This is a genomic window from Lentzea alba (assembly GCF_011067745.1).
Classification (GTDB): Bacteria; Actinomycetota; Actinomycetes; order Mycobacteriales; family Pseudonocardiaceae; genus Lentzea; species Lentzea alba.
In genome coordinates this window covers 453,737-566,973 of record NZ_JAAMPJ010000002.1, presented here as the reverse complement: position 1 = coordinate 566,973, position 113,237 = coordinate 453,737, and the positions used below count along the sequence as shown (strand labels likewise).

Below are 113,237 nucleotides of genomic sequence, written 5' to 3'. Positions count from 1 at the left end.
AACAGCAGGCGGCTCCGCAGACCACGACGTCCGCCCCCAAGGCGACCGGGTCCACGCCGACCCCTCAGCAGCAACAGCAGCAGACTCAGCAACAGCAGACTCCGCAGCAGGCCCAGACCCGCAGCGTGTCCGGACCGGCGGTGAACACGTCCGAAGGCACCGTGCAGGTCCAGGTCACCTTCCAGGGCACCAAGATCACCGACGTGAAGGCGTTGCGGGCGCCCAACAGCAACCCGACCCGGATGGCGCTGCCGCTGCTGCGCGAGTCGGCGCTCAAGGCGCAGAGCGCGGACATCGACACGGTGTCCGGTGCGACCGCGACCTCCGACGGCTACAAGCAGTCGCTGCAGGCCGCGATCGACGGGGCGCAGTAGCGGTGGAGACCTTGCGGCGCGTCGAGCACATCATGGGCCTGCCGATCTCGGTGGACCTGCGTGACGGGGACGCCGCACTGGCCGAGCGCGCGTTCGCCTGGTTGAGGGAGGCGGACGCCCAGTTCTCGCCCTTCAAGCCGGACAGCGAGGTGTCCCGGCTGGACCGGGGTGAGCTCTCCAGGGAAGAGCTCACCCCGGATCTGGTCGAGGTGCTCTCGCTGTGCGACTGGTACGAGCAGTCGACGGGTGGCGCGTTCACGGCACGGGTGCCGGGACGCGGGCTCGACCCGTGCGCGGTGGTGAAGGGCTGGGCCGTGCAACGGGCCGCGGACATCCTGCGCCAAGGCGGGGCGACGACGTTCTGCGTCAACGCGGGCGGCGACGTCGTGACGGCCGGCGAGCCCGAAGCCGGAAAGCCTTGGCGCGTGGGCGTTCGGCATCCCGATCTCGCCGACCAGGTCAGCGTGGTGCTCGGCGTGCGGGACGGAGCCGTTGCCACGTCAGCGTTGTACGAACGCGGCCAGCACATCCTGGACGGCCGTACCGGTCTGCCCGTCACGGGACTTCTGTCCGTCACGGTTTTCTCCGACGACCTCGCGATCGCCGATACCACTGCCACAGCAGCGTTTACGCTGGGTAAGGACGGAATCGAGTGGGCGGCGAGCCAAGAGGACTGCGAGGTCTTCATCGTCGACGAAGATCGTCGCGTGTACTCGAGCCCTGGACTTCCGGTACACATCTGTTAACATGCCCGCCCAACGGAGCGTTGACTCCGGGGCACGGATTTCGTTGATCAAGAGCTGATCGGAGCTCGCGCTCGGGGCAAGACCCGGCCTGCTGTCGACCAACACCTCGTGCGAGAGAGCCTGCTGGCGAGCGAATTCGGGAGCGCGCGCCAGCGGGCTCTTTCTGTCCATGGGGGCACATTCATGGACGTCAGGTCCAAGAATGTGCCCCCCATGGCACGCCTGGTCAGGCGTAGCGGTCCTCGTTGAAGTCGAGGTTGACCGCCGAGCAGCCCAGGTCGCGGCCCATCGCGTCCAGGACGTCGACTAGTTCCAGGCCGCTCAGCCAGTCGCGGGGCAGCGCGTCGGTGCCGTGCAGCGCGCCGAGGATGTTGCCGGTCAACGCCGCCGTGGCATCGCTACCGCCGGAGTGGTTCGCGGCGGCGCGCATGGCGTCCACGAACTGCACGGGCTTCGGATGCGTCAGCACGGTGTAGACCGCGATCGCCAGCGCCTCCGGACCGGTCCAGCCGCTGCCCAGCCGGTCGACGCGCACGGTCGACGAGCCGTCGTGTTCCTCCGCCAGCACCACGGCCCGCGTCAGCACCGTCGCCGTGTACGTGTCGTCACGCAGCACGCGGCCGATGACCTGGTCGATCGCCTCGCGCAGCGGCCTGCCCTTCACCGCCAGCAGGTGGATCAGCAACGCCAGCGCGCCGCCGGAGACCCAGCCGCCCGTGCCGCCGTGCGTGAGTGCCGCGAACCGGCAGCCCAGGTCGTACGCGATCGCTGCGGACGGCGCGAAGCCGGCGGGTGCGGTGCGAGTGACACCGTTGCAGCCGGACGACTCGTTGTGCGGGTTCTCCGGAGTGGACGGTGTCTCCGCGGCCAGCGCGCGCAGGCACGTCAGACCCGGCGAGCGGCTCTCGTACAGCCGTTCGTCGGCGAGCAGCCCGACCGCGCCGTGTTCCGGTGCCGGTTGCTGCTGAGTGATCAGCCAGCGCCGGTAGCTGTGCCACACCATCTCCGACGGTTCCCACTCGCCCGTCCGCTTCCCGCGCACCCACGCGCGCAGGTAGCCGTCGGCGGTGAAGAGGGTCAGCTGGGTGTCGTCCGTGAACAGCGCGGGCTTCGGCGGTGCGAGCACGCCCTCGGGGCCGTGTTCGCGCTGGATGTCGGCGAGGCCGAGGTACTGCACAGGTGCGCCCAGCGCATCACCGAGAGCGCCGCCGAGGAGGCACCCGGCGCCGCGGTCAACCACGGAATTCCTGTCTCGCGGCACGCGTGAACAGTAGCGTCCCGCGAACTTGAACCGTACTTGTATCTGCGACCGCTCCGGTCGCACCTGTTGAAGTGACGAGGTCAGCGCATCTGAAGGAGGGGCATGCGGAGCAAAACCGGACTCGAGTTCGGCGTGCTCGGTCCACTCCAGGTGCTCGCGGACGGACGGTTGATCCAGCTGGGCCGTCGTGGCATGCGCGGGTTGCTGGCCATGCTGGTCGTCGAGGCGAACCGACCCGTCTCGATCGACCAGATCGTCGACGCGTTGTGGACGGAATCGCCGCCGGCCACGGCGCGGACGATCGTGCACGGTTACGTGTCCCGGTTGCGCAAGGTGCTGGAGGAGGCCGACCCGTCGGGCTCCGCGACAATCCGCACCACGCCGACCGGGTACCAGCTGACCGTCGATCCGTGGCGTCTCGACCTGCACCGCGCCCGGCAGCTCGTGGCGTCTTCCCGTGGCAAGCCCGCCGCCATCAGGGCGGGCTTGTTGCGCGAGGCGTTGGGTCTGTGGCGCGGGCCGGTGCTCGCTGACGTACCGGGTGACCCGATGACCTCTGATCTCGAAGAGCTTCGGCTGTCGGCGTTGGAGGAACGCATCGACGCCGAACTGGAGCTGGGCCGCCATCTGGAGCTCGTGGGCGAGCTTCGCGGTCTGTGCACCGAGTACCCGTTCCGGGAACGGCTGGTCGCGCACAGCATGCGCGCCCTGTACCGGTCCGGGCAGCGCGCGGACGCTCTTGAGGCCTACCAACGGTTCCAGCGCCGCGCGGTGGACGAGCTCGGCATCGATCCCGGCCCGCAGCTGCGGCTGCTGCAGGAGCAGGTGCTGCGCGACGACCCGGCGCTCAGCCTGATCGGCCCGGTCGAGTCGCGTCCCGTCGCACCGCGGGCGGGGATCGTGTCCCCGGCGCTGCTGCCCGCCTCGGCCTCGCGGTTGTTCGGCCGCGACGACGACAAGGCGTGGCTGGACAACGTGTGCGCGACGCGGAACCTGCTCGGCACGGCCGTGGCGGTGCTGACCGGTGCGCCCGGAGTCGGCAAGAGCGCGCTCGCGATCACGTGGGGCCACGAGAACTCCGAGATGTTCCCGCACGGCGTGCTGTTCGCGTCGCTCGGCGACACCGAACCGGGCGAGGTCCTGACCAGGTTCCTGGTGGCGCTGGGCGTGCCGGCGGACGGTGTGCCGGTCGCGGTGGAGGACCGCGTCGGGCTGTACCGGTCGCTGCTGAACCGCCGCCGGGTGCTGGTGGTGCTGGACGACGCGACGGGCTTCGACCAGGTGCAGCCGCTGTTGCCGCCGGGGTCGGGCTCGGTGGTGCTGGTGACCTCGCGCTCGCACATGGAACGGCTCGTCGTCACCAACAGCGCCCGCGTGCGCAAGCTCGGGCCGTTGGACGACGAGGCCGCGCGGTCGCTGGTGGACGACGTGCTCGGCAGACCGCTGTCGCAGGAAGACCCGACGGCCGCCCGCAAGCTGGCCGAGCTGTGCGGCGGGTTGCCGCTCGCGCTGCGGGTGGCCGCGGCGAAGCTGGTGATCAGTCCGGAGTGGACGGTCGAGGAACTGGTCGGGGAACTGGCCGACGACGGGCAGCGGATGCGTGGGTTGGACCTACCTGAGGCAGGCGTGGGGGTGTCGCGGGCGCTCGACCTGTCGACCCGCGACCTGCCGTCCGAGCTCGGTGAGGTCTTCCAGTCCGTCGGCATGGCGCCCGGCCGGTGGATGTCGTCGCACGCCGTCGCCGCGTTGACCCGCACGCAGGTCGACTCCGCTCGTTCCAGGCTGGCGCAGCTGGTCGAGGTGAACCTGCTGGTCGAGCCGTGGCCGGACGGGTTCACGATGCACGAGCTGGTGCGGCTGTACGTGCGCGGAGCGGGTCGCCCGGACCGGGACTCGTTGCGGCGCTTGGTGAACTACTACCTCGTGGCGTGCGACCACGTCCGCCGTGCCATCCGACCGGCGCGGGACGGGCTGGACTTCGCCTTGAGGGACAACGGTTCCACGTCGCTGCCGGAGTTCGGCGACCCGGTCGACTGGTTCGACCAGGAGTGGCCCAACATCGTCGCGGTCGTGCACGCGGCCGCCGAATCGGGGCTGCACGACCAGGTGTGGCAGCTCGTACGGCTGTTGCACCCGTACGCGACCGTGCGCGCGCTCACCGGGGAGTGGGTCGCGCTGGTCGGGTTCGGCCTGGCCGCGGCCGAGGTGACGGGGAGCCGCCTCGGCCAGGTCCTGATGCTGGACACGACCTACACGACGAACGCCCGGCTGGGACGGCCCGTCCTGCTGCCGGACGCTCGCCGCGCGCACCGGCTCGCGACCGAGCTGGGGGAGCGCCAGTACCTCGTGCTGACGCTCGCCCAACTCGCCGACGTCCTGTTCCGGCTCGAACACCACGACGAGGCGTTGCTGCACTTCTGGGAGTCGGTGCAACTCGCGCAGCAGTCCGGTGACGTCGTCGGCGAGGCGCACGGACTGAACAACGTGGCACAGGTGGAACAGGCCCGTGGACACGTGGAGGTGGCTCTGCAGCACCAAGCTCACGCCGTCGAGGTGTATCGACGCTCCGGTGACCAGGTCGCGTTGATCCGCGGTCTGGCCAACCTGGCCGAGCTGTCCCTGGAGGCCGGAGCGCTGGACCAGGCGGAGGCGCTGGCACGTCAGGTCGTCGACCAGGCCGCCGTCGCCGAGGTGACCCACCTGGAGGGTTTTGGTCGCCAGGTGCTCGGCGGGGTGTTGCTCCGGCGGGCGGAATGGGTTGCTGCGACAGCGGAATTGACGGAGGCGCTGCGGCTGTACGCGCAGGTCAACTCGGCCCGCGCGGTCGAGGTGCGGGCCGCGCTGGACTCGTTGTCGTCAGAGGTTTAGCGGACGTTTAGTCGTCTGGTCCCAAAACATGGGATGTTGGATGTGCAGGCCGCCGAGTGGGGGATTACCGAGGGGGTAAGGCGCCTGCGTTTGGAGGGCCCGACCGGCATTCGGGGGAGAGTGCCGGTCGGGCCCTCGCCTTCACTGGTAGTTCTCCTCCGTACAGCGCGCCAACGGCAGCAGCTCCGGCCGCTTCGGCGCCATGCCGTCGCCCATCGACTCACCCCTGAGCGTGCGGCCGATCCACGGCACCACGTGCTCGCGCGCCCACTTGAGGTCGGCCTTGCGCTGGGTCACCCAGTCCGCCTGCTCCAACGCCGGCCACGGCTCGTTCCACGAGCGGTCGTCGCTGAGCCCGAGCACCTCGTAGACCTTGAGCGCGACCCGCTGGTGCCCCTCCGGCGACAGGTGCAGCCGGTCCTCGCTCCACGCGCGCTTGTCGTGCAGCACGTGCATGGACCACAGGTCGACCATCCGGCAGTGGTAGCGCTCGGCGATCGACCACAGGTGGCTGTTGTAGATGGCGATCTTGCCGCGCAGGCTTCGCAGCAACGGCGTGGACCGCGTGTCGAAGCCGGTGAAGATGACGACGTCGGATCCGGCGGCCCGGAGGTCCGCGACCGCGACCTCGTAGACCTCGGCCAGCGCGTCCGGGTCGCTGTTCGGCAGCATGATGTCGTTCCCGCCCCCGCAGAACGTCACCAGGTCCGGTTTGAGCGAGATCGCGAGCGGCACCTGGTCGTCGACGATCTCCTGCAGCATCTTGCCTCTGATCGCGAAGTTGGCGTACCTGAACTCAGGTGCGTTCTGCGCGATCATCCCCGCGAGGCGGTCCGCCCACCCCACGTAGGTGTCTCCGGGGCCCGGATCGTCCATGCCCTCGGTGAAGCTGTCCCCCACCGACACCAGACTGTTCCATCGCAGCAGCATCAACATCCCCCTCGCGTTTCTGCCTGCCTGACCTGTCGCCCGCGGCTCCCGTTCGCAGGCGACTGATTAGCATGCACAACGAACCGTTGGTTACGCCACCGTCGGTTACAGCATCGTAGTTTTTGTTGCTGTGGGTGACGATTCTTTTACCACTCGATCGAGCGAAGCTTGAGGGTTGTCCGGGGGATTCGTCTCATCAGGTCGCTACCTTCTGCCGGGTGCGTTCTGGTTTGCCGCTTCCGTCCATTTCGCTTGGTGTTGCGCTCATCACAATCGGAGTTCTCGCCGGTGTGGCGATGAGCACCGGTGTGGTGCCTGTTCCAGGCCCGTCCGATGCCGCGCCCACTGAGCCTGAGGTGGCGAACATCGGGGGTGATCAGCCGCCCATGGAGTACACGCCGGTGCCATCCGCCGTGAAGGTGGCGCCGCCGCGGCCGTCGTCCGGCCGGCCCGTCGTGACCTCGCCGCCGCACTCGAACCCGGTGGTGACACCGGAGATCGCACAACCACGCGCGAGCGTCGTCGGCACCACGGTGATGCCTTCCGTGCCGTTGCCGACGCTGTCGTCCGAGCCGCTGCCGAGCGCGCCTTCGTCATCCGCCCCAACGGAAAACCCCCGCAGCGACCTCGGCGCGTGAGGTCACTGCGGGGGCCGTGGGACCTTTCCGAAGGGGAGCGCCGCCGCCGATCAGCTCCCCCTCGGAAAGGGGCAGGACCACTGCTCGGGACGCCGCCGCCGATCTGCCCCGAGCAGTGGGGCTGGGACCGTCTCAGGGGGCGCCGCCGCCGATCTACCCCCTGAGACGGGGTTCAAGGGATCACCCGCTGGCCATGACGTCCACTGTGGACTCGGTGGCCGGCAGGTGATCGTGGTAGGCCGAGCGCAGCCTCAGCTCCGCGCCCGGTGAAGCTCCGATGGTGTCCAGCCCCGCCAGCGCGGCCCCCACGACCGGGGGCACGTCGACGACGCGGACCTGGGCCAGTGGCGCCGCTTCCAGCACTCGTTCGCGGACCGGACCGACCACCACGTCGCCCGTGTTCGTGATGACGCCGCCGCCGAGCACGATGTCCACCGGCTCGTCCATCAGGTCGAGCTTGCGCAACGAGACGGTGGACAGCAGGACGATCTCCTCCACGAGGCGCTCGACCTGGGCCAGGGCCACGGCGTCACCTCGGGCGGCCACCTCGAAGACGAGGGGGCACAGGGCGTGCGGGTCCAGTGCGATCTCCTCGAAGTGGATCTTTTCGACCACCTTGAGGATCGAGCTCTCGTCGTAGTGGGCGAGCAGGGCCGGCAGGAGCTCGGTGGGCTCGCCCCGGCCGTCCTCCGCGCGGACCGCGTGCCACAGGGCGTCGTTGCCGAGCTGGCCGCCGCCACCCCAGTCGCCGGAGATGGCGCCCAGGGCGGGGAAGCGGTGGGTCCGGCCGTCGTGGGCCACGCCCACCGCGTTGATGCCCGCACCGCAGACCACGGCCACGCCCACACCGGAGTTGGTGCCGGCGCGGAGCAGGGCGAAGGTGTCGTTGCCCACGAAGGTGGTGGTGGACCAGCCCCGTTTGGTGATCTCCCGGGTCAGGTCCTCCTCTTCGCGCGGGAGGTCGGCTCCGGCCAGGTACGCGGCTGTGTGCGAGGCGATCGGCTCGTCGGGCGACAGTCCCGCCAGCGCCGCGGCCTCGCGTGCCAGTTCCTCGAACACGTCGAGTCCGCGCTTCATGCCCACGGTCTGCGGGGGTGCGCCGGGCCCGCGCACCTGCGCGAGCACCTTGCCGTCCGCGTCGACCAGCAGCACAGCGGTCTTGCTGTTGCCGCCGTCGATCGCGAGCACACGGTCGGTCATCTTCGTCAGTTTCCCTTCACCCACGGCAGCAGATCGCGGTTCTGCGCGATCAGCTCGTCGGCCAGCTGGTCCGCGATGGCGTGCTGGCCGATCAGCGGGTGTGCGAGCAGTGCGTTCGCCACTCGGTCGCGGCCGCCGTGCACGGCCGCTTCCAGCGCCAGGTACTCGTACGCGGTGACGTGCGAGATCAGGCCTGAGATGGACGGTTCCACCGGGCGGACCGGGAGTGGCACGCCTCCAGAGGAGTCCACAGTGGACGAGACTTCGACCACGGCGTCGTCGGGCAGGAACGGGAGCGTGCCGTTGTTCCGCACGTTCACCACGTGCTTCTCGGCGCCCGCACCACCCGTCAGCGCGTGCACCAGCTGCACCGCCGCCTCGGAGTAGTACGCGCCGCCGCGCTGCCCCAGCTGTTCCGGCTTCGTCACGACCGACGGGTCGCCGTAGATGTCGAGCAGCTCCTTCTCCACCGCGGCCACGACCTCGGCGCGCGGCGGTTCGGTCTGCTGCTTCTTCACGACGGCGTCGTGGTTGTAGAAGTAGTTCAGGTAGTACGACGGCACCATGTTCAGGCGCCGCATCAGTGCACCGTCGATGCCGATGTGCTCGGCGAGTCCCTCGACGTGGTCGGACAGCAGTTCCGGCAGGCGGTCCACGCCGTCGACGTAGACGCCGCGCTCCCACGTGAGGTGGTTCAGGCCGACGTGGTCCAACTCCACTGTGGACGGATCCACGCCCAGCAGGCCGGAGGTCCAGCGCTGGAACGTGATCGCCACGTTGCACAGGCCGATCGCCTTGTGGCCGTGCTGCAGCAGAGCACGCGTCACGATGCCGACCGGGTTCGTGAAGTTCACGATCCAGGTGTCCGGACCGGCCAGCTCGCGCACCTTCTCGGCGATGTCCAGGACCACCGGCACGGTCCGCAGGGCCTTGGCGAGGCCTCCCGCGCCGGTGGTCTCCTGGCCGACGCACCCGCACGTGAGCGGGAACGTCTCGTCTGACGCACGCGCCTTCTGGCCGCCGACGCGCAGCTGCAACAGCACAGCGGACGCGCCTTCGACACCTTCTTCGAGCGACGTGGTGGTGCGCACCTTCGCCGGGTGGCCCGCGTGCTCCAGCAGACGCTGGCTGAACGGACCGACGAGAGAGAGGCGGTGCTCGTCCGGGTCGACCAGGACGATCTCGTCCACCGCCAGGCTGGTGCGACGGCCGGCGATGCCGTCGATCAGCTCTGGTGTGTAGGTGGACCCGCCACCGACGACGGTGAGTTTCATCCCTTGACCCCCGTGAACGTGATTCCCTTGACGAACGACTTCTGGGCGAAGACGAAGAGGACGACGGCCGGGATCATCGTCAGGAACGTCACCGCCATCGACGAGTTCCACTGGACGATGTGCATCCCCTTGAACGTCGCCAGCGCCAGCGACAACGTCCACTGGTCCTTCACTTCACCGGTGTAGAGCAACGGGCCGAAGTAGTCGTTCCAGGTGAAGAGGAAGCAGAACAGCGCGGTCGCCGCGATGCCCGGCTTGGCCATCGGCACGATGATCCGGACCAGTGCCTGGAACTCCGAGCAGCCGTCCACCCGTGCCGCGTCCACATAGGACTGCGGGATGGTGAGCATGAACTGGCGCAGCAGGAAGATGCTGAACGCGTCGAACAGGAAGTACGGCGCGATCAACGGGATCAGCGTGCCCGTCAGGCCCAGCGACGACCACGTGTCGTACAGCGGCACCGCCACGACCTGCGGCGGCAGCATCATCGCGCCGATGACGAGGATGAACGCCACGTTCCGGCCGCGCCACTTGAGCTTCGCGAGCGCGTAGGCCGCCGGGATCGACGAGAGCAGCATGCCCAGCGTCGCGAGCAGCGAGTACGTGAGGCTGTTGACCAGGTACTGGAACAGCGGCGCCTTGTCGAAGACCTCGACGAAGTTCTCCCAGTGCCACTCGGTCGGCCACAGGTTCGAGGTGAACGCCTGGTCGTCCGACATCACCGCGGTGAGGAAGACGAACACGACCGGGGTGGCGAACATCAGGCCGAGGGCGAGCCCGAGCGCGTGGGTGGCGACCCAGTTCAGGAAGCCGCCGACATCGCGCTTGCGGCGCGGCTGCTCCGGTTCCGCGGAGACGTCGACCGGTGGTTTGGCCAGCGTGGCGGTCATGCTCCCGGACCCCCTTCCTCAGCCGTGGAGTTCTTGCGCATCCGCTGGACCAGCACGATGGTCACGGCGAACGAGATGATGAACAGGACCGTGGCCATGGCGGCCGCGTAGCCCATGTCGAAGTAGCGGAAGCCTTGCGTGTACAGGTAAACCGGGAACGTCAGCGTGGAGTTGTCCGGGAAACCGAGATATTTGGTCGATCCCGTCGCGTCCGCAGCTCCCGAGCCGGCCGACCCCGCGACGACCGCCTGCGTGAAGAGCTGCAACGCGAGGATCACCGAGTTCACGATGCCGAAGAGCAGCACCGGTGAGATCGTCGGCAGCGTGACGTGCCACCACCGCCGGATCGGGCCGGCGCCGTCGAGTTCGGCGGCTTCGTACTGCTCCTGCGGCACGTCGAGGATCGCGGCCAGGATGATGATCATCAGGTCGCCGGAGATCCACAGCATGATCGCGGTGATGCCGGGCTTGGCCCACGCCGGGTCGGAGAACCACAGCGGTGAGTCGACGCCGAACCAGCCGAGGATGCTGTCCACCGGGCCGCCGTTGGGGCGCAACACCATGAAGAACACGAGGGTCGCGGCCACCGGCGGAGCCAGCGACGGCAGGTAGCAGAGCGTGCGGATCAACCCGACGCCCGACTTCAGACGAGCGATGACCGACGCCACGCCCAGCGCGAACACCGTCCGCGCGATCGTGAGCACCACGACGAACCACAGCGTGTTCGTGATCGCCTTGATCAGCAAGGGATCCTTGAACATGAACGTGTAGTTGTCGAGGCCGTTGAACTCCGGCGCGTTGATCAGGTCGTACTTCGTGAAGCTGAAGATGACCGTGGCGACCAGCGGATAGCCGAAGAACAGGACGAAGCCGATGATGGCCGGGGCCATGAACCCGAGCACGGCGAGACGGTGGCGGGCGCGTGCCCGCCCCCTGCCGGGGGCGGGCCGAGCCTCGAGCGTGGCGGTCATCTATCCGATTCCCTTACTTGCCGCTCTTGGCGATCTGGTCGTCGATGTTCTTGTCGACTTCCTTCAGACCGGCGGCCAGGTCCGGGACCTTGCCGGAGGTGTAGGACACCGCGAAGTCCGTGACCGCCTTGATGTGCGCGTCACCGATCGGGGTGACCGGGTTGCCCTTGAGCTTGTCGCTCTTGGCCAGGTCGATGAACGTCTTGAACTGCTCGTCGACCTCCAGCTTCGGGCTCTCCATCGCGGCCTTGGTGCTCGGCACGTTCTTGATGGCGTTGGAGAGGTCGACGATCGTGTCGGTGTCGAACGACAGGTGCTTGATCAGCTCCCACGCGGCGCCGGGGTTCTTGGCGCCCTTGGGAATGCCCATGATCGTGCCGGTGGTGAAGGCGGTGCCGTAGTCGGCGGGCTTCCAGGTCGGGAACGGAGCCGTGCCGAACTTGATCTGCGGTGCCTGGGCCTTGAGGAAGGCGGTGCGGTACTCGCCGTCCATCATGATCGCGATCTTGCCCTGGTGGAACGCGTGGTCAGCGGAGTACTCCTGACCCAGGCCGGCGCGGAAGCGCTCGAGCGCGTCGTAGCCGTAGAAGTCCACGAGCTTCTTCTGGAACGTCATCATCTCGCTGAAGCCCGGTGAGCTCGCGAGCGACGACTTGCCGTCCTTCTCCCACTCGGCACCGAACGACGGCGCCAGGATGGTCGGGCGGTTGGCGTAGAAACCCATGGTGGGCAGGTAACCCGCGACCAGGATGTCGCCGTTCGGCGCCTTCTTGGTCAGCTTCTTCGCGGCCTCGAACAGCTCGTCCAGCGTCTTCGGCGGGGCCGCGACACCGGCCTCCGCCATCATGCCGGTGTTGTAGTACATGGCGTAGACGTCGGTGAGCATGGGCATGGCGCAGCGGTTGCCCTTGTACTCGGTGTACTCGCGGACCGCGGGTGAGATCTGGTTCAGGTCGACCTTGTCGCGGTCGATGTAGGGCTGCAGCTTCTGGAACGCCCCGGAGGAGCAGAACTGGCCGATGTTGTCGGTGGTGAACGACAGCGCGACGTCCGGCGTGTTGCCGGAACGGATACCCGCGGTGATCTTGTCGTCGTCCTGCGAGCCCTCGTGCTTGATCTCGATGTTCGGGAACTTCTTGTTGAACGTCTTGAGGGCCTTGGTGACCTCTTCGAGCTCGCGGTCGGAGTAGTTGCTCCAGACCGTGAGGGTGAGCTTGTCGTCCTTGCCAGGAGCAGCTGCGACGTCGGAATTCGCGCCGCCACCCTTGCCCGCCGCACATGCGGTGAGGGTCAGCGCTGCGGCGACACAGAGCAAGGCAGCACGGGTGTGCTTGCGCATGTGCACTCCTTCTCGATCAACGTGGGGACCCGGCGACCACAGGGCCGCGGAATGGAGCCGTGGTGGCGGCCGGCAGGCCGAACACCGTCTCGCGTGCCACCGCCAGTGCCGAGTGCAGTGCGCCGCTGCGCACCGGCTTCCCGGTCACCAGAGCGAGTTGGAGAGGTGTCCTCGGAACCACCAGTTGCCGCAGTTCCGCGGCAACGAGATCGTTCAGCGTGGTTCCCCCTGCCTGGGCGATGTCGCCGGACAGGAGGATGAGCTCCGGGTCGAGCACCGCGACGACGCTGGCCACGCCCGTGGCGATGCGCTTGGCGAGATCGACCATGAACTCACCGCCCGCCGGCCCCGCGGCCAACGCCTTGCGCACGGCACCGTGACCGTTGCGCGCGGCGAGCCCGTGAGCCCTGGCGAGCTTGCAGATCGATGCGTTGCTGAGCAGCTCACCGTACGTACCACCGGAGCGGTCCGTGTCGGTGTCGGCGGCTGCGCGGTCGGGGATCATGAGCCCGTCGATCTCGCCGGCGCCACCGGAAGCGCCGCGCAGCAGCACTCCGTTGATCACGACGGCGGCACCGACGAGGTCAGCGGGCCAGATGACGACGAAGTCGCTCACCTCGGTGGCCCGTCCGGCGACCATCTCCTCCAGTGCGACCAGGTTGACGTCGTTCTCGACGCTCACCGAGGTCGCGAGCTGCTCCCGCAACCGGCCGGGCATGTCGAAACCGCTCCAGCCGGGCAGATGTGGTGCGTAGGCGAGCTCGCCGTTCGCGGGGTTCACCGCTCCCGGACAGCCCACCACGACGTGCAGCAGCTGGTCGGAATGCAGGCCTGCCTGCCCGCACGCCTTGCCGACCGCGCTCACGAACGCCTCCAGCACGCCGTGCTTGGCGGGCATCGGTGCCTTGTGCTCGGTGAGCACGGCACCGGAGATGTCCGCGATCGCGATGTCGACCGTCTCGGGGGTGAGATCGACAGCGGCGATGTGCGCAAGCGCCCCGTTGACCGACCACAGCTGGGCGCGAGGCCCGCGTCCACCACCGCGCAGTCCGTTGCGGACCACGGTGTCGGCGGTTTCCAGCCGCGTGAGCAGCTGTGCGGTCGCCGGCTTGGAGAGACCGATCAGGCCCTCCAACTCCGACCTGGTCAGCGGCCCGTTGCGCAGCAAAGCCTCGATGGCTGCGCGGTCGTTGATCTCCCGCAGCAGTCGTGGGCTTCCGGCACGCATTAGGTCCGCTCCTGTCTGTTAACTTTCCAGACGATTTCCGCAGACGGTAGTGACCTGGTTCACCGCGGTCAATCCCCGATATGGGTCCGTTACCTGACTTAGGTTCACCTAAGGCAGTCTGGAAGCATGACCGACGTGCGCCAGGAGTCGCTCGCATCACTGCTCGGAGGCCGAGGCGGCGCCCTCGACGCCTCCCTGCCGCCGCTGGCGTTCGTCGCGGGCTGGCTGATCTGGGAGCACTCGATCGGTGCGGGCGCCGTCGTGGCCGTCCTGTGCGGCGTGGTGATCGGCGTCTTCCGCTTCGTGCGCGGCGAGAAGCCCCGCGCGGTCGTGCTCTCGGTGCTGCTCGTGGTGGCGGCTGCTCTGGTGGCGCTCTACACCGGGCGCGTCGAGGACTTCTTCCTCATCCAGCTGCTGTCCAACGTGGCCTCGGCCCTGGCGTGGGCGGGCTCGATCGCGGTGCGCTGGCCGTTGCTCGGCGTGGTGGTGGGGACGATTCTGGGTCAGAAGACGCGGTGGCGTCGCGATCCTGCCCTTTTGCGCGCTTACTCAGTCGCGTCGTGGGCCTGGGTCGGGCAGTACGTGCTGCGGGTCGCGGTCTTCACACCGTTGTGGCTCGACGCCCAGGTGTTCTGGCTCGCGACTTTGCGGGCGGCCTTGTCGTGGCCGTTGCAGATCGTCTGCATCCTGGTGTCGGGGTGGTTGCTGCGGCGGGCACTGCCGGCCACGCACCCCGGGTTCCGGCACCCGCAGGTGCCGGAGCAGGCTTAGGCCTTCAGCTTCTCGACGACCCGTCCGGCGAGCTTCTCGCTGAGGTCGCAGGCGATCGGGTATTCGGGTTCTGCCCGGAAGTTGGTGGTGATGCGCACTTCCACGGCATCCCCGCCCGACGCGCTGATGGTGGTGTCGCAGGTTCCCTGGCCATCGCCGATGTTGCTGACGAAAGCCGGGTGTCCGGCGACCATCGTCTCCCGGAACGTCTCGCCCTTCCTGGCCTTCTTCTTCAGTTCCTCGAACGTCTCCTTCGTTGAGAAGGTGATGAGGTAAGCCGGCCGCGTCATGGCTTTCGGATCCCAGAAGCAGGCCGGCCCCTGCGATGTGTCCTTCAGCTTGGGGGTGTTGAACTCGTCCTGGGAGTTGAGTTCTTCGCCGGTGAACAGCCGGCACGGATCGTCCGCGAACTTGCTCAGGTCGAGGCCGGACTCCGCGGGCGCGTTCGCCTGACCCGCAACTTCGGCGGAGCAGCCGGAAACGACTGTCGCGAAAGCCACGGCCGTCAGCAGGCTCAGAGCTTTGTGGTTCACAGAACCCGTAGACGATGACGGCGGGGAGCCGGTTCCACGGTCAGGCCAAGTGGATCAGCGGCTGGCCGCGAGCCGCAGGAACGCAGACCACGCGTCCACGGACACGGGGAGGTGGGTGGCACCGCCTAGGACTGCGGCGGGATCTGCTCTTGTTGTTGCTGCGGCGGCTGCGGGTAGGGCTGCTGCGGCTGCCCGTACCGCTGTTGCTCTCGTTGCTTGGCCCAGTACTGCTCTTGCTGCCGTGCGCGGCCGCGGCTCCTGCTGGTGCTGACCGCGATGATCGCGACGATCACCCCGCCGATGATCGCCAGGACGAAGAGAGTGCCCAACACCCGGCCGATGAGGTAGCCGGCGCTCGGTTCTTGTGCGAGTACGTGGATCACTACAGGCCCCCCAGGCTTGTGCGTGAGGGACACACTACCGACAGTTACCGGGCCGTGGTAGCGAAATGGTCCAGGCAACGGAGAAACGCGGACCAGGCGTTCGCGGACACGGGGAGGTGGGTGGCCGGGGCCTTGCTGTCGCGGATGCCGACGCTGCGGCCGATCTCGACGCAGTTGTTGCCACCGCCGCTGTAGCTGCTCTTGCGCCAGGTGGTCATTGGAGGTCCTCCAAGATTTTGTCGATCACCTCCCTTGAGTCTGCCTCACTCAACGCGAGGGCCGCGAGAGCCGTCAGGATGTCCTCGTGGACCTTGATGGTGTTCGGGTCGTCGAAGAACAGGCAGTAGTTGACGCTCTCGGCATAGACGACGGGCGGGTACTTCGGGAACTTCATCACGCGGAAGTCGCCTGCCGTGCCCGCGTGCATTCCCACTGAGCGAGGAACGATCCGCAGGCTGATGTACTTCCGCACGGACATCCTGAGCAGATGGGCCAGCTGCTCCCGCCACACCTCCAAGCCGCCGACTGGAAGCCACAACGCCTGCTCGTGCACGAAGAACGTGAACTTCCGGCCTGGTTCCAGGATCTTCGCTCGTGCTGCTCTCGCAGCGGCGACCTTGGGGACGTCCTCTGCCTTCACTGACGGCGCGTATTCGGTGACGACGTAGCCGTACTCGGGTGTCTGGAGCAGGCCGGGCACGACGATCATGGACCAGTCGATGATCTCGTCGGCTTCCCGTTCCTGGTCGATCAGCGTGCGCACCTGGTCTGGCAGGCCGTCCTCGGGCACCTGGAGCCAGCCGACCTCGCGTGTTTCGCGGAACAGCGCCAGCAGGTGTTCGCGTTCCTCGACCGTGGCCTGGCAGTAGGCGAGCAACAGCAGGACGTCCTGCTCAGTGACGCCGCCCTTGCCGAGCGTCAGGTCCGAGATCTTGGCTTCCTGCCATCCGAGCAGTTCGGCGAGGCGGCGGTGGGTGAAACCGGTCCGGGCGATGATGGCGCGCACGCCGTTGCCGAACTCCCGTCCGACCACACTGGACGATCTTTTGGGCATGTCGGGAAACTAGGCCTGGTAGGGCCTTCCGCTCCATCGTTTCCGGCCAAATCTGCCTGAAGGTGGGAGGCATGGAGCGGCTCCATGTTTCACGATCTTGCTTTGAAGGCCGCTTTCCGCGCCGCTTTCGCGATCTTCTTGTCGGGGTGCTCCTCGCCGATCATGGTGAGCACGTCCTGCACGTCCGGATGGGGAAGGCGCCACATCGCGTCGAAGATCTCCTGCTCGCGCCCGGCAGGCACCGCTGAGGAGAACGACTCCTCGACTTCGCCCGTCGCGGCCAGCACGTCGGTGAGGAGCCACGCCATCTCGGCGACGTCCGGTTCCTCGTCGGGCAACTCGACCTTGGCGTACGGGCGCATCTCCGGCATGTCCAGCGCCGACCGCCACAGCCGTTCGGTGCCGAGGTCGTTCGACTTGATCAGGTGGACCGCGAACATCCTCTCGACGGCATCGCCCGTCGCCGTTGCGCCGAGGAGCTCCTCGCCCGCCTGCTCCGGACTGCGCAACGCGAACCAGGCCCTGGACTCGGTGTCGAGTTCCTCTTCGGTGAGCGACGGTCCCGCGGCGAGAAGATCCTCCGCCGTCATCTGCTCGGCCGGCCGCAACACGGCGATGTCGATGCCCAGCGCTACATAGCGTTCGCGCATCGCCCACAACGCGAGTGACGTCAGCCTGACGGTGTCGTCGTCGATCTCCACCGCACCCAGGTCGCGCAGCCGATCCAGCAGCGCCGGCACGGGGTCGTGGACCGCGAGAGCATCCTCGTCCGTCAACCCGGACCGGACGAGCTCAGGCAGCTCCTTGCGCGGAATGCCGCTGCCAGCCGCGAGGAACAGGCCGAACATCATGGCGGGCCCGGCCGCGCTGAGATCGGGATCAACTCCGGCTTCGAGTTCGCCGTCCCACCAGACCGACTCGACCAGGACGAACTCGAGCGCGCGATCCCATGTCTCGACCGCCTCCTCCTCGGGCTCGTCGGCGACAACTTCGACCGGCTTCAGATCGGTCTCCGTCGTCTCGACGAACCCGAGTTCCTCCGCGAGTTCGACCAGGAACAGGAACTCGCGGCCGGCCCAACCCAGTTCGGTGCTCGCGGCAGCGACGTCGGCGTCGCTGAGCTGGTACTCGTCGACCTGCACTTCGCGACCGTCGAACCACGCCGCTGCCTGCTGCGCCTTGGCGACCAACGCGCTGGCGCGCGCGTGCTGTGCCAGCGTGGCGAGGTCGGGGATCCGGATCGGCGGCAGTTCGTCCGGCAGGCCGAGTTCTGCCGGATCCGGTACGAGGAGGAGCTCATCGTCCATCCGGCGAACCTACTCCGCCGCGCGGACAGGACTGTCGGTCCCCGTTGGTACGTTCGCCCGCATGGCGCTCAAGGTGCGCAAGACAGAGCTGTTCACCTGATCGAGCGGGTGGTCCACGCGAAGTGTCGAGCTGTTGTAGTACGAAATGCAGGACGATGGTGTTGTGGAGCAGATCACCAATCGGGGTAAGCCGATCGCGCGCATCGTGCCGGTGATCGAAAGTGAACTCGACGACCTGATCGCTACGGGTGTGGTCACGTCGCCGACGATCGCGGGTCCGACCCCGATGCCGTGTGCCGAGGCGGAGCCGGGAGCGGATGCGGGTGAGCTGGTCTCGGGCATGCGCGACGACGAACGCTGGTGATCTACCTCGACACGGCGGCGGTCGTGAAACTGGTCGGTGAGGAGTGAGAGACCGCGACGCTCGTCGAGTGGCTGAACAACGCCGCGGATCAGTCGCTTGTGTCGTCCGCGTTGATCGAGGCGGAGTTGCCTCGTGCTCTGCGGCGCAGCTCACCAGGTGTGCTGAGGGCTGTCGCCGGCGTACTCGCCCGGCTTTGTCGGGTGGACATCAATGCCGCCGTTCGCGTCACTGCGGCCGTTGTCTCTCTCGGACTGCCCGCAACCGCGCCTGGGGAGTGACAAGGCCGCGCCTCATCGCCGATCAGGTCAGTGCTGCGGCGGGTACGGGTACTGCTGCTGCGGCGGGTAAGGCTGCTGGAACTGCTGCGGCTGTCCGTACGGCTGTTGTCCGTACTGCTGCTGCTGCGCGTAGTACTGCTGCTGAGCCCAGTACTGCTGTTGCTGCCGCTCGCGGTTCTTCCGGCTGTTGCGAGACGACACGACCACCGCGATGACGATGATCGGGATGATGGCGAACCCGACCAGGCTGCCGAGGAGCTCGAACGGGTCGGGGCCGGCCGCGACGATGTGGATCACCGCTGCACTCTGACACATCGGCGGTGGCACAACGTGACGAACCCTGTGCTCTCCGCTGTGATCTCCAGCGCAACAACCTTGCCCGGCAGGGTGTCTTTCAGCGCTTCTTCCGCCGCCGTTTCCGCTTCCTGGACGACACCGGCGCGTCGTCGACCTCCGGTTCGGTGTCCGGCTCGGCCGGTGGAGGCTCGGGGAACGCCTCGACGAAGGCGCGGTGACCCATCATGTCCAGGGCGTCTCTGAGCACCGACCGTTCCAGCAGCTGCACGAACACGATCGCGAAGATGCTGATCACGACGAGGCGCACCGCGTCGTCGTTCGTCAACGGCGAGGTCACGCCGAGCGCGCGCTGCAGATCCAGGTCGCGGGTCAGCTGCGACACCACCCTCATCACCAGCACGAACAGCGGGATGAGGAGGATCACCGCGCCGCCGAACAGGCGCTCCGGGGACAGGCTGGGGGCCGGGCTGGGTTCCTGGAGCGCCCACCGCACCTCGGTGAGCGGCACCTCGTCTACTTCGACGCCGGCGGACCGTGCCGCGACGGCGGCCAGCACCAGTTCGCCGACCTCACGCGTCACCGGGATCAGCAGTTCCCGTGCGGTTCCGGTGATGCGCAGGGCAGGGCCTCGCAACACGTCGAACTCGCGCGCGTCCGCCCGGTGCCCGCCGGAGTACAGCAGCACCTCGCACACCGTGTCCTGCTCGACCTCGATCAGCTCGATCGAGCGCAGCGCCGACCACGGCACGGCGACGACGCCCCAAGAACGGGTGAGCCGGGACGCCAGGCTGTCCAGCACGAGCCGGTCCGCGCGGACGCACAGCCGCAACGTCAACCCGCGCAACGGAAACGGGATCTCCCAGGACGAGGCGATCAAGGCGGCCGTGACGGGCCTGGTCGTGACCAGGCGGACCGCCTCGCTCACCGCCCAGCCCGCCGCCACCAGTGCCACGACGGCCAGTGGCGAGGTGAAGAGCATCCAGCACAACCCCGGCACAGCTGCCCAGCGCGACCAGATCGGCCACATCGTCAGGCGGTTCCAGTGCCACCACAGGCCACCGGCCACAATGGACCAGACAGCCGCACTGGTGAGCGTGATCGCGGGGTGGGACGGCAGCCACAGGTGCACAACGGCTTGCAGCGCTATCAGGGTCAGCGCCGCTGTCCGGCGTGCGAACAACTCCACGTGCGGACGTTATAGGAAGCGACGTTGCCGGGAAACGGGTTACGCGGGGCGCGGCGCTCCAGGACCGTTGCAGATCGTCCGCATCCACAGATGCCGGAACAACCAAACGCAGCACACCCGTGATCGCCTGCCGAGGCGGCGAACACGGGTGTGAGCTGACCTTCTCTCGTTCGGCTAGCGCTGCAGCGTCAGCACGCCCGGCCGATACGGCAGGAGGCCGTAGTCCATGCCGTCGGAGCCGGGGTCGCGACCCTGGTAGAGCAACTGCAGGTTGCACGGGTCGATGGTCTTGGTCTGGTCGGGGTTGGTGCGGACCAGGTCACCGTGGCTGATGTCGTTGGTCCAGGTGGCACCGCTGTTGGCCTTGCCGGCGAACGGGTTGCTCTCGGTGGCGGCCTGCGGGGTCCACGAGCCGCCCAGGCTGGTCGCGGTGAACGAGCGGAAGTAGCGCCCGTTCGCGCCCATCGCCTCGACGATCATCAGGTACTGGTTCTGGTCCTTGACCTTGTAGACCTCGACCGCCTCGAACAGGTTCTCCTTCGTGTCGCTCATGATCTTCGTGTACGACGAGCCGAAGCTGCCGGGGAAGTTCCCGAGGGGCATGCTGGCGCGGTAGATGTTGCCGAGGTCGTCGGCGAAGAACATGTACATGTTCGTGCCGTCGGCGATGAGGGTCTGGTCGATGGGCGCCCCGGTGGGGAGGGTGCCGGTGAACAGCGTCTGCTGCGCGGACCAGCCGTTGGGGTTGGTGGGGTCGCTCGAGGTGCGGTAGGAGAAGGTGTCCGGCCAGCCCCACTGGTAGGCGAGCACCCAGATGTTCTTCGGGGCGAAGTAGAGCAGCGTCGGCGCGACGGCGTTGAAGGGCAACTTGGTCTGGGTGGCCGCCGCCATGTCGGACCAGTTCGTGAACGGGCTGAAGCTCGTCGACTCCCAGTTCTTTCCGGTGTCGTGCGTCGTGGCGTAGACGAGGTTCTTGCCGTTGTGGACGACGGCGGAGAAGTCCTTGAGCGACACCCACCCCGACTTCGGGTTGGCCAGCGGGCCCGTCGACGTCCAGCGGTACGTCGACGGCAGCGTGCAGGTGCCGCTGCCGCCACCGACCCGGACGAGTTGCCACTGCTGGTTGCTGCCGTTCCAGTCGCTCCACTGCACCACGGCGGCGCCGTCGGCGGCTGAGGCGCCCTGCACCTCGACCACCTTGCCGCTGTTGCGGTTGACCAGCCGGACGTACCCGCTGTCGGAGTCGGCGAGGCGGAACTGCTGGTTCGTGCCGCCGCTGTCGGCCCACTGCACCACGGCGGCGCCGTCCGCCGTCGAGGCGCCTCGCACGTCGGCGACCTTGCCCGAATGCCGCGCGCGCAGCCGGTAGTAGCCGCCGCCGGCGTCCACGAACTGGAACTGCTGGTTGTTGGCGTTCGTCCGGGTCCACTGGATGAGGGCGGCGCCGTCGGCGGTTGACGCGCCGTTGACGTCGAGAGCCTTGCCGCTGCTGCGGTTCACCAGCACGTACCAGGCGGTGGTGTCCACCGTGGCAGCCGACGCGGAGGTGGGAACCACCGCGAGCAGCCCGCCGGTGAATGCCACGGCTGCCGCGGCGGCCAATCCCGACCGCAATCGGCGACGCCACGTCGCGGTGCGCGCAAACCCAACCGACATAGCACCTTTCCTTTCATTGTCTGGGGACGTCGAAATGAGACGCAAGGGCATTGTTAGCGCTAACATTTACTGACGAGTATTTGGGCAGGAATATGTTGCTTGGGTGGTGGATAGCCGACTGTGCGGCCGTTCTCAATGTGCCATGAGGACTGTGATCGATAACATTGGGCGCGTCAAGATGTAACGGGAAGGTTTCCGGCAAAAGGTCGGCCGGAGCTGCGAACGCACACTCGTCGCGAATGCGGATCTGCGGTGATCAGTAATTCGATTGGACGGGCGGGACGGCGAACCCGCTAAGCGGGCCGTGGCGCGGTGGGACCGAGCACGTCGACGGCCGCGAGCCAGGCCGCGCCTGCCGCACCCTCGGTCGCCATGACCACCTGGGCGTTGCAGCGGGTGAGCAGCTCCTGCTTGAGGTGGGTGCCGACCGGGGTCTTGATCAGCGAGCCGACCAGCACGATCGGTGAGGTGTCCGACGGCTCGCGGACGGTCGAGGCCGTGTTGGCCAGCAGGCGGGCGGCCGACGCCACGATCGTCAACGCCTCGGGATCGCCGTGGTGGTAGGCCGAGCTGACCAGCGGGGCGAACTGCGCCAGGGCGATCGGGGGCCGGTCGTTGACGGCGTTGATCAGCTGGCCGCGGTTGCGGGCACCGGCGGCGGTCAGGACGGCGGTGGCCAGGCCTTCCAGCGGGGCGTCGAGGTCCAGCAGTCGAAGCGTCGCCCGGACGGCCTCGCGGCCGAGCCAGAAGGCCGAGCCGTCGTCGCCGATCAGCCAGCCGTAGCCGCCGGACTGGGCGACCATGCGGTGGCCCACCACACGCCCGGCGATGGAACCGGTGCCTGCCACCAGGACCGTGCCGTCGGGGGACGAGGTGCCGGTGGCGAAGGCGGCCTCGCAGTCGGTGACCACGCGCATCGGGCAGTCCAGGCCCGCCCGTTTCCAGGCTTCCTGGAAGAGCGCGGACACGGCGGGGTCGGCCATCTTCGAGGCGCCCGCCATGCCCAGGACGCCGCTGCGGACCTTGCGGGAATCCAGACCGTCCAACGCTTCCGCGAGCGCTTCGCCGATGTGGGCGGCGGCCACCGACGGCGGGTGCGAGTTCGGGTTCGCGCCGCCCGCCAGGCCCTGGCCCAGGCGGGCGCCGTCGAGATCGAGGACCACAGCCCTCGTGGACGTGCCACCCGCGTCGAGTCCGACCACCAGATCCATGGGAACCGAGTATGCCGAGAGCAGGTCAGCGAGGGCACGGCCAACCGGGTGTCACCGAACGAGCGCCCGGTTACCCGTTGCGTTGTGGTGGAACAGCACCAACGACCCAGCCGGAACTTGATCACCCGGATGGACCACAGTGGACAGTGACGGGACGGTCACCTCGTAGTTGAAGACGGCCTGCGGGGCCAGGTCGACGAACCCGTCGGAGTCCCCTGGAGGGGTGTAGCCGCTGCGCATGCCGACGGTGTAGGTCACTGGGCCGGACGGCAACAGAGACCGCGACACCGGCAGCACCACGACATCGCTGTCGAACACGTTGGTGTCGACCGAGCCGTCGAACCCGTTCAGCGGTTGCTCGTCCACGACCTCGTCCGTGCCGGCGACGACGGTCCGCGCGAACCAGATGTCGGCGGTCACGTTGTCGTCGGCGTCGGTCTGCTTGACCGCCTTCGTCACGAAGTCCTTGCCACCCACCGAGAACCGCACCTCGGGCTGAGTGGTGGTGCCCAGGTTCGCCCAGGTGTTCCATGTCGCGACGCCGAACGCCAGCAGGTCGGTGGTCGCCGTCGCGCCCACGTAGCGCAGGTCGCCGCCGCGGGCCGTGCGGTTCACCGCGCAGTCGTCCTGCCGGTCGGGGCCGCAGTCCGGCAGGCGGCCGGAGTGCGCGCCGAGCTGCAGCACGGTCATGCGGGCCTGGTAGTCCTGCTGGTCGAGGCCGTGGCCGGTGACTCGGCCGGCGGTCGCGGTCAGCCGCGACACCGGCTTCGGCGCCGCGTAGACGGGCACCCGCAGCGAGCGGTCGCCGGTGAACAGGAGCAGGCCGGACGCCTCCGCCAGGAACTGCCGTCCGTCCTCCAGCGAGATGGTCGGGTCGGGGGACTTGCGCAACGCGGCCGGGTTCGCGATCCGCAGCCTCACGGTCACCGACGCCGACCCGCCCGCGGGCAGCACCACGTACGGCGCGGTCACCTGGAATGACGCGCCTGGCACCGCGGTGATCGGTTCGTAGTGCGCCTTCAGCCGGACGGTCTCCGTGCCCTTGTTCATCAAGCGGACCGTTCGACTGGCCAGCAGCGGGGCACTCACCTCGACCGTGCCGAACGACGCGTCGCCCAACGCCACCACGTCGGTGGACAACGCGGCGAGCGCGTCCACCCGGCCGGCGCCGACTCGCATCGGGGCTTCCCGCAGGCCCGAATCGGACCGCACGACGCCGGACGCCGTGTTCATCAGCGCGGCCTTGATCTCCGCCACCGTCCACTTCGGATGCTTCTCGCGCAGCAGGGCGGCGATTCCTGCCACGTGCGGTGACGCCATCGACGTCCCGGACAGCGCCACGCCTCGCGAAGCCGTGCCGGCCTCGGCGGAGCTGATCATGTCGCCCGGCGCCGACACCGAGATCGACGAACGGGAACGCGACGAGAAGGTGCTGAGCGTGTCCCCGATCGACGGCGTGAACGTCGGCTGCGAGCCCTTCCACGCCGAGTTCAGGTGCACCGTCAGCGTTCCGGCCTCCAACGCCGGCCGCAATGCCCGGGAGGCGTCCGCGGTCAGCTGAAACGCCGGAATGTGGGCATTCCCGGCGATCTTGGCCGCGAACACGGGCAACGTGGTCGGCAACAGCACCCCGGCCGCTCCCGCTTTCCACGCGTTGTCCGTGCGGGCCGCGGAACCGCAGGCGCGGGTGGCGTCGTTGTCGTCCCACTCCAGCCAGACGATCTTCCCGGTCAGCGACTCGGAGATCGGTTGACAACCGTCCACGTTGGACGAAAGTCGCGTGACGGGCGCGGTGAGGTCGACCGGCTGCTCGTAGTTGATGCTGTACTGCCCGGGCCACTGACGACCCGCGGCCTCCAGTCCGTCCAGCACCTGGTACTCGTCCCGGCTGCTCGCCACCGAGATCGCCTCGGGGGCGTTGGCCGGGTTCCCGGCCACGTCGTAGAGGTCGCCACCGTTGCCGGCCGCCGCGACCACGACCACGCCGTGCTCCACGAGCTTGCGCACGAACAGCGAGTCGGGATCGTCCGCCGCGGCGAAGTCGGTGCCCAGCGACAGGTTCACCACGTCGAGCCGGTCGGAGAAGTCGCCGTCGCCGTTGGGGTCGAGCGCCCAGTCCAGTGCTTTCGCGATCAGGTTCGTGCTGCCCTTGCAGCCGAAGACCTTCAACGCGTACAGCAGGGCACGAGGAGCGGCTCCTGGCCCGATCGTCATCGCGTCGAGGTCGACGGAGTCGTAGGACCCGCGATAGGTGGAACCGTCGGAGTTCACCCCGAACCCGGCCGCGATCCCGGCGACGTGCGTGCCGTGGCCCTCGCAGTCCAGCGGATCACCATCGGGTTCCGGCAGCGAACCGGGCTTCCCGGTGTAGGCGTCGCCCGCGAAGTCGTGGCCGCCGATGACCTTGGCGTTCGGGAAGGAACCACCGCCGAAGTCCGCGTGCCGGTAGTCGACGCCGGTGTCGATCACCCCGATCCGCACGCCGTCCCCGAAGCGCCCGAGGGACTTCCACACGTCGGCCGTCCGGGTCAGCCGGACGCTGGAAGCGTGGGTGGGTTTCGCCGGCGTCATCCGATGTACCGCGCGTACCTCAGGCATGCGGGACAAAGCAGACACACGTGACTTTGGGGTCGACAGAACCACGCCCGGCACGGCGTTGGCCGTTCGCGCAACTTCCCGGCCTCCCGACCGGGAGACGATGCGCGAAGCCTGTTCCGAAGTCCTGTCGCGCGCTGAACGGGCCTGTGTAACAGAGTTCGTGTCGACGGCAGCTGTCGAGGTCAGCTCCACGAAAACGGTTACGGGCTCGGTCGGCGTCGATGGTGTCAGCAGCGCCCCGACCAGGAGTGATGCGGCCGTCAGGTTCATGATCAACCCCTCTTTATTCATCGGACGACTTCGCGGCAAGCCCTAGACGTAAGTGCCCTCGCAGGGCTATACATCCGATGTCTTCGTGAGGTGTGACCAGAGGAGGAACGGCCGTGCAGCTTCTGCGCCTCGGGCCGGTCGGCGATGAACGTCCTGCAGTGAGGACCGACGACGGGACCACATACGACCTCCTGCCGATCACCCCGGACATCGACGGGGCGTTCCTCGCGAACGACGGCGTCAACCGCGTGCGGGCGGCCCTCGAAGCCGGTGAGCTGGAAGTCCTGGACACCGAGGGAGTGCGCGTCGGGCCTCCGCTCGCGCGTCCCGGCAAGGTCATCTGCATCGGCCTCAACTACCGCGACCACGCGGAGGAGACCGGCGCGGACATCCCGGGCGAGCCGGTGATGTTCCTCAAGACGCCCGACACGGTCGTGGGCCCGTACGACGAGGTGCTCGTCCCGCGCCGGTCCGTGAAGACCGACTGGGAGGTCGAGCTCGGCGTCGTGATCGGGCGCACCGCTCGTTACCTCGAGTCCGAAGAGGACGCTCTGAGCTGCGTCGGCGCGTACGTGCTCTCGCACGACGTCTCCGAGCGCGAGTTCCAGATCGAGCGCGGCGGGACGTGGGACAAGGGCAAGAACTGCGAGACGTTCAACCCGCTCGGCCCCTTCCTCGTGCCCGCTGACGAGATTTCCGACCCGCAGAGCCTCGAGATGCGGCTCTGGGTGAACGGCGAGATCAAGCAGAACTCGTCCACCAAGAACATGATCTTCCCGGTGGCCGAGATCGTGCGCTACCTCAGCCAGTTCCTTGTCCTTCGACCGGGTGACGTCATCAACACCGGTACACCCGCCGGGGTGGCGCTCGGCCAGCCGGAGCCCAAGCCGTACCTGCGCGCCGGCGACGTGGTCGAGCTGGAGATCGAAGGCCTCGGCAAGCAACGTCAGACCCTCGGGCAGGCCTGAACCATGCCCAAGATCACCTCACTGGACGTGCTGGACATCCGGTTCCCGACCTCGCGCGAGCTCGACGGCTCCGACGCGATGAACCCGGACCCCGACTACAGCGCCGCGTACGTGGTGCTGCGGACCGACGACGGACCCGAGGGCCACGGGCTCGCGTTCACCATCGGCCGCGGCAACGACGTGCAGGCCGCCGCGATCAAGGCGCTGGCCCCGCACGTCGTCGGCAAGGACGTGCCGGAGAACGCGAAGGCGCTGGCGGAGCTGTACTTCGAGCTGATCGGCGACTCGCAGCTGCGCTGGCTCGGCCCGGAGAAGGGCGTCGCGCACATGGCGATCGGCGCGGTGGTCAACGCCGCGTGGGACCTCGCCGCCCGCCGCGCCGGGCTGCCCGTCTGGCGGTTCCTCGCCCAGATGACGCCCGAGGAGATCGTCAGCCTCGTCGACTTCCGGTACCTCAGCGATGCGCTGACGCCCGACGACGCGCTGCAGATCCTGCGCAAGATCGAACACGGCAAGGCCGAACGCGTGGAAACCATTGCCCGCGACGGATACCCGGCCTACACGACGTCACCGGGCTGGCTCGGCTACTCCGACGAGAAGCTCGCCGGGCTCGCGCGCCAGGCCCTGGCCGACGGCTTCGACATGATCAAGCTCAAGGTCGGTGGCAGCCTCGACGACGACGTCCGCCGGATGAAGCTCGCCCGCGAGGTCGTCGGTGACGAGGTACGCGTGGCGGTGGACGCGAACCAGCGTTGGGACGTCGACACGGCGGTCCGCTGGATGCGCGAGCTGGCGCCGTACGACCCGTACTGGATCGAGGAGCCCACCTCTCCGGACGACGTGCTGGCGCACCGCGCGATCGCGGACGCGGTGGCCCCCATCAGGGTCGCCACCGGTGAGCACGTGCAGAACCGCGTGGTGTTCAAGCAACTCCTGCAGGCCGGCGCGATCGACGTGTTGCAGCTCGACGCGTGCCGGGTCGCGGGCGTCAACGAGAACATCGCGATCCTGTTGCTGGCCAAGAAGTTCGACATCCCGGTGTGCCCGCACGCCGGTGGTGTGGGCCTGTGTGAACTGGTCCGGCACCTGTCGTTCTTCGACTACGCCGCCGTCTCCGGCGAGATCGGCAGCCGGGTGATCGAGTGGGTCGACCACCTGCACGAGCACTTCCTGGACCCGGCCGTCGTCGAACGCGGCCGTTACCTGGCACCCGCCGAGCCGGGATTCTCCGCTCAGCTCAAGGACGAGACGCTGTCCGACTACCGCTACCCGGACGGTCCGGTGTGGACAGCACTGGAGGACGAGGATGACTGACTTCGAAGGCCTGGTCGCCGTCGTCACGGGCGGCGCGTCCGGCATCGGGCTCGCGACGGCGAACCTGTTGTCGTCGCGCGGTGCGACGGTCGTGGCGCTGGACCTCAACCCGGACGTGAAGGACCCGCTCGTCGGGATCCGCACGGACGTGTCCGACGACGAGAGCGTGCGGGCCGCGATCGACGAGGTCGTGCAGCGGTTCGGTCGTCTGGACGTCGTCGTGAACAACGCGGGCATCGGCGCGCAGGGCGACGTCACGGCCAACGACGACGCCCAGTGGCTGAAAGTGCTGGACGTCAACGTGTTGGGCATGATGCGCGTCTCGCGGGCCGCGCTGCCGCACCTGCGGAACTCGCCGTCCGCGGCGATCGTCAACACCTGCTCCATCGCTGCCTGGGCCGGGCTCCCGCAGCGCGCTCTCTACTCGGCCAGCAAGGGCGCGGTGTACTCGCTGACGCTCGCGATGGCCGCCGACCACGTGCGCGAAGGCATTCGCGTCAACGCGGTCGCTCCCGGTACGGCGGACACCCCGTGGGTGGGCCGCCTGCTCGACTCGGCACCGGATCCGGCCGCCGAACGAGCCGCGTTGGAGGCACGCCAGCCGCACGGCCGGCTCGTCTCCGCTGATGAGGTCGCGGGAGCCATCGCCTACCTGGCGAGCCCGCTGTCGGGGTCCACCGCAGGCACGATCCTCGCTGTCGACGGTGGCATGTATGGCCTGCGCTTGCGTCCCAAGCAGTCATGAAAGGCAATTCAACGATGAAGCGTCGCAACCTCACCGCCGCGGTGTGCCTCGCGCTCGCCGGTGCACTCACATTGACCGCGTGTGGCGGTGGAGCGAGTGGTACCGGCGCCAGTGGCGTCGGCCCGATCGGCGCCGACCACCCGCGTGCCGACACCGACTTCTGGAACTCCTACATCAAGTACTTCCCGGACAAGGCGAAGGAACTCGGTGTCAACCTGCTGAACCCCACCAACTCGCAGAACAAGGTGGAGAACCTGGTCGCCAACGCCCAGTCGCTGCAGTCGCAGGGCGCCAAGGCGATCATCATGGCGCCGCAGGACACCGGTGCGATCGCATCCACTTTGGACCGTTTGGACAAGGCCAAGATCCCGGTGATCACCGTCGACACCCGTCCGGACAAGGGCAAGACCTACATGGTCGTGCGCGCGGACAACAAGGCGTACGGCGAGAAGGCGTGCAAGTTCCTCGGCGACAAGCTGCAGGGCAAGGGCAAGGTCGTCGAGTTCCAGGGCGCGCTCGCGTCGGTCAACGGCCGTGACCGCTCCGAGGCGTTCGCCGCCTGCATGAAGCAGAACTACCCCGGCATCACGGTGTTCGAGGAGCCGACCGACTGGGAGGGCCCGAAGGCGTCCGCGGCCCTGCAGACGCGGCTCAACCAGCACCCGGACATCAACGGCATCTACATGCAGGCCGGTGGCGCGTTCCTCACGCCGACGCTGCAGGTGTTGCGGCAGAAGAACCTGATCGTGCCGCCGACCGACCCGAAGCACATCTTCATCGTCTCCAACGACGGCATCCCGCAGGAGCTGGAGGCGATCCGCAAGGGCGAGATCGACGCGACCGTGTCCCAGCCGGCCGACCTCTACGCGCAGTGGGCGCTCTTCTACGCGAAGGCCGCCGTCGAGGGCAAGACGTTCTCGCCCGGCAAGACCGACCACGACTCGACCATCGTGGACACCGGTGACGGCCGCCTGGAGGACCAGCTCCCGGCACCGCTGATCACCAAGGAGAATGTGGACGACAAGGCCTTCTGGGGCAACCAGATCGCCAAATGAGTGAGTTCGCAGCCATCGCGCGTGGCGTGACGAAGCGGTTCGGGCGGACGCTCGCGTTGGACGACGTGGGCATCGAGATCCGGGCCGGGGAGTCGCACGCGCTCGTCGGACGCAACGGCGCGGGCAAGTCGACGTTGGTCTCGGTCCTCACCGGCATGCAGGTGCCGGACGCGGGCGAGATCAGCTTCTTCGGCGAACCCGCGCCGCCCGTCGCCGACCGCGCGGCGTGGCGCCGGCACGTCGCCTGCGTCTACCAGAAGTCGACGGTCGTGCCGGAGCTGTCGGTCGCCGAGAACCTGTTCATCAACCGGCAGGACCTCGGCGGCGGGCTGATCAGCTGGAAGAAGCTGAAGGCCGAGGCTTCCACGCTGCTGGAGACCTACGACGTGGCGGTCCGGCCGGACTCGCTCGTGTCCACGCTGACCGTGGAGCAGCGGCAGCTCGTCGAGATCGCGCGGGCGCTGTCGATCGGCTCGCGGTTCGTGATCCTCGACGAACCGACCGCGCAGCTCGACGGCCCGGCGATCGAGCGGCTGTTCGACCGGATGAGGTCGTTGCAGGACAAGGGAGTGACGTTCCTGTTCATCTCCCACCACCTGCAGGAGGTCTACGAGGTCTGCCAGACGGTGACGGTCTACCGCGACGCGCGGCACATCGTCACCGCTCCGGTCGCCGAGATGTCCAAGCCCGACCTGATCGAGGCGATGACCGGTGAGGCCGGTGGGCTGAACGTGCCCAGCGGCGACGACCGGCCTTCCTCTGAAGATCAGATTCTGACGGTCTCGTCGTTGAGCGGCGACCACTTCTCGGACATCTCGCTGTCCGCGTCGCGCGGTGAGGTCATCGGGCTCGCGGGCAGTGCGTCGTCCGGCAAGCACGAGTTCGCCGAAACCGTCTACGGGCTGCGCAAGCCGTCCGTCGGCACGATCTCGGTGAACGGGTCCGCGGTGCGCGGCGGCGATGTTCCGGCGGCTTTGAAGGCCGGGATCGGCTGTGTGCCGCGGGACCGCCACCACCAGGGGCTCGTGCTGGACCTGTCGATCGCCGAGAACGCGACGATGAGCACGGCGGGCGCCTTCGTGTGGCCGTCGGCGCAACGGTCCGCCGGTGCCACCGCGATCGCTTCTTACGACGTCAAGGCCTCCGGACCGGACCAGCCGGTGTCCGACCTGTCCGGCGGCAACCAGCAGAAGGTCGTGATGGCGCGGGCACTCGCCGGCGACCCGTCCGTGCTGGTGCTGATCAACCCGACCGCGGGCGTGGACGTGAAGTCCAAGGAGTCGCTGCTCGGGGTGGTCGACGCGCAGGCACGCCGGGGCAAGGCGGCGATCGTCGTCTCCGACGAGCTCGACGACCTGCGGGTCTGCGACCGTGTTCTGGTGCTGTTCCACGGCCAGGTCGTGCGCGAGTTCGCACGGGGCTGGCGCGATCAGGAACTCATTGCGGCTATTGAAGGAATGAGCTCGGAATGACCAAGGCCATGACTCCGCCAGTCTCGGCTCCTACGCCGCCTGGGAAGCAGAAGTTCCAGTTCGCGCGCTATCAGGACCTGGCGCTCGTCCCGGTGATCATCCTTCTGCTGATCATCGGCGCTGTTCTGTCGCCGATCTTCCTCACGCCCGGCAACCTGATCGCGGTGCTGACCCAGCAGAGCGAGCTCTCGTTGCTGGTGCTGGGCCAGGCGATGATCCTGATCGTCGGCAAGATGGACCTGTCGCTGGAATCGACGGTCGGTCTCGCTCCCGCGCTGGCGGTCGCGTTGATCATCCCCGCGTCGGCCGGTGGGCTCGACGTCGGTCTCGCGGCGTGGATGGCGCTGCCGTTGTGCCTGTTGATCGGTGTTGCGATCGGTGGGCTGAACGGGTTCCTGATCCTGAAGGTCGGGCTGTCCGGGTTCATGGTGACCCTGGGCATGCTGACCATGCTGCGCGGTCTGCAGCTCGCGATCACCGAGGGCAAGTCGCTGATCGACGTGCCGGAGTCGTTCCTGTACCTGGGTTCCACGACCTGGTTCGGGCTGCCGGCGGCGGTGTGGATCTGCATCGTCTGTTACGCGGCGGGCATCTTCGTGCTGAAGTACCTGCGCGCCGGCCGTTCGCTGTACGCGGTCGGAGGCAACTCGGAGGCCGCGCGGGCCGCCGGCATCCGGGTGGACCGCGTGGTGTGGACCGTGCTGATCATCGGCTCGGTGCTGGCCGTGGTCGCGGGCATCCTGATGACCGGGCGGCTGGGATCTGTCGCCGCCACGCAGGGTGAAGGCATGATCTTCCAGGTCTTCGCGGCCGCGGTGATCGGCGGAATCTCGTTGCAGGGCGGCAAGGGCACGCTGTTCGGTGCGTTGTCGGGCGTGCTGATGCTCGGCCTGGTCGAGCAGATCCTGCGGCTGCAGGGCGTGTCCGGCTTCTACATCAAGGCCTCGTACGGTGCGGTGATCATCCTCGCGCTGATCGTGACCCGGTTCGCGACCGGCCAGAAACAGGAGTAGGCGTTGGAGACCGTTGCGTTGCACACCCGGCTTCGTGAGGGGCGGGAGGCCGACTACGACCGGATCCACGCGCGGATTCCGGCCGAGCTGGACGTCGCGTTGCGCGAGGCCGGGGTGCACTCGTGGCGGATCTGGCGGTCCGGCCGCGAGCTGTTCCACCTGGTCGAGGTGGACGACTACCAGGCGATGCGTGCTCATCTGGCCACTCACCCGGCGAACATTCCGTGGCAGGCTCAGATGGCAGAACTGCTGGAGGTCGAGGACGACTACTCCGGTGCCGAACCCGATGTGCGACTCGTGTGGGAGCTGCCGTGAAGGTTGCTGTTTCTCGTCTGGGCTTTGGTGCCGCGCCGATCGGCAACCTGTTCCGGGAGGTCTCCGACCCCGAGGCCTTCGGGGCGGTCGAGGCGGCGTGGCAGACGGGCGTCCGGTACTTCGACACCGCGCCCCACTACGGGCTCGGGTTGTCGGAACGGCGGTTGGGCGTCGCGCTGGCCGGGCGGCCGCGCGACGAGTACGTGATCTCCACGAAGGTCGGGCGGTTGCTGGAGCCGTTCGACGGCGAAGGCCTGGACGACGAGGGTTTCGCGGTACCCAGGCATTTCCGTCGCATCCGGGACTACTCGGCGGACGGGGTGAAGCGGTCGATCGAGTCCTCTTTGGAGCGTCTGGACACCGACCGGGTGGAGATCGTCTACATCCACGATCCGGACGACCACTGGGCAACCGCTGTCGGTGAGGCCTATCCCGCCTTGGAGGACCTGCGGTCGCAGGGCGTCGTGGGCGCCATCGGCGTCGGGATGAACCAGTGGGAGATGCCGGAGCGGTTCGTCCGTGAGACGAACATCGACGTGGTGATGCTGGCCGGGCGGTACACGTTGCTGGAGCAGCCTGCGCTGGTCTCGTTCCTGCCCGCGTGTGTGGACCGCGGCGTTTCCGTGGTGGCGTGCGGTGTCTTCAACTCCGGGCTGTTGTCGAAGCCCGTCGTCGCTGCTGATGCCAAGTACAACTACGAGGACGCGCCTGCTTCTCTGGTCGCTCGTGCCCGATCGATCGCTGAGGTGTGCGAGCGGCACGGGGTGACGTTGCCGGAGGTGGCGATCCAGTTCGCTCTCGGGCATCCGGCAGTGGTGTCGGTGGTGATCGGCTCGCGAACGGCGGAGCAGATGAACGCCAATGCCGCGTACTTCTCCGCTCCGATTCCCGAGGACCTGTGGAACGAGCTGAAGGCGCTGAACCTGATCGACCCGGAGGTTCCGACGCCGTGATCGTCGATGCCCATCACCACCTGTGGGACCTGTCGGTACGGGACCAGGACTGGATCACCGATCCGCCGATGGGCGTGATCCGGCGATCGTTCCTGGAGCCGGACTTCGTCGCCGCGGCGCCTTCGGTCTCCGCTTCCGTGCTGGTGCAGACGGTGTGCGTGCCGGAGGAGACGCCGGAGTTCCTCGCGGTGGCGGCTTCTTCGGACGTCGTCGGCGCGGTGGTGGGCTGGACCGACCTGACGTCCGCGGGCGTGGGCGATGCGTTGGACGCGTTGGTCGACGGCCCTGATGGCTCTTGGCTGCGCGGGATCCGGCATCAGGTTCAGGGCGAGCCGGACCCGGAGTGGTTGTGTCGCAAGGACGTCTGGAACGGGCTCGCGGCCGTTGGCGCGCGCGGGCTGATCTACGAGCTGCTGACGTTGCCGCACCAGCTGCCGGCGGCGCGCCGGACCGTGGCGGCGTTGCCTCAGGTTCAGTTCGTGGTGGACCACTGCTCGAAGCCCGCGATCGGGTCCGACGCGGGGGAGTGGGCCGAGCTGATTCGCTCGATGGCGGCGCACGAGAACGTGACGTGCAAGCTGTCCGGCCTGGTCACCGAGGCTGACTGGAAGTCCTGGGACGTGGCTGCTTTGCGGCCGTACTTCGAGGTGGTGCTGGACGCGTTCGGTCCTTCGCGCCTGATGTTCGGCTCGGACTGGCCGGTGTGCCTGTTGGCGGCCACCTATGACGAGTGGCTCGGAGCAGCTCGGGAACTGGTTTCCGAGCTGTCACCCGACGAGCAGGCCGCGATCTTCGCGGGCACTGCTCGCCGGGTCTACGCGCTCTAGGCGAAGAGGGCCTGCAGTTCGGCGATGAGGGTGGGCGTGGCCCCGGCGAGCGGTTCGCGGACCGGGCCCGCCGGGAGTCCGAGCAGGTTGAGCGCGGCCTTGACCGCGACGGCGCCGGGTTCGCGGGTCATGATCGCGGTGATCACCGGCAGCATGGCCTGGTGGCGGCGCAGGGCTTCCTTGTTGTCGCCCTCGTCGTAGGCGTCGAGCATCGCCTTGATCTCGTTGCCGACGACGTGCCCGACGGTGCTGACCGTGCCGACGCCGCCGATCGAGTACAGCGGCAGGATCAGCTCGTCGTTGCCGGAGTAGAAGTCGAGCCCGGTCTCGGCGATGACCTTCGCCGTCGCGAGCAGGTCGACCTTGCAGTCCTTCACGCCGACGATCCGCGGGTGCTCGGACAGCCGCAGCAGCGTCTCGGTCTCGATCGCGGTGCCGGTGCGGCCGGGGATGTCGTAGAGCAGCGCCGGGAGGCCACTTGCGTCGGCGACCTGCCGGAAGTGGTTCTCGACGCCTTCCTGGGTGGGCTTGCTGTAGTACGGCGTGACGACGAGCAGCCCGTCCGCGCCGTTCTGCTCCGCTTGGTGGGCGAGCTCGATGGTGTGGCGGGTGGAGTTGGTGCCGACGCCCGCGAGGATCTTGGTGTTGTCGCCGACCGCTTCCTTCACGGCCTTGATGAGCTGCGCCTTCTCGGCGTCGGTCGTGGTCGGCGCCTCGCCGGTCGTGCCGTTGACGACCAGCCCGTCCACGCCTTGTTTGCCAACGAGGTGCGCCGCCAGCTCCTGCGCACCCTTGAGGTCCAGGTCACCGTCGGGGGTGAACGGGGTGACCATCGCTACCAGCACTCGTCCGAACATGACTCCAGCGTGACTCGAACGTTTGGAAAGTTCCAGTTAGAAGTTCTGCTCGGAACGTTAAGCTGAGCTTTGTGTTGGACGTACGACGGCTCCGTTTGCTCCATGCTCTGTCGGTCCACGGCACGGTCACCGCTGCGGCGGAGGCCCTGCACGTGACCTCTCCCGCCGTGTCCCAGCAGCTGGCTGCTCTGGAACGTGAGGCCGGGGTGGCGTTGGTCGAACGGGACGGGCGAAAGCTGGTTCTCACGCGTGCCGGACACGTGCTGGCCGCGCACACGCAGCTCGTGCTGGACCAACTGGCCGCGGCCGAGGCGGACTTGGCTTCGTTGCGGACTTCCGTGTCCGGCGTGGTGCGCGTCGGGGCGTTCGCGTCGGTCGCTTTGTTGCTGCCGCGGGTGATTCAGGTGCTGCGGTCGGCGCACGGGTCCGATGTGGAGCTTTTCGTGCACGAGATGGAACCCGAGGCTTCGCTGCCGGCGTTGCGCCGCGGGGACATCGACATCGCGGTCATCCACTCCTACAACATCATGCCGCGCTCGTTGCCCACTTCTTGCGAGGCCTTCGAATTGTTCGTGGAGCCGGTGAACGTTGCCTTGCCGTTGAGCGATCCGTTGGTGCAGCAGGATTCCGTGGATCTGTCGGTGTTGGCCGAACGGCCGTGGATCATGCCTCGCACCGACGCCTCGTGCCACGAGCTGACGCAGCGTGCGTGTGGTGCGGCCGGGTTCGTGCCGCGGGCGCAGGCTTATTGCGACGACTTCGGGGTGATGTGCGGGCTCGTCGAGGCCGGTCTCGGGGTGGCGTTGGTGCCGTCCGTGGCTCGGCGGCCCGGGGTGGCTTTGCGGCCGTTGAAGCAGCAGGTTTTTCGGACTGTTTCAGCTGTCGTGCGGCATCGGGCGGATGGGCAGCCTGCGGTGCGCGCGGTGCTGGAGCAGCTACGCCAGGTCTGAAGCGTTCACTCGTTTGGGTCCAATGTGGAATCGGGCTATCGTCGACGGATGCGTGTGGGCGTTTATGTGGATGGCTACAACCTTTACTACGGAGGAAGAAAGCACTGTGGCCGTGGCACCGCAGGTTGGCGCTGGCTCGATGTGAGAGCTCTGGTCGACACTCTGTTGACCGAGCAGGCTGCGAACTGGCCAGGTGCTCAGATCGATCGGATCGTCTACTGCACCGCCAGGATCAGTTCCGCCCACAACGCGTCCGGCTCGCAGGACCAGGACGTTTACCTGAAGGCGCTGCTCGCAGCCGGGAGTGTTGACCACATCGAGTACGGCAACTACATCAGCAAGGTGATCAAGCGACCGCTGGCGACCGAAGGCAACCGCGGCCGTCCTGTGCTGGTTCATCCTGACTGGCCGATCAAGGTGCAGGCTCAGGGGCAGCCGGTCGCCGGTGCGCTGTTCATGGCATCCGTGGCGACGTTCGAAGAGAAGGGTTCTGACGTCAACGTTGCTGCGCATTTGCTGGTGGACGTACTCGGTGGGGCGGTTGACGCCGTCGTTCTCATCAGCAATGACAGCGATCTTCGCTTGCCGGTCGATCACGCCTGGCGGAGAGTGCCTGTCGGCGTGGTCAACCCCGGCAGCGGCTACACGGCTGGCGCTTTGTCGATGAACGCGGGAACGGGCGTCGGTACCGGCCATCACTGGTGGAGGACGTTGACGGTGGTGGACTATCAACGCCATCAGCTGCCTGATCCAGCGGGGCGCTACACCCGGCCCGCTGGCTGGTAAGTCATACATGCATGCAACGTGCTAACGTGTATGCATATCCGCCCGGTCCCTCGTGGGCCGGGTTTTTCATTGTCCGCGACCGATCAGGCCAGGTCGGACAGCCACTGCTCGACGCCGGCCACGTGCACCGTCGACCAGCTGCGGGCGAGTTCCGGCTGGTGGGCGGCGAGCGCGTCCACGATGGCGCGGTGCTCGGCGACCGTGCGGTCGACGGCGTTGGACTGGGTGATGCCGCGCCAGATGCGGACGCGGACGGTGGGACCGGCCAGCGTGTCGAGCAGTTGGGCCAGGTAGGCGTTGCCGGAGCACTGGGCGATGGCGCGGTGGAAGTCGAGGTCGTGCTCGACGAGTTCCTCGACGGACTTGGCGGACTCGGCGGCGTCGCACAACGCTCGCAGCTTGATGATCTCGTCAGGGTCGACGCGCTGGGCGGCCATCGCGGCGGCGGCGGGTTCCAGGATGCGGCGGACCTGCAGGACTTCGAGCACCGAGTCTTCGCCGCGGTGCAGGTCGAGCACGAACGACAGGGCGCCGAGCAGGTCGTCGGCTCGTAGCGAAGAGACGTAGGTGCCGTCGCCCTGGCGGACGTCGAGCACTCGGACGAGTGACAGCGCCTTCACGGCCTCGCGCAGTGAGTTGCGCGACAGACCGAGACGTTCGGCCAGGTCAGCCTCACGCGGGAGGCGGTCGCCGGGCTTGAGCTCGCCCGAAACGATCATCTCCTTGACCCGCAGGATCGCGTCGTCAGTGACTGCCACGGCACCCTCAACTCGTCGGTAGACCTCGGATGTCTGGGGTCCAGTATGCGCCACGGATGGTCATCTTCGGCGGAGGCCGTGCGATATGGCCGTGATTCACGGGATGCTATGTGGGATGGTTATCTCTTAACGAGACGTGACGGGAACCCGCACAAGCCGCCATAATGGTCTGGACCATTCAAGGAGGGATCTTGGACGCCGTTGTCGCAGCACCGCGCGCTTTGCTCGGTCGCACGATCGTCGGTCCTGCCTCGGTGCGGATCAGGGACGGCCGCATCGTCGAGGTGACCACCGGTGAAGCACCACCCGGCGCGGAGGTCCTCTCCGATGGACTGCTCACCCCCGGGCTCGTCGACGTCCAGGTGAACGGCGCCGTCGGCGTCGACTTCGCCGAGGTCGACGCCGACGGGATGCGGTCCGTGGCCGAGGCTTTGCCCTCGACCGGGGTGACCCGGTTCTTGCCCACGCTGATCACCGCGCCGGTCGACGTCGTCATACGTCAGGCCCGTGCTGTTCTGGCGGCGTCTGCCGCGCTGCCGGACGGAGTGGGAGCGCGCCCCCTCGGCGTGCACCTCGAGGGCCCCTTTCTGTCACCGAAGCGGGCCGGCGTGCACGATCCGTCGTTCATGGTCGAGCCTGGGCCGGACCAGATCTCTGCCCTGTTGAACGACGACACCCTGCGACGCGCGTTGCGGATGGTGACGTTGGCGCCGGAGCAGCCGGGCGGCCTGGAGGCCGTGCGCAGGCTGGTCGAAGCGGGTGTTCTGGTGGCTGTCGGGCACTCCGACGCCACCGGTGAGCAGACGCGGGCCGCCGCCGACGCCGGTGCCCGCATGGTGACGCACCTGTTCAACGCCCAGCGGCCGCTCGGCCATCGTGAACCGGGTGTGCCCGGTGTGGCGCTCGTCGACGAACGCTTCACGCTCGGCCTGATCGCCGACCTGGCACATGTCGGTCCGGACGTGTGCCGGTTGGTGTTCAACGCCGCCGGTGCGCGGGTCGCGTTGGTGACCGATGCCGTTGCGGCGGCGGGGATGCCGCCCGGCCGGTACCACCTGGGTGGCGCCGATGTGCTGCTCACCGAGGACGGTGTGCCGCGGTCGCCGGAGGGCACGATCGCCGGGTCCGCGCTGACGCTGGACCGGGCCGTGCGGAACATCGTGTCCGTGGGCGTGCCGATGGCGGACGCGCTGGCGTCCGCGACGATCGTGCCGGCCGAGGTGATCGGCGAGTCCGGGCTCGGGCGCCTCGCGCCTGGTGCCGTCGCGGACCTCGTGTGGTGGGACGACGACCTGCGCCCCAAGAAGGTGTGGGTGGACGGCCGGATCGTGTTCGACGCCGCGGTGCCCGCCCAGCCTGTGTCGGCCGGATACGCCACCGCCGGGCAGTAGCGTTCAGGATGAGTTCATTGCAACGGCTCTGTTGCATTGAAAACAGAGCCGTTGCAACAATTCTAAGCCACTGAACTGCATGAATATCGATCACAAGACCCGTGTTTGTTGTTGCTGCATGCGAACGCAACGTAGCGTTTTCTGCATCGGAAACAACGAGCACTGGGGATGATCACGATGCAGAAGACCATCCAGGAGATCGTCGAGACGGGCTTCACCGGCCTCCAGATGCGGGTGCACGACGAGCGCGGTGAGTGGGTCGGTTCCGCCGGCCTGAGCGAGCTCGGGAAGAGCGCAGCGCCGCCGCTCGACGGCCGGGTCCGGATCGGCAGCAACACCAAGACCTTCGTCGCGACGGTGGTGCTGCAGCTCGTGGACGAGGGCGTGATCGAGCTGGACGGCCCGGTGGACGACCACCTGCCGGAGTTCGGGATCGACCGGCGGATCACGGTGCGCATGCTGCTGCAGCACACCAGCGGGATCTTCAACTTCACCGGTGAGGTCTTCGAAGACGGCTCGGTCGTGCCCGGAATCGCTTGGCAGGGCGAGGAATGGGTGAACAACCGGTTCCGGACGTACCTGCCGGAGGAGCTCGTGCGACTCGCACTCGCCAAGCCCGCGCGGTTCGAGCCGGGCGCGGATTGGAGCTACTCCAACACCAACTACGTGATCGCCAGGCTGCTGATCGAGAAGGTCACCGGCCGCTCACTCGCCGAGGAGATGCAGCGGCTGATCTTCGAACCGTTGGGGCTGGCGGACACCGTGGTGCCCACGACCGAGACGGAGGTCGGCGAACCGCACGCCCACGCCTACTACCGGTACGAGGTCGACGGCGCGGAGAAGACGATCGACGTCACCCACCACAACCCCTCGTGGATCTCCAGCGGTGGCGACATGATCTCGACGACCGCCGACCTCCACACCTTCATCACCGCGCTCGTGAGCGGCAAGCTCCTGCCCTCCCCGCTGCTCGCCGAGATGTTCGAGCCGCACACCAAGGTGCCGTACGGCCTGGGCGTGTTCGTGCAGGAAACGAGCAGCGGCAAGGTGATCACCCACAACGGCGGCATCATGGGCCACGCCGCGTTGATGTACTGCACGGTCGACGGCAGCAAGACCCTCACCGCCGCGCTGAACTACGTGGACGACGCCGGCCTGTCCCTGGCCGTGCCGTTCCAGCAGGCGACGGCACGGCTCATCGAGGAGATCTTCGGCTGAGACGAGCGAAAGGGCCGCCCGGAACAGTTCCGGGCGGCCCTTTCGAGTGTTCACAGCGTGCGGGTGACCTTGTTCAGGCCGCGCGGGCTGTCCGGGTCGCCGCCGCGGGCCAGCGCCAGGCCGTAGGCGAGGCGCTGCACGGGGAGGATCTCCAGCACTGGAGCCACTTCCTCGGTCGTTTCCGGGATGGGGATCGACAGCGTCGCGCCCACCTTCTCCGAAGCCGAACCGACGGCCACGACGTCCGCGCCACGCTGGTGCACCACGTCGAGGGCGTCGCGGATCGAGTCGCCGCCCTTGCCCAGCGAGGTGATCGCGAGAACCGCCGTCTCACCGTCCACCGCCGCCACCGGGCCGTGCAGCAGGTCGGCGCCGCTGTAGGCGCGGGCCGCCAGATACGACGTCTCCGCGAGCTTGAGCGAAGCCTCCAGCGCCGTCGCGTAGGAGTAGCCGCGGCCGGTGGTGAGCACGCGGTCCACGAACCGGTAGCGGCGCACGGCCTCCTCGACGGTCGGAGCCGACGCGTCCAGGGTCACCTGCGCCAGGTCGCCCAGCGACGCCGCGGCCTCGCCGTCGCCGCCGCGCACGGCGTCGATCAGCAGGTACAACGCCAGCAGGGTGGCCGAGTAGGTCTTGGTGGCCGCCACGGCGTGCTCGACGCCCGCGGAGACGTCCACCGAGAGTTCGGCGGCCGCGTTCAGCGGCGAGTTGGGCGTGTTGGTGACCGCCACGGTCAGAGCCCCGCGCCTGCGGTAGGAGGCGGTGACCTCCAGCAGGTCGGGGGAGCCGCCGGACTGCGACACCGTCACCAGCAGCACGTCGCGGAGGTCGGGCTCGGCGCCGTACAACGTCGTCGTGGAAGCCGAGACCAGGCCCGCCGGGAGCTGGAGCAGGATCTCGGTCAGGTACTTCGCGTAGATGGCGGCGTGGTCGCTGGAGCCGCGGGCCGCGAACAGGACGAAGCGCGGGGCTCGGTCGCGGATCACGGCGGCCACCTCGGCGATGGCCGAGCGCGAGGCGTACAGGGAAGAGAAGATCGACGGCTGTTCGGCGATCTCCGCTGCCATGTGCCGGCCTGGCTGGGGCGTGGTCATGTGGTGCCTTTCAGGATCAGCTCGGCCGCGGCTCGGAGGCTCACCCGAGAACCGCCGTGGGTGTCGATGCGGGCGACGCTGCCCAGGTCCGGACCCGGCACGCCGGTTTCGACGTGCACGACGTTCAAGCCCAGATTAGTTAAGTTTGTTACCAGTTGTCGAGCGCCGGTGTGGCGGTGGGCGTCTCGGGTCACCACAACAATCGTGCGGTCACCCGCGGTTTTCGCAACTTCGTCGGCGGTGATGTCGCGTGCCGCGATCACCTCGGTGCCGGGAAGCACCTCGCGCAGGTAGGGGCCCAGCCCCCACGGTACGTCGCCGACCGCGATCGACGGGTCCACCACCAGATCGACGACGACCGGGTCAGCGCCGACATCGACCCGGCCACGCGCCTGCACCGCACGTCGAGCGGCCGTGAGGCCGATCTCGGCGTCGTGGGCGTCGACGGTCGACGGCGGGAGGCCCAGGGCCAGCGACCGCGCCGCCGCCTGGGTGAGGCGTTCCTCGGACAGTTCGCCGGACTTCACGGCGGCCACGATCGAGTCGATCAACCACTGCAGGTCGTCGTCGCCCAGGGCCATGCCACCGAGGCACATCGCGTCGACACCGGCGGCCAGGGCGCGCACGGCACCCTGAGCGAGGTCGCCGCCGACCGCCTTCATGTCGAGGCCATCGGTGATCACCGCGCCGGTGAAACCGAGCTCGGTGCGCAGCAGGCCGATCGCGTGCTTGTTCAGCGTCACCGGAGCGTTGCCCCACTCGGGGACGACGAGGTGGCCGGTCATGATCGAACGGACACCGGCGTTGACGGCCGCCTGGAACGGCACGAGCTCCACCGCGCGCAGCTGCTCTTCGGTGCGCGGGAGGATCGGGAGCTGCTCGTGAGAGTCCTCTGTGGACGCTCCGTGGCCGGGGAAGTGCTTGGCGCACGCGGCAACGCCGACGGCCTGGAGGCCCTCGACCCACGCGGCCACGTGCCGGGCCGCGTGCACCGGGTCCGAGCCGAACGCGCGGACCCCGATGATCGGGTCGTCCAGCGTGAGCACGAGGTCGGCGGACGGGGCCAGGTTCAGCGAGATGCCACACCGAGCCAGGCGCGCGCCGATCGACACGGCCACCGAGCGGGTGAGGTCGAGGTCGTCCGCCGCGCCCAGGGCGTGGTTGCCCGGCACCTCGGAACCGCGGCCCGCGTCGAGCCGCGTGACGTCGCCGCCCTCCTCGTCGATGCCGATCACCACGTCCGGGCGCACCGAACGCAGTTCCCCGCACAGCTCGGTCACCTGGGCGTCGTCGACGACGTTGCGCCCGAAGAGCACCACGCCGCCGAGGCCGTCAGCGACCCGCCGCAGCAACCAGTCGGGGGCGGTCGTTCCGTGGAATCCGGGAAGCAGAACGGCAGCGGCCAACTGATCCACGCGTCATCCCTTCACTGCACCGGCGGTGACGCCGGCAACCATCTTGCGCTGGACGATGAGGAAGAACACCAGTGCCGGCACGGTGAACAGGACCGACGCGGCCATCGCGCCACCCCAGTCGGTGCCGAACGCGGTCTGGAAACCGGACAGCCACACCGGCAGGGTTTCCCTGTCCTGGCTGCGAATCAGCACCTTGGCGAACAGGAACTCGTTCCACGCCGTGATGAACGCGAACACCGAAGTCGCGACGAGACCCGGTCCCAGCAACGGCAAAGTCACCTTCTGGAACGCGCCCCAGCGCCCGCAGCCGTCGACCATCGCGGCCTCTTCGAGCTCGACCGGGATGCCGTTGACGAACCCGCGCAACGTCCACGCGCAGAACGGCAGCGTCACCGCGAAGTACACCAGGATCAGCGACGAAAGGTGTTCGTAGAGCTGGAGATCCCGCATCATCAGGAACATCGGGATCAACAACGCCTCGAACGGCGCCATCTGCGCCACCAGCATCAGCAGCACGAAGCTCTTGCGGCCGCGGAACGCGAAGCGCGACATGGCGACCGCCGCCGTGATGCCGATGATGATCGCGGCGACCACTGCGGTCAGCGTCACCAGAAGGCTGTTGCCGAGCGCGGAGAGGAAGCCCGGCTTGGTCCACGCGGTGACGAAGTTCGAGAACGTCACCGAGAACGGGACCAGGTCGTAGTCCGACGTGATCGTCGTACCCTTGGGCTTCAACGCCGACGTGATCATCCAGTACGTCGGGAACAGGAAGAACAACGCGAGCCCGAGACCCGCGAGGTTCGCGGCAGACTTCTTGAGCATCAGATCTTGCCCTCCTCGGTCTGCAGCAGCTTGCGCAGGTACTGGAAGGTGATCAGGCCGAGGATGACCATCATCAGCACGGAGATCGCGGCCGCGACGCCGAAGTGGCTCTTCGCGATGCCTTCCAGGTACTGCAGCACCGGCAGCGTCGTGCTCTCACCGCTCGGACCACCCTCGCGGAACACCCAGATCTGCGCGAAGACCTTGAAGTCCCACAACGTCGACAGGAACGTCACCATCATCAGCAGCGACCGGATCTCCGGCCACGTCACCGCGCGGAACGTCTGCCAGCCCGTGGCGCCGTCGATGCCCGCTGCCTCGTAGAGGTCGCGGGGGATGCCGACGAGCCCGGCGTAGAGCGAGAAGGCGAGGAACGGGATCGCCTGCCAGACGATCAGCAGGCCGACGACGGAGAGCGTCGACGTGCCGGAGGAGAACCACGAGTAGCCGGCGAACGAGTCGAAACCCAGTTGCACCAACGTTTTGTTCAAGATGCCGTAGTTCTGGTCGAACATCCACTGGTAGACCGTGGTGGACGCGAGGATCGGCATCGCCCACGCGCAGAGCATCGCGATCTGCAACGCGATCCGCACCCACGGGGTGAGCACGCGCATCAGCAACGCGATCAGCAGGCCCATGCCCACCGAGGCTCCGACGACGGCGACGGTGAACACGACGGTCCGCAGCGAGACGGTCCAGAAGCGCTCGTCCCGCAGCACCGTCACGTAGTTGTCGAGGCCGGTCCACACGATTTCGCCGCGCACCAGCTCGCCGAGGTTGAGCTGGCGGAAGCTCGTCACGAAGACCGAGACGACCGGCCAGCCGATCAGCCAGAGGATCGCGATGAGCGCGGGGGCCAGCAGCAGGTAGGGCAGCGCCCGGTCGAAGGCGCCGGCCCGGCGACGCCCGGGGGCGCCACCCGTCACGGCAGGCGGCAGCGCCGGAGGGAGGTCCCCTGCCGGCGCTGCCGCTTCGGTCGTTTTGACGGCCGTCATCTCAGCTGGGCTAGGCCATGGCCTTGGTGATGGCTTCGCTCGCGTCCTTCGTCGCCTGGTCCAGCGTCTTCGCGCCGGTCAGGTACGCGGTGAGCGCGTCCTTCAGCGGGTTCTGACCCGCCTCGACGGCCGCCCACTTCGGCGTCACCGGGGTGACCTTGCCGTTGGGGGAGGAGTCCGCCATGGCCTTGCCGATCGCGTTGCTCGCGAGCTTCGAGGTGTCCTTCGAGGTGCCCGGAACCGCGCCGCCCTCGGCGAGCATGTCCTGGTACTTCTTGGACGACAGCAGCGCCAGGTACTTCTTGGCCGCGTCGCTGTTCTTGCTGGCCGCCGGGATGGCGAGGTTCGAGCCGCCGAGGAACACCGGCGCGGCCGAACCGGCCTTCTTGGACGGGATCGGGAACGCCGCCGTCTTGTCCTTCAGGTCCGGCTTGGCCTTGACGGCACCGGCGAGCTCCCACGGGAGGCCGACCATCATGCCGACGTTGCCCGTGCCGAAGACCTCCATCTGCTGAGGCTTGGCCTCGTCGATGTCGGCCGGGACCTTCTTGGCCGCGGAGGCGTCGTAGAGCGCCTTGTAGGCCTCGAAGCCCGCCTTGGCCTGCGGGGTGTCGAGCGTGCCCGTCCACTTGCCGCCGTCCTGCTTGGCGATGTCGCCGCCCTCGTCCCAGATCAGCGAGAGCAGGAAGTACCAGGACTGACCGGGCAGGTACAGGGCCTGGAACTCCGGGTTGGACGCGTTCGCGGCCTTGAGCTTGTTGATCGCGTCGAGCCACTCGGCACGCGACGTCGGCGGCTTCGCGACGCCCGCCGCCTGGAGCAGGTCGGTGCGGTAGATGACGGTGCGGTTCGCGGCGTAGAACGGCACGCCGTACTGCTTGCCGTTGAGCGTCAGCGAGTCCTTCAGACCGCCGAGCCACTCACCGCCGTTGAACTGACCGGCGTCCGCGGTCAGGTCGGCCAGGGTGCCCTGGTCCGCGAAGCTCGCGGTCTGGGTGTTGCCGAGCTCGATGACGTCCGGGGGCGTGCTGCTGGCCAGCGCCGTGGTCAGCTTCTCCTGGATGCCGGTCCACTTCTGGACCTCGTACTTGACCTTGATCCCGTTCGCCGTCTCGAACTCCTTGTTCAAGGCGTCGGTCAGGGTCGTCGGCGCGGAGCCGTCCATGAGCCACACGGTGATCTCTTTGGTCTCCGTGCCGCTACCGCTGTTCGTGCTCGTGCCACATCCCGACACGGCCACTGCCAGTGCGGCGGCACCAGCAGCGAGTCCTCTCCAGCCCTTCACAGTCGCGCCCTTTCAGCAAGCCCGGCCCCTCGGCCGGAACGCCCAAGTGGTGTAGACCAATGTGCAACAGCGTGTGCTGCGTCACCGGTCCTGTCAAGCGCGTTGCCAAAGCGTTGCGGAGTCCTCGGATCTTTTTTGTGTCGAATGGCGGGGGTTAAGACGCACGAATCGACAGGGACAAGGCATCCTTGTGTGGCGTGACATGGAGTGCGAGGAGGAGGCCATGCTGGAGACGACGCCTGCATCAGGCGTGGACGCCAGGACGCGTGCGCAACGCGAACCCAAGTACTGGGGTCTCAAGCGGCACCTGCTCGACCTGTTGAGGGCGCTGCCGCCCGGTTCGCCGATCCCCACGGAACGGTCGCTGGCCGCGGAGTTCGACGTCTCCAGGACGACCGTCCGGCAAGCGCTTGCCGAGCTGACGGTCGAAGGCAGGCTGCTCCGCGTGCAGGGCAAGGGCACCTTCGCGGCCGAACCGAAGGTCGCCCAGAGGTTGCAGCTGTCTTCGTACACAGAGGACATGCGCGCTCAGGGTCGCGTGCCGTCGTCCAAGCTCATAGAGGCTTCGGAGATGCCCGCGGAGGCCGAGCTCGCCCGGCTGCTGGGTGTGCGTCCCGGTGCGAAGGTGCTACGCCTGCACCGCCTGCGTCTCGCGGACAACGAGCCGATGGCGATCGAGACGACCCACCTCGCGCTGGGCCGGTTCCGGGGCCTCAGGCGCTACCTCGCGCCCGGCGCCTCGCTGTACCAGGTGCTGTCCGAGCGGTTCGGTGTCGAAATGGGACACGCCGAGGAGACGATCGAGACCGCGCTCGCCTCGCCCGAAGAGGCAGAGCTGCTCGGCGCGGACATCGGCCTGCCGATGCTGCTGCTGTCGCGGCACTCGTTCGACACCGAGGGCAACCCGATCGAGTGGGTGCGTTCGGTCTACCGCGGCGACCGCTACAAGTTCGTCGCCACGCTGAACCGGCCGTCCTGATCGGCAGCGCGTGATCGCCTGGGGCACGCCGCGCGCCCGCGCGGTCCTGGCAACGACGATCCTCGGCTCGGGCATGGCGATGCTCGACGGCACGATCGTCAACGTGGCGCTGCCCCGGATCGGCGCGGAGTTCACCGCGTCGGTCACCGATCTGCAGTGGATCCTGAACGGCTACATGCTCGCGCTGGCCTCCCTGATCCTGGTCGCGGGATCATTGGGTGACCGGTTCGGCCGGCGCCGGGTCTACGTGATCGGCGTGGTGTGGTTCGGCGTCGCGTCGCTGTTGTGCGGCGTCGCGTGGGACGTGCCGGTGCTCGTCGCCGCGCGCGTGCTGCAGGGCGTGGGCGCGGCGCTGCTGACACCGGGCGCCCTGGCGATCCTGCAGTCGTCGTTCAACCGGGAGGACCGGTCGCGCGCGATCGGGGCCTGGTCCGGGCTGTCCGGCGTGGCCACCGCCATCGGGCCGTTCGTCGGCGGGCTGCTGGTGCAGGCGTGGTCGTGGCGGCTCGCGTTCCTGGTGAACCTGCCGGTGGCCGCGCTGTGCGTGTGGCTCGCGCTGCGGTCGGTGCCGGAGTCGCGCGACGAGCAGGCCGGCCACCCCAACTACCTCTCGGCACTGGTCGGCGCGGTAGGGCTCGCCCTGCTGACCGGCGGCCTGGTCGAGCAGTCCTACCTGGTGGCAGCGCTCGGGCTCGCCGCGATGATCGCGTTCGGCGTCGTCCAGGTGCGGTCGGCGGACCCGCTGGTGCCGCCTTCGTTGTTCCGCGACCGCACGTTCCTGGTCGCGAACCTGCTGACGTTCCTGGTCTACGCGGCGCTCGGTGGCGTGATGGTGCTGCTGGTCCTGCAGCTCCAGGTGTCGCTCGGCTACTCGCCGACGGCGTCCGGCCTGGCCAGCGTGCCGCTCACGATCATCATGCTGCTGCTGTCCTCGACCTCGGGCAAGATCGCGCAGCGCTACGGCCCGCGCTGGCAGCTGGTTCTCGGCCCGATCGTGATCGGCCTCGGCATGCTGCTGTTGCGTCAGGCTGAACCCGGCGCGACCTATCTGACCGGCGTGCTGCCCGGCGTGATCGTGTTCGCCCTGGGCCTGGCCGCCGTGGTCGCACCGGTCACCGCGACCGTGCTCGCCTCCGCCCCCGACCACCACGCGGGTGTCGCGTCGGGGGTGAACAACGCCGTGGCGCGCACCGGCAGCCTGCTGGCCATGGCCGTGCTGCCCGCGGCGGTCGGCCTGATCGGCGACGACTACACGAACCCCGAGGTCATGACCTCCGGCTGGCAGATGGCCCTCGTGCTGTGCGCGGTCGCGGCGATCGCGGGCGGCCTGCTCGCGGTGGGCGTGGACAACCGGGTGCTGGCCACGGACCACGAGCAGCCGGACAACCCGCATCCCGGCGAGTGCCTGCACTGCGGGGTGGAGGGGCCGCCGACGCACATCCGGTCAGGCGGGCAGCACGCGAGCCAGTGACGAGTTTCGCGGCGGGTGAAGAACAGTGGCGGGCTCGTCTGGGCACGCTGCGGCAGGTCGTGCGCCAGGAACTGGTGTCCAGGCAGCTCGCGGCTCAGCTGCCGGCGACGCCGCTCCGCGTCCTGGACGTGGGTTGTGGCCAGGGCACGCAGCTGCTTCGGCTGGCGCGGGACGGACACCACGTGACGGGTGTGGACTCCTCGCCGACCCTGCTGGACGAACTCTTGCGAGCTCTGGCCGACGAGCCGGACGACGTCCGGGCGCGGGTGCGGACGGTGCAGGACGACGTGCGGAACCTGGCGTCGCTGTTCGACGCCGGCAGCTTCGACGTGGTGCTGTGCCACGGAGTCCTGATGTACTTCGCCGATCCGGACCCGTTGCTCGACGACCTGGCGCGGCTGGTCGCACCAGGCGGTGTGTTGTCTTTGCTCGTGCGCAACGGCGATGCGTTGGCGATGCGACCGGGTCTGCGCGGCGACTGGGACGCCACGCTCGGAGCCTTCGAGAGCTCGTCCTACGACAACCGCATCGGGGTGACGGCTCGTGCCGATCGCATCGACGATCTGGCCGCGTCGCTGGCGGACCGGCGGATGCAGGTGCGCGCCTGGTACGGCGTGCGGGTGTTCACCGACGTCGCGGCCGACGATGCGCCGCTGCCGCACGAACCCGCGCTGACGGCGTTGCTGGAGTGCGAGGAACGTGCCGGCGCGACTGATCCGTATCGCCGGGTGGCCGCGCTGACACACGTGATCGCCTGCCGCGGTTAGCCGTTCGCCAGCACCTCGCGCAACAGTTCCGGATCGACGTTGCCGCCGGACACGATGGCGACACCACCGCCGAGTTTGGACTGCGCCGCCACCGCGACAGCCCCGCTCGGCTCGGCGACGAGCCTGGCGCGCCTGGCGAGGTCGGACATGGCCGCGAAGATCTCGTCCTCCGACACCGTGATCACGTCGTCGACCAGCTTGCTGATGTGCGACCAGGTCAGCTCCGACGGTTCGTCCCGCAGCGCGTCAGCGGCCGTCTGAGCGCGTTGCAAAGGGTCCCAGCGCACCAAGGAGCCCGCCCGCAGCGAGGCCGCGATGTCGGCGGCCAGGGCGGGCTCCGCTCCGATGACACGGGTGCCGGGGCTCAGCGCTTTGACCGCCGTGGCGACGCCGGAGATCAGTCCGCCGCCGGACATCGGGACCACGACCGCCTCGACGCCGGGCAGGTCCTCCAGGATCTCCAGGCCGATGGTGCCCTGGCCGGCGATCACGTCCGGGTGGTCGAACGGCGGGATCAGCGCGGAGCCGCGTTCGGCGACCAGGACCTGCGCCCGTTCCACGCGTTCGGTGATGCCGACGATGAAGACCTCGGCTCCCAGCGCCTTCGTGGCCTCGATCTTGACCGCCGGGGTGTTCGACGGCATCACGATCGCCGCCGGGACACCGTGCAGCCTGGCCGCGAACGCCACGGCCTGGGCGTGGTTGCCGCTGGAGTAGGCGACGACACCGCGTGAGCGATTTTCCAGGCGTGCCAACGCGTTCAGCGCGCCGCGGAGTTTGAACGCGCCGATCGGCTGAAGTGACTCGGGCTTGAGCCAGCCGGAGCCGAACGGCAGCAGCGGCGTGCGCACCACGTGCGGTGCGATCACCGCCGCTGCCTTCCGGACGTCGTCGAGCGAGATCATCCGCCGACCAGTTCGGCGAACAGCTTCGGTTCGATGTTGCCGCCGGACACCACCGCTACGGCCGGGCCGGCGGGCAGGTCGCGGTTCAGGTACGCGGCCACGGGGACCGCACCGCTCGGTTCGGCGACCACTCGCGTGCGCCGGGCGATCTGTCCCACCGCGTCCCGGATTTCGTCCTCCGTCACCGTCACGATGTCGTCGACGTACTCGCGGATGTGGGCCCAGGTCAGTTCGGACGGCTCGGCGCGCAGGCCGTCGGCGATGGTGCGGGCGCGGTCGTGCGCGTCCCAGTGCACGCGCGAACCCGCGGCGAACGAGGCGGCCGAGTCGCCGGCCAGTTCCGGCTCGACGCCGATCACGCGAACGTTGGGGCGCAACGACTTCACGGCCGTGGCGATGCCCGAGATCAGTCCGCCGCCGCTCACCGGGACCAGGACCGTGGCCACCTCGGGGAGGTCGGCGCAGATCTCCAGGCCGATGGTGCCCTGGCCGGCGATCACGTCCGGGTGGTCGAACGGCGGGATCAACGTCGCGCCGCGCTCCTGCACCAGTTCGTAGGCGCGCGACTCGCGTTCGGTGATGCCGACGACGAACACCTCGGCGCCGTGCGCGCGCGTCGCGTCGATCTTCAGCTGGGGCGTGTTCGAAGGCACGACGATCGCCACGGGCATGCCCAGGGTCTTGGCGGCGTAGGCGACCGCTTGCGCGTGGTTACCGCTCGAGTACGCCACGACACCACGGGCGCGGGCCTCGGAAGGTATGCGGGACAACGCGTTCACCGCGCCGCGCTGTTTGAACGCACCGATCGGCTGGAGGTTCTCCGGCTTGATCCAGAAGTCCGAACCGAAGGACAGCAACGGTGTGCGGACGACGTGCGGGGCGATCGCGGTGGCGGCCGCGCGGATGTCTTCGAGAGTCACCAGGCGCATGTGTCGATGATGCACGTCACCGGCGCACAACCGGTGAACTGTGCCCGACGTCCCACAAGTGTCATGTCTGAGAAGGAGAAGATCACCCCCGTCAAGCTCGTCGCGAGTGTGCTCGCCGCCGTCACCGCGGCCGTGCTGAGCCTTCGCCTCAACGTCGTCGGCACCATCATCGGCGCGATCCTCGCAAGTGTGGTGACCACTGTGGGCGCCGTGCTCTATCAGCGGTCGATGGAACGCGAAAAGCGTTGGCAGGTCATCGCGGTCGGCGGCCTGCTCGCCTTCGTGGTCACCGTCCTCACCGTCACGAGCGTCCAACTCGTCACCGGCAAGCCGACATCGGCGGACACCGGGCCGACGTCGAGCACGAGCACCCGCACCGAGACCCACACCGAGACGACGAAGACCGAAACGATGACGGTCACGGTGCCGCCGAGCAGCACGCCGGGCACGTCCAGTCAGTCGCCCACCGAAAGCACGACGCCGACCGGACCGCCGGCTACGTCGACAGAATCCCGACAGCCGACCGACAGCTCGACGCCCTCGTCAACTGTCGACCCCATTCGGTGATCACGTCACTACGTTGAGCGATAGTTAACTGTCAATTGCTACGCAGCGGAGTTGATCTGTCGTGAGCTGTGACACACTTCGTCCACTGTCGGGTTCGAGCGTCATAGATAACGAGCCCGTAACGTCACTCGAACGGGCGAACGTTTAGCCCCGAAAGAGACACGAGGGAGGGCGCGATGAGGCTCGTGGGACGACCACTTGAGCGCAGCGTCCTTGGCGGAGAAGTCATCTGGACTGGAATGGGAGGGGTGGGGCGACCCCTGCCGCCGCCCCACCACCCGTCCCCCTAGAGCCCCCGAGAGAGGTCCCTGCAACCGATCTCTCGGGTTCCCCTGCACCCGAAAGTGAGGGAGACGTCTGATGAACCGCACGAGTGCGGCCCGTGTAACCGGTGCCGTTCTGCTCGCCACCGGAGTCGTGACTGCTCTCAGCGTACCGGCGTTTGGCGCCCCTGCCGCACCAGTCGCCCCAACCGGTTCCGACACGGAGAGCTACCCGGCCGAATTGCTCCAAGCGGTCCAACGTGATTTGGGCCTGAACGCTGAGCAGGCCCGCGTCCGGTTGGCTTCTGACCAGAAGTCGAGCGAAATCGCAGAGCAGGCGAAGTCCTCTCTGGGCGACGCGTTCGGCGGAGCGTGGATCGACCAGGCGAGCGGCAGACTGACCGTCGGGGTGACCAAGTCGGGACTCTCCGTGAGCGGCGCCGACACCCAGGTCGTGAAGAACTCGCTCACCCAGCTCAACGGAACCAAGTCGGTGCTCGACCTCATGAGCGCCCCCGCCGGCATCACCAGCTGGCGCGTCGACGAGAAGTCGAACAGCGTCATCGTCGAGGTCAACAAGAACACCCGGGACGCGGCCGCGGACAAGTGGATCGCGACCGCGAAGTCCATCAGCGGCTCGGTCCAGGTCGCCGAGGTGACCGAGAGCCCGACGCCGCTGTACGACCTGCGCGGCGGTGACGCCATCTACATGGGCGGCGGCCGTTGCTCGCTCGGCTTCTCCGTCAGTGGTGGCTTCGTGACGGCCGGCCACTGCGGCCGCGCCGGCACCGCGGTCCAGGGCTACAACCGCGTCGCGGCGGGTTCGTTCGCCGGCTCGGTCTTCCCGGGCAGCGACATGGCGCACGTCCGCACCAACGCGAACTGGACGCCGCGGCCGTGGGTCAACCGCTACGGCGGCGCCAACGTCATCGTCCGCGGTTCCACCGAGGCCGCTGTCGGCGCGCAGATCTGCCGCTCCGGCTCGACCACCGGCTGGCGCTGCGGCACGGTCCAGGCCAAGAACCAGACCGTGAACTACGCGCAGGGCTCGGTCCGCGGCCTCACCCGCACCAACGCGTGCGCGGAGCCCGGTGACTCCGGTGGCTCGTGGGTGGCGGGCTCGGGCTTCGGCCAGGCCCAGGGCGTGACGTCCGGCGGTTCGGGCAACTGCTCGTCCGGCGGCACCACGTTCTTCCAGCCCGTGAACCCGATCCTGTCGCGCTACGGCCTGACCCTGACGCGCGGCTGAGTCAGCTGAACTGAACAGACCGTTTCGAGAGCCCGTACCAGAAGCCTTCAACGCTGGTACGGGCTTTCTCGTCGCTCGCCGCGCCGAGCGCCACGAACAACGGCGCGAAGTGCTCGGTCCTCGGATGTGCGATGCCGGCGGCGGGCGCCTTCTGCTGGAAGTCGAGCAACGCGTCCACGTCACCGTTGGCCAGCTGCTGGTGTGCCCAGTCGTCGAACTCCTTCGACCACGACGGCGGCTCGTAGTCCGGTCCGGCGGGGAAGTTCACGCAGCTCAGGTTGTGCGTCATGAACCCGCTGCCGACGATCAGCACGTTCTGGTCCCGCAGCGGCGCGAGCTTGCGACCGATCTCGTGCAGCTCGCGCGGGTCGAGCGTGGGCATCGACATCTGCAGCACCGGCACGTCCGCGTCCGGGAACATCTCCTTCAGCGGCACGTAGGCGCCGTGGTCGAGACCGCGCTCCGCGTCCTGCTCCACGTGCCCGCCGAGGAGCTTGCGCACGTCCTGGGCGAGCTCAGGGGCGCCGGGCGCCTCGTACGTGACCTCGTAGTAGCGCTGCGGGAAGCCCCAGAAGTCGTAGACCAGCGGCACGGTCTCGGTCGCGCCGATGGTGGTCGGCGCCTCCTCCCAGTGCGCGGAGACCATGAGCACGGCCTCCGGGCGCGGGAGGGTGGCGGACCAGTCCTTGAGCTCTCTGGTCCACGTCTCGTCGTCAGCCAGCGGGGGTGCTCCGTGGCTCAGGTACAGCACAGGTGCGCTCACGTCTTCGAGAATACGCCTGTTAGTTCAAATTTCAACGATCAAGTTCGAATTTGAACGACTCGGCCGCCTTGCGGGGGTCCTCGGCGTCGGTGATGGCCCGGACGACGACCACGCGGGTGGCTCCGGCCGCCTTCACCTCGTGCAGGTTGGTGAGGTCGATCCCACCGATCGCGAACCACGGGCGCTCGGTCTTCGTGGCGCGGACGAGGTCGAGTCCCGGCGCCGGACGGCCGGGCTTGGTCGGGGTCGGCCAGCACGGTCCGGTGCAGAAGTAGTCCACGCCGGGTTCCACGGCCGCCGCGGACATCTGGCCGACGTCGTGGGTCGAGCGGCCGATGACCACCTCGTCGCCGATGATCCTGCGGGCGAACGGCACGGGCAGGTCGTCCTGGCCGAGGTGCAGCACGTCGGCGTCGACCGCGTGCGCGATGTCCGCGCGGTCGTTGACGGCGAGGAGCCTGCCGTGGCGTTCGGTCGCCTCGGCGAGGATCTCGATCGCCTCGATCTCCTGCTTCGCCTCGAGTGACTTGTCCCGCAACTGGATGATGTCGACGCCACCGGCGAGGGCCGCGTCCGCGAACTCGGCCAGATCGGGCCGGTTCGGCGTGCAGAGGTAGAGCGTGGCGTCGGCGAGTCGTTGCCTGATCAGGTTTCCGTCGAGTCCTGGCACGTACGCACGTTAACCGTTATGTTGATGGCGGTCCGCACGGGAGCCTGGAGAACACCGGGCTGAGAGGGAGCGTGGTTCGCTCCGACCGTCGAACCTGATCCGGGTCATGCCGGCGCAGGGAGCGTGAATGCCTTGAGCAGTGTGGAAGTGGCCGTCCGGGGTGGCGGTGTCATCGGCCTGTCCGTCGCGTTGTTCGCGGCACGGGCCGGGTACTCGGTTTCCGTGTTCGACGACGGTTCGCCGCACGCGGGCTCGCGGGTCGCGGGCGGGATGCTGGCACCGTTGACCGAGGCGTGGCCGGGCGAGGAAGCCGTGGTGGCGCAGGGGGTTGAGGCCCTCGCGAGGTGGCCGGACTTCGCCGCGTCGATCGGCGTTCCGCTGTTCACCGCCGGCACGTTGGCCGTCGGTACGCAACCCGGTGACCTCGCTGACCTGCGGCACGCGGGGGAGTTGCTGACCTCGCGGGAGATCCGTGCGCTGGAACCGTCGCTGGGGCCCGCTGTTCGTGGTGGCGTGTACGCGTCGGGTGACCTCGCCGTCGACAACCGCGTGCTGCTTTCCGCACTGTGGAAGGCATGCGTCGACCTCGGCGTGCGGTCCAATGTGGATGGACGGGTCACGGTGATCGCGGCCGGGGCGTGGAGCGGTCAGTTGCACCCCGCGTTGCGCGACGTGATCCGGCCGGTCAAAGGCGAGATTCTGCGGCTGACGCACCGGACCGGGGCCTTGCCGCCGCCGAAGCACACCATCCGCGCACTGGTTTCCGGCCGTCCGGTGTACCTGGTGCCGCGATCGGACGGACTGGTGGTCGGCGCGACCCAGTACGAGGCGGGGTTCGACACCGACGTGTCCGTGTCGGGCGTGCGGGATCTGTTGCGCGACGCGGAAACCGTGTTGCCGGGCATCGCCGAGTACGCGTTGACCGAGGCCGCCGTCGGGTTCCGCGCGGGCAGTCCCGACAACGTGCCGATCGTGCGCTGGCTCGAACCCGGCGTGATCGCCGCGACCGGACACCACCGCAACGGTCTGCTGCTGGCCCCGCACACCGCTCGTCTCGTGGTCGGGCTGCTTGAAGGAGGAAGTTCGTGAAAGCACAGGTCAACGGCACATCGCGGGACCTCGCCGACGGCACGTCGGTGGCCGCGGTGGTGTCGCTGGTGGGGGCGCCGGACAAGGGCGTGGCCGTGGCGCTCGACGGTGCTGTGGTGCCGAGGGCGTTGTGGGACAAGACGATCGTGCCGGACGGCGGCGTGGTCGAGGTGCTGACCGCGGTCCAGGGAGGCTGACGTGGACGACCCGTTGATCATCGCGGGCCGGGAGTTCCGGTCCAGGCTCATCACCGGCACCGGCGGTGCCGCGAACCTCTCCGTGCTGGAACGGGCCCTCGTGGCGTCCGGCACCGAGCTCACCACCGTGGCGATGCGCCGGGTGGACGCCGCCGGCCAGACCGGCGTGCTGGAGTTGTTGCGGCGCCTTGGAATCGAGGTCCTGCCGAACACCGCAGGCTGCCGCACCTCCGCAGAGGCCGTGCTGACCGCCCAGCTGGCGCGCGAGGCGTTGGAGACGAACTGGGTCAAGCTCGAGGTCGTGCACGACGAGGAGACCCTGCTGCCGGACCCCGTCGAACTGCTCGACGCCGCCGAACGGTTGGTGCAGGACGGATTCGTGGTACTGCCGTACACGAATGACGACCCGGTGCTGGCCCGCAAGCTCGAGGACATCGGCTGCGCCACGGTCATGCCTCTCGGATCGCCTATTGGGACAGGGCTCGGCATCCGCAACCCGCACAACATCGAGCTGATCACCTCGCGCGCAGGCGTCCCGGTGGTGCTCGACGCGGGCATCGGCACGGCGTCCGATGCGGCGCTGGCCATGGAACTCGGCTGCTCAGCGGTGTTGCTGGCGACCGCCGTCACACGAGCGCAGGACCCGGAACGGATGGGCGCCGCCATGCGTTGTGCGGTCGAGGGCGGAAGGCTGGCGCGGTTGGCCGGCCGAATTCCGCAGCGCTTTTGGGCCCAAGCGTCTTCGCCGGGTCTTTGAGTCGCTACCTTGGGTACTCACGTGTTGGGGGATGATTGACCATTACCTGATCCCCGCCGAGGAGGACGACAAGCCGTGACGGCCCCCATTGACGCCGAGGTCGAGGACGCGACCGCGCGTCTGTACCTGGCGATCGGCCGGCTGGCCCGGTTGCTGCGACGCACCGGTTCCCCCGGACTCGGCCCCGGCGCGGTCTCCGCGCTCGCCACGCTGGCCAGGTGCGGCCCCATGCGCCTGGGAGACCTCGCGAACAAGGAGGGCGTGGCGCCCCCGACGTTGTCCCGCATCGTCGCCGCGCTGGTCGAAGCCGGTTACGTGAAGCGCGAACCGGACCCGCAGGACGGCCGCGCCTGGCTCGCCACCCCCACGCCCGAGGGCGAGACGATGGTGTCCGGCGTGCGGTCCGCACGCGTGCGCGAGCTGCAGCGGCGGATCGAGCAGCTCACGCCCGAGCACGTTTCCGCACTGGTGCACGCTCTCGACGCGCTAGAGACCCTGGTCGGCGAAGAGTCGAAGTAGCTGCGCGGCTGGCACCGGTCTGATCGATGCGGGTCAGGCCGGGGTCCACAACATTGGCCCGGTTACCACCACGAGCCGAGGCGCCAGCCGATCTCCCGGAGCGGGCAGGCTCAGCAACTCCTCGACGATGTGCGGCAGCGAGCCTGTTCGCTCCCACACGATGCCGGGCGGCTCGTCTCCGTCGGTGCGCAACGCCATCGCGTCGCCCTCATCGCGCACACGAACGGCGTCGATCCAATCGCCTGGCCACACCCGATAGCCGTCGACCTGTGTCGGCACGCCCGCGACCACGTCTCGGTGCACAAACGTCCAGCCCGCGTCCCTGATGGCGATGAGCCCAGCGAGCGCAGGAAACGCTCGGATCGCCGCCGCGTCGCTCACGAGGTCATCCCGAGCAGAAGCAGAGACGCGTGTTCTGCGGTGTTCGGATTGAGCCGGTAGTGGAACTGGGGACGCTCAGGCGTGTTCGGGTCCGGAAGTTCACGCGTCACGTAGCCGGCTTCATAGAGCTCCTGCAGGCTCCGGCGTACCGCGACGTCTCCGCGGCGGACCTTGTCGCACAGCTTCATCACCGTGAAGGACGTCTCAGGGGCGTCGTACAGGACCTTGAGGACTCGTTGGTAGCGCGGCAGACCGGGCAGCGGTGAGACAGAGCGCGGCCCTTCGCCTCGTTCGTCCGCGAGGAAGGCCTCGACAACGTCTTGAGTGTCCGGCGCCAGTCGAAAGCGGGCCACGGCGGACTTCTCGTCCTCGGACCAAGCTTTCGCTACGACGCCGACGCGTTCGAGCGCCTTCAACGCGTACCAGATGGAAGCATCTGTGCGTTTCGGTCCGCCGCCCGCCACCTGCGCGGCGGTCAACCAGTCCGATGCGCCGCCGAGAAGCTGATCGAGAATGTGCCGCTTGAGCGCCAGCCCTTCCGGAGGCAGTCCGTGCAGCGCGTGAAGGATGCGTTCGTTGGCTGGAAGCAGTTGTCCGAGGTCGCCCATGGTCCCTCCTGGATCAGTTCTCCTCTCGGTGGTCTCGACATCACATGCCGTGAGGTGAACGGGAAAGGCGTCCACAGAGTGTCCACACCTGCGATGACCGTGCCTGGTACTCGACTGCGAGCCGCACGCGAGGACGCCGGGCTCTCACTCACCCAGATGGCGAGAACCATCAGGTTCTCCAAATCGTTGCTCGGTATGGTCGAGACCGGCAAGCGCGCGGCTTCGGCGGAGCTGGTCGAGGCGTACGAACGAGTCCTAGGGGTCGACATGTGGCGCAAGGACATCACACACTCGAACCTGCTCATCCTCACGAAAGCAAGCCGGGCCGCTCTGCTGGCAGGGGTCGAGCAAGGTGATCCCGGACCGCTGCGGAACACGCCGACAGCACATCGAACGGACGTGAGTCTGGGTAACGCCGTCTCCGAGAAGGCGGCAGAGTGGTTCCGGAAATGGGCGGTCGAGGGCGACACGGCGACTTTGCGAACGAACTCGCTGAGCGTTATCGCCAAGCTTCCTGGCCAGGAGAACGCCGATCTGGTGATTCAGGTGCTGGAGAACGATCCGAAGGTGCGTCGGCTGATCGTGGCGAGCGAGATTTCCCGGCTCACCCAACTCGATTGGAAGGTCGCGCTCAGGAGCGCGGACGGCCCGACCGCGATTCCGGACCCACGAAAGCTTGCGCTGAAGCTGGCCAAGGGCGCGATCAACCCCAAGGGCACGGAATCGCGGTGGGCCTGCACCTACCTGCTCACCCGGATGGTTCCTGTTCTCGGCCCTAGGCAGGTTGAGTTGGTAGTGAGCCTTTTCCAACTTATTCGTGCTGGTCCGAGGTGTTCCCTCACCAGCAGATGGCGAGTTGGTAGTAGAAAACTGCCGACGCAAGCGTTTGCTGATCACGTCAGCTACTACCAACTTCCCTCACGCCACCATGAGAGCGCGACCAGCCCGACACTCCCGTTCCGACGGCATGACCAGCTGAAACAGAATGGAATAGGCTCAGTAGGAAAGTGCTTGTGAAATCGTTTGCAGATCACCTCAAATGCCACCAACTGCGCCAGTGAGATCAATACAAGGTAGGGCGTACGAAATCACCTCTCTGGTGGTTGAGAAACGACAGAATCGGCCGAAGCAGACTCTTCCTCCTCGGTTTCGCGATCCTCTGTGTGCTCAGTTCTGCCGTCGCTGGTTGGCCGAGTTGGTCGGCCGCGTTGATGGTCGCGCTCCTCTCGGTCGTGTCGTTGGTCGGTGACTACTTGTTCTGGCGTGCTGACTTGCGGCGGACTGAGAAGTCGAAGGACGCTTAAGCCTGTGGAAAGGGGTTCGCCGAATGGTTTGGCCAGCCCTGATGTCAGTCGGCGAAGAGTCGAAGTAGCGCCTGGTTGAAGGCGTCGAACTCCGCGACCAGCACCTCGCGGGTCTGCGCCAGCACGTCGGCGGCCATCGTGCCGGTGAACTCCTCGACGTTCACCAGCCGTGTGCCGCTTTCCACCTCACTGAGCTCCCAGCGGTGGCGACCGAAGAAGGTCCCCTGCTCGCCACCCTGGGATGCCAGCAAATAAGGATCCATCGACGTGATCTCGCCGTCGAAGTCGCGCTCGAACGGCGTGCCCTTGGCCGCCTTCACCTTGGTGTGCATGCCATCTACCTGTGTGTATTCCATCACGGGGTTCCACTGCGCGTAACCCGCGAAGTCCACCAGCACTCGCCACACGTCGTCGATCGGCGCGGGGACGACCAGCTCTGTCCTGACCTCATTTTCCTGCATGGTTGTTCAGCATAATGACAGCGGCTAGTCTTTTTCCATCGTTGGGATCAAGGGACAGGTGCAGCAGCGCGGCGTCGAGCGACGCCGCGAGATCGTTGATGCCGCAATAGAACTGTTCGGTGTCAACGGATACGCGGGCACGGGCGTCGCGGCCATCGCGAAGAAGGCGGGCGTCACGCCGTCCGCGGTGATCCACCACTTCGGGTCCAAGGAGAACCTGCTCAAAGCGGTTCTGGACGAGTTCGACGCACGGGCGGCAGCGCGCGTGTCGTCGAAGGACCTCGTCACGGCGTTGCTGGAGGACGCCGAATACACCATGGCGCACAAGGGTTTGGCGACGTTGCACACGGTGTTGCAAGCCGAGCACCTGGCGCGCGACGATGAGATCACGCGGCGCTTCCGCGAACGCAACCGGATGCTCCGCGGCCACTTCGCCGCACAGTGGGGCGAAGCGGCCGCGGTGGAGCTGATCGCGTTCCTGGAAGGCGCGTTGACGGTCTGGCTGCTCGATCCGGAGCAGACCGACCTGAAGGCGATGTACGCCCGTTACCTGTCGAGCCTCCAGAACGGTGAGACCGGGCCGACGCCACCGCCCAGGGGATAGGCGGCCGCGACGGACTTCACGATGAAGTCCTTGCCGAACCGCACCGCCTCCGGCACCGACGCACCGCGGGCCAGCGCCGAACTGATCGACGACGCGAGCGTGTCGCCACTGCCGTGCGTGTTCTTGGTGTCGTAGCGCGGGCCGGGCAGCTCGATGAACTCGCGGCCGTCGTACAGCAGGTCGAGGCACTCCGGGTCGTCCCACATGTGGCCGCCCTTCACGAGCACCCACTCCGGGCCCATGGCGTGCAACGCTTCCGCCGCGACCCGTTGGTCGGCGCGGTCCTTCACCGCGATTCCGGTGATCAGCCGCACCTCGTCGAGGTTCGGCGTCACCAGCGTCGCGCGCGGGAACAGCAGGCCGCGCAACGCGTCGAGGGCGTTGTCGGCGAGCAGTTGGTCGCCGTGCATGGACGCCGAAACGGGGTCGACGACGAACGGGGTCCTGCCGGAACGCCCGATCCCGACCCGGTCGAGCGCGGGCGTGATCGCCTCGATGATCACCGCCGACGCCAGCATGCCGGTCTTGGCGGCCTGCAGCCCGATGTCCTCGGCGACCGAGATGATCTGCGCCGCGACGACGTCCGCCGGGATCTCGGAAACGCCCGTGACGCCCAAGGAGTTCTGGACCGTCACGGCCGTCAGCGCGACGCAGCCGTGCACTCCGCACGCGAACAACGTGCGGAGGTCGGCCTGGATGCCCGCACCACCGCCGGAATCGCTTCCGGCGATGGTGAGGACCCTGGGTGGTGTCACTGTCACGAAGTCTCCACGACCGGCAGGTAGACCTTGTTGCCCGTGTCCGCGAACTCGCCGGACTTCTCCGCCATGCCCGCCTCGATCGCCTCCACTGTGGACAGTCCGCGTTCCTCGGCGTAGCGCCGCACGTCCTGCGTGATCTTCATGGAGCAGAACTTCGGCCCGCACATCGAGCAGAAGTGCGCCGTCTTCGCCGGTTCCGCGGGGAGCGTCTCGTCGTGGAACGAACGCGCGGTGTCCGGGTCGAGCGACAGGTTGAACTGGTCCTCCCAGCGGAACTCGAAGCGCGCCTTGGACAGCGCGTCGTCCCAGTCCTGGACGCCGGGGTGGCCCTTGGCCAGGTCGGCGGAGTGCGCCGCGATCTTGTAGGTGATCACGCCGGTCTTCACGTCGTCCCGGTTCGGCAGGCCGAGGTGCTCCTTCGGCGTGACGTAGCAGAGCATCGCGGTGCCCAGCCAGCCGATCTGCGCCGCACCGATCGCGGACGTGATGTGGTCGTACGCCGGCGCGATGTCCGTGGCCAGCGGCCCGAGGGTGTAGAACGGCGCCTCACCGCACCACTCCTCCTCCAGCCGCACGTTCTCGGCGATCTTGTGCATCGGCACGTGGCCGGGGCCCTCGATCATCACCTGGACGTCCTTGGCGCGCGCGATGTGCGTGAGCTCGCCGAGCGTGCGAAGTTCGGCGAACTGCGCCTCGTCGTTGGCGTCCGCGATGGAACCCGGCCGCAGCCCGTCACCCAGCGAGAACGTCACGTCGTAGGTGCGCAGGATGTCGCAGAGCTCCTCGAAGTGCGTGTAGAGGAAGCTCTCCTGGTGGTGCGCGAGGCACCACGCGGCCATGATCGAACCACCGCGCGAGACGATGCCGGTGACGCGCTTGGCCGTCAGCGGCACGTACCGCAGCAGCACGCCCGCGTGCACGGTCATGTAGTCGACGCCCTGCTCGCACTGCTCGATCACGGTGTCGCGGTAGACCTCCCACGACAGCGCGGCCGGATCGCCGTTGACCTTCTCCAGCGCCTGGTAGATCGGCACGGTGCCGATGGGCACGGGCGAGTTGCGCAGGATCCACTCGCGCGTCTCGTGAATCCGCTTGCCGGTGGACAGGTCCATGATCGTGTCGGCACCCCAGCGGGACGCCCACACCATCTTCTCGACCTCGTCCTCGATCGACGACGACACGGCGGAGTTGCCGATGTTGGCGTTGATCTTGACGAGGAACTTCTTGCCGATGATCATCGGCTCGGCCTCGGGGTGCTTGCGGTTCAACGGAATGACCGCACGCCCGATGGCGACCTCGTTGCGCACGAACTCCGCGTCGAGGTTCTCGCGCACCGCGATGTAGCGCATCTCCGGGGTGATGATCCCGGCCTTCGCGTACGCGAGCTGACTGACAGCTCCGTTGATCGGTTCCCGTGCGGCGATCCACCCCGACCTGAGGTCGGGAAGTCCACTGTGGACGTCGATGGTCGCGTTGTCGTCGGTATACGGACCGGAAGTGTCGTACAGATCGACATGTTCGCCGTTGGTCAGTTCCACCCTGCGGAAAGGCACCCGAACAGAATCGGACACCTCGCGGTACACCTTGCGGGAGCCCGAGATCGGGCCGGTGGTCACACTGGGCTTGACCGAACGGTCGTCAAGTGCCGTCACGACATTCCTCCCTACGCCGGCATTACCCGGTCAGGTTCAGGCGGTCGGTGACACCGGCGTAGCAGCCAGTCACCCTCTCAGCCCGCTCAGGCGCGAGCTCCCGCGTTGTGTTGAGTTGTCGAGACCTGACCATAGTCAGCGCGCGCCGTAGCTGCCAAGCGCTCGCTTTGGCCCTAACCTTCTCTCTCGTGGCGGATCATCAGCCGTTCCCGCCCGGCGCGCGTCGCGGTCAACGTCCCGCCGTGGTCTCGGCATGCCCTTCCTGCGGTGAACTCGCAGGTCGCGGCTACCCCGACTGCGGTTTCTGCGCGGAACTGCTCGACCAGTTCTGGCTCGCGGACTGGGAAGCCCTGCGGACGTCGTCCCAGCTGGCGGACCGGGAACTGGCCGAACTGGTGACCTCCTCCGACGTGGGGCAGTACCCGTGGACGTGCGTCGACTGGGCGATGACCCTGCTGGCGTGCTCCCGCTGCGGTGCCGAGCTCGGCACCGGACCGGTCGAGTGCGTGCGCTGCGCGGTCACCGAGGAGCGCCGGTGGAACTGGGACCACTCGGCGCACCCGTACACGATGAGCGCGAACGAGCACCTTTTACGAGTCGCCCGCGCGGCCCTGCGCGCACCCCACCGGCGGCGGCCGGCGGTGGTGCGGGCCTGGCAGCTGGTGCTGCCGTTCCTGATCGCCGGTGAGGTGATCGAGTTCGGTCGTCTCGACCGCGTTCGCGCGCACGTGCTGGCCGGCGGGTACGCGTCCATGGCCGCGTGCCACACCCTCGACGAGCTGGCCGGGTTGCCCGAGCTGTTCTGGCGCCGGGGCAACCCGATCTCAACGCGGGTCGAGTACCAGCCGGATTCCGAGCGCCAGCAGCACGCCGCCCGACAGCTTCTCGAGCGCGGGACGAACGCGCGGACGGCGCAGCCAGCCGCGGATGGTGTGCAGGATCGACACGATGATCAGGTACCAGACGGTGTCGATCAGCACCCAGCCGACGGCGAGGAAGAGGAGAACCCCCTGGCCGGCCTCCCCAGCAGGCACGAACTGCGGTAGGAACGAGATCGCGAACACGCCGAGCTTCGGGTTGGCCAGGTTCACGACCAGCCCGCTGCGGAACGCGTGGCTGGCCGGCGGGGGCTCGTCGGTGGGCAGGCTCTTGCTGATCAGGGCCTTGACGCCCAGGTAGATCAGGAAGACCGCGCCGATGATCCGCAGCGCGTGGTAGGCGATCTCGGACGCCGTGAGCAGCACCGACAGGCCCAGAGCAGCGGCGATGGCCCAGCACGCGACGCCGACCTCCATGCCGAACACCGTCGCCAGCGCGGCCTTTCGCCCGTGCACCGACTGTCGCAGGACCATGGCCGTGCCAGGTCCGGGCGACAGTGCGATGAGGAACGAGGCCGCCACGAAGGCGACGATGTTTTCGATTGGCATGCCTCGATGGTCGCCGATCGGAGCAACTTGTTTCTTGACCTGGAGCGCGCTCCAGGATGTTCGCTGTTGCTCATGACGGATCTGGGCAAGATGGGTTTCGGCACGTGGGCCATGGGTGGCCCGTTCTTCAGCGGTGGTCAGCCGGTCGGGTGGGGGCCGGCCGACGACGGGCAGTCGCTGAAGGCGTTGCGGCGAGCGTTCGAGCTGGGCGTGACGCTGTTCGACACCGCGGACGTGTACGGCTGCGGGCACGCGGAGACGCTGGTCGGGCAAGCGTTTGCGGATGTACGTGACCAGGTGCGGATCGCCACGAAGTGGGGATGCACGTTCGACGCCGGGTCACGGGAGATGACGGGGAACGACGGGTCCGTCGCGTACCTGCGCCGTGCGGTCGAGGGGTCCTTGCGGCGCTTGGGGACGGACTGGATCGACCTGTACCAGCTGCACATCGGCGACCTGCCGCTGGAGGAGGCCGCGCTGCTGCGGGACGAGTGCGAGGCGCTGGTCGCCGCGGGCAAGATCCGCGCGTACGGGTGGAGCACCGACGACGTCGAACGGGCGCGGTTCTTCGCGGCCGGCGAGCACGGGATCGCCGCTCAGGCGGACATCAACCTGCTGTTCGACAACCCCGAGATGTACGCGGGGGAGTACTCGGTGCTGTGCCGGCGTCCGCTCGCGATGGGGCTGCTGGCGCGGGAGACGTTCACCGAGCTGCCCGCCGACGACGTGCGCGTCACGAACCCGTCGTGGCTGCGGTTCTTCGTCGACGGGAAGCCGTCGCCGGAGTACTTCCAGGCGCGGGAGGCCGTGCGGGACGTGCTGACGTCCGGTGGCAGGACCCTGGTGCAGGGCGCGCTGGCGTGGTTCTGGGCGCGTTCTCCCCGGTTGATCCCGATTCCGGGCATCCGGACGGTGGAGCAGGCCGAGGAGAACGCGGGTGCGCTGGCGTTCGGGCCGCTGACGGCCGACGAACTGGCGCAGGTGGAGTCGGTGCTCCGCCAGTCCTAGTCAGTCCTCGTCCGGCGTCAGTCGTCGTCTTCGTCGGCGAAGTTCGCGGGGTCTGCCGGGTCCCAGGACAGGTCCGGCACACCCCACTCGTTGTCGCGCAGCATCCGCTTCGACTCCTTCTTGTACCGGCCGACGAGCCGGTCGAGGTACAGGTAGCCGTTGAGGTGGTCGGTCTCGTGCTGCAGGCAACGGGCGAAGAAGCCGGTGCCCTCGACCTCGAACGGCTGCCCGTCCACGTCCTGCCCGGTCACCTTCGCCCATTGGGCGCGTCCGGTCGGGTACGCCTCGCCGGGCACGGACAGGCAGCCCTCGAAGTCGTCGTCCGGGTCCGGCATGGTCTCCGGGATCTCGGAGGTCTCGAGCACCGGGTTCACGATCACCCCGCGGTGCTGCACACCGTCGTCGTCCGGGCAGTCGTACACGAAGACCCTCAGGTCGAAACCGATCTGGTTGGCCGCGAGCCCGACTCCGCGAGCGGCCGCCATCGTCTCGAACATGTCGTCGACGAGCGTCTTCAGCTCGGTGTCGAACTTGGTGATCTCACGCGTCGAGTTGTGAAGCACGGGGTCACCAGCGATGCGGATGCGATGCACGGCCATGGTCAGACCTTAAGCGGTCCAAAACTGTCGGTGTCGCGCGGTAGGTTGGAACGATCACGTGATTGAATTGCCCGCACCTGAGATGGTGTGGCGACCGTGGGGAGCCAGATGGATCACGCCGAGGCGCTTACCTCCGCTGACGGGCTGACCAGCCGCGAACGCACGATGCTGGCGTTCGAGAAGCAGTGGTGGAAGTACTCGGGATCCAAGGAACAGGCCATCAGGGAACTGTTCGACATGTCGGCCACTCGCTACTACCAGCTGCTCAACGCGCTAGTTGAGAAGGAAGCCGCTCTGGCTGCCGATCCGATGCTGGTCAAGCGGTTGCGCGGGGTGCGGACAGGCCGCCAGAGGGTTCGCGCACGCGCCAGGAGCACCGAGGACTGATGACCTCCCCCGAGTCCGCCAGCCCGTCCCGTCCGGCCAAGGCCGCCGGGTTCGCCCTGCTCGGCGTCGCCGCCGTGGCCCTGATCATCGGTGTGGTCAGCCTGTTCGGTGGTGGGTCCGACACACCTTCCGCCGACGGCAGTTCCACCGCGCCGCCACCACCTCAGACGACCACCGGGTCGCCGACCGTGCCGACGGACACGTCCGTGCCGCCGGCGGCCACCACCACGACGGCTCCGCCGGTTTCTTCCGCTGAACAGCCGCCTCCGCCGCCGGTGACCCAGCCGGGTGCGGTGAAGGTTCCGGTCCGGGTCTACAACAACTCGACGATCACCGGGCTGGCGTCGAAGGCCGCGGATGAGGTGCGGGCCAACGGGTGGACCGTCGCCGACACCGGCAACTACGCGCAGGGGACCATCCCCACCACGACCGTGTACTACCGGCCGGGGACCGATGAAGAGGCTTCCGCCAAGGAACTCGCCAGGGTGCTGCGGGCTCGGGTCGAGCCTCGGTTCACCGGGATCGAGCAGTCGCCGGCGGGCGTCATCCTGATCGTCACCAACGACTTCCAGGGCGCGTCCAAGAACAAGTAGAGGTTGATGAGGGGAGCTTTCATCAACCTGAGGTTTGGGAAAGCTCCCCTCATCAACGTCAGCGGTTCGCCGCGTAGGCCGCCAGCGCTGCCAGCTGTGCCGGGTCGAGCGAGGGGCGCACGACCTGCCTCGCCTTGGCCAGGTGGGCCTGCGTCACCTCGGCCGCGTCCAGCGACTCGCGCATGGCGGTCAGCGCCGCTTCGCGCACCAGGGCCGCGCAGTCCGCCGCCGAGTACATGTCCAGCTCGGCGGCCAGTGCGGCCAGGTCCACGTCGCCCGCGAGCGGAGTGTTGCGGGAAGAGGCCTTGAGGATTTCCGTGCGAGCCTCGGCGTCCGGCGGCGGCACGTTGACCAGCCGCTCCAACCGGCCCGGCCGCAGCAGTGCCGGGTCGATCAGCTCCGGGCGGTTGGTCGCGGCGATCACCACGACGTCCCGCAGTGGCTCGACGCCGTCGAGCTCGGTCAGCAGGGCCGCCACGACGCGGTCCGCGACACCGGAGTCCGACGACTGGCCTCGCCGTGGAGCCAGGGCGTCCACCTCGTCCAGGAACACCAGGGCCGGCGCGGCGTCGGCGGCCCGGCGGAACAGTTCACGCACAGCACGTTCGGACTCGCCCACGAACTTGTCCATCAGCTCGGCGCCCTTGACGGTGAAGACGTTCAACTGGCCGGAACCGGCGAGCGCGCGCACCAGGAACGTCTTGCCACACCCCGGCGGCCCGTACAGCAACACGCCACGCGGCGGCGCCACGCCCAGGCGGGCAAAGGAGTCCGGGTAGCGCAGCGGCCAGAGGGCGGCCTCGGTCAGGGCCTGCTTGACCTCCACCATGTCGCCGACGTCGTCCAGCGTCAGGCCACCGGTCTGGATGGTGTCCGAGGCGGACATGGAGATCGGGCGGACGGTGCCGAGCGCGCCGAGCAGATCCTCTTGTCCCACACGAGGTTCCGCCACGTCGCGTTGCCGCAGCGCCGCCCGCACCGCAGCCTCCCGGCGCAGAGCGCACAGGTCGGCCGCCACGAAACCGGGCGTCCGCTCGGCCACGGCGCCCAAGTCCACTTCGGACTCGAGCGGGACGTCGCGCAGCAGGACCCGCAGCAGTTCGGTGCGCGTGGCCCCGTCCGGGAGAGGCAGGGTCAGCTCGCGGTCCACCAGATCGGGCGCGCGCAGGCGGGCGTCGACAGACTCCGCGCGGGCGGACGTGACCACCAGTGCCAGGTTCGGGCGGGACACGGCGGTGCGCAGGATGTCGAGCACCACCGTCGCGACCGGGGGAGGTGTCGAGGGGAGCAGCGCGTCGATGTCGGTGAGCAGCAGGACGGTCGGCTGTTCCGGGACCCCGGCGATCGCGTCACCCAGCTGCTTGGCCATCGCGCCCGGCTCCAGCACCCCGATGCTCGGGGCGGCCAGTTCCACGACCGACGCGCCCACCGAATGAGCCACCGCGCGCACCAGCGTCGCCTTGCCGACGCCTTCCGGCCCGCTGACCATGGCCGCGAGCCGTGCGGACGCGCCCAGCTTGGTGAGGAGTTCTGGTTGGCGGAACATCAGTTCCAGCCATTCGGTCAGGCGCCGGGCCTGGTCCTTCTGACCCACCAGGTCGGTGAGGGGAACGGCGTCGTGCTTCTCCTGCACCACGACCGGGGTCACCTCGGCCGCCGGAGCAGAAGCCGAACGCCAGCCCACGACGCTGGACGGCTGCACGGCCACCGGCCCCGCCGGGTCGGTCGAGGTGATGGTGATGAGCTCGTTGGTCCACGTCATGCCGATGGCGTTGGACAACTTGCGGCGCGTCTCGGAGACGTTGGCGCCGGGCGGCGGCGCGAGGTCCTGCGGAAGGAGGCTCACGTTGTCGCCGACGGTGAGCACCTTGCCGGTCAACGCCAAGCGGACGTGATCGGGCGTGAGCGCGGTGCTGGCCAGCCGGGAGCCGGCAACGGTGATCGACCGCGCGCCCGCCACCTGCACGGGTGCCACGACGATCTCGGAACCCTCGACCACGCCGAGGTTGGTGAGCGTGACGTCGTCCACTAGCACCACACCAGGGGGTTGTTCGCCGGAGGCGGCCAGGGCGGCGCTCACGCGGGCACCGGTCAGCTTCACGGCGTCCCAGGCGCGCAGGCCCAGGGCGTCGAGCACCTCGGGGTGGAGGCGGACGACGCCGCGGCGGGTGTCCAGTGCGGACGGGGACAGACGAGCCGTCAGCGTGATCACGCCGACGACTCTAGTGCGGACGGGCCCTGAAAGACCTCGGGCCGGACACGATGAACGTGTCCGGCCCGAGGGCAGAGCGTGCGATCACGGCTTGTGGTGTCGGCGAAGCCCCAACTGGCGCCAGGACCGACGGCGGTTGCCGGCCGTCGGTGCCGCACCCTCCGCCGCAGCAGCGGTGGAAGCGTCACGCCGTGGACGACGCACCGCGCGCATCGCGGCACCGGCCACACGGCCGTGCAGCGGCTGGCGCAGGCCGAGCCGACGGGCTGCCACGCCGTGCGCGCGCTTGATCGCGCGGCGTTCGACGCCCGTGACGGTCCAGGCCTCCGGGTGCTTGGACAGCCACATGTACCGGCGCACCGAGTACGGCAGGTGCCCGAGGTACACGACCATCGCGATGATCAGCGCCACCAACGGGTACGTGATGACCGCGGCGGCCAGCAGTCCGATGAGGACCAGCAGGGGTGCGACCGCGCGCGGCGGCACCTTCACGGTCTTCACGGACAGGGTCGGGATGCGCGACACCAGCAGGATCGCGACGACGACCGTCCACACACCGACGACGATCGGGTCGTTCCACCAGCCCTTGGTGCGCACCTGCTCCTCGATGATCAGAGGCAGCAGCAGCAACAGGCCGCCGGCCGGAGCGGGCACGCCGACGAAGAACTCCTTCGCGAACGGCGGCTGTTCCTTCTCCAGCAACGTGTTGAAGCGGGCCAGGCGGACCACCATGCAGACCGCGAAGATCAGCGCGATGACCCAGCCGGCCCTGCTGCCCTCGAACTTCCAGAGGTAGATCGCGAGGGCGGGCGCGACACCGAACGAGATGGCGTCGGCCAGCGAGTCGAGCTCGGCGCCCATCTTGGACGTCGCGTCCAGCAGGCGGGCGATGCGGCCGTCGAGGCCGTCGAACACGGCCGCTGCCGCGATCGACGCGATGGCCGCGCCCCACATGCCGACGTTCGCGAAGTGCACGGCGGACAGGCCCGAGCACATGGCGAGGACCGTGATCGCGTTCGGCAGGAGGCGAACGCCGGGCCCGCTGGGCGCCATCAGGCCTCCGGGAGCTCAGCGAGGACGGTCTCCCCGCCGATGGTGCGCTGGCCGGCCTCGACCAGGACGCGGCTGCCGCGCGGCACGTAGAGGTCCACGCGCGAGCCGAAGCGGATCAGGCCGTAGGTCTGGCCCGCGGTGACCTTCTCGCCCTCGGCGACCTCGCACACGATGCGGCGCGCGACCAGGCCGGCGATCTGCACGACGACGAGGTCGTGGCCGTTGACGGTGCGCAGCCACACGGTGTTGCGCTCGTTCTCCTCGGACGCCTTGTCGAGGTCGGCCGAGAGGAACTTGCCGGGGTGGTACGAGACCTGGACGACCTCGCCGTCCGCGGGCACGCGCTGCACGTGCACGTCGAAGACCGAGAGGAACACGCTGACGCGCGTCATCGGCTGCGAGCCCAGGCCGAGCTCGGCCGGCGGGACGGCGTCGACGACGTGCGAGACCGTGCCGTCGGCCGGAGCCACCGCGAGGTTCGGGCGGGTCGGCGTCACGCGCTTCGGCTCGCGGAAGAACCACGCCACCCACGCCGTGACCAGCGCGAGGACGACGCCCAGGCGCTTGAAGCGCAGCCGGACGAGGAGGGTCGCGATCGCTGCGCCGGCGACGAACGGGCGTCCAGCCGGGTGCATCGGCGGCACCATGCCGCGGGCGAGTTCGAGGAAGTGAGAGACGGGCTTCTCGCTGCTCATCGTGTCTGTGGGTTCCGTAGCTTCCGTGGATGTCGGGCGGCATCACGCTACGCCAACACGCCAAACCGCCCATCGGGACTGCCGGAAAAAGCAAGTGGCCGGTCGGCTCGTGCATCCCCCGACGAATGCACGTGCCGACCGGCACCTGCAACCAGTGTAATCCCCGTCACATGGCGTGAACAACGTCGCTGGGTGAGCGTTCCGTCACAGTCCGTCCACGCCGATCGCCTGCAACCGGAGTCGCACTTCAGCGACCCGATTAGCGTCACGAACAGCGGGTGCCACGAGATCATCCGGGTAGATCGCAGCTCCGTCGGGCAGACGCAGCACGAACATCCCGCCCCAGTTGAGTTCCAGCGTGGCACGGTTAGCGGAAACCAGCTGGTCGGCGACCGCGCAGGCGAGGAGTTCCGTCACGGTTTCGACGGCTGCCTCGTGCACCTGTTCGGCGGTCAGCGAGGCGTCCACGGGCCTGCCGGTGAGCTTGTGCAGCTCGGCCCTGGCCAACGCCGCCAGCACGTCGGCCAGCGTCTCGCCGACCTTGCTCACCCGGCCCGCGTGCCGCAGCGCGTCGGCGTAGCGGCGCACCTGGGCGGGGCCGCTCACCCGCACGAGCTCCTCCCACGTCGCCGGCGGACCCTCCACGCCGACCAGCTGCGAGGTCGCCTCCGGTGGGATGCCCGAGAGCAACGTCCAGCCCGGCCGGTCGTCGATCGGCATGTCTCCGCTGCTCAGCAGGGCCATCGTGGCCACTCGCTCGCGGATCGGCGGGTGGCTGTCGAACACCGACTTCGGCTCCAGCTCGGCCATCCTGCGCTCCAGCTCGCGCAGGTCGTGCACGCGGCGCGGGTGGTCGAGGTAGGAGCGGAAGCCTTCGAGCAACGGCGGTGTGCGTCCCGCGATGAGCGCGAGCGACACATAAGACGTGCGGTAGTCGTTCCACGCCTCGCCCACCGGACCACTGCGCAGCAACGCCCTGCGCGCCGCGTCCCTGCCCGCCGCGGCGACCGCCACCTCGTCGGCGAACCGCTCGTGGTCACGGCTCTCCGACGCGGCGACCAGCGCGTAGAGGTGCGCCCACGCGCTGAGCAGCCCGAACACGCGGTCCCCGTGCAGGGACAGTTGCAGCGCGAGCTTGGCCCGGAAGGTCATCGCCGACAGCTGGGTGTGGCCGCCGCCGTAGTGGCCGAACTCGTGCGCGAGCACCGACCTCAGCTCGCCGACGCTCAACCCTGCCACCAGCGGCAGGCCCAGTTCGAGGTAGCGCACGCCACGGCGTTCCCACACGGCCGCGTTCGCGCCGTCGACGAGCCGGATGTCGTCGGGACCGCGCGTGCCGGCGAGCCGCGCCAGTTCGTCCACGTGCCGCCACAGCTCGGGATGGGCCTCGCGGGCCATCCGGAACCCGCTCGGCTCCGGCCGCGCGAAGAACGCCCGCAGCGTCGCCCAGAGCGCGGGTCCGCCCAGCCCCACCGCGACGACCAGCATCCAGACGCCACCCTCGGGATCGCCGATCGAGAACCGCCAGATCGCGATCGCCGTCAGTCCGCCCGCGAGCGCCACCGCGAGCACGAAGAAGCCCGCGAGCATCACCAGCGCCAGTGCCGCTCTCATTCCCCCAGGCCTTTCGTCTACTGCAGGTGTCTGATGGTGACTTCGTCTCCCGCCGCCAGCTCGGTGACGTCTTCTGGCACCTCGATCAGGCAGTTCGACAGCGCGAGCGCCGACAGCAGGTGCGACCCCGGGCCACCGACCGGCGTCACGACCTGGCCGGACGACGGGTCGTACAGGCCACGCCGGAACTGGGTCTTTCCTGCTGGAGACGTCAGCGGAGACGACACGGTTGCCCGCGCGGTCGGGCGTTCGGCCTGCGCGTGCCCCATCGACGCGAGCAGCGCGGGTCGCACGAACACCTCGAACGACACCTGCGCGCTCACCGGGTTGCCCGGCAGCGTCAGCACCGGCAGGCCCTCGTAGGTGCCCGCGCCCTGCGGCCCGCCCGGCTGCATCGCGACCTTGGTGAACCGCACGTCGTGGCTGGCCAGCGCGTCCTTGACCACCTCGTACGCACCCGCGCTGACCCCGCCGGACGTCACGATCACGTCCACCGAGCCGAGATATGGCGCCAGCGCGCGGTGGAACTCCTCCACGTCGTCCGGCACGAACCGCAGCCGCACCGCGATGCCTCCCGCGTCCCGCACGGCGGAGGCGAGCATCATGCCGTTCGACTCGTAGATCTGACCCGGCTGCAGCGGCTGACCGGGTTCGACCAGCTCGGAACCCGTGGACAGGACCAGCACCCGCGGCCGGCGGCGCACCGGGAGCTCGGGGTGGCCGAGCGCGGACGCGAGGCCGAGCGTGGACGGGCGCAGCACCGTGCCCGCGACCAGCACCGCGTCGCCCTTCTCCACGTCGTCGCCCGCGGTCCGGATGTTCGCCCCCGCCGCGACGGCCCGGTTGATCGTCACCGTCTCCGTGCCACCGTCGGTCCACTCGACCTGGACCACCGCGTCCGCACCGGGCGGCACCGGGGCGCCGGTCATGATCCGGTGCACCGTGCCGGGTTCGAGCGCGTTCAGCTCGACGCGCCCGGCGGGGATGTCGTCGGCGACCGGCAGCCGGACCGGGAGGTCCCCGGCGAGATCGGCCGCGCGCACGGCGTACCCGTCCATCGCGGAGTTGTCGAACGGCGGCAGTGAGACGGGCGCGATGACGTCGGCGGCGAGCACCAGCCCGAGGCACTCGTCGAGCGGGAGCTGCAGCACGGGCATGAGCCCGACGAGCTCCGCGACGCGCTGGCGGTGTTCGGCGACAGTGGTGGGGGACACGACTGCATACTGCCAACGTCGAGGTGGTCGTGACGATCGCTTGACCCAGTTCATCCTCGGAGGTGTTGTTCGTGCAGGTCCGGACCAGGCACACACCGACGTTCGGCGTGGCGAGACTCGTCCTCGCACCCGGCGAGCTGGTCCTGGTCGACCCGCTGACCGTCGCGGCCACGAGCTACGGGCTCACGGTCGAGGTGAAGGGCGCGGGCACCAAAGCGGTGGCGCTGTGCACGGCGGGCGCGGCAGGCGGCTGGATCGACGCGGCCCCCGCGCTGCCCGGTGACCTGCACCTCGTCGAGCTCGACGGCACGCACGGCTGGTGCCTCGCCCGGCTGAGCTGGATCGCGTCGAGCAGCACGGTGGCGATGAATCCCGAGGCGCCGCCGATGAAAGCGCTCTTCGGCGGTCTCGAAGGCTTCCTGAACTACGCGCACGGCCAGGGCGTGGTGGTGCTCGCCTGCTACGGCACTTTGGACCTCGTGACGCTCGAAGCGGGCGAGGCGGTGACCATCGGCAGCGATCACGTCGTGGCGTTCGCGGACACCGTGCAATGCCGCCTCCGGCCTTCCGCGGCAGATGGCGCGCAATCCATTCCCACCGGTGAGGGCTTGGTGTTCGACTTCGCTGGTCCCGGCGCCGTGCTGACCCAGACGCGGGGACCCCGGCGACTCACCACCTGGTTGCGCGCCAACGGAGTCAGCTCGCGTTCATGACTCCGTAAGGAGGTATCCGCGTGACTTGTCTTCTTTTAGCGTTGCGTTCTGCGTGCGTGATCTGAAGGAGGACGCCTTGGCTCTCGGTACCGTCAAGTGGTTCAACTCCGAAAAGGGATACGGCTTCATCGCAACCGACGGCGGGCCCGACGTGTTCGTGCACTACTCGGCGATCCAGATGGAAGGCTTCCGGACCCTCTCCGAGGGCGACCGGGTGGAGTTCGAGGTGCAGGCCGGACGGGACGGACGCAGCCAGGCGTCGGACGTGCGCCGCGCCGGATGACGACGACCTGATCACAGCTTCGGCGAACCCTCCGCAAGTCGATCTGGCCGGACGTTAGGCTGCCTGGCGTGTCGGAGGACCTGAGCGGGCGGCGGATCGCGCATTACCGGATCGACGGCGTGCTCGGCCGCGGTGGCATGAGCGTGACCTACCGGGCCACGGACGTGAGACTCGGCCGCAAGGTCGCGCTCAAGGTCATCGGTGAGCACCTCGCACCCGACGCGGAGTTCCGCGAGCGGTTCGTCGACGAGGCGCGCAACACCTCCGCCATCGACCACGCGAACATCGTGCCGCTGTACGACTTCGACGAGGTCGACGGCCTGCTGTACATCGCCATGCGGCTCGTGGACGGCCAGGACCTCGCCGGGCACGTCAAGGAGGGGCCGCTCACCCCCGAGCGCACCCTGAGGCTGCTCGCCCAGGTGGCTGAAGCGCTCGACATGCTGCACGGCAAGGGTCTCGTGCACCTCGACGTCAAGCCGGCGAACGTCCTCGTGACGACCAAGGAAGGCGCGCGCGAGCACGTCTACGTCGCCGACTTCGGCCTGACCCGTCGCGGAGCCACCGGCCACCGCACCCGAACGGGTGATTTCCTCGGTTCGCCGACCTACGCCGCGCCGGAACACCTGCGCGGCGAGCCCGTCGACGGCCGCACCGACCAGTACGCGCTGGCCTGCATGCTGTTCGCCTGCCTGAGCGGCCGTCCGCCGTTCCAGGGCGGCGTGCAGGAGGTCATCGCCGGCCACCTCGGCCAGATCGTGCCGGCGTTGTCGCAGCTCGTGGCGTTGCCTCCGGCGATCGACGAGGTGATCCGCAAGGGCACCTCGAAGGACCCGTCGCAGCGGTTCGCGAACTGCGCCGAGCTGATCAACGCCGCGCGCGTCGCTCTCGCCGGGGTCGCGCAGGGCTCGGCTCCCGCTCAACTCGGGCCGCAGTCCGGCTCGATCCCGGTGCAGGCGCCGCAGTCCGGGCCGATGCCCGTGCAGCAGGGGCCGTACCAGGGCGGTTACCAGCAGCAGGCGTTGCAGGACCCGGTCCGGCTGCGCCCGCCGAACCAGGTCGGCGTGAGCGCGTTCACGTCGGGCAAGAAGGAGCGTCCGGCGTGGTTCGCGCCGGTCATCGCGGCCGCGGTGGCGATCGTGGTGATCATCATCGTGGTCCTCATCCTGACGCCTCGTGACGAGCCCGCACGTCAGCCCAAGACGAACTCCTCGCCGACGCTGAACATCGGCGACGAGCCGACCTCGAAGAAGCCGCTGCCCACCTCTGTGCCGGTGCGCACCTCCCGCTGAGTTCGCCCCCGGTTCGCTTGCACTCGCCGTGCCCGAGTGCTAAACACGAACTAGCACTCGGCTCGGTCGAGTGCCAAAGAAGTGAGCTAGGGCGGTGAGGCCCCTCCGGCGCGAGTCGGGGGAGTCGTCCGTCGCGGGCACCAACCTGGCCACTCGCATCGTGTTCCGCTGTGGGCTCTGCCGGCCCGCAGTGGCCCAGAATCCACAAAGGCGGAGGAACACACCGCAATGGCCAAGATGATTGCGTTCGACGAGGACGCCCGCCGCGGTCTCGAGCGGGGTATGAACACCCTCGCTGACGCCGTCAAGGTGACGCTCGGCCCGAAGGGCCGCAACGTCGTGCTCGAGAAGAAGTGGGGTGCGCCGACGATCACCAACGACGGCGTCTCCATCGCGAAGGAGATCGAGCTCGAGGACCCGTGGGAGAAGATCGGGGCCGAGCTCGTCAAGGAAGTCGCGAAGAAGACCGACGACGTTGCCGGTGACGGCACCACCACCGCGACCGTTCTCGCCCAGGCTCTGGTGCGCGAAGGTCTGCGCAACGTGGCCGCCGGCGCCAACCCGCTGGGCCTCAAGCGCGGCATCGAGCAGGCTGTCGAGGCCGTCGCCGAGCAGCTGCTGAAGGCCGCCAAGGAGATCGAGACGAAGGAGCAGATCGCTGCTACCGCGTCCATCTCCGCCGCTGACCCCACGATCGGCGAGCTCATCGCCGAGGCGATGGACAAGGTCGGCAAGGAAGGCGTCATCACCGTCGAGGAGAGCAACACCCTCGGTCTCGAGCTCGAGCTCACCGAGGGCATGCGCTTCGACAAGGGCTACATCTCCGGTTACTTCGTGACCGACCCCGAGCGTCAGGAAGCGGTCCTCGAGGACCCGTACATCCTGCTGTTCGGCTCCAAGATCTCCACGGTCAAGGACCTGCTCCCGCTCCTGGAGAAGGTCATGCAGGGCGGCAAGCCGCTGCTGATCATCTCCGAGGACGTCGAGGGCGAGGCCCTGGCGACCCTGGTCGTGAACAAGATCCGTGGCACCTTCAAGTCCGTCGCCGTCAAGGCTCCGGGCTTCGGTGACCGCCGCAAGGCCATCCTCCAGGACATCGCCACCCTCACCGGTGGCCAGGTCATCACCGAGGACGTCGGCCTGAAGCTGGAGAACGCCGACATCTCGCTGCTGGGCAAGGCCCGCAAGGTCGTCGTCACCAAGGACGAGACGACCATCGTCGAGGGTTCGGGCGACGCGGAGCAGATCCAGGGCCGCGTCAACCAGATCCGCGCCGAGATCGAGAAGTCGGACTCCGACTACGACCGCGAGAAGCTCCAGGAGCGCCTCGCCAAGCTCGCCGGCGGCGTCGCCGTCATCAAGGCGGGCGCGGCCACCGAGGTCGAGCTCAAGGAGCGCAAGCACCGCATCGAGGACGCGGTGCGCAACGCCAAGGCCGCCGTCGAGGAGGGCATCGTCGCCGGTGGTGGCGTCGCGCTGCTCCAGGCTGCCGAGGCCGCCTTCGCGGGCCTGCGTCTCACGGGCGACGAGGCCACTGGTGCCAACATCGTCAAGGTCGCCGTCGAGGCTCCGCTGAAGCAGATCGCCATCAACGCCGGCCTCGAGGGCGGCGTCGTGGTCGAGCGCGTCAAGTCCCTGCCCGCGGGCGAGGGCCTGGACGCCGCGACCGGCGAGTACAAGGACCTGGTCGCCGCGGGCATCATCGACCCGGCCAAGGTCACGCGTTCCGCGCTGCAGAACGCCGCGTCCATCGCCGCGCTGTTCCTGACGACCGAGGCTGTCGTCGCGGACAAGCCGGAGAAGAACGCTGCTCCGGCCGCGCCGGACGCCGGTGGCATGGACTTCTGAGTCCCGCCGCTTGATTGCTCTGAAAGGCCCGGTTCGCTTCGGCGAGCCGGGCCTTTTGGTGTGTTGGGGCGGTTCCTTGCGGGTTCCATGACGGGCCGGGTCATTTCATCGCCGCTTCGCGACGATTGCGATTGGGGCTTGACTTCGGGGCCCTTGCGAGGTGCTTATCGGCCTATAAAAGCCGGGCATAGAGAGCCCGGCCGATCCGAACACGGTAGCACCTCGCACCCAAAGTCAAGCCCCAATCGCGCGGTGGTTGCGTCATGACCGCTTGGCCGACGGTTCACCCTATTGTGGTCGCCTTTTGCCGTTATCTGGTTGTGATCTTGCGGTAGAGTAGAACACGTGATCGAAACCCGACTCCTCCCCACTGACGAGCTGCTGCGCAGTCTCGTTGATGAGGTGGTGGAGATTCGGGTTCGGGAGAATGCTGTCCTGCAGAAGATTGCCGAGTTGGATCGGCGTGGAGCTGCGGTTGAACTGGGGTACAAGAATTTGCCGCAGGTGTTGCGGCACGCGGTCCGCTGGGATCTCACCACGGCCAAGAAATGGGTCGCGAATGCCGGGCTTTTGGGTAGTGAGATCACGCCGACCGGCAGTGAGCTCGCGCCCGTGCTTCCGGTGACCGCTGACGCGGTGGCCGAGGGTGCGTTGTCGGTCGAGCACGTCGCGGTGGTCGCCGAGGTTATGAAGGCGCTGCCCGCCGAGGCCGAAGGCTCCGTCGTGGGTTTTGCTCGGGAGCATGAGCCCAGTGCGGTGCGGGCGTTTGGCAAGGAACTGGCCTACCGGCTCTACCAGGACGATCCGGAGCCGCGTGAGCCCGAGCCCGCGCCGCAGGTCAACCAGCACGTGATGCAGTGGAAGAACGGCATGCTGGAGATCAAGGCGCTACTGGACACGGTCACCGGCGCCAAGTACCAGGCGCTGCTCGATCCCCTGGCAAAGCCACGCCCCGAGACCGCCGACGACGGCCCGGACCTGCGGCCACGGTCCGAACGCGAGGGCGATGCGCTGGCCGAGCTGGTCGATCTGATGCTGCGCGCCGACCAGCTGCCCGAACACGGCGGCGAACCCGTCACCCTCACCGTGACCATGCGCTACGACGACCTCGCCAAGCAGGTCGGCCACGCGACGCTGGACAACGGCGAGCGCATCCCGGCCGAGCAGGTCCGCCAGCTGGCGTGCAGTGCGGGCATCATCCCGCTGCTGTTGGGGGCGAAGTCGCGGCCGATGGACATCGGCCGCAAGACCCGCACCTTCACCGCCGGAATCCGCCGCACCCTCGTCGCCCGCGACCGCGGCTGCGCGTTCCCCGGTTGCGGCAGACCACCCAGACAATGCGACGGCCACCATATTCGCCACTGGTCGGACGGCGGCGACACCTCCGTCGACAATGCCGTTCTCCTGTGCCGCCATCACCACACGCTCATCCACCAAAGTGAATGGGACGTGACAATGGAGCACGGCATCCCCACGTTCTACGCGCCCCCGCTGGCTCGACGAGCAACGCAAGCCCCGGAGAAATCTTCTCCACACCGCGGCCTGATCGCCCCGCCGGTCTTGGTTGGGCGAAGGCGAAGCCGAGCCGTAAAGGCCTGATGCCGCGCCGGGTACCGGTATCAAGGTGACCACCGCGCGATTGGGGCTTGACTTTGAGTGCGAGGTGCTACCGTGTTCGGATCGGCCGGGCGCTCTATCAGCCCGGCTTTTACAGGCCGATATGCGCCTCGCAAGGGCCCCGAAGTCAAGCCCCAATCGCAATCGTCGCGCAGCGGCGATGAATTGACCAGGCCCGGTAAGGCCTACGCAAACCCCAGGAACCCCAGTTCTGTCGCTGTTAAAGCATGATTGTCGGTGTCACCACTGTTCGGCCCGGTTCGCCGCGTGAGTTCACCAGATGCACCAGGATCTGCGTGGTCCCCGCCGGCACGTCCGGCAGCACGAAGCGCCCGCCGTCGTCCGCGCGCGTGCTCGTGGACTTGTGGTCGGCCACCCGGACCTCGACCTCGTGCTCTCCCGCCGGGACCAGCCAGCCGTCGATGCGATGGCGGGAGCCCGTCGAGGTGAAGTTCACCATCAGGGTGAGGTTGTCGACGGTGAACGTGATCGTGCCGGTCTGGCCGCCGCGCACACCGGCGAACGAGCCCGCGCGTTCCCACCGGGCGACTTCCACGTCCAGGGATTCCAAGGCGATCGCGAACTTCACCCGGTCCACCAGGTCGGCGGGCGGTGGGTCCAGTTCGTCTACGAGCCTGTTCAGTTCGGAGAGGACGGCGGTGTCCTCAAGGCCCCTGCGGTCGTCGCGCGGGTCGATCTCGTTCACCGCGATCCTCCTTCCGTCTCCAGGTAGTTGCGCAGCAGTGTCAAACACCGTCCCCTGGTCGGACCGATGCTGCCGTGGGGCATGGCGAGTGCCTCGGCGACTGCTCGGTACTCCGCGCGCCCCGCGAGCACGGTGAGTCGGAGCAGTTCCTGGCACCTCGTGGTCAAGCGGCCGAACGCGAGCCACAGCCTGCGGTCGCGGTCGTCCATCAGCGTCACGTCCTCGGGCAGGCCGGTGTCGGACTCGAGCTGTTCGGCGAACTCGTCGGACAGGTGCGTTTCACGCTTGTTGGGTGTCCAGGTTCGGCGTGCTTCACGCCTCGTCGTGACCACCAGGTAGCCGACCAGGGCTTTTGGCTCGTTGATGTTCTCGATGTTCTTCAAGAACGCGAGCCACACGGTTTGCACGACGTCTTCTGCGGCGGCCCTGTCCAGGCCTTGGCCGCGCGCGACGTGCCACAACAGTGGGGTCAGCTCGGTCACCAGGACGTCCAGTGCGTGTCGGTTGCCTTCACGTGCGGCCTCCACGCACACCGCGTGTCGTTCGGTGCCTTCAAGCCCGTCCCACGGCGGACGGTCATCCGCCGTGTGCAGCTCGTCCATGCAGCACCTCCGATCGGCCGCCCTGTCAGCGCCGTCCGCCAACTCATGAAGGGCTAACTGGGCGGTAGATACAAAATTCACTCGGATGGAGCAGTATCACCGCCACGTCGGCCCTCATCTTCCTCCGGGTATGCCAGCGGCCCGTGATTCCCCCTCCGAGTCACGGGCCGCCAGTGTTGGGAGCTGTGCCGGCCGGCACCCCTCGAACCGGCCGACACGTGCTCCACGCCTGAACAAGCGCTCACTGGAACAGAGCGGAACTCAGGCGAGCAGATACAGGTTCTGACGCACCGACTGCCATTCTGGCTCCGAATTCACGAAAGCACATGTCGCGGAGGCATTCTCCAGTGGCCGTTATGGTCTAGACCATGCCGATTCTCGAAGTGATCGCACTGAACGCGAAGGACGCCGAGGCTGCGCAGGCGGGTGGCGCGCACCGGTTGGAACTGGTCGCCGACATGGCTTCCGACGGCCTGACCCCGTCCGTCGCCACTTTCAAAGAGGTGCGGAACGCGACCGACCTGCCCGTCCGCGTGATGCTCAGGGACGCCAAGGGGTTCGCGCCCGGCAACCTCAAGCAGCTGCGCCGGCAGGCCTGGGAGCTCAGGGAGGCGGGCGCCACCGAGTTCGTCCTCGGCTTCCTCGACGCCGAGGGGGAGATCGACGAGGGTGTCACGCTCAACCTGCTCGCCGAGTTGGAGGGCTGCGCCTGGACGTTCCACCGCGCGCTCGACAACTCCGCGGACCTGTTCCGGTCCTGGGCGGTGGTGCAGACCCTCGGCTGCGACACGGTGCTCGCCGCCGGCAGTCCCCAGGGGGTCGAAGACGGCATCGAGAACCTGAAGAAGCTGGTCGCCCAGGCTCCTCCCGCGCTGCTCGTCGGTGGCGGGCTCCAGGCGCGGCACGTCGAAGAACTGCTGGCAGCGGGCGTGAACGGATTTCACGTCGGTAGCGCGGTCCGCCCCGAGGGGTGGGACTCGCCGGTCGACTCCGCGTCGGTTCGGGAATGGGTCAACCGTCTGGTCTAGACCCTTGCCCTGGACCGTTCTACAGTCACGTTGCTTCCTGTGAAATGGCCGTTGCAACATGTGCAATCGGAGGGCGCGATGAGGCTGAAGACGATCGTGGCTGTGCTGGGCGTGGGCGCGGTGGTCGCCTGCGCCCCGGTGCAGTCGGGAGGACCGAGCGACACGGGCACGGACGAGAAGACCGGGCAGCTGCGGGTCTGGCTGTTCGACGAGGTCAACCGCGGCCCCAAGGAAGCCGTCGTGAAGGAGGCGATCTCCGAGTTCCAGGGCAGGCACAGCGGCGTCACCGTCGACGTGCAGTACATCCAGGTGTCCAGCCGGGCCGAACGCTTCAAGGCGGCCTTCAGCGACCCGAAGAGCGCCCCGGACGTCGCCGAGTTCGGCAACACCGACCTCGCGGGTTACGTCTCCGCCGGCGGCTTCTCCGAGCTCGACCTGAGCAAGTGGGACGAGTCCAAGGACCTCGTCCCGACCGTCCTCGACACGGCCAAGGTCGACGGCAAGACGTACGGCGTGCCGTGGTTCGTCGGCGTCCGCGCGCTCTACTACCGCACCGACGTGTTCACCGAGCTCGGCCTCAAGCCGCCGACGACGCTCGACGAGATCGCGCCGCTGGCCCGGCAGATCAGGCAGCGCAAACCCGAGCTGATCGGCATCTCGGCCGGCGGCAAGTACCTGTTCGCCGCGCTGCCGTTCATCTGGGCCAACGGTGGTGACATCGCCAAGCAGGACGGCGGCAAGTTCACCGCCACCATCGACAGCGCCGAGGCCAGGGCCGGTGTCGCCAAGTACACCGAGCTGATCAAGGACGACATCTGCCCGCCCGCCACCTGCGCGGGCAACGGCGGTGACGCGAGCGTCGAGGCGTTCCGCGCGGGCAAGGCGGCGATGACGATCGGCGGCGACTTCAACCGCAAGTCCGTCGACGCCAGCAGCGCCGCCGGCAAGTACGGCGTCGTGCCGCTGCCCGGCAAGACCCCCGGCTCGGTCGCGCCCGCGTTCGCCGGCGGCAACCTGCTCGGCGTCATGAAGGGCACTCAGCGCAAGACCCTCGCGAACGAGTTCACGCAGCTGCTCGCGTCGAAGAAGTACCAGCAGAAGATGTACGCGGCGATGGGGAACCTGCCGACCTTCAGCGATGTGCAGAAGCAGGTCAGCGACTCGGACAAGTTCCTGGAGCCGTTCACGAAGACCCTGCAGTCCGGTACGAAGTTCGTTCCCGTCACGCCGGCGTGGGCGAAGATCGAGGCGCAGACCGTGGTGCCGACGATGATCCAGGAGGTCGTCACCGGCGCGAAGAACGTCGAGACGGCCACGGCCGACGCCGCCAAGACGATGAACGCGGCCTTCGCCTCGTGAGCATGACCGCCAAAGGCCAGGGGCGGACCGCGTTCGCCTACCTGGCTCCAGCGCTGCTGGTCCTCGGCGGGCTGCTGGCCTATCCGATCTACCAGCTGGTGCTCATCTCGCTCTACGACTACGGCCAGGAGCAGGTGAGCGGTGGAGCACCGCTGCACTTCCTGGGCCTCGGGAACTACCAGAAGCTGTTGGGAGACCAGCAGTTCTGGGGAGTGCTCGGGCAGACCGTCGCCTTCGCGGCGGTCTGCGTGGTCGGCACGCTGCTGGTGGGCGCGTTTCTCGCGATCCTCGCCACGAGGGTCCGCACCTGGGTTCGGATGACGTTGTTCCTGGCGGCGCTCGGCGCGTGGTCCACGCCCGCCGTCGCCGGTTCGACGATCTGGCTGTTCCTGTTCGACGCGAACTTCGGGTTCGTCAACGAGGTCCTGGGCATCCAGGGCTTCTCCTGGACGTTCGACAAGTGGACGGCGTTCGGACTCGTTGCGGCACAGGTGATCTGGTGCTCGTTCCCGTTCGTCATGGTGACGCTGTACGCGGGCATCAAGGCGATCCCTGGCGAGGTGCTGGAAGCCGCGGCACTGGACGGCGCGTCGGCGTTCCGCACGGCCTGGAGCGTCACCCTGCCGTTGCTGCGACCGATCATCCTCGTGGTGACGATCCAGTCGATCATCTGGGACTTCAAGGTCTTCACGCAGATCTACGTGATGACCAACGGCGGCGGCATCGCCGGGCGCAACCTCGTGCTCAACGTCTACGCCTACCAACAGGCGTTCGCGGCGTCGGAGTACGGCCTGGGCGCGGCGATCGGTGTCGTGATGACCGTGCTGTTGCTGGCGATCACGATGTTCTACCTCCGCGCGCTGCGGCGGTCCGGGGAGGTCCTGTGAGGCGCTGGCTGACCGAGGGCTTCGTCCTCGTCATCGCGGGAGTCGTCGCGTTCCCGCTGTTCTGGATGGTCCTGAGTGCGTTCAAGCCGGAGGACGAGATCATCTCGGCCGACCCGGTGCCGTGGACGACCCGGCCGACGCTGGACAGCTTCACCCGTGCCCTGACCGTCGCGAACTTCGGGCGCTACTTCCTGAACAGCGTGATCGTCGCGCTGGTCGTGGTGGGCTTGAGCATCCTGATCTCGTTCCTGGCCGCGACCGCGCTGACCCGTTTCCGGTTCCGCAGCCGCACGACGTTGCTGATCATGCTGCTGGTCGTGCAGATGGTGCCGGTCGAGGCGTTGACCGTGCCGCTGTTCTTCCTGATGAGGTCGGTCGGCGACAGCGTGCCGGCGTTCGGGCTGAACCACCTGGGCTCGCTCGTGCTGGTGCACCTGGCGTTCAGCCTGCCGTTCGCGATCTGGATGCTGCGCGGGTTCGTCGCCGCGGTGCCGGTGGAACTGGAGGAGGCCGCCACCCTGGACGGCGCCTCGCGGTTGAGGTTCCTCTGGCAGGTGCTGTTCCCGCTCGTCGCACCCGGCCTGGTGGCGACGTCGGTGCTGTCGTTCATCCACGCGTGGAACGACTTCCTGTTCGCCAAGACGTTCATCATCTCGGCCGTGGAGAACCAGACCCTGCCGCTGGCTCTCCAGGTGTTCGTCAAACCCGACCAGAACGATTGGGGCGCGATCATGGCGGGCTCCACCCTGATGACCATCCCCGTGCTGATCTTCTTCATGCTCGTGCAGCGCCGTCTGGTGTCCGGTCTCGCAGGGGCGGTGAAGGGATGAACCTCCTCCCGCGTCCGGTGTCCTATGTGGACGGCGGTAGAACGTGCGAGTACAAGGGCTGGGAGACGGTTCTCGTCGACGGCCCGGCCGGTGGCTATCGGCTCCTGTCGAACGACGACGGTGTGCTGATCGAGGCGCACGACGCGGCCGGTGAGATGAACGCGCTGCAGACGCTGCGGCAGTTGCTGGGGCCGCAGGCGTTTCGGGCGGCGGGTGAGAAACCGACCGTCATCCCCGCGTGCGAGATCGTCGACCACCCGCGGTTCCCGTGGCGCGGGGTGATGCTCGACGTGTCACGGCACTTCCTGCCCAAGCGGGAGGTGCTGCGGTACGTCGAGCTGTTGTCCGTGCACAAGCTCAACGTCCTGCACCTGCACCTCACCGACGACCAGGGCTGGCGTTTCGAGTGCAAGCGCTACCCGAAGCTCACCGAGGTCGGGTCGTGGCGGGAGGACTCGCGGTTCGGCGACCGGCGCTCGGCCGGCATGGCGGGACGTCCGCACGGCGGCTTCTACACTCAGGACGACCTGCGCGAGATCGTCGAGTACGCACGGGCGCGGCACATCGTGGTGGTCCCCGAGATCGACATCCCAGGGCATTCGCAGGCGGCGATCGCGGCGTATCCGGAACTCGGCGTGCACGGCGGCGGCGTCTGGACCGACTGGGGCGTCAACGAACGCGTGCTGAACACCGAGGAGTCCACTGTGGACTTCTATCGGAACGTGTTCGACGAGCTGATGGACGTCTTCCCGGCCGAGGTCATCGGGCTCGGCGGTGACGAAGCGCCCGGCCACGAAGGAGAACTGGTCCGCGCGATCGCCGAGCACATCGTGCGCAGCGGGCGGCGGCCGTACGGGTGGGACGAGATCCTGGAGTCCGGTCCGTTGCCGCCGGGCACGATCGTCGCGTCGTGGCGCGGAGTCGAAGGCGGTGTCGCGGCGCTGCGCGAGGGCCACGACGTGGTGATGTGCCCCGAGCAGCACGTTTATCTGGACTACCGGCAGTCGGAGTCGCCTGACGAACCGATTCCGGTGGGGACGGTGACCACGCTGGAGGACGTCTACGCGTGGGATCCGGTGCCTGCGGACCTCACGGGTGAGGAACCTGGACGGTTGCTGGGCGCGCAGGCGAACATCTGGACCGAGCACCTCGACTCGGCCCGCCGGGTGGACTACGCGGCGTTCCCGAGGCTGGCCGCGTTCGCCGAGGTCATGTGGTCCCCGGCGGAGAAGGATCCGGACTTCGTGCACCGGCTGGCGGAGCACCACCTGCCGCGACTGGACGCACTGGGGGTGGAGTACCGACCCCTCGACGGCCCACTCCCGTGGCAGAAGCTCCCCGGGGTGCCGGGGTTCCCGCGCTGATCAGCAGGGGTGGAGTCCCCCACCCCTGCCGACGGCTACCTGTGCGTTCGTGAGGTCCATGTCGATCACATCGCAGCGTCTTCCTCGGGCATGAGGATCCAGGCGGCGATGTAGAGGATCGCTCCGGTGCCGAACCCGAGCAGCGTCGCCGCCACCAGGATGATCCGCAGGATCGCGGCGTCGACGCCGATCATCTTGGCCATGCCGCCGCAGACACCGGCGATCATCTTGTCGCTCCGGCTGCGGCGGAGCTTCTTGACCTGGTCAGTGGCTTGGTTGAGCACGTTGTTCGTCATGGCTCAAGATTCGCCGAAACCCAGGCCCGGCACATCGGTGACCACCCGGAACCCGACCCTGATTCCGGGCCGAGCTCTCAGGGGCTCCGAAGATGTGTCAGTCCAGGCAGAACTCGTTGCCCTCGACGTCCTGCATGTTCTGGCACGACTCGTTGTCCTCGTCGGCGAGAAGCAGCTGCCCGCGCACCGCTCCGAGCGCGACCAGTCGTGCGGCCTCGGCCTCCAGCGCGTCGAGGCGCTCCTGGCCCACCAGCCCGGTGCCGACCCGCACGTCGAGGTGCACCCGGTTCTTGACGATCTTGCCCTCGGGCACGCGCTGGAAGAACAGCCGCGGACCCACGCCGGTCGGATCGCTGGCCGCGAACCACGAGTCGTCGTCGTGCTCGGCCGGTCCGACGTAGCCCAGCACCTCGCACCAGAACCGGCCGACGCGCACGGGTTCCGCGCAGTCGAAGGTGACCTGGACCTGCTTCACTGACCCCATCAGTCCACCTTAAAGGGGCCTACGCTGAGGGGCATGGAGTCCCCTGAGGAACTGGCGTCAGGGCTCGACCGCGCGGGGTACCTGCCGGACGGCGGGATCGCCACGGCGGCGTTCCTCGCGGTCCGGATGGGCCGGCCGCTGTTCCTCGAAGGCGAACCCGGCACCGGCAAGACATCGCTGGCTTTGGCGCTGGCGAAGACGATGGACGTCCCGCTGATCCGGCTGCAGTGTCACGAGGGCATCGACGCCACCCAGGCTCTGTACGACTGGGACTACCCGCGTCAGCTCATGCACCTGCGCGTGCTGGAGACCCGCGGCGAAGTGGACGAAGCCTCGCTCTACACGCGACGGTTCTTGCTCGCCCGGCCGCTCCTGCAAGCACTGGAGAACGCGCCGTGCGTGCTGCTGGTCGACGAGATCGACCGGGCGGACGACGAGTTCGAGGCGTTCCTGCTGGAGGTGCTGTCCGAGAACGCGGTCAGCATCCCCGAGTTCGGTGAGATCAGGGCCTCGACGCCGCCGCTCACCGTGCTGACCTCGAACCGGACCCGCGAGGTGCACGACGCGTTGAAGCGCCGCTGCCTCTACCACTGGCTGGAGCACCCCGATCTGGACCGGGAGGTCGCGATCCTCCGCCGCACCCTTCCCGGCCTGGACGAACGGCTCGCGCAGCAGGTCGCGGAGGCCGTGCGGAAGATGCGCGGACTCGACCTGCTGAAGCCGCCCGGTGTCGCGGAGTCGCTGGACTGGGCGCGGGCGCTGCAGGCGCTCGGCCGCACCGAACCGGACGTGGCGACCCTCGGGGCCGTGCTGAAGTACCGGGAGGACGCGGACCGGGTGATCGGGAGCACAATCGTGGGGTGACGGAAGCCTGCGTGGGGTTCACGCGCGTCCTGCGGGGCGCGGGACTCCAGTGCGGGCCCGATCGCGTCCAGGCGTTCCTGCGAGCCACCGCGCACGTCGACCTGTACTGGGCCGGGCGCCTCACGTTGTGCGCCGACCCGGACGACCTGCCGCGCTACGACGCCGCCTACCGCGCGTACTTCGGCGGCACCCCACCTCGTCCACGCACGACGATCGAACTCGACTCGGTCACCGTCGGCGTCGCCGCGTCCGATGTGGAAGTGCTGAAGCACAAGGACATCTCCGAGTTCACCGCGGCACCACTCATCCAGCAGCTGAAGCCCCTCCCGCCGCGCAGGCGCTCGCGCCGGCTCAGGAAGGCTCGCCGGGGTCGCGTGGACCTGGCTCGCACGGTCCGCGCGATGATCGAGACGGGCGGCGAGATCACCCGGCCGCGCCACCGTCGTCGCGGCGTGAAAGCGCGCCGGCTCGTGTTGTTGATCGACGTGTCCGGCTCGATGGCCGCCTACTCCGACGCGTTGTTGCGGTTCGCGCACGTCATCGCACATGCCATGCCCGTCGAGGTCCGCACGATCGGCACCCGGCTCACCCGCGTGACCCGCCAGTTGAGGGAACGCGATCCCGAACGGGCGTTGCGCGCCGCCGGCCGGGCAATCCCGGACTACGAGGGCGGCACCAGGCTCGGCGACGCGTTGCGCCGGTTCAACCAGCAGTGGCGGCAGCGCGGTGCGGTGGTCGTGCTGTTCAGCGACGGCTGGGAACGGGGTGACCCGACCCTGCTGGCGACCGAGATGGCGAGGCTGAAACGGGTGAGTCACAAGGTCATCTGGGCCAACCCGCACGCGGGCAAGGTCGGCTACCGGCCGGTCCAGCAGGGCGTGGTGGCAGCGCTCCCGCACGTCGACGTCATGGTCGCCGGCCACAGCGTGCACGCGTTGGAAGAACTGCTGAAGGAAGTGCGGCATGCGTGATGTCCTGTTCGAGCTCGCGGACCGGGTGGCGAACGGCGAGACCGTCGGCGTCGGGACCGTGGTCGCGACCTTCAGTTCGGCACCCCGGCCCGCGGGCGCGGCGATGCTGGTGACCGAGGGCGGCGAGGCGATCGGCAGCGTGTCCGGTGGCTGCGTCGAGGGGGCGGTCTACGACCTGGCGCAGGCCGGCGACGACCCGGTCCTGCAGCGGTACGGGGTGAGCGACGACGACGCGTTCGCGGTCGGGCTGACCTGCGGCGGGATCATCGACATCTACGTCGAGAAGATCAACGCCGAGACGTTTCCGCAGCTCGCCGAGGTGGTGGAGACGGTGCGCGCCGAACAACCGGTGGCGGTGGCGACGGTCGTCGAGCACCCGGACGGCATCGGCCGGCGCATGGTCGTCTGGCCGGACCGGCGGGCCGGCACTCTCGGCAGCGCGCGGATCGACGACGCCGTCACGGACGACGCGCGCGGCATGCTGGCGTCCGGGCGCAGCGGCGTGCTGCAGTACGGGCCGGACGGTCAGCGGCGCGGTGAGGGCATGAGCGTGTTCGTGAACTCGTTCGAGCCTCCGCCGCGCATGCTGGTGTTCGGCGCGATCGACTTCGCGGCCGCGATGGCCCGGCTCGGCGCGTTCCTCGGCTACCGCGTGACGGTCTGCGACGCGCGACCGGTGTTCGCCACCCGCACCCGTTTCCCGGAGGCGGACGAGGTCGTCGTGGACTGGCCACACAGGTATCTGGAGCGCGAGTCGTCCAAGCTCGACGAACGCACGGTCATCGCCGTTCTCACGCACGACCCGAAGTTCGACGTGCCGCTGCTGGAAGTCGCGTTGCGACTGAAGGTCGGTTACGTCGGCGCGATGGGATCGCGGCGCACGCACGAAGATCGGCTGCAACGGTTGCGGGAAGCGGGTTTGACCGAGAGCGAGCTAGAGGCTTTGGCCTCGCCGATCGGCCTGGATCTGGGTGCGAGGACACCGGAGGAGACCGCGGTGTCGATCGCCGCCGAGATCATTTCCTTGAGGTGGAAGGGATCCGGCCGCCGTCTGGTCGATCTTGGTGAACCGATTCACCACTGATCGGGTTGTTGAACCCGCAAACAGGGAGGAGGCTGAAGTGACCCTCGTCACTAAGGCCCACCACCCCTGGGAGGGTTCCCATGCACATCTCGGTCAACGTCGACGGAGTGACGTACGCCGACGAGGTCGAACCCCGCCTCCTGCTCGTCCACTACCTGCGGGAGCGGCTGAGCAAGACCGGCACGGTCGTCGGCTGCGACACCGGCAACTGCGGCGCCTGCACGGTGCACCTCGACGGCCACAGCGTGAAGTCGTGCCAGATGTTCGCGGTCCAGGCGAACGGGCACGAGGTCACCACGATCGAAGGCCTCGCCCGCGACGGCCGGCTGCACCCCGTGCAGGAGGCGTTCCGGAGCAACCACGCGTTGCAGTGCGGTTTCTGCACGCCCGGCATGATCATGCAGGCGATCGACCTGCTCGCCGACGAGTCGGATCCCGACGACGAGACCGTGCGGAAAGGCCTGGAGGGCAACCTCTGCCGCTGCACGGGCTACCAGAACATCGTCCGCGCGGTGCAGGACGCCGCCCAGCGGATGAAGCCGGGCGCCGGCCCGAAGATCGAACAGCACAGCGATGAGAACATCGCGGCGAAGCAGCCGGTAGGTGGCGAGTGACCGCCACAGCGGAACCGGAAGTCGGCAAAGCCCGGCTCCGCAAGGAAGACGCGCGTCTGATCACCGGTCAGACCAAGTGGACCGACAACATCCAGCTCACCGGCATGCTGCACATGGCCGTGCTGCGCAGCCCCGTCGCCCACGCCCGCATCCGCGACATCGACTGCAGCCGTGCGACCACGATGCCCGGTGTGGCCGTCGTGCTGACCGGCGAGGACTTCGCCGCTGAGCAGGGTTCGCTGCCGTGCGCCTGGCCGATCACCGAGGACATGAAGGCGCCTCCCGCGCCCGCGCTGGCCGTGGACCAGGTCAACTTCGCCGGTGAGGCCGTCGCGCTGGTCATTGCCGACAGCGCCTACCGGGCCGCGGACGCGCTGGCCGCGATCGACGTCGACTACGACGAGCTGCCGGTCGTGCTCGACCTGGAAGAAGCCTTGCGGGACAACGATCTGGTGCACCCGGATCTCGGCACGAACAAGAGCGCCACCTGGATCTACGACTCCGCCGAGGCGGGGAGCGGCACCAACGTCGAGGACGAGATCGCCTCGGCCGAGGTCGTGATCGAGCGGACGTTCCGCCAGCAGCGGCTGATCCCGGCGTTCATGGAACCGCGGTCGGTCGTCGTGGACCCCAGCGCGGACATGTTCACCATCTGGTCGGCGACGCAGATCCCGCACATCCTGCGCTGGATGCTCGCGGCCGTCACCGGCATCGCCGAGCACAAGATCCGGGTGATCGCGCCGGACGTCGGCGGCGGGTTCGGCGGCAAGCTCCAGGTCACCCCGGAAGAGCTGCTGTGCCTGCTGGTCGCGCGCCGGATGGGCCGTCCGGTGAAGTGGACCGAGACGCGCACCGAGTCGATGCTGTCCGCGCACCACGGCCGCGACCAGATCCAGAAGGTCACGCTGTCCGCCCGCCGCGACGGCACCGTCACCGGGCTCAAGGTCGAGCTGCTCGCCGACATGGGCGCTTACCTGCGGCTGGTCACGCCGGGCATCCCGATCCTGGGCGCGTTCATGTTCAACGCGATCTACAAGTTCGCGGCCTACCGGTTCGTGTGCACCAACGTGTTCACGAACAAGGTGCCCACGGACGCCTATCGCGGTGCCGGACGGCCGGAAGCCACGTTCGCCATCGAACGGATGATGGACGAGCTCGCGGTCGAGCTCGGCATGGACCCGATGAAGATCCGCGAAATGAACTGGATCAAGCACGAGGAGTTCCCGTTCAACACGGTCGCCGGACTCACCTACGACTCCGGCAACTACGAGGCCGCGACGGCTCGCGCGATGGAGCTGTTCGACTACGAGTCGATGCGCGAGGAACAGCAACGGCGCCGGTCCTCGGGTGATCCGGTGCAGCTCGGCATCGGAATTTCCACTTATACCGAGATGTGCGGCCTTGCTCCCTCGCGGGTGCTGGGCGCTTTGCGTTATGCCGCAGGCGGATGGGAGACCGCGTCGATCCGGATGCTGCCCACCGGCAAGGTCGAGGTGATCACCGGAACGTCGCCGCACGGGCAGGGCCACGAGACGGTGTGGTCGCAGATCGTCGCGGACCGGCTCGGGGTGCCGTTCGAGGACGTCGAAGTGCTGCACGGCGACACGGCGTCGTCGCACAAGGGCATGGACAGCTACGGCTCGCGTTCGCTGGCCGTGGGTGGCACCGCGCTGGTGCACGCGGCGGACAAAGTGCTCGCCAAGGCACGGACGTTGGCCGCGCACATGATGGAGTGCGACGAGGCGGACGTGGAGTTCGCTTCCGGATCCTTCTCGGTTCGTGGCACGTCAACGGTTCGCACGCTGGGTGACGTCGTGTTGGCCGCGCACGTGGCGCACGACCTGCCCGAAGGCATGGAACCCGGCATGGACGCCGATGCCACGTTCGACCCGGACAACTTCTCGTTCCCGCACGGAACTCATTTGTGTGCAGCGGAAGTCGACACCCAGACCGGCATGGTGAAGATCCGGTTGTACGTGGCCGTGGACGACGTCGGGACCGTGGTGAACCCGTTGATCGTCGACGGTCAGGTGCACGGCGGACTGGCGCAGGGCATCGCACAGGCCTTGTTCGAGGAGGCCGTCCACGACGAGATGGGCACGCTGACCACGGCGACGCTCGCGGACTACCTCGTGCCGTCCGCGGCGGACCTGCCCGGGTTCATCACGGCGCGCACCTCGACGCCGGCGACGTCCAACCCGTTGGGCGCCAAGGGAGTCGGCGAGGCGGGCACGATCGCCTCGACGCCTGCGGTGGTGAACGCCGTGCTGGACGCCGTGCGGCACATGGGCGTGCGGGACATCGAGATGCCGTGTTCGCCGGAACGGGTGTGGAACGCACTGCAGGGCCGGGCCGCGGACGCCTCCGCACCGGCCGCGGGCGGCCTCGGTTCGATCGACGCGCAGGGAGGACAGTCGTGATCCCGGCGGAGTTCAAGTACCTGTTCCCGTCCTCTGTGGACGAAGCCGTGCGGATGCTCGCCGAGGAGGGCGAGGACGCGAAGATCATCGCGGGCGGGCAGTCGCTCGTGCCGGTGCTGCGCATGCGGCTGGCCGCGCCCACGGCGTTGATCGACATCGGCGGGCTGACCGAGCTGACGGGCGTGCGCGACGACGGTGACTCGTTGCTCATCGGTGCGATGACGACGCACTACGAGGTGCAGCGCGACCACCTGATCCAGGACCACGCGTTGCTGTTGAGGCTGGTCACGGACACCGTGGCGGACCCGCAGGTGCGGCACCGCGGCACGTTCGGCGGCTCGCTGTGCCACGCGGACCCGGCGGGCGACCTGCTGGCGCCGGCGCTGGCCCTGGACGCGGTGATGATCATCGCCGGTCCCGGTGGCCGTCGGGAAGTGCCCGCGGCGGAGTTCTTCGTCGACTACTTCGAGACGGCGCTGCGACCCGACGAGATCCTGATCGACGTGCGCGTGCCGAAGTACACCGGCTGGGGCGCGCACTACGAGAAGCTCAACCGGGTCGCGCAGGCGTGGTCGATCGTCGCGGTCGCGGCAGCCGTGCAGGTCAGCGGCGGCAAGATCGCGGCGGCCCGGGTGGGTCTCACCAACGTCGGTTCCGGGCCGGTGCGCGCTGCCGACGTGGAATCCGCGCTGATCGGCCAGCCCGCGTCGGCCGAGGCGATCTCGGCGGCGGCGTTGAAGGCCTCCTCGGGCGACGGCTACAAGGACAACCTGGCTCGGGTGCTGACCGACCGCGCACTGATGGCGGCGGTAGCGGGATGAAGCTGACGCACTCGTTCGTCGCGCCTGCCCCGGCCGAGGAGGTCTGGGAGGCGCTGATCGACCCGGAACGCGTGGCGCCGTGCCTGCCCGGCGCCACGCTGACCTCGGTCGACGGCAAGACGTTCAGCGGGGAGGTGAAGGTGAAGCTCGGCCCGGTGCAACTGCTGTACCGGGGGAGCGGCGAGTTCGTGGAGATCGATCCGGTGCTGCGCCGCGCCGTCATGAAAGCCGCTGGCAAGGACACCCGTGGAAACGGCACGGCATCGGCCGTGGTGACGTTCCAGGTCGGTGATTCGGTCGAAGTCGAGACCGAACTGTCGGTGACCGGCCGTCCGGCGCAACTGGGCCGCGGGCTGATTTCCGAGGTCAGCGGCAAGCTCGTCGACCAGTTCGCGGAATGCCTGGCGAGCACGCTGGGTTCAGTGGATCCTGACGAGGTGGCGCAACAGCAGCATCTCCGAGTGGTCCCCGACGAGCCGATCGACCTGATCGACACCGCAGGCGTACCGGTCCTGAAGCGCGTGCTGCCCATCGCGGCCGCGGTGCTGGCCGTCGTGCTGTTCGTGGTCCTGCGACGCAGGCGGCAGCGCTGAAGCGTGTTGCCCGGTGGCCGGCATTCGTGCTGGCCACCGGCTTCCTGCTGTCCGCGTGCACCGGCTCGCCGGTCGTCATCACCACGCCGCCTGCCCCGCCGTCGACTCCCACGTCCACGGGCCCGCCTCCGGCGCGGTCGTTCGTCCTCACCGCCGGTGGCGACATCCTGATCCACCCGGCGTTGACCGACCAGGCCGTGGCTGACGGGGGCGCGGCCGGTCGCGACTTCCTGCCGTTGTTCTCGGGCATCAAGGACACCCTGAAGGCTGATCTCTCGTTGTGCCACCTCGAGGTCCCGCTGGGCCCGAAGGAGGGCCCGTTCTTCGGCTATCCCGCGTTCCTGGCACCGCCCGAGGTCGCGAAAGGCCTGGTCGACGTCGGCTACGACTCCTGCTCGACCGCCTCGAACCACACGCTGGACCGCGGTGTCTCGGCGATCACCACGACGTTGGACGCGATGGACGCCGTCGGCCTGAAGCACACCGGCTCGTTCCGCACCCAGGAGGAATCGGCGGCGCCGCTGATCCTGGACGCGGGCGGCGTGCGCGTGGCCCAGCTGTCGTTCACCTACGGCTTCAACGGCATCCCGCTGCCCCAGCCGTGGCGCGCGAACCAGATCAACGCCGCGAAAATCCTCGCCGACGCGCGTGCTGCTCGTGCGGCCGGCGCCGAGGTCGTCGTGCTGTCCGTGCAGTGGGGCAACGAGTACCAGCACGAGGCGACCGCGGACCAGAAAGCCCTGGCCCGCCAACTGCTGGCGGATCCGGCTTTGGACCTGATCATCGGCACGCACGTGCACGTGGTGCAGCCGTTCGAGAAGATCGGCAACAAGTGGGTCGCGTACGGGCTGGGCAACGAGGTCGCCCGGCACGCCGAGCCTCGTGGGGTGACCGAGGAGGGCGTGATCGCGCGGTTCAAGTTCGAACAGCGCGCTGAGGGGTGGACCGTGGTCGATGCCTCCTACACGCCGACGTTGGTCGAGCTGGGGCCGCCGATCCGGTTGGTGGACCTGACTCGGGTGCCGGCCTCGGCGCGGCGGACCGAGGCGATCAACCGGACCGAGGGCGTGGTGTTCAGCATGGGGGCGAACGGGCAGGGGCTGACCCGCGCCAAGCCTTAAAACGCTCGAAGGTGTGGAATTGAAGGACAGTTTGGAGCGTCTCCAAGTGCGAAGGTGGTTGAGACAAAAGGAGACGCCGTGATCGCACAGCCCGATGCTGCCCTGAGGCGCATGATCACTGTTGCAACGGGTCCTTTGACAGTTGCTCAGTACATCGCACTCGGGGAAACCGAAGACGGCTACACGGAATTGGTGGACGGCCGCCTGATCATGTTCCCCAATTCTCTCATCGTGCACGCTCGCGCCAGCATCAATCTGGTCATGCAGCTCGTCGGTCAACTCCCTGACGATCTCAAAGTGATCCCCAGCATGGACGTGAACCTGGAGCTGGCTCCGCCGGACAAGCCAGGCTTCGTCCGGCGTCCAGATTTTGTCGTGATTCAACGCAGTGCTCTTCGGCGGCTGGACGCTGAAGACGGTCTCATCAGGGCTACAGAGGTCGTTCTTGCAGTCGAGGTGCTGTCGCCAGTTTCGCGCTACACGGACAGCCACACCAAGCGTGCCGAATACGCAGAAGCCGGCATTCCGTTCTACTGGCTCGTCGACCTCGACGAGCCGATCTCATTGACACCGATGCACCTGACTGGAGAGCTCGGTTATCAGGAGGCGCCTGCCGAGACCGGGGTCTACGAGGCGGTGGAGCCGTTCCCGCTGAAGATTCAGATTGATCGGCTCATCGACTGAGCTTGTTCAGCACCCTGTCGTACCGACTAATCCAGGCCTTCGTGAGCGCATCGCTCTCGAACCCCTCGACGCGGTCCGGCACGGGTGGTTTCGCCGGCACCGGAAGATAGCCGTCCACCGGCATGAGTGAGTCGCTCGTGACGTCTCCGTCCAGCAGCTGAAGCGTCGCGAGCCCACAGGCGTAGTCGAGCTCGGGCAACGCCGCCGCCAGCGCGACCCCGGCCGCCATCCCCACCGACGTCTCCAGCGCCGACGACACCACGCACGGCAGCCCACAGGCCTCGGCGATCTCCAGGGCCCGGCGCACACCGCCGAGCGGCGCCACCTTGATCACCGCGATGTCCGCGGCACCCGACACCGCCACCTTGAGCGGATCCTCGGCCTTGCGGATCGACTCGTCCGCCGCGATCAGCACGCCAACCCTCCTGCGGACCTCCGCAAGTTCGTCCAACGTGTGACACGGCTGTTCCACGTACTGGAGGCCACCAGCGGCCTTGTCCATGGCCTTGATCGCGGCAACGGCCGTGTCGACGTCCCACAGCATGTTCGCGTCGACCCTGATAGCCCCGTGAGGCCCCAACGCGTCGCGCACCGCTTCGAGCCGTGCGCAGTCCTCGGCCAGCGTGGACTCGGCGACCTTGACCTTGGCCGTCGAACAGCCCGAGCGCGCCACGATCTCGTGCGCCTTCTCCGGGCTGACCACCGGCACCGTGCAGTTGACCGGGATCCGGGAGCGAACCGGCGCCGGCCAGCCGTCGTGCGCCGCCTCCAGCGCGCACGCGAGCCACGGCATGGACTCGTCGTCGTCGTACTCCTCGAACGGGCAGAACTCGCCCCACCCGGCCGGTCCTTCGAGCAGCAGTCCGGTGCGCTGGGTGATGCCGCGGAACCGGGAACGCATCGGGATGGAGTAGACGTGCACGCGCCGATTCAAGCGCACTTCTGGAACTCCAGCGAATGGCCGCCGCCGTGCAGGTTCACGGTGCCGACGGGTTGCACGCCGAGCAACGTGCACACGATCTGCTGGACCGCTGCGGGGCTGAGCTGCGAGACGTCGCTGGAGATGGTGACGTCGAGCCCGTTCGCGACGCGGTCGACGGTGGCGGGCACCGCGTCGAACGGGACCTCGGTGGTGAAGCCGCGGTTCTGCTCGGCGGCGCTGGGGCCCTGGGCGAGCAGGGAGATGACGTCGTAGCCGCTCAGGCTGGCCTGGGGGCGGTTGACCGCCACGACCTTGCCCGAGGAGACCCAGTAGACCGACGGCGAGGTGATCTCGGCGGGGCCGCTGGGCGCTTCGAGGCCGGGGATCGGGTCGGTGGGGCGGATGCCGCACGCGGTGAGCACGGCGAGCACGAGCACCGCCAGGCCGAGCTCGCGCAGGGGTCCCCTCCCGGGGGTCCCCCTGTTTCCACTCTCCCAGCCGGCACCGACAGTTTTCGGCCTCACCGCTCACCTCCCAGCGGCAGCCGCAGCGTGAACAGCGCCCCGCCGCCCGGCCGGTTCGCCGCGACCAGGGTGCCGCCGTGCAGCCGCGCGTTCTCCCACGCGATCGCCAGGCCGAGGCCGCTGCCCTCGGACCGTCCGCGCGCCGAGTCGGCCTTGTAGAACCGCGCGAACACGTGTGGCAGCACGGCATCGGGCAGGCCCGGGCCGGAGTCGCCCACCGAGATCACCAACGACGAACCCTCGATCCACAGCGTCAGGAAGACCGGTGGCGAGCCGTGCCGCAGCGCGTTGCCGACCAGGTTCGCCACGATCACGTCCAACCGCCGCGGGTCCAGCCGCGCCCGCACGTCGGTGGGCAGCGACGTCGTCACGTCGGTGAAGCCGCGCATCCGCAGCGACGCGCGGATCACCTCGGCCACGTCGACGTCGTCCAGGGCCAGGGCCGCCGTGCCCGAGTCGAACCGGGTCACCTCGATCAGGTCGTTCACCAGCCGCGTCAGGTTCAGCGTCTCCCGGTTCACCAACCGCGCGGCCTGTCCCGCGACGCCCGGCAGCGAGCCCGTCTCGGCGTCCAGCACGTCGGTCACGGCGGTCATGGCGGCGAGAGGAGTCTTCAGTTCGTGCGACACGTCGGCGACGAACCGACGTGCGTCCGCTTCCATCCGTTGTAGCTCACCGACGTAGTGCTCCAAGGACGACGCCGTGCTGTTGAAGGTCGAGGCGACGGACGCCAGTTCGTCGCGTCCGCGCACCGGCACCCGCGCGGTCAGGTCGCCCTGGCCGAGTTTCCAGGCCGCCAGTTGCAGTTCGCGGACGGGGCCCAGCACGCCTCGGGCGGCCAGGAAACCCAGGCCCAGGGCGAACAGCAGGCCGGCGCCGCCGACCAGCCAGGCGTTGCGGGCCAGTTCGCCGACGAACTCGATCTCGGTGGTGAACGGCCGCAGCACGTACACCTCGACACCGGACGAACCGCTGGACGAACCGCCGGACGTCACCCGCAGCTGCATGCCGACCACGAGCCACACCCCGCCCTGGTACGGCACGCGTTGCCAGCCGACGCGTCCGGACGACACCAGGTCGCGCAGCTCCTGAGTGATCACGGAGGAGTCCATCGAGCCCGCCACCACACCCCGTGCCTGCGCCAGGGCCGTTCCCTCCCGACCGGAAACCCGGCCGGCGATGCGTTCCAGCGCGGCCGCGTCGAGCCGGGTGGGCAACGGGTAGAGCTGCTCGACGCGGTTCGTGGTCTCGATGACGGCGTTGTCCTGGGCGCGCTGCACGACGGCGTCGCGGGCACGCACGTAGCCGACGCCGGCCACCGCCACCGCGGTCACGATGCTCAGCAACGCGAACGCGAGCAGCAGCCGCAGGCGCAGGGTCACAGCGGCCCGAAGCGGTAGCCGAAGCCCCGCACGGTCTGGACGTACAGGGGCGCGGCCGCGTCGTCCTCGATCTTCGAACGCAGCCGCTGCACGCAGGCGTCGACCAGCCGCGAGTCACCGAGATAACCCTGGTCCCACACCGACTCCAGCAGCTGCTGCCGGGACATCACGCGGCCGGGCGACGACGAGAGCTCCAGCAGCAACCGCAGTTCGGTCGGGGCCAGGGACACCGGCCGGCCGAGCCGCGTCACCACGAGCCCCTCGCGGTCGATCGTCAGGTCGCCGTAACGCTCGGCCACGACCTCGGGCGCGGACACGGACGAGCGGCGCAGCACCGCGCGGATCCGCGCTTCGAGGACACGGGCCTGCGCGGGCTTGGCCACGTAGTCGTCGGCACCGGCTTCCAGACCGGCCACGACGTCGATGTCGTCGTTGCGCGCGGTGAGCATGATGATCGGCAGATCACCAGCGGCCCGGATGCGCCGGCAGACCTCGAACCCGTCCACGCCCGGCAGCATCAGGTCCAGCACCACCACGTCGGGCGCGACGCTGCTCAGCAGGTCGAGGCCCTCCTCGCCCGTGCGCACCGCGTCCACGGTGTGTCCCTGGTAGGTCAGGGCGAGCGACAGTCCCTCGCGGACCGCCTCGTCGTCCTCGATCAGCAGTACGCGCGGCATGTCCTCCAGCTTTCCCGACGGGTCTCATGAGGACGTTCTTGCCGCGTCATCGTTGCGTAACGACCGCCCGTGCGCAGTTGTTGCCCGGCCATGACCACGCGCGCACACGGGTTCGAAAACCTCTGCGACATGCGAAAAGTGCTGCTGACGGCGAGCTTCGCCGTCATCGCGGTGATCAACACCGTTGCTCCCGCGCTCGCCGTTCGCGGCGGCGTCGAAGCTCCTCAGGCCTACCCCTTCTCCGGCTCCCTGCAACGGCCGGACTCACCGCGCGAGGACGGCCACACCTGCGGCGTCACCCTCGTCGCGCCGAGCTGGGCCGTCACCGCCGGTCACTGCACCAAGAACAACCCCAGCGGTGCCCAGGTCGGTCGGCCGCGGGACTGGACGGTCCGTCTCGGCACGACGGACGCGGGCAGCGGCGGTGAGGTCATCGCGGTCGAGCGGTTCATCACCTACACGGAGTTCCCGGTGCACGACGGCGACATCGGCCTGCTGAAGCTGAAGAAGCCGGCGAAGACCAAGCCCGTCGCGCTGCCGTCGGCCAGGCCCGCGGAAGGCACGAAGACGCGGATCCTCGGCTGGGGCATGACATGTGACCGCCGCGCGCCCGAGTGCTACCCGAAGAAGCTGCGCGAGGCGGACACGGTGATCCAGCCGGCCACCGCCTGCGACGGCATCCACGCCGATCGCGAGCTGTGCGTCGGCGCGCTCGACGGCAGCGTCGCCGCCACCAACATGGACTCCGGCGGCCCCGGACTCGTCCGCGACGGCGACCGCTGGGTGATCGCCGGCGTCGTGAGCGGCTCGGGCGGCGACGACCGGCCCGTCATGTACACCGACATCAGCTACTTCAAGGGCTGGATCAACGACGTCGTGACCGGCAAGGTCAACCCGCCGGACACCCCGGTGCCCAACCTCGAAGGCGCCGCGGTGCTGGGAGGCATCTGCTCGGCGTCCGTCGTCAGAACCGATCACACCAAGCTCAGCGACCCGGCGCTGTTGCTCACCAACGGCCACTGCGTCCCGCAACGTCCGGCCCCCGGCGAGACCCTGAAGGACGTCGCGATCGAGGTCCCGGTGACCATCGGCGACCGCCAGGGTTACCTCCAGGCCAAGGCCAGGACGACCCGCCTGATCTACGCGACCATGTCCGGCACCGACACCGCGCTGTTCCGGCTCGACCAGACCTACGCGCAGCTCCACGCGAAGGGCGTCAAGGTCTTCAAGCTCGCCGGCAGGTCCGCCAAGCCGGGTGAACGCGTCGACATCATCTCGGCGGGCAACGGCAAACGCTTCAGCTGCACGATCGACGCCGTGGTCCCGCACCTCCGCGAAGAGGGCTACACGCAGGACAACGCCTATCGGTACGACCCCGCGTGCACGCCGTCGCACGGCGGTTCGGGTTCACCGATCGTGCTCAAGGACGGCGTCACCGTCGTCGGTGTGCACAGCACGGGCAACGACAACGGCGAGCAGTGCACGGCGAACAACCCCTGTGAGGTCGCAACGGACGGCACGGTGACGGTGCGCCAGGGCGCCCGCTACGGCCAGCAGGTCAAGCACCTAGTCGAGGGCGGCGGTGTGGCGTAGCTGTTCGGGGGTCGGGTCGGCGACCAGGACCTGCAGGGCCGCCGCGAACTGGTCGAAGCGCCGGTCGAACTCGGCCAGTTCGCGGGACGGCTCGGCGACCAGCGCCGCCCGGCCCGCCTTGGGCACCGCGGTCGCCAGCGCGTCGCGGAGTGGCTGCGCCCGGCGCAAGGCGACCAGCAGCGTCCACAGCCGTTGCTCGACCAACGCCACCTGCACCGGATCACCGGTGACGCGGAGGAAGTCCGAACGCACGGCCGTGGCGCGGCGGCGTTGCGAGGGGCAGGTGAAGTCGTCCGACCGGACGACCTGCGTGCCCGACGCCGACCGGGCCAGCGACTCCTCCGACCGGAACCGCCGCACGGGCACGGTCCCTGCCGGGTCCCACATCCACCAGAACGTCATCCGACCAGGTCGTCCGCGTCGACGATCTTGTACGCGTAGCCCTGCTCGGCCAGGAACCGCTGCCGGTGCGCCGCGTAGTCGGTGTCGAGCGTGTCGCGCGCGACGACCGAGTAGAAGTGCGCCTGCCGGCCGTCGCCCTTGGGGCGCAGGATCCGGCCGAGCCGCTGCGCCTCCTCCTGCCGCGACCCGAACGTGCCGGACACCTGGATGGCCACGGACGCCTCGGGCAGGTCGATGGAGAAGTTGGCGACCTTGGACACCACCAGCGTCCGGAGCTCGCCCCTGCGGAACTTGTCGAACAGTTCCTCGCGCTCCTTGTTCTTCGTCGATCCCTTGATCACCGGTGCGTCCAGCTCCTCCCCGAGCTCGTCGAGCTGGTCCAGGTAAGCACCGATCACCAGAGCCGGCTCGTCGGGATGCTGGTCGAGCACCCGCCGGACCACCGGGATCTTGGTCCGCGCGGTCGAGCAGAGCTTGTAGCGCTCCTCGGGCTCGGCCGTCGCGTACTGCAGCCGCTCGTTGTCCGTCAGCGTCACCCGGACCTCGGTGCACTCGGCGGGAGCGATCCAGCCCTGCGCCTCGATGTCGCGCCACGGCACGTCGTACCGCTTCGGCCCGATCAACGAGAAGACGTCGCCCTCCTGACCGTCCTCGCGCACCAGCGTCGCGGTCAGGCCGAGACGGCGGCGCGACTGCAGGTCCGCGGTCATCCGGAACACCGGCGCGGGCAGCAGGTGGACCTCGTCGTAGACGATCAGGCCCCAGTCGCGCGAGTCGAACAGCTCCAGGTGCTTGTACTCGCCCTTCGACTTGCGGGTGATCACCTGGTAGGTCGCGATCGTGACCGGCCGGATCTCCTTGCGCTCACCCGAGTACTCGCCGATCTCCTCCTCGGTGAGCGAGGTCCGCGCGATCAGCTCGCGCTTCCACTGCCGGCCCGCCACGGTGTTCGTGACCAGGATCAGCGTGGTCGCCTGCGCCTCGGCCATCGCCGCCGCGCCGACCAGCGTCTTGCCGGCGCCGCAGGGGAGCACGACGACGCCGCTCCCGCCCGCCCAGAACGCCTGCGCCGCGAGCCGCTGGTAGTCGCGCAGCTTCCAGTCGTTCTCCTCCAGCTCGATCGGGTGCGCCTCGCCGTCGACGTACCCGGCGTGGTCCTCGGCCGGCCAGCCCACCTTGAGCAGCAGCTGCTTGAGCCGCCCGCGTTCGCTGGGGTGCACGACGACCGTGTCGTCGTCGATCCGCGCCCCGAACATGGGCGCGATCTTCTTGTTGCGCAGCACCTCTTCGAGGACCGCGCGGTCGTTGGTGTGCAGGACGAGCCCGTGCGCCGGGTTGTTGGTGAGCACCAACCGCCCGAACCGGCTCATCGTGTCGACCACGTCCACCAGCAACGGCTGCGGCACCGGGTAGCGGCTGAACCGCACCAGCGCGTCGACCACCTGCTCGGCGTCGTGCCCGGCCGCGCGGGCGTTCCACAAGGCCAGCGGCGTCACGCGATACGTGTGCACGTGCTCAGGCGCCCGCTCCAACTCGGCGAACGGCGCGATGGACGTCCGCGCGTCGTTGGCGAGAGGGTGGTCGACCTCGAGCAGCAGCGTCTTGTCCGACTGGACGATCAGTGGGCCATCGGTCACGCGTAACAGTCTCCCTGACGACGCCAAATGCGTTCGACCTGCGTCAACTGGCGATAACAAGTGAGAGGCGACACACCCAGCCCACACGACGTGTCGTACGTTCTCGCCCATGAGCACCGAGTCGACTGATCCCGTCGAGCCACCGGACACGGTGGCGACGGCTTCCGAGGAGACCGAGGTACCGGCTTCTGAGGAGACCGAGACCGACGAGTCGCCCAAGCAGAACAAGTGGCTGAAGCCGGTCATCGTGGCCGTGCTGGCGGTCATCCTGGTCGGCGGCGGCGTGTACGCGCTGACCGCGCTCAACGGCACCAAGGTCGGCGACTGCGTCAGCGCGTCGCCGAAGGACGTGGACAAGCCGGACGGCGAGTGGAACCTCTCGTCGAAGAGCTGCGGCGACACCGCCGCCACGCACCGGGTCGCGGCCGTGCTGAAGAGCGCCGAGGACCCCTGTCCCGCCGAGGGCATCTACGAGGCGGTGAACGCGGGCGGCGACATCATGTGCCTGATGCCGAACCTCGCCGAGGGCAACTGCTACACCTCCGGTGACGACGGTGCGTTCAAGAAGGAGAACTGCACCACCGAATCGCCGGTGAAGATCGTGAAGAAGGTCGACGGCCTGCCCGAGGAGGGCACCGTCTGTCCCGAGGGGTCGAGCGAGCTCCGGTTCAGCGAACCGGCCTCGGTCTACTGCATGGGCGTGCACGAAGGTTCCTGATCGGGTGAACTCGGTTGAGTTCACGACGGTCCGACGCCGATACCCAGGCCATGAAGAAGGTCGGCCTGGGTATCGCCGTTGTCCTCGCGCTCGTCCTGCTCGGCGGGTTCGTGCTGAACCAGCTCGGCGGCGTGGCGAGGACGGCCCAGGTGGGCGACTGCGCCCGCATCTCCGGCGCGCTCGACAACCCGAAGTACCAGGCGCTCGACTGCGGGTCTGAGCAGGCGAACGTCAAGATCGCCAAGATCCTGCAGTGGAACGAGAACAAGTGCCCCGACGGCGGCATGGACTACTCGACCTACACCGGCGACTCCACGTTCTGCCTCATGCCGAACTTCGTCGAGGGCGCCTGCTACGGCCAGAACCCCGACACCGGCATCGCCAAGGTCGACTGCACCACCAAGGACTCGGTGAAGGTCGCCAAGGTGCTCGCCGGCAAGACCGACGGCGCCGCCTGCGGAGACTCGCGGGCCGCGGTCTTCCCGGAGCCCGCCGTCACCTTCTGCCTGGAACGCGGCGACCGCCGGCCGTGATCTTCACGTAAAGGGCACCACGCCCGTCCGGCCGCATGACACCCTCTGCGGCGTGATGAGCGACGGTCCGGCCGCACCGAGGTCGAGCGTGGGGAAGCGGATCCTGACCTACGGCGCGACATTGGTCGTCGCGGCCGTCGCGATCTACGGCCTGACCGAGTTCCTGACCCCGGTCCAGAAGCCGAAGCCGGGCGACTGCGCGTACCTCACCGGTACGGCCGGCGGGGGCCGCTACAACGCCGTCGACTGCGCGGCGCCCAACGCGAACTACGTGGTCGCCGGGACCGTCGCCAGGTCCGAGAGCTGCCCGAACCCCGCGGACGAGGACTGGGTGCCCGTGCGGTTCATCGACCCGAAGATCAGGTTCTGCCTGGTCCCGCGGTACGACGAGGGCGACTGCTACGCCGAGGCCGGTTCCGGCTACGACATCGCCGCCGTCGACTGCGGCGCCGACACGTTCCGGGTCACCAGGGTCAGCTCCGAGGTGCCCGCGCCGGCGTGCGCGACGGACGAGCAGACCCGCGCGTTTCCCGAGGTCAAGCTGACCTACTGCATCGCTGCCCGGTGAGCCGGGACAAGCGGCAGTAACGGTTCTGTAAAGCGCAGGCGGATTGCCTCACCGCGTGGCAACCTCTCCTCCGGCCATGTCGGGGGGCGTGGGCCGTTCGGAGCATGCGTGCGAAACGACAAGAGGCACGTCGACGACTGACTGGCAACAGCTTCCCGGAACCGGAGCCGTCCACGGCTTCGGTTCCGCCGTCTTTCGCACGACCCATCGGAGAGGAATCCAGTGACCACCCCCAACTACCCGCAGCAGCCTGGGCCTTACGGCCCGCCTCCCGGTGGGCAGCCCCAGCAGCCCTACGGTCAGCAGCCGCAGCCCTACACGCCGTCGCAGGGCATGCCCCAGCAGGGCTACCCCGCCGACCCGTACGCCCAGCCGCAGGGCCAGCCCGGTCAGCCGGGCATGCCCGGTGACCCGTACGCGCAGCCGGGTCAGCCCGGTCCGTACGGTCCGCCGCCCGGCCAGATGCCGCCTGGTCAGATGCCGCCCGGCGGGCCGATGGGCCAGCCGATGCCGTACGGCCCGCCGCCCAAGAAGAAGGGCGGCGCCGGCAAGATCATCGGATCGATCGTCGGCGTCGTCGTGCTGGTCGGCGCGTTCGTGGTCGTGCGCGCCTTGATCAGCGGCGGCCTGAGCGGCATCACGGAGCCGTCGGCCAAGGCCGGCGACTGCGCGAGCGTCACGGGCACCACGATCAGCCCGAAGTACAAGAAGGTCGACTGTGGTTCGACCGAGGCGAACTACTTCATCGCCAAGGCCATGAACTCGACCACCGAGGCGTGCCCGAGCGAGGACTACGCCGAGTACACCGAGTCCGGTCGTCGCAGCTCCTCGCTGAAGCTCTGCCTCGTCGAGAAGCTCGAAGAGGGCAAGTGCTACCAGGAGGAGATCGTCAAGATCAACATGGAGGGCATGAAGGTCGTCGAGTGCCCGAAGGCGCCCAACGAGTTCGCCGTCCAGAAGATCCTCAAGATCGAGAAGGTCGTCAAGGCCGCGACCGCCGAGTGCGGTGAGGCCACGGCGGTCTCGTACGCCGAGCCCACGCCCGGGATCACCTACTGCGTGACCGCCGTCGAGGGCAACTGACCGGCAACTGACAAAGGCGGGCCGGTGACGGCCCGCCTTTCTCATGTCTCATGACAACCGATCGGGAAACTTTCGAAAACCGGCTAACTCGTGGTGCCCGGCGGCAGCAGTTGCTGCACGTCCAGACGGCCCGAGAGCACGTCCTCGGTGTCCATCATGTCGGCGACCCGCTGGAGCCGGATCGGGTTCAGCGACAGCGGGAACGTGCCCACGGACACGAGGGCCGCGGTCGCCTGGTCGACGTCGGCGTAGCTGGTCAGCGAGTCCTGCACGGCGAGCTTGTTGGCCTGCGCCCGCTGCTGGGCCTCGCGCAGCACGTCCCGGAACGCCTTGAGCGTCTTCGGGTTCGCCTCGGCGAACTTCTTCGACGCCGCGTAGCCGGACATCGGGAAGTCCAGTGTCGGGCCCCGCGCGGTGTCGGTGAGGATCTTCGCACCGATGCTGCGCTGCGCCTTCGTGATGAACGGCTCGATCATGAACGCCGCGTCGACCGTGCTCGACTTCAGCGCGTTCTCCATCTCGGCGAACGGCATCGGCCGGAACTTGATCTTCTGCTTCTCGACCGCGGCGGTGTCCAGCACGGCCCGCGTGGTCAGCGCGCCGATGTCGGTCTCGCTGTTCACGGCGATGGTCGGCGCCCCGTTCTTGCCGGGGTCGTCGTAGGTCGAGTTGGCCGATGTGACCAGCGCCATCGAGTTCTGGCCCGCCTGGTAGGCCTCGCCCTGAAGCTGCAGTTCAGTGCCCTCGGCGACCGCGCGGAAGAGGCTGACGTGCGTGGCCCACGTGATGTCCAGCGTGGTGTCCAGCTGCTTGATGGCCTCCGCCTCGCTGGGCTGGGTCACCAGGGTGACCTGCAGGCCGGCCTTCTCGAACAGCTTGTCGGTCAGCGCGATCCGCAGCGGTGCGACGTCGACGACCGGCAGCACGCCGATGCGCAGGGTGTTGCGCTCCACGTCCGCGGTGCCGCCGTTCGAAGAACTTCCGAACAGGCCGCAGCTCGCGGTCAGAACACACGTGATGAGCACTGCGACAAGCCGCAGAGCTTTGGCTCGGGTAGCCATGGCACCTCTCGCCGGTAGGCCTTGAGTAGCATCAAATTGATCAGTGAGTGTCGACACAGACCAGGTCGTTCGCAGCCCCAACAGGGAGTTCGGACGGACTTGAGGGATGCCGACGACCGGGGATGTTAACCACCTGAACGTATGAAAGGACACCCCGTCTCGATACGGTGAGTGCTTCTGGAGACTTCCCCCGAGGAGGGGGTGGCCATTACGCTCCCCGCCGGGTGGCACAGGTCGCAGTAGAGGATCGTGTCTTCAGAACGAGGTAGGGCGCCTTACCGGGCGAACAACCTCTGTGCTGCAATTCGGCCCGTTTGACGAGTCCATGCTCGGTCCTGGGGAGAGACCGGGACACTGCTGCTGGAAGAGGAAGCCCAGAGTGGCCCGACGTGAGAGAGGTCCCAGCCAGTTTGGCGTGGGTGACACCACACGCTCCGAAAGGCCCGAATCGGGTGACGGACTGGCTGCGCTGGGTAACGGCACCGTGACGGCGACACCGGACGTGGTGAGGACCGAGACCGGCGCCGGAACCGGTTCAGGACCTGCCCGATCCGCGGGCTGGCGGTTGCGCAACTGGAGGTTGCGCACGAAGCTGCTCGCCGTTCTGCTCATCCCGACGATCTGTGCGCTCGTCCTGGGTGGCCTGCGCGTGCGCAGCGACCTCCAGGCCGCGACGGAGCTGAACAACCTCGCGAACCAGGTCCGCCTGGAAACCGCAGTCGCGAGCCTGATTCAGCAGCTCCAGCGCGAGCGCGACCTGTCGGTCAGCTACGTCGCCTCGAACAAGAAGGTCGACCGGGTCGTTCTCGAGCGCCAGCTGCGCCGCGTGAACGACTCCAGCGAGGAGTTCAGCAACAAGATCGCCGAGCTGAGCGCGGACATGAACCCGGCTGCCGTCGAGCGGTTCCAGGTCGCGTTCCAACAGCTCAACCGCCTGAACAGCCTCCGCAACTCGGTGCGCGACACGCAGTACCCCGCCGAGGCCGTCCAGCGCACCTACTCGGAGTCGATCGAGACGCTCATCAACCTCGGTGAGCAGACGCTCGCCGAGATCGACGACCCCGCGCTGGTGCGACTGCACCTGACCACGAACGCCATCGCGCGGATCAAGGAGGAGGAGTCGCTCAAGCGGGCGATTCTCCTCGACGTCTTCCAGCGCAAGGCGTTCACGCCGTCCCAGCTGCGGGCCCTGCAGGCTGCGGACGCCGAGCTCCAGGCGGCCCGCAACGACTTCCGCAAGGCCGCGACGCCGGACCAGGCCAAGATCTACGACGACACCGTCACCGGCCTCATCGTCGACACCGCGAACGACATGCAGGAATCGGCGATCAACCAGCAGGCCGGCAACAAGGACTTCACGCAGCTGACGTCCGAGAAGTGGGACATCGCCGCCACGCTGACGGTCAACCTGACCCGTGACGTCGAGAACCTGCTGATCGAACAGCTGCAGAACAAGACCGACGAGACCGCCGGTGCCACCAGGACCCAGGCCTACCTCGCGTCCGGCCTCGTGCTGGCGTTCCTCGGCCTCGCGTTGCTGATGGCGCTGTTCGTCGCCCGCTCGATCCTCAACCCGCTGCGCACGCTGCGCCGTACCGCCCTCGACGTCGCCGACCACGGACTCCCCGACGCGGTCGAGCGCATCCTCGCGGACCCGAACCCGGAGGACGCGGCCAAGACCGCCGTCGAGCCGGTGCCGGTGCACACGCGTGAAGAGATCGGTCAGGTGGCGCGGGCGTTCGACGCGGTGCACGGTGAAGCGGTGCGACTGGCCGCCCAGCAGGCCCTCCTGCGTGACAACGTCAACGCGATGTTCGTCAACCTGTCGCGTCGGTCGCAGGCCCTGGTCGAACGCCAGCTGAACCTGATCGACCGGCTGGAGCAGGACGAGCAGGACCCGGACCAGCTGGCCTCGCTGTTCGAGCTGGACCACCTCGCGACCCGCATGCGCCGCAACTCGGAGAACCTGCTGGTTCTCTCGGGCACGGACCTCTCGCGGCGCCTGACCCGGCCCGTCCCGGCCGCCGAGGTGCTCGGCGCCGCGGTCTCCGAGGTCGAGCAGTACGCCCGCGTGCAGGTCGGCCAGACCCCGGAACTCACCGTCCAGGGCCGCGCGGTCAACGACCTCGTGCACCTCATTGCCGAGCTGCTGGACAACGCCACGGCGTTCTCCGACCCGGTCACCAAGGTCACCGTTCGCACGGCCAAGACCCGCAAGGGCGAGCTGGCGATCGAGATCCAGGACCGCGGCGTGGGCATGGGCGACCAGGAGATCATCGACGCCAACGACCGCCTGGCGGACCCGCCGGACGTCGACGTCGCCGTGTCCCGCCGAATGGGCCTGTACGTGGTCGCGCGGCTCGCCAAGCGCCACGACATCAAGGTCCGCCTGCGCGGCAACGAGGACATCGAGGGCGGCACGACGGCACTGGTGATCGTGCCGGAGACGCTCATCGCGTTCCCCGGTCAGGCGCCGGTCTCGACCCCGCCGTCCGGTTCCGGTTCGCTCGCTTCGGCGTTCGGCATGTCGACCCCGGCCCCCGGCCTGGCCTCGGCCGAGCTCACCACCGAGATCGGCACCACGGCCACCAGGGCCAGCGGTATCGCGGGTGCGTTCGGCGGTGCCACCGGCACCACGCCGAGGATCGACGAGTCGAGCCCGAGCAACCCGAGCATCCCGGTCAGCTTCGTCCCGAGCGCTCTCACCGACACCGGTGCCGGCGCGACGGCGGTGCCCGTCTACAGCGAGCCGCCGATCGAGGACGCGACGCCGTCCGAGCGGTGGCGTCGTGACCAGCTGGCGGCCGTGGAGCCCGAGGGCTCGTTCGGTGAGCCGACGCTGTTCACGGCCTACGAGGACCGGCACGAGGACGGCGGCGAGATCTCCTTCGAGCCGGGCTACGAGACCACGCAGTTCGTGCCGATCCCTCCGATCGACGACGAACCGCACTCGAGCAACGGCGTCTCGCGGGCACCGGTCGACACCGGGTCCCTGGACATCGGGATGGCGCACCGCAACGGCACGTCCGAGGCCGCCCGCAAGGGGGTCGAGCACGACCTGGACGCACCGACCGAGCGCCTCCCGATCTACGAGGCGGTCCTGTCGCAGTGGTTCCAGGCCGTCGGCAGCGAGACGTCCGCGTCCGCGGCCCAGCCGGTTCCGGCCGCGGCGGACGAACAGGCAGAGCCCGCGGCGACCAACGGACGGGTCGAGTCCAAGCTCGGCAGCGTCGAGAAGGCCGACAAGGGCGGTGTCGAGTACATCGACGAACCGGTCACGACCCCTCCGCTCTCGGACGGGCCCGAGCCGGAACTGCCGACCCGCAAACCCAAGCCCGTCCCGGCGGTGGCACCCACCACCACGTCGGCCGCTGGTCTTCCCGTGCGCCCGCCGCGCGTGAAGAAGCAGGCCGAGGAAGTAGTCGCCCCCGCCGAGCAGGAGCGAGTTGTGGAACCGGAGCCCGTTGTGGAGGAGACTCCAGCGGCGGCACCCACTTCCGAATCGGCCTGGCAATCGCCTGCCGACGAGGGATGGCAAGCGGCTCAGGCGTTGTTGAACAAGGCGCCGGAGTCGAAGACATCCGCAGGATTGCCAAAACGGACACCGAAGGCTCAGCTCGTGCCAGGATCTGCGGCACCCAAGCCGCAGGGCACGACGCAGACAGCGCAGCGGCCTCCGCTGCCGCCTCGTACCGCAGACGCGGTGCGCGGGCGGATGTCGAGCCTGCAGAGTGGTGTCAAGCGAGGCCGGCACGCATTGATCGAGGCATACGCTGGTGACCAATCGAGCCGGCAGAACGAGGAGCAGGAGTGACGACCGCAGCGCAGCCAGGCAGCTTTGGTTGGCTTATCACCGACTTCGTGCGGAGGGTGCCCGGCGTGGCACATTCCGTCGTGGTGTCCGCGGACGGGCTGTTGCTCGCGGGGTCCCAGGGGCTGCCCCGGGACCGTGCAGAGCAGCTCTCCGCTGTCGCGTCCGGACTGGTCAGCCTCACACAGGGTGCTGCCCGTTGCTTCGAGGCAGGCGGGGTCAACCAGACCGTCGTCGAGATGGAGCGGGGCTACCTGTTCCTCATGTCGATCAGCGACGGTTCGTGTCTCGCCGTCCTGGCGGCACCAAACTGTGACATCGGCCTGGTGGCATATGAAATGACGCTTCTGGTGGAGCGAGTCGGTCAACAACTCACCCCTGAGCTGCGCGCGCAGCTTCAGGGTGTGGTCCGTCGCTAGAGCTCACTGGCAGTTCAGGGGTGAGAAGAGATGGCTAGCAGACCTGGCGCTAGAGGCCGTGGCTTCGGTAGGAACTTCAACTACCAGGAGTGGGCCGCTGGTGGGTTCCAGTTCGACGAGCCTGACGCGATACCCCAAGAACCAGAGGAAGCCGAGGACGCACCCCACGATGAGCGGGTTACAGGGCAAGGGCTAGGCGATATGTCTCAGCGTGAGGTGGATGACTCGTCGTCGTATCCGTACGACGACGTGCCGAACCGGTTCGACATCGACGGGTACGGCACCGGGTTGTTCGGTGGCCCCGGTGCGGACCTCTTCGGCCAGCACGAGATGCCGGACGCCGTGCCGGAACAGCTGCCGTACACCACCGGGCCGCAGCCGGTGTACAGCACCGGTGCGCAACCTGTTGTGCGGCCGGAGGAGAATTCCTCTGCGGACTCGGGTTCACTTGTGCGGCCTTACACGCGCACTGGTGGACGCACCCGGCCCGACTACGACCTGGCCATCGAGGCGCTGATTTCGACCAGCGAACGAGGCCTCGAACGGGATGCCGCAGTGCTTCCCGAACACAGGTCGATCTGCGGGCTGTGTGTCGACACTCGGTCGGTGGCCGAGGTCGCTGCACTCCTACGCTTGCCACTTGGCGTCGTGCGGGTGTTGATCGGCGACATGGCAAGCATGGGTTTGGTTTTGATTCACCAGGGCGGTCTGGTCGTGGGGGACCGGCCTTCCATGGAATTCCTGGAGAGGGTGCTCAGTGGGCTTCGCAAGCTCTAGTCCCCAGGGCGCCGAGGGCGCACGGAAGCCGACGACGTCTGCCAAGATCGTGGTGGCGGGTGGCTTCGGTGTGGGCAAGACGACGTTCGTCGGCTCGGTGTCCGAGATCGTCCCGTTGACCACCGAGGCGGTGATGACCGAGGCCAGCGCGGGGGTGGACGACCTCTCCGCCACGCCGAACAAGGTCACCACGACGGTCGCGATGGACTTCGGCCGCGTGTCGCTCGACAGCGACCTGATCCTGTACCTCTTCGGTACACCGGGTCAGCACCGGTTCTGGTTCATGTGGGACGACCTGGTACGGGGTGCCATCGGCGCCATCGTGCTGGTCGACACCCGCCGCCTGGCCGACGCGTTCGCCTCGATCGACTTCTTCGACGATCGGCAGCTGCCGTACGTCGTGGGCGTCAACTGCTTCGACGGCCTCCTGCACCACAGGCTGGAGGACGTGCGCGAGGCGTTGACGATCGACGAGTCGGTCCCGATCGTCACTTGTGACGCGCGGAACCGGCAGTCGACGAAGCAGACGCTCATCACGCTGGTCGAGCACGCCATGCGCCAGTGGATGTCCGTCCGCGCGGGCTGATCTTCGCCTCGCCGGTCCAACTCCAGAACGAGCAACGAGGCGAGCGCCACCTTCGGGTGCGGCGCTCGCCTCGTCGTTGCGGTCTGATTCAGTTGGTTCGTGTCGTCGTGGCCTCCTCCTCCGCGGTCAGCTTCGGCTCAGATGTGGAGCTGGAGCACGTTCGGCAGCAGGCAGACGCTGAGGATTCCCAGCGCGGTGATGTTCGGGCAGCCTGACGGTTCGACTTCCTCAGGGCAGTCCTCTTCGTCGTCGCCCTTGGGGTCGTCGGTCACCGGCGCCTTCACCTCGTCGGCGACGGCTTCCTGAGCGGGTGCGGCGGCGTCGGTGACCGCGGACTCGAGGATCGGTGTGGCCTCAACTGCCGGCGGCGGCGCCACCTCGGGCTCAGCCGGCAGTGGCGCCACCTCGGGCTCAGCCGGCGGCGGGGCGACCGCGACCTGTGCCGCGGGCACGTCGACCGCGGCCGCGGCGGAGGCCTCGACGCCGATGTTCGTGAACGGAACGC

The 113,237-nt window shown here is 68.4% G+C and carries 115 protein-coding genes and 2 riboswitches (2 of these 117 running past the window's edge); of the genes, 61 read left to right on the top strand and 54 right to left on the bottom strand.

The window, feature by feature from the left end:
- On the top strand, positions 1-374 hold the 3' portion of the coding sequence (locus G7043_RS11060; RefSeq protein ID WP_166045468.1) for an FMN-binding protein. It extends 127 nt beyond the left edge of the window; the window shows 374 of its 501 coding nt (coding positions 128-501); its start codon lies beyond the left edge, outside the window; its stop codon occupies positions 372-374.
- 2 nt (positions 375-376) lie between these two features.
- Positions 377-1,120 (top strand): FAD:protein FMN transferase, encoded by a 744-nt coding sequence (locus tag G7043_RS11055; RefSeq protein WP_313887800.1) that lies wholly within the window; start codon positions 377-379, stop codon positions 1,118-1,120.
- 226 nt (positions 1,121-1,346) lie between these two features.
- On the opposite strand, the gene G7043_RS11050 is transcribed toward G7043_RS11055, so the two are convergent.
- Positions 1,347-2,381, bottom strand: coding sequence for an ADP-ribosylglycohydrolase family protein (locus G7043_RS11050; protein ID WP_166045467.1), 1,035 nt, complete (start codon positions 2,379-2,381; stop codon positions 1,347-1,349).
- A gap of 102 nt (positions 2,382-2,483) precedes the next feature.
- Here G7043_RS11050 and G7043_RS11045 point away from each other — a divergent pair, with 102 nt between their 5' ends.
- Entirely contained in the window at positions 2,484-5,249 is a 2,766-nt protein-coding gene (locus tag G7043_RS11045) for an AfsR/SARP family transcriptional regulator (RefSeq protein WP_166045466.1), read from the top strand.
- 141 nt (positions 5,250-5,390) lie between these two features.
- On the opposite strand, the gene G7043_RS11040 is transcribed toward G7043_RS11045, so the two are convergent.
- A complete protein-coding gene (locus tag G7043_RS11040; protein WP_242642097.1) occupies positions 5,391-6,179 on the bottom strand; it encodes an SGNH/GDSL hydrolase family protein in 789 nt (262 codons plus the stop codon).
- A 296-nt stretch (positions 6,180-6,475) separates the two neighbouring features.
- Between G7043_RS11040 and G7043_RS11035 the strand changes: the two genes are divergently transcribed.
- Positions 6,476-6,817 carry a hypothetical protein gene (locus G7043_RS11035; RefSeq protein WP_166045464.1) on the top strand — a complete coding sequence of 114 codons (342 nt, stop codon included), beginning with the start codon at positions 6,476-6,478 and terminating at the stop codon, positions 6,815-6,817.
- Between the two features lie 180 nt (positions 6,818-6,997).
- On the opposite strand, the gene G7043_RS11030 is transcribed toward G7043_RS11035, so the two are convergent.
- Genes G7043_RS11030 through G7043_RS11005 form a run of 6 tightly spaced genes read right to left on the bottom strand, consistent with a single transcriptional unit; the run spans position 6,998 to position 13,719 of the window.
- Positions 6,998-8,017 (bottom strand): N-acetylglucosamine kinase, encoded by a 1,020-nt coding sequence (locus G7043_RS11030; protein ID WP_166045463.1) that lies wholly within the window; start codon positions 8,015-8,017, stop codon positions 6,998-7,000.
- 5 nt (positions 8,018-8,022) lie between these two features.
- Positions 8,023-9,291, bottom strand: a complete 1,269-nt coding sequence (locus G7043_RS11025) for a 6-phospho-beta-glucosidase (RefSeq protein WP_166045462.1) — start codon at positions 9,289-9,291, stop codon at positions 8,023-8,025.
- A complete protein-coding gene (locus G7043_RS11020; RefSeq protein ID WP_166045461.1) occupies positions 9,288-10,181 on the bottom strand; it encodes a carbohydrate ABC transporter permease in 894 nt (297 codons plus the stop codon). The genes G7043_RS11025 and G7043_RS11020 overlap by 4 nt, the downstream gene beginning before the upstream one ends.
- Positions 10,178-11,152, bottom strand: a complete 975-nt coding sequence (locus tag G7043_RS11015; protein WP_166045460.1) for a carbohydrate ABC transporter permease — start codon at positions 11,150-11,152, stop codon at positions 10,178-10,180. Before G7043_RS11015 ends, G7043_RS11020 begins: the two co-directional genes overlap by 4 nt.
- A 13-nt stretch (positions 11,153-11,165) precedes the next feature.
- On the bottom strand, positions 11,166-12,491 hold the full coding sequence (locus G7043_RS11010) for an ABC transporter substrate-binding protein (RefSeq protein ID WP_166045459.1): 1,326 nt from the start codon (positions 12,489-12,491) through the stop codon (positions 11,166-11,168).
- 16 nt (positions 12,492-12,507) lie between these two features.
- Positions 12,508-13,719 (bottom strand): ROK family transcriptional regulator, encoded by a 1,212-nt coding sequence (locus G7043_RS11005; RefSeq protein ID WP_166045458.1) that lies wholly within the window; start codon positions 13,717-13,719, stop codon positions 12,508-12,510.
- 126 nt (positions 13,720-13,845) lie between these two features.
- On the opposite strand from G7043_RS11005, the gene G7043_RS11000 reads away from it, so the two are divergent.
- Positions 13,846-14,490, top strand: a complete 645-nt coding sequence (locus G7043_RS11000; protein WP_166045457.1) for a DUF3159 domain-containing protein — start codon at positions 13,846-13,848, stop codon at positions 14,488-14,490.
- Here the strand turns inward: G7043_RS11000 and G7043_RS10995 are convergent.
- The 5 genes from G7043_RS10995 to G7043_RS10975 form a co-directional block, all read right to left on the bottom strand.
- On the bottom strand, positions 14,487-15,023 hold the full coding sequence (locus G7043_RS10995) for a DUF3558 domain-containing protein (RefSeq protein WP_207310929.1): 537 nt from the start codon (positions 15,021-15,023) through the stop codon (positions 14,487-14,489). The two genes, G7043_RS11000 and G7043_RS10995, sit on opposite strands and share 4 nt — an antisense overlap.
- 125 nt (positions 15,024-15,148) lie before the next feature.
- On the bottom strand, positions 15,149-15,406 hold the full coding sequence (locus G7043_RS10990) for a hypothetical protein (RefSeq protein WP_166045455.1): 258 nt from the start codon (positions 15,404-15,406) through the stop codon (positions 15,149-15,151).
- Between the two features lie 44 nt (positions 15,407-15,450).
- Positions 15,451-15,624, bottom strand: a complete 174-nt coding sequence (locus G7043_RS10985) for a DUF397 domain-containing protein (protein WP_166045454.1) — start codon at positions 15,622-15,624, stop codon at positions 15,451-15,453.
- Positions 15,621-16,460 (bottom strand): helix-turn-helix domain-containing protein, encoded by an 840-nt coding sequence (locus G7043_RS10980; protein ID WP_166045453.1) that lies wholly within the window; start codon positions 16,458-16,460, stop codon positions 15,621-15,623. The genes G7043_RS10985 and G7043_RS10980 overlap by 4 nt, the downstream gene beginning before the upstream one ends.
- Before the next feature lie 89 nt (positions 16,461-16,549).
- Positions 16,550-17,767, bottom strand: coding sequence for a hypothetical protein (locus tag G7043_RS10975; protein ID WP_166045452.1), 1,218 nt, complete (start codon positions 17,765-17,767; stop codon positions 16,550-16,552).
- 163 nt (positions 17,768-17,930) lie between these two features.
- On the opposite strand from G7043_RS10975, the gene G7043_RS10970 reads away from it, so the two are divergent.
- Positions 17,931-18,131 (top strand): prevent-host-death family protein, encoded by a 201-nt coding sequence (locus tag G7043_RS10970; RefSeq protein ID WP_166045451.1) that lies wholly within the window; start codon positions 17,931-17,933, stop codon positions 18,129-18,131.
- 305 nt (positions 18,132-18,436) lie between these two features.
- Here G7043_RS10970 and G7043_RS10965 read toward each other — a convergent pair whose 3' ends face one another.
- From G7043_RS10965 to G7043_RS10945, 5 genes are all read right to left on the bottom strand, one after another.
- Complete coding sequence (locus G7043_RS10965) at positions 18,437-18,706, bottom strand: hypothetical protein (RefSeq protein ID WP_166045000.1); 270 nt, start codon at positions 18,704-18,706, stop codon at positions 18,437-18,439.
- A 97-nt stretch (positions 18,707-18,803) separates the two neighbouring features.
- Complete coding sequence (locus G7043_RS10960) at positions 18,804-19,892, bottom strand: hypothetical protein (protein ID WP_166045450.1); 1,089 nt, start codon at positions 19,890-19,892, stop codon at positions 18,804-18,806.
- Between the two features lie 174 nt (positions 19,893-20,066).
- Positions 20,067-21,548: a non-reducing end alpha-L-arabinofuranosidase family hydrolase gene (locus G7043_RS10955; RefSeq protein ID WP_166045449.1), complete on the bottom strand. Its 1,482-nt coding sequence runs from the start codon at positions 21,546-21,548 to the stop codon at positions 20,067-20,069.
- Between the two features lie 293 nt (positions 21,549-21,841).
- On the bottom strand, positions 21,842-22,759 hold the full coding sequence (locus G7043_RS10950) for an N-acetylglucosamine kinase (protein WP_166045448.1): 918 nt from the start codon (positions 22,757-22,759) through the stop codon (positions 21,842-21,844).
- A 51-nt stretch (positions 22,760-22,810) separates the two neighbouring features.
- On the bottom strand, positions 22,811-25,357 hold the full coding sequence (locus G7043_RS10945; RefSeq protein ID WP_166045447.1) for a S8 family serine peptidase: 2,547 nt from the start codon (positions 25,355-25,357) through the stop codon (positions 22,811-22,813).
- A gap of 383 nt (positions 25,358-25,740) precedes the next feature.
- On the opposite strand from G7043_RS10945, the gene G7043_RS10940 reads away from it, so the two are divergent.
- The 9 genes from G7043_RS10940 to G7043_RS10900 are packed head-to-tail and all read left to right on the top strand — an operon-like array spanning position 25,741 to position 34,289.
- Positions 25,741-26,595 (top strand): fumarylacetoacetate hydrolase family protein, encoded by an 855-nt coding sequence (locus tag G7043_RS10940; protein WP_166045446.1) that lies wholly within the window; start codon positions 25,741-25,743, stop codon positions 26,593-26,595.
- A 3-nt stretch (positions 26,596-26,598) separates the two neighbouring features.
- Positions 26,599-27,909 carry an enolase C-terminal domain-like protein gene (locus G7043_RS10935; protein ID WP_166045445.1) on the top strand — a complete coding sequence of 437 codons (1,311 nt, stop codon included), beginning with the start codon at positions 26,599-26,601 and terminating at the stop codon, positions 27,907-27,909.
- Entirely contained in the window at positions 27,902-28,654 is a 753-nt protein-coding gene (locus tag G7043_RS10930) for an SDR family NAD(P)-dependent oxidoreductase (protein WP_166045444.1), read from the top strand. The genes G7043_RS10935 and G7043_RS10930 overlap by 8 nt, the downstream gene beginning before the upstream one ends.
- A gap of 14 nt (positions 28,655-28,668) precedes the next feature.
- A complete protein-coding gene (locus tag G7043_RS10925) occupies positions 28,669-29,709 on the top strand; it encodes a sugar ABC transporter substrate-binding protein (protein ID WP_166045443.1) in 1,041 nt (346 codons plus the stop codon).
- Positions 29,706-31,181, top strand: coding sequence for a sugar ABC transporter ATP-binding protein (locus G7043_RS10920; protein ID WP_166045442.1), 1,476 nt, complete (start codon positions 29,706-29,708; stop codon positions 31,179-31,181). Before G7043_RS10925 ends, G7043_RS10920 begins: the two co-directional genes overlap by 4 nt.
- A gap of 8 nt (positions 31,182-31,189) precedes the next feature.
- Entirely contained in the window at positions 31,190-32,194 is a 1,005-nt protein-coding gene (locus G7043_RS10915) for an ABC transporter permease (protein WP_242642096.1), read from the top strand.
- Positions 32,195-32,197: 3 nt separating this feature from the next.
- On the top strand, positions 32,198-32,509 hold the full coding sequence (locus tag G7043_RS10910) for an L-rhamnose mutarotase (RefSeq protein ID WP_166045440.1): 312 nt from the start codon (positions 32,198-32,200) through the stop codon (positions 32,507-32,509).
- The gene (locus G7043_RS10905) at positions 32,506-33,462 is read left to right on the top strand and encodes an aldo/keto reductase (protein WP_166045439.1); all 957 of its coding nucleotides are present in this window, start codon (positions 32,506-32,508) and stop codon (positions 33,460-33,462) included. Before G7043_RS10910 ends, G7043_RS10905 begins: the two co-directional genes overlap by 4 nt.
- Positions 33,459-34,289: an amidohydrolase family protein gene (locus G7043_RS10900; RefSeq protein ID WP_166045438.1), complete on the top strand. Its 831-nt coding sequence runs from the start codon at positions 33,459-33,461 to the stop codon at positions 34,287-34,289. The genes G7043_RS10905 and G7043_RS10900 overlap by 4 nt, the downstream gene beginning before the upstream one ends.
- On the opposite strand, the gene dapA is transcribed toward G7043_RS10900, so the two are convergent.
- Positions 34,286-35,146, bottom strand: coding sequence for a 4-hydroxy-tetrahydrodipicolinate synthase (gene dapA, locus G7043_RS10895; RefSeq protein WP_166045437.1), 861 nt, complete (start codon positions 35,144-35,146; stop codon positions 34,286-34,288). The genes G7043_RS10900 and dapA overlap by 4 nt on opposite strands.
- Before the next feature lie 71 nt (positions 35,147-35,217).
- Between dapA and G7043_RS10890 the strand changes: the two genes are divergently transcribed.
- Both G7043_RS10890 and G7043_RS10885 read left to right on the top strand, forming a co-directional pair.
- The gene (locus G7043_RS10890; RefSeq protein ID WP_166045436.1) at positions 35,218-36,096 is read left to right on the top strand and encodes a LysR family transcriptional regulator; all 879 of its coding nucleotides are present in this window, start codon (positions 35,218-35,220) and stop codon (positions 36,094-36,096) included.
- 48 nt (positions 36,097-36,144) lie between these two features.
- The gene (locus G7043_RS10885; RefSeq protein WP_166045435.1) at positions 36,145-36,882 is read left to right on the top strand and encodes an NYN domain-containing protein; all 738 of its coding nucleotides are present in this window, start codon (positions 36,145-36,147) and stop codon (positions 36,880-36,882) included.
- Positions 36,883-36,965: 83 nt separating this feature from the next.
- Here the strand turns inward: G7043_RS10885 and G7043_RS10880 are convergent, their stop codons facing one another.
- Positions 36,966-37,640 carry a FadR/GntR family transcriptional regulator gene (locus G7043_RS10880; RefSeq protein WP_166045434.1) on the bottom strand — a complete coding sequence of 225 codons (675 nt, stop codon included), beginning with the start codon at positions 37,638-37,640 and terminating at the stop codon, positions 36,966-36,968.
- 191 nt (positions 37,641-37,831) lie between these two features.
- Here G7043_RS10880 and nagA point away from each other — a divergent pair, with 191 nt between their 5' ends.
- On the top strand, positions 37,832-39,031 hold the full coding sequence (gene nagA / locus G7043_RS10875; RefSeq protein WP_166045433.1) for an N-acetylglucosamine-6-phosphate deacetylase: 1,200 nt from the start codon (positions 37,832-37,834) through the stop codon (positions 39,029-39,031).
- 177 nt (positions 39,032-39,208) lie between these two features.
- The gene (locus G7043_RS10870) at positions 39,209-40,249 is read left to right on the top strand and encodes a serine hydrolase domain-containing protein (protein ID WP_242642095.1); all 1,041 of its coding nucleotides are present in this window, start codon (positions 39,209-39,211) and stop codon (positions 40,247-40,249) included.
- A 50-nt stretch (positions 40,250-40,299) separates the two neighbouring features.
- On the opposite strand, the gene G7043_RS10865 is transcribed toward G7043_RS10870, so the two are convergent.
- The 5 genes from G7043_RS10865 to G7043_RS10845 are packed head-to-tail and all read right to left on the bottom strand — an operon-like array spanning position 40,300 to position 45,860.
- Positions 40,300-41,343: an SIS domain-containing protein gene (locus G7043_RS10865; protein WP_166045431.1), complete on the bottom strand. Its 1,044-nt coding sequence runs from the start codon at positions 41,341-41,343 to the stop codon at positions 40,300-40,302.
- On the bottom strand, positions 41,340-42,758 hold the full coding sequence (locus G7043_RS10860) for a glycoside hydrolase family 3 protein (RefSeq protein ID WP_166045430.1): 1,419 nt from the start codon (positions 42,756-42,758) through the stop codon (positions 41,340-41,342). Before G7043_RS10860 ends, G7043_RS10865 begins: the two co-directional genes overlap by 4 nt.
- A 3-nt stretch (positions 42,759-42,761) precedes the next feature.
- Complete coding sequence (locus G7043_RS10855; RefSeq protein ID WP_166045429.1) at positions 42,762-43,580, bottom strand: carbohydrate ABC transporter permease; 819 nt, start codon at positions 43,578-43,580, stop codon at positions 42,762-42,764.
- Entirely contained in the window at positions 43,580-44,575 is a 996-nt protein-coding gene (locus G7043_RS10850; protein WP_166045428.1) for a carbohydrate ABC transporter permease, read from the bottom strand. The genes G7043_RS10855 and G7043_RS10850 overlap by 1 nt, the downstream gene beginning before the upstream one ends.
- 10 nt (positions 44,576-44,585) lie before the next feature.
- Entirely contained in the window at positions 44,586-45,860 is a 1,275-nt protein-coding gene (locus G7043_RS10845) for a sugar ABC transporter substrate-binding protein (RefSeq protein WP_166045427.1), read from the bottom strand.
- A 223-nt stretch (positions 45,861-46,083) separates the two neighbouring features.
- Between G7043_RS10845 and G7043_RS10840 the strand changes: the two genes are divergently transcribed.
- The 3 genes from G7043_RS10840 to G7043_RS10830 are packed head-to-tail and all read left to right on the top strand — an operon-like array spanning position 46,084 to position 49,077.
- On the top strand, positions 46,084-46,839 hold the full coding sequence (locus G7043_RS10840) for a GntR family transcriptional regulator (RefSeq protein ID WP_030470948.1): 756 nt from the start codon (positions 46,084-46,086) through the stop codon (positions 46,837-46,839).
- Positions 46,840-46,849: 10 nt separating this feature from the next.
- Positions 46,850-48,310 (top strand): MFS transporter, encoded by a 1,461-nt coding sequence (locus G7043_RS10835; RefSeq protein ID WP_313887799.1) that lies wholly within the window; start codon positions 46,850-46,852, stop codon positions 48,308-48,310.
- Positions 48,307-49,077, top strand: coding sequence for a class I SAM-dependent methyltransferase (locus tag G7043_RS10830; protein WP_313887798.1), 771 nt, complete (start codon positions 48,307-48,309; stop codon positions 49,075-49,077). The genes G7043_RS10835 and G7043_RS10830 overlap by 4 nt, the downstream gene beginning before the upstream one ends.
- Here the strand turns inward: G7043_RS10830 and G7043_RS10825 are convergent.
- Together G7043_RS10825 and G7043_RS10820 are read right to left on the bottom strand one after the other, a co-directional pair.
- On the bottom strand, positions 49,074-49,982 hold the full coding sequence (locus G7043_RS10825; RefSeq protein ID WP_166045426.1) for a threonine ammonia-lyase: 909 nt from the start codon (positions 49,980-49,982) through the stop codon (positions 49,074-49,076). The genes G7043_RS10830 and G7043_RS10825 overlap by 4 nt on opposite strands.
- On the bottom strand, positions 49,979-50,911 hold the full coding sequence (locus G7043_RS10820; RefSeq protein ID WP_166045425.1) for a threonine ammonia-lyase: 933 nt from the start codon (positions 50,909-50,911) through the stop codon (positions 49,979-49,981). The genes G7043_RS10825 and G7043_RS10820 overlap by 4 nt, the downstream gene beginning before the upstream one ends.
- A 63-nt stretch (positions 50,912-50,974) precedes the next feature.
- On the opposite strand from G7043_RS10820, the gene G7043_RS10815 reads away from it, so the two are divergent.
- Together G7043_RS10815 and G7043_RS10810 are read left to right on the top strand one after the other, a co-directional pair.
- Positions 50,975-51,478: a hypothetical protein gene (locus G7043_RS10815; protein WP_166045424.1), complete on the top strand. Its 504-nt coding sequence runs from the start codon at positions 50,975-50,977 to the stop codon at positions 51,476-51,478.
- 528 nt (positions 51,479-52,006) lie between these two features.
- The gene (locus G7043_RS10810; RefSeq protein ID WP_313887797.1) at positions 52,007-52,990 is read left to right on the top strand and encodes a S1 family peptidase; all 984 of its coding nucleotides are present in this window, start codon (positions 52,007-52,009) and stop codon (positions 52,988-52,990) included.
- Position 52,991: 1 nt separating this feature from the next.
- On the opposite strand, the gene G7043_RS10805 is transcribed toward G7043_RS10810, so the two are convergent.
- Positions 52,992-53,753 carry a dioxygenase family protein gene (locus tag G7043_RS10805; RefSeq protein ID WP_313887796.1) on the bottom strand — a complete coding sequence of 254 codons (762 nt, stop codon included), beginning with the start codon at positions 53,751-53,753 and terminating at the stop codon, positions 52,992-52,994.
- A 31-nt stretch (positions 53,754-53,784) separates the two neighbouring features.
- A complete protein-coding gene (gene thiE / locus G7043_RS10800; protein WP_166045422.1) occupies positions 53,785-54,423 on the bottom strand; it encodes a thiamine phosphate synthase in 639 nt (212 codons plus the stop codon).
- 26 nt (positions 54,424-54,449) lie between these two features.
- A riboswitch (TPP riboswitch) is annotated at positions 54,450-54,561 on the top strand.
- On the opposite strand from thiE, the gene G7043_RS10795 reads away from it, so the two are divergent.
- The 4 genes from G7043_RS10795 (at position 54,547) to G7043_RS10780 (ending at position 56,985) form a co-directional block, all read left to right on the top strand.
- Positions 54,547-55,512, top strand: coding sequence for an FAD-dependent oxidoreductase (locus G7043_RS10795; RefSeq protein WP_390827107.1), 966 nt, complete (start codon positions 54,547-54,549; stop codon positions 55,510-55,512). (Overlaps the previous riboswitch by 15 nt.)
- Entirely contained in the window at positions 55,509-55,709 is a 201-nt protein-coding gene (gene thiS, locus G7043_RS10790; RefSeq protein ID WP_112262725.1) for a sulfur carrier protein ThiS, read from the top strand. Before G7043_RS10795 ends, thiS begins: the two co-directional genes overlap by 4 nt.
- A gap of 1 nt (position 55,710) precedes the next feature.
- Complete coding sequence (gene thiG / locus G7043_RS10785) at positions 55,711-56,466, top strand: thiazole synthase (RefSeq protein ID WP_166045420.1); 756 nt, start codon at positions 55,711-55,713, stop codon at positions 56,464-56,466.
- Positions 56,467-56,541: 75 nt separating this feature from the next.
- Positions 56,542-56,985, top strand: coding sequence for a MarR family winged helix-turn-helix transcriptional regulator (locus tag G7043_RS10780; RefSeq protein WP_313887795.1), 444 nt, complete (start codon positions 56,542-56,544; stop codon positions 56,983-56,985).
- 33 nt (positions 56,986-57,018) lie between these two features.
- Here the strand turns inward: G7043_RS10780 and G7043_RS10775 are convergent, their stop codons facing one another.
- Together G7043_RS10775 and G7043_RS10770 are read right to left on the bottom strand one after the other, a co-directional pair.
- Positions 57,019-57,366 (bottom strand): hypothetical protein, encoded by a 348-nt coding sequence (locus G7043_RS10775; protein ID WP_166045419.1) that lies wholly within the window; start codon positions 57,364-57,366, stop codon positions 57,019-57,021.
- Positions 57,363-57,974 carry a hypothetical protein gene (locus tag G7043_RS10770; RefSeq protein ID WP_166045418.1) on the bottom strand — a complete coding sequence of 204 codons (612 nt, stop codon included), beginning with the start codon at positions 57,972-57,974 and terminating at the stop codon, positions 57,363-57,365. The genes G7043_RS10775 and G7043_RS10770 overlap by 4 nt, the downstream gene beginning before the upstream one ends.
- A gap of 93 nt (positions 57,975-58,067) precedes the next feature.
- Here G7043_RS10770 and G7043_RS10765 point away from each other — a divergent pair, with 93 nt between their 5' ends.
- A complete protein-coding gene (locus tag G7043_RS10765; RefSeq protein WP_166045417.1) occupies positions 58,068-58,991 on the top strand; it encodes a helix-turn-helix domain-containing protein in 924 nt (307 codons plus the stop codon).
- Positions 58,992-59,322: 331 nt separating this feature from the next.
- Here the strand turns inward: G7043_RS10765 and G7043_RS10760 are convergent, their stop codons facing one another.
- Positions 59,323-59,739 carry an SRPBCC domain-containing protein gene (locus G7043_RS10760; RefSeq protein ID WP_166045416.1) on the bottom strand — a complete coding sequence of 139 codons (417 nt, stop codon included), beginning with the start codon at positions 59,737-59,739 and terminating at the stop codon, positions 59,323-59,325.
- 58 nt (positions 59,740-59,797) lie between these two features.
- Here G7043_RS10760 and G7043_RS10755 point away from each other — a divergent pair, with 58 nt between their 5' ends.
- On the top strand, positions 59,798-60,343 hold the full coding sequence (locus tag G7043_RS10755) for a TetR/AcrR family transcriptional regulator (RefSeq protein WP_207310928.1): 546 nt from the start codon (positions 59,798-59,800) through the stop codon (positions 60,341-60,343).
- Here the strand turns inward: G7043_RS10755 and thiD are convergent.
- The 4 genes from thiD to G7043_RS10735 all read right to left on the bottom strand — a co-directional run bounded on the left by thiD (position 60,286) and on the right by G7043_RS10735 (position 64,183).
- Positions 60,286-61,104 (bottom strand): bifunctional hydroxymethylpyrimidine kinase/phosphomethylpyrimidine kinase, encoded by an 819-nt coding sequence (thiD, locus tag G7043_RS10750; RefSeq protein ID WP_166045415.1) that lies wholly within the window; start codon positions 61,102-61,104, stop codon positions 60,286-60,288. The genes G7043_RS10755 and thiD overlap by 58 nt on opposite strands.
- Positions 61,101-62,756 carry a phosphomethylpyrimidine synthase ThiC gene (thiC, locus tag G7043_RS10745; protein WP_166045414.1) on the bottom strand — a complete coding sequence of 552 codons (1,656 nt, stop codon included), beginning with the start codon at positions 62,754-62,756 and terminating at the stop codon, positions 61,101-61,103. Before thiC ends, thiD begins: the two co-directional genes overlap by 4 nt.
- Positions 62,746-62,870: riboswitch (TPP riboswitch) on the bottom strand. Its footprint overlaps the gene before it by 11 nt.
- A gap of 172 nt (positions 62,871-63,042) precedes the next feature.
- Positions 63,043-63,510, bottom strand: a complete 468-nt coding sequence (locus G7043_RS10740) for a hypothetical protein (RefSeq protein WP_166045413.1) — start codon at positions 63,508-63,510, stop codon at positions 63,043-63,045.
- A 70-nt stretch (positions 63,511-63,580) separates the two neighbouring features.
- Positions 63,581-64,183, bottom strand: coding sequence for a LysE family translocator (locus tag G7043_RS10735; RefSeq protein WP_166045412.1), 603 nt, complete (start codon positions 64,181-64,183; stop codon positions 63,581-63,583).
- 72 nt (positions 64,184-64,255) lie between these two features.
- On the opposite strand from G7043_RS10735, the gene G7043_RS10730 reads away from it, so the two are divergent.
- Entirely contained in the window at positions 64,256-65,191 is a 936-nt protein-coding gene (locus tag G7043_RS10730) for an aldo/keto reductase (RefSeq protein WP_166045411.1), read from the top strand.
- A gap of 17 nt (positions 65,192-65,208) precedes the next feature.
- On the opposite strand, the gene G7043_RS10725 is transcribed toward G7043_RS10730, so the two are convergent.
- Complete coding sequence (locus G7043_RS10725) at positions 65,209-65,790, bottom strand: peptide deformylase (protein WP_166045410.1); 582 nt, start codon at positions 65,788-65,790, stop codon at positions 65,209-65,211.
- Between the two features lie 108 nt (positions 65,791-65,898).
- Between G7043_RS10725 and G7043_RS10720 the strand changes: the two genes are divergently transcribed.
- Both G7043_RS10720 and G7043_RS10715 read left to right on the top strand, forming a co-directional pair.
- Positions 65,899-66,177, top strand: a complete 279-nt coding sequence (locus G7043_RS10720; RefSeq protein WP_086662719.1) for a DUF3263 domain-containing protein — start codon at positions 65,899-65,901, stop codon at positions 66,175-66,177.
- Complete coding sequence (locus G7043_RS10715) at positions 66,177-66,770, top strand: LytR C-terminal domain-containing protein (protein ID WP_166045409.1); 594 nt, start codon at positions 66,177-66,179, stop codon at positions 66,768-66,770. The genes G7043_RS10720 and G7043_RS10715 overlap by 1 nt, the downstream gene beginning before the upstream one ends.
- A gap of 58 nt (positions 66,771-66,828) precedes the next feature.
- Here G7043_RS10715 and G7043_RS10710 read toward each other — a convergent pair whose 3' ends face one another.
- From G7043_RS10710 to moeA, 5 genes are all read right to left on the bottom strand, one after another.
- The gene (locus tag G7043_RS10710; RefSeq protein ID WP_166045408.1) at positions 66,829-68,982 is read right to left on the bottom strand and encodes an AAA family ATPase; all 2,154 of its coding nucleotides are present in this window, start codon (positions 68,980-68,982) and stop codon (positions 66,829-66,831) included.
- An 84-nt stretch (positions 68,983-69,066) separates the two neighbouring features.
- Complete coding sequence (gene pssA / locus G7043_RS10705) at positions 69,067-70,035, bottom strand: CDP-diacylglycerol--serine O-phosphatidyltransferase (protein ID WP_207310927.1); 969 nt, start codon at positions 70,033-70,035, stop codon at positions 69,067-69,069.
- The gene (locus G7043_RS10700; RefSeq protein ID WP_086662584.1) at positions 70,035-70,730 is read right to left on the bottom strand and encodes a phosphatidylserine decarboxylase; all 696 of its coding nucleotides are present in this window, start codon (positions 70,728-70,730) and stop codon (positions 70,035-70,037) included. The genes pssA and G7043_RS10700 overlap by 1 nt, the downstream gene beginning before the upstream one ends.
- Before the next feature lie 204 nt (positions 70,731-70,934).
- On the bottom strand, positions 70,935-72,344 hold the full coding sequence (locus G7043_RS10695) for a M48 family metallopeptidase (RefSeq protein ID WP_166045407.1): 1,410 nt from the start codon (positions 72,342-72,344) through the stop codon (positions 70,935-70,937).
- 17 nt (positions 72,345-72,361) lie between these two features.
- On the bottom strand, positions 72,362-73,558 hold the full coding sequence (gene moeA / locus G7043_RS10690; RefSeq protein WP_313887794.1) for a molybdopterin molybdotransferase MoeA: 1,197 nt from the start codon (positions 73,556-73,558) through the stop codon (positions 72,362-72,364).
- A 71-nt stretch (positions 73,559-73,629) separates the two neighbouring features.
- On the opposite strand from moeA, the gene G7043_RS10685 reads away from it, so the two are divergent.
- The 5 genes from G7043_RS10685 to G7043_RS10665 all read left to right on the top strand — a co-directional run bounded on the left by G7043_RS10685 (position 73,630) and on the right by G7043_RS10665 (position 79,293).
- Positions 73,630-74,271 (top strand): AIM24 family protein, encoded by a 642-nt coding sequence (locus G7043_RS10685; RefSeq protein WP_166045405.1) that lies wholly within the window; start codon positions 73,630-73,632, stop codon positions 74,269-74,271.
- 76 nt (positions 74,272-74,347) lie between these two features.
- Positions 74,348-74,554 carry a cold-shock protein gene (locus G7043_RS10680; RefSeq protein ID WP_030470913.1) on the top strand — a complete coding sequence of 69 codons (207 nt, stop codon included), beginning with the start codon at positions 74,348-74,350 and terminating at the stop codon, positions 74,552-74,554.
- 68 nt (positions 74,555-74,622) lie between these two features.
- Entirely contained in the window at positions 74,623-75,846 is a 1,224-nt protein-coding gene (locus G7043_RS10675) for a serine/threonine-protein kinase (RefSeq protein ID WP_166045404.1), read from the top strand.
- Positions 75,847-76,074: 228 nt separating this feature from the next.
- Positions 76,075-77,694: a chaperonin GroEL gene (gene groL, locus G7043_RS10670; RefSeq protein ID WP_166045403.1), complete on the top strand. Its 1,620-nt coding sequence runs from the start codon at positions 76,075-76,077 to the stop codon at positions 77,692-77,694.
- 345 nt (positions 77,695-78,039) lie between these two features.
- Entirely contained in the window at positions 78,040-79,293 is a 1,254-nt protein-coding gene (locus tag G7043_RS10665) for an HNH endonuclease signature motif containing protein (protein ID WP_166045402.1), read from the top strand.
- A 238-nt stretch (positions 79,294-79,531) separates the two neighbouring features.
- On the opposite strand, the gene G7043_RS10660 is transcribed toward G7043_RS10665, so the two are convergent.
- Both G7043_RS10660 and G7043_RS10655 read right to left on the bottom strand, forming a co-directional pair.
- Positions 79,532-80,008: a carboxypeptidase regulatory-like domain-containing protein gene (locus G7043_RS10660; protein ID WP_166045729.1), complete on the bottom strand. Its 477-nt coding sequence runs from the start codon at positions 80,006-80,008 to the stop codon at positions 79,532-79,534.
- Positions 80,009-80,013: 5 nt separating this feature from the next.
- Entirely contained in the window at positions 80,014-80,619 is a 606-nt protein-coding gene (locus G7043_RS10655) for an RNA polymerase sigma factor (protein ID WP_166045401.1), read from the bottom strand.
- Positions 80,620-80,987: 368 nt separating this feature from the next.
- Between G7043_RS10655 and G7043_RS10650 the strand changes: the two genes are divergently transcribed.
- The 5 genes from G7043_RS10650 (at position 80,988) to G7043_RS10630 (ending at position 86,087) form a co-directional block, all read left to right on the top strand.
- On the top strand, positions 80,988-81,647 hold the full coding sequence (locus G7043_RS10650) for a copper homeostasis protein CutC (RefSeq protein WP_166045400.1): 660 nt from the start codon (positions 80,988-80,990) through the stop codon (positions 81,645-81,647).
- Positions 81,648-81,725: 78 nt separating this feature from the next.
- Complete coding sequence (locus G7043_RS10645; RefSeq protein WP_166045399.1) at positions 81,726-83,006, top strand: extracellular solute-binding protein; 1,281 nt, start codon at positions 81,726-81,728, stop codon at positions 83,004-83,006.
- Between the two features lie 2 nt (positions 83,007-83,008).
- Positions 83,009-83,893, top strand: a complete 885-nt coding sequence (locus tag G7043_RS10640) for a carbohydrate ABC transporter permease (RefSeq protein ID WP_166045398.1) — start codon at positions 83,009-83,011, stop codon at positions 83,891-83,893.
- Positions 83,890-84,723, top strand: coding sequence for a carbohydrate ABC transporter permease (locus G7043_RS10635; RefSeq protein WP_313887793.1), 834 nt, complete (start codon positions 83,890-83,892; stop codon positions 84,721-84,723). The genes G7043_RS10640 and G7043_RS10635 overlap by 4 nt, the downstream gene beginning before the upstream one ends.
- Complete coding sequence (locus G7043_RS10630) at positions 84,720-86,087, top strand: beta-N-acetylhexosaminidase (RefSeq protein WP_166045397.1); 1,368 nt, start codon at positions 84,720-84,722, stop codon at positions 86,085-86,087. The genes G7043_RS10635 and G7043_RS10630 overlap by 4 nt, the downstream gene beginning before the upstream one ends.
- Positions 86,088-86,152: 65 nt before the next feature.
- Here the strand turns inward: G7043_RS10630 and G7043_RS10625 are convergent, their stop codons facing one another.
- On the bottom strand, positions 86,153-86,383 hold the full coding sequence (locus G7043_RS10625; protein ID WP_166045396.1) for a PspC domain-containing protein: 231 nt from the start codon (positions 86,381-86,383) through the stop codon (positions 86,153-86,155).
- 97 nt (positions 86,384-86,480) lie between these two features.
- The gene (locus G7043_RS10620; protein WP_166045395.1) at positions 86,481-86,867 is read right to left on the bottom strand and encodes a VOC family protein; all 387 of its coding nucleotides are present in this window, start codon (positions 86,865-86,867) and stop codon (positions 86,481-86,483) included.
- 33 nt (positions 86,868-86,900) lie between these two features.
- Here G7043_RS10620 and G7043_RS10615 point away from each other — a divergent pair, with 33 nt between their 5' ends.
- The 9 genes from G7043_RS10615 (at position 86,901) to G7043_RS10575 (ending at position 96,039) form a co-directional block, all read left to right on the top strand.
- Complete coding sequence (locus tag G7043_RS10615; protein WP_166045394.1) at positions 86,901-87,731, top strand: AAA family ATPase; 831 nt, start codon at positions 86,901-86,903, stop codon at positions 87,729-87,731.
- A complete protein-coding gene (locus G7043_RS10610; protein WP_166045393.1) occupies positions 87,728-88,702 on the top strand; it encodes a vWA domain-containing protein in 975 nt (324 codons plus the stop codon). The genes G7043_RS10615 and G7043_RS10610 overlap by 4 nt, the downstream gene beginning before the upstream one ends.
- On the top strand, positions 88,695-89,786 hold the full coding sequence (locus G7043_RS10605) for an XdhC family protein (protein ID WP_166045392.1): 1,092 nt from the start codon (positions 88,695-88,697) through the stop codon (positions 89,784-89,786). Before G7043_RS10610 ends, G7043_RS10605 begins: the two co-directional genes overlap by 8 nt.
- An 80-nt stretch (positions 89,787-89,866) precedes the next feature.
- Positions 89,867-90,400, top strand: coding sequence for a (2Fe-2S)-binding protein (locus G7043_RS10600; protein ID WP_166045391.1), 534 nt, complete (start codon positions 89,867-89,869; stop codon positions 90,398-90,400).
- Positions 90,397-92,820, top strand: coding sequence for a xanthine dehydrogenase family protein molybdopterin-binding subunit (locus tag G7043_RS10595; protein WP_166045390.1), 2,424 nt, complete (start codon positions 90,397-90,399; stop codon positions 92,818-92,820). Before G7043_RS10600 ends, G7043_RS10595 begins: the two co-directional genes overlap by 4 nt.
- Complete coding sequence (locus G7043_RS10590; RefSeq protein WP_166045389.1) at positions 92,817-93,641, top strand: FAD binding domain-containing protein; 825 nt, start codon at positions 92,817-92,819, stop codon at positions 93,639-93,641. The genes G7043_RS10595 and G7043_RS10590 overlap by 4 nt, the downstream gene beginning before the upstream one ends.
- Complete coding sequence (locus tag G7043_RS10585; RefSeq protein WP_166045388.1) at positions 93,638-94,234, top strand: SRPBCC family protein; 597 nt, start codon at positions 93,638-93,640, stop codon at positions 94,232-94,234. Before G7043_RS10590 ends, G7043_RS10585 begins: the two co-directional genes overlap by 4 nt.
- Positions 94,235-94,260: 26 nt before the next feature.
- Positions 94,261-95,355 (top strand): CapA family protein, encoded by a 1,095-nt coding sequence (locus tag G7043_RS10580; RefSeq protein ID WP_313887792.1) that lies wholly within the window; start codon positions 94,261-94,263, stop codon positions 95,353-95,355.
- Positions 95,356-95,433: 78 nt separating this feature from the next.
- A complete protein-coding gene (locus G7043_RS10575; protein WP_313887791.1) occupies positions 95,434-96,039 on the top strand; it encodes a Uma2 family endonuclease in 606 nt (201 codons plus the stop codon).
- Here G7043_RS10575 and G7043_RS10570 read toward each other — a convergent pair.
- From G7043_RS10570 to G7043_RS10555, 4 genes are read right to left on the bottom strand one after another with little or no spacing between them, the layout of a single operon-like run.
- Positions 96,029-96,961 carry an o-succinylbenzoate synthase gene (locus G7043_RS10570; RefSeq protein WP_166045725.1) on the bottom strand — a complete coding sequence of 311 codons (933 nt, stop codon included), beginning with the start codon at positions 96,959-96,961 and terminating at the stop codon, positions 96,029-96,031. The genes G7043_RS10575 and G7043_RS10570 overlap by 11 nt on opposite strands.
- Positions 96,962-96,969: 8 nt before the next feature.
- The gene (locus G7043_RS10565; RefSeq protein ID WP_166045387.1) at positions 96,970-97,485 is read right to left on the bottom strand and encodes a GerMN domain-containing protein; all 516 of its coding nucleotides are present in this window, start codon (positions 97,483-97,485) and stop codon (positions 96,970-96,972) included.
- Positions 97,482-98,861 (bottom strand): ATP-binding protein, encoded by a 1,380-nt coding sequence (locus G7043_RS10560; protein WP_207311039.1) that lies wholly within the window; start codon positions 98,859-98,861, stop codon positions 97,482-97,484. Before G7043_RS10560 ends, G7043_RS10565 begins: the two co-directional genes overlap by 4 nt.
- A gap of 2 nt (positions 98,862-98,863) precedes the next feature.
- Positions 98,864-99,544, bottom strand: a complete 681-nt coding sequence (locus G7043_RS10555; protein WP_166045386.1) for a response regulator transcription factor — start codon at positions 99,542-99,544, stop codon at positions 98,864-98,866.
- A 129-nt stretch (positions 99,545-99,673) separates the two neighbouring features.
- Between G7043_RS10555 and G7043_RS10550 the strand changes: the two genes are divergently transcribed.
- Positions 99,674-101,137, top strand: coding sequence for a trypsin-like serine protease (locus G7043_RS10550; protein WP_166045385.1), 1,464 nt, complete (start codon positions 99,674-99,676; stop codon positions 101,135-101,137).
- Here the strand turns inward: G7043_RS10550 and G7043_RS10545 are convergent.
- On the bottom strand, positions 101,111-101,539 hold the full coding sequence (locus G7043_RS10545; protein WP_166045384.1) for a hypothetical protein: 429 nt from the start codon (positions 101,537-101,539) through the stop codon (positions 101,111-101,113). The two genes, G7043_RS10550 and G7043_RS10545, sit on opposite strands and share 27 nt — an antisense overlap.
- Entirely contained in the window at positions 101,536-103,176 is a 1,641-nt protein-coding gene (locus G7043_RS10540; protein ID WP_166045383.1) for a DNA repair helicase XPB, read from the bottom strand. The genes G7043_RS10545 and G7043_RS10540 overlap by 4 nt, the downstream gene beginning before the upstream one ends.
- Positions 103,177-103,285: 109 nt before the next feature.
- On the opposite strand from G7043_RS10540, the gene G7043_RS10535 reads away from it, so the two are divergent.
- The 4 genes from G7043_RS10535 to G7043_RS10520 all read left to right on the top strand — a co-directional run bounded on the left by G7043_RS10535 (position 103,286) and on the right by G7043_RS10520 (position 106,078).
- On the top strand, positions 103,286-103,894 hold the full coding sequence (locus tag G7043_RS10535; RefSeq protein ID WP_166045382.1) for an LppU/SCO3897 family protein: 609 nt from the start codon (positions 103,286-103,288) through the stop codon (positions 103,892-103,894).
- A 50-nt stretch (positions 103,895-103,944) separates the two neighbouring features.
- A complete protein-coding gene (locus G7043_RS10530; RefSeq protein WP_166045381.1) occupies positions 103,945-104,427 on the top strand; it encodes an LppU/SCO3897 family protein in 483 nt (160 codons plus the stop codon).
- Between the two features lie 88 nt (positions 104,428-104,515).
- Positions 104,516-104,995 (top strand): LppU/SCO3897 family protein, encoded by a 480-nt coding sequence (locus G7043_RS10525; protein WP_166045380.1) that lies wholly within the window; start codon positions 104,516-104,518, stop codon positions 104,993-104,995.
- A 222-nt stretch (positions 104,996-105,217) separates the two neighbouring features.
- The gene (locus G7043_RS10520; protein ID WP_166045379.1) at positions 105,218-106,078 is read left to right on the top strand and encodes an LppU/SCO3897 family protein; all 861 of its coding nucleotides are present in this window, start codon (positions 105,218-105,220) and stop codon (positions 106,076-106,078) included.
- An 83-nt stretch (positions 106,079-106,161) separates the two neighbouring features.
- On the opposite strand, the gene G7043_RS10515 is transcribed toward G7043_RS10520, so the two are convergent.
- The gene (locus G7043_RS10515) at positions 106,162-107,139 is read right to left on the bottom strand and encodes an ABC transporter substrate-binding protein (protein ID WP_166045378.1); all 978 of its coding nucleotides are present in this window, start codon (positions 107,137-107,139) and stop codon (positions 106,162-106,164) included.
- Positions 107,140-107,554: 415 nt separating this feature from the next.
- Between G7043_RS10515 and G7043_RS10510 the strand changes: the two genes are divergently transcribed.
- From G7043_RS10510 to G7043_RS10495, 4 genes are read left to right on the top strand one after another with little or no spacing between them, the layout of a single operon-like run.
- Positions 107,555-110,953 carry a sensor histidine kinase gene (locus tag G7043_RS10510; RefSeq protein ID WP_313887789.1) on the top strand — a complete coding sequence of 1,133 codons (3,399 nt, stop codon included), beginning with the start codon at positions 107,555-107,557 and terminating at the stop codon, positions 110,951-110,953.
- Positions 110,950-111,369, top strand: a complete 420-nt coding sequence (locus G7043_RS10505; RefSeq protein ID WP_030470879.1) for a roadblock/LC7 domain-containing protein — start codon at positions 110,950-110,952, stop codon at positions 111,367-111,369. Before G7043_RS10510 ends, G7043_RS10505 begins: the two co-directional genes overlap by 4 nt.
- Positions 111,370-111,399: 30 nt before the next feature.
- Positions 111,400-112,146, top strand: a complete 747-nt coding sequence (locus G7043_RS10500) for a DUF742 domain-containing protein (RefSeq protein ID WP_166045376.1) — start codon at positions 111,400-111,402, stop codon at positions 112,144-112,146.
- Complete coding sequence (locus tag G7043_RS10495) at positions 112,127-112,732, top strand: GTP-binding protein (protein WP_093605474.1); 606 nt, start codon at positions 112,127-112,129, stop codon at positions 112,730-112,732. The genes G7043_RS10500 and G7043_RS10495 overlap by 20 nt, the downstream gene beginning before the upstream one ends.
- Positions 112,733-112,869: 137 nt before the next feature.
- Here G7043_RS10495 and G7043_RS10490 read toward each other — a convergent pair whose 3' ends face one another.
- Positions 112,870-113,237, bottom strand: the 3' portion of a protein-coding gene (locus G7043_RS10490; protein ID WP_166045375.1) for a hypothetical protein. 292 nt of this gene lie beyond the right edge of the window; the window shows 368 of its 660 coding nt (coding positions 293-660); its start codon lies beyond the right edge, outside the window — the gene reads right to left on this strand; the stop codon is at positions 112,870-112,872.

Coding starts and splice junctions, on each gene's coding strand:
- G7043_RS10715 (WP_166045409.1), top strand. CDS start 66,177: ATGACCTCCCCCGAGTCCGCCAGCCCGTCCCGTCCGGCCAAGGCCGCC.
- G7043_RS10735 (WP_166045412.1), bottom strand. CDS start 64,183: ATGCCAATCGAAAACATCGTCGCCTTCGTGGCGGCCTCGTTCCTCATC.
- G7043_RS10640 (WP_166045398.1), top strand. CDS start 83,009: ATGACCGCCAAAGGCCAGGGGCGGACCGCGTTCGCCTACCTGGCTCCA.
- G7043_RS10925 (WP_166045443.1), top strand. CDS start 28,669: ATGAAGCGTCGCAACCTCACCGCCGCGGTGTGCCTCGCGCTCGCCGGT.
- G7043_RS10985 (WP_166045454.1), bottom strand. CDS start 15,624: ATGACCACCTGGCGCAAGAGCAGCTACAGCGGCGGTGGCAACAACTGC.
- G7043_RS11000 (WP_166045457.1), top strand. CDS start 13,846: ATGACCGACGTGCGCCAGGAGTCGCTCGCATCACTGCTCGGAGGCCGA.
- G7043_RS10825 (WP_166045426.1), bottom strand. CDS start 49,982: ATGATCTCGCTCGACGACGTCCGGAAGGCAGCGGCGGTGATCGCACCG.
- G7043_RS10555 (WP_166045386.1), bottom strand. CDS start 99,544: ATGCCGCGCGTACTGCTGATCGAGGACGACGAGGCGGTCCGCGAGGGA.
- G7043_RS10615 (WP_166045394.1), top strand. CDS start 86,901: ATGGAGTCCCCTGAGGAACTGGCGTCAGGGCTCGACCGCGCGGGGTAC.
- G7043_RS10550 (WP_166045385.1), top strand. CDS start 99,674: ATGCGAAAAGTGCTGCTGACGGCGAGCTTCGCCGTCATCGCGGTGATC.
- G7043_RS11005 (WP_166045458.1), bottom strand. CDS start 13,719: ATGCGTGCCGGAAGCCCACGACTGCTGCGGGAGATCAACGACCGCGCA.
- G7043_RS10915 (WP_242642096.1), top strand. CDS start 31,190: ATGACTCCGCCAGTCTCGGCTCCTACGCCGCCTGGGAAGCAGAAGTTC.
- dapA (WP_166045437.1), bottom strand. CDS start 35,146: ATGTTCGGACGAGTGCTGGTAGCGATGGTCACCCCGTTCACCCCCGAC.
- G7043_RS10700 (WP_086662584.1), bottom strand. CDS start 70,730: ATGAGCAGCGAGAAGCCCGTCTCTCACTTCCTCGAACTCGCCCGCGGC.
- G7043_RS11020 (WP_166045461.1), bottom strand. CDS start 10,181: ATGACCGCCACGCTGGCCAAACCACCGGTCGACGTCTCCGCGGAACCG.
- G7043_RS10620 (WP_166045395.1), bottom strand. CDS start 86,867: ATGGGGTCAGTGAAGCAGGTCCAGGTCACCTTCGACTGCGCGGAACCC.
- G7043_RS10695 (WP_166045407.1), bottom strand. CDS start 72,344: ATGAGAGCGGCACTGGCGCTGGTGATGCTCGCGGGCTTCTTCGTGCTC.
- G7043_RS10975 (WP_166045452.1), bottom strand. CDS start 17,767: ATGGACGATGAGCTCCTCCTCGTACCGGATCCGGCAGAACTCGGCCTG.
- G7043_RS10725 (WP_166045410.1), bottom strand. CDS start 65,790: ATGGCCGTGCATCGCATCCGCATCGCTGGTGACCCCGTGCTTCACAAC.
- G7043_RS11035 (WP_166045464.1), top strand. CDS start 6,476: ATGAGCACCGGTGTGGTGCCTGTTCCAGGCCCGTCCGATGCCGCGCCC.
- G7043_RS10535 (WP_166045382.1), top strand. CDS start 103,286: ATGAGCACCGAGTCGACTGATCCCGTCGAGCCACCGGACACGGTGGCG.
- G7043_RS10815 (WP_166045424.1), top strand. CDS start 50,975: ATGTCTGAGAAGGAGAAGATCACCCCCGTCAAGCTCGTCGCGAGTGTG.
- G7043_RS10530 (WP_166045381.1), top strand. CDS start 103,945: ATGAAGAAGGTCGGCCTGGGTATCGCCGTTGTCCTCGCGCTCGTCCTG.
- G7043_RS10765 (WP_166045417.1), top strand. CDS start 58,068: ATGACCGTGCCTGGTACTCGACTGCGAGCCGCACGCGAGGACGCCGGG.
- G7043_RS10935 (WP_166045445.1), top strand. CDS start 26,599: ATGCCCAAGATCACCTCACTGGACGTGCTGGACATCCGGTTCCCGACC.
- G7043_RS11025 (WP_166045462.1), bottom strand. CDS start 9,291: ATGAAACTCACCGTCGTCGGTGGCGGGTCCACCTACACACCAGAGCTG.
- G7043_RS11030 (WP_166045463.1), bottom strand. CDS start 8,017: ATGACCGACCGTGTGCTCGCGATCGACGGCGGCAACAGCAAGACCGCT.
- G7043_RS11040 (WP_242642097.1), bottom strand. CDS start 6,179: ATGCTGCTGCGATGGAACAGTCTGGTGTCGGTGGGGGACAGCTTCACC.
- G7043_RS10585 (WP_166045388.1), top strand. CDS start 93,638: ATGAAGCTGACGCACTCGTTCGTCGCGCCTGCCCCGGCCGAGGAGGTC.
- G7043_RS11015 (WP_166045460.1), bottom strand. CDS start 11,152: ATGACCGCCACGCTCGAGGCTCGGCCCGCCCCCGGCAGGGGGCGGGCA.
- G7043_RS10730 (WP_166045411.1), top strand. CDS start 64,256: ATGACGGATCTGGGCAAGATGGGTTTCGGCACGTGGGCCATGGGTGGC.
- G7043_RS10980 (WP_166045453.1), bottom strand. CDS start 16,460: ATGCCCAAAAGATCGTCCAGTGTGGTCGGACGGGAGTTCGGCAACGGC.
- G7043_RS10500 (WP_166045376.1), top strand. CDS start 111,400: ATGGCTAGCAGACCTGGCGCTAGAGGCCGTGGCTTCGGTAGGAACTTC.
- G7043_RS10650 (WP_166045400.1), top strand. CDS start 80,988: ATGCCGATTCTCGAAGTGATCGCACTGAACGCGAAGGACGCCGAGGCT.
- G7043_RS10955 (WP_166045449.1), bottom strand. CDS start 21,548: ATGTCGGTTGGGTTTGCGCGCACCGCGACGTGGCGTCGCCGATTGCGG.
- G7043_RS11045 (WP_166045466.1), top strand. CDS start 2,484: ATGCGGAGCAAAACCGGACTCGAGTTCGGCGTGCTCGGTCCACTCCAG.
- G7043_RS10600 (WP_166045391.1), top strand. CDS start 89,867: ATGCACATCTCGGTCAACGTCGACGGAGTGACGTACGCCGACGAGGTC.
- G7043_RS10645 (WP_166045399.1), top strand. CDS start 81,726: ATGAGGCTGAAGACGATCGTGGCTGTGCTGGGCGTGGGCGCGGTGGTC.
- G7043_RS10820 (WP_166045425.1), bottom strand. CDS start 50,911: ATGCGCCTGGTGACTCTCGAAGACATCCGCGCGGCCGCCACCGCGATC.
- G7043_RS10770 (WP_166045418.1), bottom strand. CDS start 57,974: ATGGGCGACCTCGGACAACTGCTTCCAGCCAACGAACGCATCCTTCAC.
- G7043_RS10720 (WP_086662719.1), top strand. CDS start 65,899: ATGGATCACGCCGAGGCGCTTACCTCCGCTGACGGGCTGACCAGCCGC.
- G7043_RS10945 (WP_166045447.1), bottom strand. CDS start 25,357: ATGCCTGAGGTACGCGCGGTACATCGGATGACGCCGGCGAAACCCACC.
- G7043_RS10865 (WP_166045431.1), bottom strand. CDS start 41,343: ATGACCACGCCCCAGCCAGGCCGGCACATGGCAGCGGAGATCGCCGAA.
- pssA (WP_207310927.1), bottom strand. CDS start 70,035: ATGGCGCCCAGCGGGCCCGGCGTTCGCCTCCTGCCGAACGCGATCACG.
- G7043_RS10655 (WP_166045401.1), bottom strand. CDS start 80,619: ATGGACGAGCTGCACACGGCGGATGACCGTCCGCCGTGGGACGGGCTT.
- groL (WP_166045403.1), top strand. CDS start 76,075: ATGGCCAAGATGATTGCGTTCGACGAGGACGCCCGCCGCGGTCTCGAG.
- G7043_RS10920 (WP_166045442.1), top strand. CDS start 29,706: ATGAGTGAGTTCGCAGCCATCGCGCGTGGCGTGACGAAGCGGTTCGGG.
- G7043_RS10515 (WP_166045378.1), bottom strand. CDS start 107,139: ATGGCTACCCGAGCCAAAGCTCTGCGGCTTGTCGCAGTGCTCATCACG.
- G7043_RS10625 (WP_166045396.1), bottom strand. CDS start 86,383: ATGACGAACAACGTGCTCAACCAAGCCACTGACCAGGTCAAGAAGCTC.
- G7043_RS10950 (WP_166045448.1), bottom strand. CDS start 22,759: ATGGATCTGGTGGTCGGACTCGACGCGGGTGGCACGTCCACGAGGGCT.
- G7043_RS10930 (WP_166045444.1), top strand. CDS start 27,902: ATGACTGACTTCGAAGGCCTGGTCGCCGTCGTCACGGGCGGCGCGTCC.
- G7043_RS10840 (WP_030470948.1), top strand. CDS start 46,084: ATGCTGGAGACGACGCCTGCATCAGGCGTGGACGCCAGGACGCGTGCG.
- G7043_RS10870 (WP_242642095.1), top strand. CDS start 39,209: ATGCAGAAGACCATCCAGGAGATCGTCGAGACGGGCTTCACCGGCCTC.
- G7043_RS10855 (WP_166045429.1), bottom strand. CDS start 43,580: ATGCTCAAGAAGTCTGCCGCGAACCTCGCGGGTCTCGGGCTCGCGTTG.
- G7043_RS10605 (WP_166045392.1), top strand. CDS start 88,695: ATGCGTGATGTCCTGTTCGAGCTCGCGGACCGGGTGGCGAACGGCGAG.
- G7043_RS10545 (WP_166045384.1), bottom strand. CDS start 101,539: ATGACGTTCTGGTGGATGTGGGACCCGGCAGGGACCGTGCCCGTGCGG.
- G7043_RS11010 (WP_166045459.1), bottom strand. CDS start 12,491: ATGCGCAAGCACACCCGTGCTGCCTTGCTCTGTGTCGCCGCAGCGCTG.
- G7043_RS10850 (WP_166045428.1), bottom strand. CDS start 44,575: ATGACGGCCGTCAAAACGACCGAAGCGGCAGCGCCGGCAGGGGACCTC.
- G7043_RS10760 (WP_166045416.1), bottom strand. CDS start 59,739: ATGCAGGAAAATGAGGTCAGGACAGAGCTGGTCGTCCCCGCGCCGATC.
- G7043_RS10630 (WP_166045397.1), top strand. CDS start 84,720: ATGAACCTCCTCCCGCGTCCGGTGTCCTATGTGGACGGCGGTAGAACG.
- G7043_RS10885 (WP_166045435.1), top strand. CDS start 36,145: ATGCGTGTGGGCGTTTATGTGGATGGCTACAACCTTTACTACGGAGGA.
- G7043_RS10740 (WP_166045413.1), bottom strand. CDS start 63,510: ATGGACGCGTACCCGCCGGCCAGCACGTGCGCGCGAACGCGGTCGAGA.